The sequence below is a fragment of the Streptomyces sp. NPDC107654 genome (genome assembly GCF_055639035.1).
In genome coordinates, this window is the sequence record NZ_JBVKBI010000001.1 from 186411 (window position 1) to 298385 (window position 111975).

The 111975-nt window shown below is 72.5% G+C and carries 106 protein-coding genes and 2 riboswitches (1 of these 108 cut by a window edge); of the genes, 50 read left to right on the forward strand and 56 right to left on the reverse strand.

Annotated elements, in window-relative coordinates; translation table 11 throughout:
• Positions 1-138 precede the first annotated feature (138 nt).
• From ACZ7N4_RS00830 to ACZ7N4_RS00840, 3 genes are read right to left on the reverse strand one after another with little or no spacing between them, the layout of a single operon-like run.
• Complete coding sequence (locus ACZ7N4_RS00830) at positions 139-504, reverse strand: Rv2175c family DNA-binding protein (RefSeq protein WP_471352282.1); 366 nt, start codon at positions 502-504, stop codon at positions 139-141.
• Positions 505-541: 37 nt separating this feature from the next.
• Positions 542-1801, reverse strand: a complete 1260-nt coding sequence (locus ACZ7N4_RS00835) for an NAD(P)/FAD-dependent oxidoreductase (RefSeq protein WP_471352285.1) — start codon at positions 1799-1801, stop codon at positions 542-544.
• 32 nt (positions 1802-1833) lie between these two features.
• Positions 1834-2184: an avidin-fold protein gene (locus ACZ7N4_RS00840; RefSeq protein WP_471352288.1), complete on the reverse strand. Its 351-nt coding sequence runs from the start codon at positions 2182-2184 to the stop codon at positions 1834-1836.
• Positions 2185-2236: 52 nt separating this feature from the next.
• A riboswitch (TPP riboswitch) is annotated at positions 2237-2348 on the forward strand.
• Between ACZ7N4_RS00840 and thiO the strand changes: the two genes are divergently transcribed.
• From thiO to ACZ7N4_RS00870, 6 genes are all read left to right on the forward strand, one after another.
• Positions 2346-3515: a glycine oxidase ThiO gene (thiO, locus tag ACZ7N4_RS00845; protein WP_471352291.1), complete on the forward strand. Its 1170-nt coding sequence runs from the start codon at positions 2346-2348 to the stop codon at positions 3513-3515. Its footprint overlaps the riboswitch before it by 3 nt.
• Positions 3512-3724: a sulfur carrier protein ThiS gene (thiS, locus tag ACZ7N4_RS00850; protein ID WP_471352294.1), complete on the forward strand. Its 213-nt coding sequence runs from the start codon at positions 3512-3514 to the stop codon at positions 3722-3724. The genes thiO and thiS overlap by 4 nt, the downstream gene beginning before the upstream one ends.
• 3 nt (positions 3725-3727) lie before the next feature.
• Positions 3728-4522: a thiazole synthase gene (locus ACZ7N4_RS00855; RefSeq protein WP_471352297.1), complete on the forward strand. Its 795-nt coding sequence runs from the start codon at positions 3728-3730 to the stop codon at positions 4520-4522.
• 775 nt (positions 4523-5297) lie between these two features.
• The gene (pknB, locus tag ACZ7N4_RS00860; RefSeq protein ID WP_471352300.1) at positions 5298-7235 is read left to right on the forward strand and encodes a Stk1 family PASTA domain-containing Ser/Thr kinase; all 1938 of its coding nucleotides are present in this window, start codon (positions 5298-5300) and stop codon (positions 7233-7235) included.
• 57 nt (positions 7236-7292) lie between these two features.
• Complete coding sequence (locus ACZ7N4_RS00865; protein ID WP_471352303.1) at positions 7293-8183, forward strand: deoxyribonuclease IV; 891 nt, start codon at positions 7293-7295, stop codon at positions 8181-8183.
• Positions 8184-8246: 63 nt separating this feature from the next.
• Positions 8247-8822 (forward strand): DUF4396 domain-containing protein, encoded by a 576-nt coding sequence (locus tag ACZ7N4_RS00870; RefSeq protein WP_471352306.1) that lies wholly within the window; start codon positions 8247-8249, stop codon positions 8820-8822.
• A 12-nt stretch (positions 8823-8834) separates the two neighbouring features.
• On the opposite strand, the gene ACZ7N4_RS00875 is transcribed toward ACZ7N4_RS00870, so the two are convergent.
• Positions 8835-9467: a sulfite oxidase-like oxidoreductase gene (locus tag ACZ7N4_RS00875; RefSeq protein ID WP_471352309.1), complete on the reverse strand. Its 633-nt coding sequence runs from the start codon at positions 9465-9467 to the stop codon at positions 8835-8837.
• Positions 9468-9641: 174 nt separating this feature from the next.
• Between ACZ7N4_RS00875 and bfr the strand changes: the two genes are divergently transcribed.
• On the forward strand, positions 9642-10121 hold the full coding sequence (bfr, locus tag ACZ7N4_RS00880; RefSeq protein ID WP_385843992.1) for a bacterioferritin: 480 nt from the start codon (positions 9642-9644) through the stop codon (positions 10119-10121).
• Here the strand turns inward: bfr and ACZ7N4_RS00885 are convergent.
• Together ACZ7N4_RS00885 and ACZ7N4_RS00890 are read right to left on the reverse strand one after the other, a co-directional pair.
• Complete coding sequence (locus ACZ7N4_RS00885; protein ID WP_471352313.1) at positions 10118-10342, reverse strand: (2Fe-2S)-binding protein; 225 nt, start codon at positions 10340-10342, stop codon at positions 10118-10120. The two genes, bfr and ACZ7N4_RS00885, sit on opposite strands and share 4 nt — an antisense overlap.
• A gap of 167 nt (positions 10343-10509) precedes the next feature.
• Positions 10510-11862 (reverse strand): class II 3-deoxy-7-phosphoheptulonate synthase, encoded by a 1353-nt coding sequence (locus ACZ7N4_RS00890; RefSeq protein WP_471352316.1) that lies wholly within the window; start codon positions 11860-11862, stop codon positions 10510-10512.
• 107 nt (positions 11863-11969) lie between these two features.
• Here ACZ7N4_RS00890 and ACZ7N4_RS00895 point away from each other — a divergent pair, with 107 nt between their 5' ends.
• The gene (locus ACZ7N4_RS00895) at positions 11970-12026 is read left to right on the forward strand and encodes a trp operon leader peptide (protein WP_107440922.1); all 57 of its coding nucleotides are present in this window, start codon (positions 11970-11972) and stop codon (positions 12024-12026) included.
• 115 nt (positions 12027-12141) lie between these two features.
• Entirely contained in the window at positions 12142-14013 is a 1872-nt protein-coding gene (locus ACZ7N4_RS00900; RefSeq protein ID WP_471352319.1) for an anthranilate synthase family protein, read from the forward strand.
• 16 nt (positions 14014-14029) lie between these two features.
• Here the strand turns inward: ACZ7N4_RS00900 and ACZ7N4_RS00905 are convergent, their stop codons facing one another.
• The 4 genes from ACZ7N4_RS00905 to ACZ7N4_RS00920 form a co-directional block, all read right to left on the reverse strand.
• Positions 14030-15058, reverse strand: coding sequence for a 6-phosphofructokinase (locus ACZ7N4_RS00905; protein ID WP_467924414.1), 1029 nt, complete (start codon positions 15056-15058; stop codon positions 14030-14032).
• 111 nt (positions 15059-15169) lie between these two features.
• Complete coding sequence (locus tag ACZ7N4_RS00910; protein ID WP_471352321.1) at positions 15170-15847, reverse strand: response regulator; 678 nt, start codon at positions 15845-15847, stop codon at positions 15170-15172.
• Entirely contained in the window at positions 15844-17100 is a 1257-nt protein-coding gene (macS, locus tag ACZ7N4_RS00915; protein WP_471352324.1) for a MacS family sensor histidine kinase, read from the reverse strand. Before macS ends, ACZ7N4_RS00910 begins: the two co-directional genes overlap by 4 nt.
• A gap of 37 nt (positions 17101-17137) precedes the next feature.
• Positions 17138-17908, reverse strand: coding sequence for a lysophospholipid acyltransferase family protein (locus ACZ7N4_RS00920; protein WP_471353123.1), 771 nt, complete (start codon positions 17906-17908; stop codon positions 17138-17140).
• A 105-nt stretch (positions 17909-18013) separates the two neighbouring features.
• On the opposite strand from ACZ7N4_RS00920, the gene ACZ7N4_RS00925 reads away from it, so the two are divergent.
• Together ACZ7N4_RS00925 and ACZ7N4_RS00930 are read left to right on the forward strand one after the other, a co-directional pair.
• Positions 18014-18793 carry an alpha/beta hydrolase gene (locus tag ACZ7N4_RS00925; protein ID WP_471352327.1) on the forward strand — a complete coding sequence of 260 codons (780 nt, stop codon included), beginning with the start codon at positions 18014-18016 and terminating at the stop codon, positions 18791-18793.
• Entirely contained in the window at positions 18786-19517 is a 732-nt protein-coding gene (locus ACZ7N4_RS00930) for a hypothetical protein (protein ID WP_471352330.1), read from the forward strand. The genes ACZ7N4_RS00925 and ACZ7N4_RS00930 overlap by 8 nt, the downstream gene beginning before the upstream one ends.
• 18 nt (positions 19518-19535) lie before the next feature.
• On the opposite strand, the gene ACZ7N4_RS00935 is transcribed toward ACZ7N4_RS00930, so the two are convergent.
• From ACZ7N4_RS00935 to ACZ7N4_RS00960, 6 genes are all read right to left on the reverse strand, one after another.
• The gene (locus ACZ7N4_RS00935; RefSeq protein WP_471352332.1) at positions 19536-20279 is read right to left on the reverse strand and encodes an endonuclease/exonuclease/phosphatase family protein; all 744 of its coding nucleotides are present in this window, start codon (positions 20277-20279) and stop codon (positions 19536-19538) included.
• Between the two features lie 77 nt (positions 20280-20356).
• Entirely contained in the window at positions 20357-21310 is a 954-nt protein-coding gene (locus ACZ7N4_RS00940) for an ROK family glucokinase (protein WP_467393352.1), read from the reverse strand.
• 67 nt (positions 21311-21377) lie between these two features.
• Positions 21378-21878 (reverse strand): DUF5304 domain-containing protein, encoded by a 501-nt coding sequence (locus ACZ7N4_RS00945; protein WP_471352335.1) that lies wholly within the window; start codon positions 21876-21878, stop codon positions 21378-21380.
• A 56-nt stretch (positions 21879-21934) separates the two neighbouring features.
• Entirely contained in the window at positions 21935-23155 is a 1221-nt protein-coding gene (locus tag ACZ7N4_RS00950) for an ArsA family ATPase (protein ID WP_471352338.1), read from the reverse strand.
• A gap of 43 nt (positions 23156-23198) precedes the next feature.
• A complete protein-coding gene (locus ACZ7N4_RS00955; RefSeq protein WP_471352341.1) occupies positions 23199-23720 on the reverse strand; it encodes an SRPBCC family protein in 522 nt (173 codons plus the stop codon).
• Between the two features lie 122 nt (positions 23721-23842).
• Positions 23843-24598 (reverse strand): metallophosphoesterase family protein, encoded by a 756-nt coding sequence (locus tag ACZ7N4_RS00960; RefSeq protein WP_471353125.1) that lies wholly within the window; start codon positions 24596-24598, stop codon positions 23843-23845.
• A 361-nt stretch (positions 24599-24959) separates the two neighbouring features.
• Here ACZ7N4_RS00960 and ACZ7N4_RS00965 point away from each other — a divergent pair, with 361 nt between their 5' ends.
• Positions 24960-26756: an AMP-dependent synthetase/ligase gene (locus ACZ7N4_RS00965; protein ID WP_471352343.1), complete on the forward strand. Its 1797-nt coding sequence runs from the start codon at positions 24960-24962 to the stop codon at positions 26754-26756.
• Between the two features lie 13 nt (positions 26757-26769).
• Here the strand turns inward: ACZ7N4_RS00965 and ACZ7N4_RS00970 are convergent, their stop codons facing one another.
• Entirely contained in the window at positions 26770-28392 is a 1623-nt protein-coding gene (locus ACZ7N4_RS00970; RefSeq protein WP_471352347.1) for a GMC oxidoreductase, read from the reverse strand.
• Positions 28393-28442: 50 nt separating this feature from the next.
• Entirely contained in the window at positions 28443-29585 is a 1143-nt protein-coding gene (locus ACZ7N4_RS00975) for a glycosyltransferase family 4 protein (RefSeq protein WP_471352350.1), read from the reverse strand.
• Positions 29586-29776: 191 nt separating this feature from the next.
• Here ACZ7N4_RS00975 and ACZ7N4_RS00980 point away from each other — a divergent pair, with 191 nt between their 5' ends.
• Positions 29777-31012: a glycosyltransferase 87 family protein gene (locus ACZ7N4_RS00980; RefSeq protein WP_471352353.1), complete on the forward strand. Its 1236-nt coding sequence runs from the start codon at positions 29777-29779 to the stop codon at positions 31010-31012.
• On the opposite strand, the gene ACZ7N4_RS00985 is transcribed toward ACZ7N4_RS00980, so the two are convergent.
• A complete protein-coding gene (locus tag ACZ7N4_RS00985) occupies positions 30973-32295 on the reverse strand; it encodes an MATE family efflux transporter (RefSeq protein WP_471352356.1) in 1323 nt (440 codons plus the stop codon). The genes ACZ7N4_RS00980 and ACZ7N4_RS00985 overlap by 40 nt on opposite strands.
• 114 nt (positions 32296-32409) lie before the next feature.
• On the opposite strand from ACZ7N4_RS00985, the gene ACZ7N4_RS00990 reads away from it, so the two are divergent.
• Positions 32410-32943, forward strand: coding sequence for a PadR family transcriptional regulator (locus ACZ7N4_RS00990; RefSeq protein WP_471352359.1), 534 nt, complete (start codon positions 32410-32412; stop codon positions 32941-32943).
• On the opposite strand, the gene ACZ7N4_RS00995 is transcribed toward ACZ7N4_RS00990, so the two are convergent.
• The 5 genes from ACZ7N4_RS00995 to ACZ7N4_RS01015 form a co-directional block, all read right to left on the reverse strand.
• The gene (locus ACZ7N4_RS00995) at positions 32924-34111 is read right to left on the reverse strand and encodes a hypothetical protein (RefSeq protein ID WP_471352363.1); all 1188 of its coding nucleotides are present in this window, start codon (positions 34109-34111) and stop codon (positions 32924-32926) included. The two genes, ACZ7N4_RS00990 and ACZ7N4_RS00995, sit on opposite strands and share 20 nt — an antisense overlap.
• A gap of 27 nt (positions 34112-34138) precedes the next feature.
• Entirely contained in the window at positions 34139-35146 is a 1008-nt protein-coding gene (locus ACZ7N4_RS01000) for a C40 family peptidase (protein ID WP_471352366.1), read from the reverse strand.
• Positions 35147-35421: 275 nt separating this feature from the next.
• Positions 35422-36462, reverse strand: a complete 1041-nt coding sequence (locus ACZ7N4_RS01005) for a C40 family peptidase (RefSeq protein WP_471352368.1) — start codon at positions 36460-36462, stop codon at positions 35422-35424.
• Positions 36463-36673: 211 nt separating this feature from the next.
• Positions 36674-38017, reverse strand: coding sequence for an NYN domain-containing protein (locus ACZ7N4_RS01010; RefSeq protein ID WP_471352370.1), 1344 nt, complete (start codon positions 38015-38017; stop codon positions 36674-36676).
• A 47-nt stretch (positions 38018-38064) separates the two neighbouring features.
• Positions 38065-38304: a hypothetical protein gene (locus ACZ7N4_RS01015; RefSeq protein ID WP_404069448.1), complete on the reverse strand. Its 240-nt coding sequence runs from the start codon at positions 38302-38304 to the stop codon at positions 38065-38067.
• Between the two features lie 153 nt (positions 38305-38457).
• Here ACZ7N4_RS01015 and ACZ7N4_RS01020 point away from each other — a divergent pair, with 153 nt between their 5' ends.
• Complete coding sequence (locus tag ACZ7N4_RS01020) at positions 38458-39201, forward strand: rhomboid family intramembrane serine protease (RefSeq protein ID WP_471352372.1); 744 nt, start codon at positions 38458-38460, stop codon at positions 39199-39201.
• Positions 39198-39479: an Lrp/AsnC family transcriptional regulator gene (locus ACZ7N4_RS01025; protein WP_471352374.1), complete on the forward strand. Its 282-nt coding sequence runs from the start codon at positions 39198-39200 to the stop codon at positions 39477-39479. Before ACZ7N4_RS01020 ends, ACZ7N4_RS01025 begins: the two co-directional genes overlap by 4 nt.
• Here the strand turns inward: ACZ7N4_RS01025 and ACZ7N4_RS01030 are convergent.
• The 7 genes from ACZ7N4_RS01030 to ctaE all read right to left on the reverse strand — a co-directional run bounded on the left by ACZ7N4_RS01030 (position 39476) and on the right by ctaE (position 47117).
• The gene (locus ACZ7N4_RS01030) at positions 39476-40027 is read right to left on the reverse strand and encodes an outer membrane protein assembly factor BamB family protein (RefSeq protein ID WP_471352376.1); all 552 of its coding nucleotides are present in this window, start codon (positions 40025-40027) and stop codon (positions 39476-39478) included. The genes ACZ7N4_RS01025 and ACZ7N4_RS01030 overlap by 4 nt on opposite strands.
• A gap of 7 nt (positions 40028-40034) precedes the next feature.
• Positions 40035-41396, reverse strand: coding sequence for an aminotransferase class V-fold PLP-dependent enzyme (locus tag ACZ7N4_RS01035; RefSeq protein ID WP_471352378.1), 1362 nt, complete (start codon positions 41394-41396; stop codon positions 40035-40037).
• 135 nt (positions 41397-41531) lie between these two features.
• Positions 41532-41648, reverse strand: a riboswitch (SAM riboswitch).
• A gap of 74 nt (positions 41649-41722) precedes the next feature.
• Positions 41723-42787: an anthranilate phosphoribosyltransferase gene (gene trpD, locus ACZ7N4_RS01040; RefSeq protein ID WP_471352380.1), complete on the reverse strand. Its 1065-nt coding sequence runs from the start codon at positions 42785-42787 to the stop codon at positions 41723-41725.
• Between the two features lie 121 nt (positions 42788-42908).
• A complete protein-coding gene (gene qcrB, locus ACZ7N4_RS01045; RefSeq protein ID WP_471352382.1) occupies positions 42909-44570 on the reverse strand; it encodes a cytochrome bc1 complex cytochrome b subunit in 1662 nt (553 codons plus the stop codon).
• Positions 44567-45625 (reverse strand): cytochrome bc1 complex Rieske iron-sulfur subunit, encoded by a 1059-nt coding sequence (gene qcrA / locus ACZ7N4_RS01050; protein WP_471352384.1) that lies wholly within the window; start codon positions 45623-45625, stop codon positions 44567-44569. The genes qcrB and qcrA overlap by 4 nt, the downstream gene beginning before the upstream one ends.
• A complete protein-coding gene (gene qcrC / locus ACZ7N4_RS01055; RefSeq protein ID WP_471352386.1) occupies positions 45622-46434 on the reverse strand; it encodes a cytochrome bc1 complex diheme cytochrome c subunit in 813 nt (270 codons plus the stop codon). Before qcrC ends, qcrA begins: the two co-directional genes overlap by 4 nt.
• Before the next feature lie 62 nt (positions 46435-46496).
• Positions 46497-47117 carry an aa3-type cytochrome oxidase subunit III gene (gene ctaE, locus ACZ7N4_RS01060; protein ID WP_030348419.1) on the reverse strand — a complete coding sequence of 207 codons (621 nt, stop codon included), beginning with the start codon at positions 47115-47117 and terminating at the stop codon, positions 46497-46499.
• Between the two features lie 178 nt (positions 47118-47295).
• Here ctaE and ACZ7N4_RS01065 point away from each other — a divergent pair, with 178 nt between their 5' ends.
• Positions 47296-47697: a response regulator gene (locus ACZ7N4_RS01065; protein ID WP_471352389.1), complete on the forward strand. Its 402-nt coding sequence runs from the start codon at positions 47296-47298 to the stop codon at positions 47695-47697.
• Between the two features lie 74 nt (positions 47698-47771).
• Here ACZ7N4_RS01065 and ACZ7N4_RS01070 read toward each other — a convergent pair whose 3' ends face one another.
• The 4 genes from ACZ7N4_RS01070 to ctaC form a co-directional block, all read right to left on the reverse strand.
• Complete coding sequence (locus ACZ7N4_RS01070) at positions 47772-49034, reverse strand: L,D-transpeptidase (RefSeq protein WP_471352391.1); 1263 nt, start codon at positions 49032-49034, stop codon at positions 47772-47774.
• 161 nt (positions 49035-49195) lie between these two features.
• Entirely contained in the window at positions 49196-49594 is a 399-nt protein-coding gene (locus ACZ7N4_RS01075) for a cytochrome c oxidase subunit 4 (RefSeq protein WP_023551358.1), read from the reverse strand.
• Positions 49591-51324, reverse strand: coding sequence for an aa3-type cytochrome oxidase subunit I (gene ctaD, locus ACZ7N4_RS01080; RefSeq protein WP_467924478.1), 1734 nt, complete (start codon positions 51322-51324; stop codon positions 49591-49593). Before ctaD ends, ACZ7N4_RS01075 begins: the two co-directional genes overlap by 4 nt.
• Positions 51321-52280 (reverse strand): aa3-type cytochrome oxidase subunit II, encoded by a 960-nt coding sequence (ctaC, locus tag ACZ7N4_RS01085; RefSeq protein WP_471352394.1) that lies wholly within the window; start codon positions 52278-52280, stop codon positions 51321-51323. Before ctaC ends, ctaD begins: the two co-directional genes overlap by 4 nt.
• 281 nt (positions 52281-52561) lie before the next feature.
• Here ctaC and ACZ7N4_RS01090 point away from each other — a divergent pair, with 281 nt between their 5' ends.
• A complete protein-coding gene (locus ACZ7N4_RS01090) occupies positions 52562-53938 on the forward strand; it encodes an aminotransferase class V-fold PLP-dependent enzyme (protein ID WP_471352395.1) in 1377 nt (458 codons plus the stop codon).
• A gap of 17 nt (positions 53939-53955) precedes the next feature.
• On the opposite strand, the gene ACZ7N4_RS01095 is transcribed toward ACZ7N4_RS01090, so the two are convergent.
• The gene (locus ACZ7N4_RS01095; protein WP_471352397.1) at positions 53956-54930 is read right to left on the reverse strand and encodes a carbohydrate kinase family protein; all 975 of its coding nucleotides are present in this window, start codon (positions 54928-54930) and stop codon (positions 53956-53958) included.
• 129 nt (positions 54931-55059) lie between these two features.
• Between ACZ7N4_RS01095 and ACZ7N4_RS01100 the strand changes: the two genes are divergently transcribed.
• Both ACZ7N4_RS01100 and ACZ7N4_RS01105 read left to right on the forward strand, forming a co-directional pair.
• Positions 55060-55269, forward strand: coding sequence for a hypothetical protein (locus tag ACZ7N4_RS01100; RefSeq protein WP_471352398.1), 210 nt, complete (start codon positions 55060-55062; stop codon positions 55267-55269).
• Positions 55270-55366: 97 nt separating this feature from the next.
• Positions 55367-56920, forward strand: a complete 1554-nt coding sequence (locus ACZ7N4_RS01105; RefSeq protein ID WP_471352400.1) for a hypothetical protein — start codon at positions 55367-55369, stop codon at positions 56918-56920.
• 68 nt (positions 56921-56988) lie between these two features.
• Here ACZ7N4_RS01105 and ACZ7N4_RS01110 read toward each other — a convergent pair whose 3' ends face one another.
• The gene (locus ACZ7N4_RS01110) at positions 56989-57345 is read right to left on the reverse strand and encodes an iron-sulfur cluster assembly accessory protein (protein ID WP_030340884.1); all 357 of its coding nucleotides are present in this window, start codon (positions 57343-57345) and stop codon (positions 56989-56991) included.
• A gap of 263 nt (positions 57346-57608) precedes the next feature.
• On the opposite strand from ACZ7N4_RS01110, the gene nadA reads away from it, so the two are divergent.
• Positions 57609-58793 carry a quinolinate synthase NadA gene (nadA, locus tag ACZ7N4_RS01115; RefSeq protein ID WP_471352402.1) on the forward strand — a complete coding sequence of 395 codons (1185 nt, stop codon included), beginning with the start codon at positions 57609-57611 and terminating at the stop codon, positions 58791-58793.
• Between the two features lie 102 nt (positions 58794-58895).
• On the opposite strand, the gene ACZ7N4_RS01120 is transcribed toward nadA, so the two are convergent.
• The 5 genes from ACZ7N4_RS01120 to ACZ7N4_RS01140 all read right to left on the reverse strand — a co-directional run bounded on the left by ACZ7N4_RS01120 (position 58896) and on the right by ACZ7N4_RS01140 (position 65230).
• Positions 58896-62006, reverse strand: coding sequence for an efflux RND transporter permease subunit (locus ACZ7N4_RS01120; RefSeq protein ID WP_471352404.1), 3111 nt, complete (start codon positions 62004-62006; stop codon positions 58896-58898).
• A 158-nt stretch (positions 62007-62164) separates the two neighbouring features.
• On the reverse strand, positions 62165-62845 hold the full coding sequence (locus ACZ7N4_RS01125) for a response regulator (protein WP_471352407.1): 681 nt from the start codon (positions 62843-62845) through the stop codon (positions 62165-62167).
• Positions 62842-64059 (reverse strand): sensor histidine kinase, encoded by a 1218-nt coding sequence (locus ACZ7N4_RS01130; protein WP_471352409.1) that lies wholly within the window; start codon positions 64057-64059, stop codon positions 62842-62844. Before ACZ7N4_RS01130 ends, ACZ7N4_RS01125 begins: the two co-directional genes overlap by 4 nt.
• Before the next feature lie 70 nt (positions 64060-64129).
• The gene (gene pspAA / locus ACZ7N4_RS01135; protein ID WP_467924499.1) at positions 64130-64408 is read right to left on the reverse strand and encodes a PspA-associated protein PspAA; all 279 of its coding nucleotides are present in this window, start codon (positions 64406-64408) and stop codon (positions 64130-64132) included.
• 33 nt (positions 64409-64441) lie between these two features.
• Entirely contained in the window at positions 64442-65230 is a 789-nt protein-coding gene (locus ACZ7N4_RS01140; RefSeq protein WP_471352411.1) for a PspA/IM30 family protein, read from the reverse strand.
• 227 nt (positions 65231-65457) lie between these two features.
• Between ACZ7N4_RS01140 and ACZ7N4_RS01145 the strand changes: the two genes are divergently transcribed.
• The 3 genes from ACZ7N4_RS01145 (at position 65458) to ACZ7N4_RS01155 (ending at position 68005) form a co-directional block, all read left to right on the forward strand.
• The gene (locus tag ACZ7N4_RS01145) at positions 65458-66084 is read left to right on the forward strand and encodes a DUF3043 domain-containing protein (RefSeq protein WP_471352413.1); all 627 of its coding nucleotides are present in this window, start codon (positions 65458-65460) and stop codon (positions 66082-66084) included.
• 80 nt (positions 66085-66164) lie between these two features.
• Positions 66165-66869 carry a class I SAM-dependent methyltransferase gene (locus ACZ7N4_RS01150; protein ID WP_471353127.1) on the forward strand — a complete coding sequence of 235 codons (705 nt, stop codon included), beginning with the start codon at positions 66165-66167 and terminating at the stop codon, positions 66867-66869.
• A 56-nt stretch (positions 66870-66925) separates the two neighbouring features.
• Positions 66926-68005 carry a S1C family serine protease gene (locus ACZ7N4_RS01155; RefSeq protein WP_471352415.1) on the forward strand — a complete coding sequence of 360 codons (1080 nt, stop codon included), beginning with the start codon at positions 66926-66928 and terminating at the stop codon, positions 68003-68005.
• A gap of 47 nt (positions 68006-68052) precedes the next feature.
• Here the strand turns inward: ACZ7N4_RS01155 and ACZ7N4_RS01160 are convergent, their stop codons facing one another.
• Positions 68053-68262 (reverse strand): hypothetical protein, encoded by a 210-nt coding sequence (locus ACZ7N4_RS01160; protein ID WP_467924507.1) that lies wholly within the window; start codon positions 68260-68262, stop codon positions 68053-68055.
• 80 nt (positions 68263-68342) lie between these two features.
• Here ACZ7N4_RS01160 and ACZ7N4_RS01165 point away from each other — a divergent pair, with 80 nt between their 5' ends.
• On the forward strand, positions 68343-69545 hold the full coding sequence (locus ACZ7N4_RS01165) for a bifunctional adenosylcobinamide kinase/adenosylcobinamide-phosphate guanylyltransferase (RefSeq protein WP_471352417.1): 1203 nt from the start codon (positions 68343-68345) through the stop codon (positions 69543-69545).
• Between the two features lie 27 nt (positions 69546-69572).
• Here ACZ7N4_RS01165 and ACZ7N4_RS01170 read toward each other — a convergent pair whose 3' ends face one another.
• On the reverse strand, positions 69573-70553 hold the full coding sequence (locus ACZ7N4_RS01170; protein ID WP_471352419.1) for a class I SAM-dependent methyltransferase: 981 nt from the start codon (positions 70551-70553) through the stop codon (positions 69573-69575).
• Between the two features lie 133 nt (positions 70554-70686).
• Here ACZ7N4_RS01170 and cobT point away from each other — a divergent pair, with 133 nt between their 5' ends.
• From cobT to ACZ7N4_RS01185, 3 genes are all read left to right on the forward strand, one after another.
• Positions 70687-71829 carry a nicotinate-nucleotide--dimethylbenzimidazole phosphoribosyltransferase gene (gene cobT / locus ACZ7N4_RS01175; RefSeq protein ID WP_471352421.1) on the forward strand — a complete coding sequence of 381 codons (1143 nt, stop codon included), beginning with the start codon at positions 70687-70689 and terminating at the stop codon, positions 71827-71829.
• Between the two features lie 823 nt (positions 71830-72652).
• Positions 72653-74458: a phosphatidylglycerol lysyltransferase domain-containing protein gene (locus ACZ7N4_RS01180; protein ID WP_471352424.1), complete on the forward strand. Its 1806-nt coding sequence runs from the start codon at positions 72653-72655 to the stop codon at positions 74456-74458.
• A gap of 69 nt (positions 74459-74527) precedes the next feature.
• Entirely contained in the window at positions 74528-75286 is a 759-nt protein-coding gene (locus ACZ7N4_RS01185; protein WP_471352426.1) for a hypothetical protein, read from the forward strand.
• Here ACZ7N4_RS01185 and ACZ7N4_RS01190 read toward each other — a convergent pair.
• Positions 75226-75990 (reverse strand): hypothetical protein, encoded by a 765-nt coding sequence (locus ACZ7N4_RS01190; RefSeq protein ID WP_471352428.1) that lies wholly within the window; start codon positions 75988-75990, stop codon positions 75226-75228. The genes ACZ7N4_RS01185 and ACZ7N4_RS01190 overlap by 61 nt on opposite strands.
• 60 nt (positions 75991-76050) lie before the next feature.
• Here ACZ7N4_RS01190 and ACZ7N4_RS01195 point away from each other — a divergent pair, with 60 nt between their 5' ends.
• The 9 genes from ACZ7N4_RS01195 to ACZ7N4_RS01235 all read left to right on the forward strand — a co-directional run bounded on the left by ACZ7N4_RS01195 (position 76051) and on the right by ACZ7N4_RS01235 (position 89498).
• Entirely contained in the window at positions 76051-76812 is a 762-nt protein-coding gene (locus ACZ7N4_RS01195) for an adenosylcobinamide-GDP ribazoletransferase (RefSeq protein ID WP_471352430.1), read from the forward strand.
• 323 nt (positions 76813-77135) lie between these two features.
• The gene (locus ACZ7N4_RS01200) at positions 77136-78689 is read left to right on the forward strand and encodes a leucyl aminopeptidase (protein WP_471352433.1); all 1554 of its coding nucleotides are present in this window, start codon (positions 77136-77138) and stop codon (positions 78687-78689) included.
• A gap of 297 nt (positions 78690-78986) precedes the next feature.
• Positions 78987-80375, forward strand: coding sequence for a dihydrolipoyl dehydrogenase (lpdA, locus tag ACZ7N4_RS01205; protein WP_471352435.1), 1389 nt, complete (start codon positions 78987-78989; stop codon positions 80373-80375).
• Positions 80376-80436: 61 nt separating this feature from the next.
• The gene (gene sucB / locus ACZ7N4_RS01210; protein WP_471352437.1) at positions 80437-82269 is read left to right on the forward strand and encodes a 2-oxoglutarate dehydrogenase, E2 component, dihydrolipoamide succinyltransferase; all 1833 of its coding nucleotides are present in this window, start codon (positions 80437-80439) and stop codon (positions 82267-82269) included.
• 212 nt (positions 82270-82481) lie between these two features.
• Entirely contained in the window at positions 82482-83105 is a 624-nt protein-coding gene (locus ACZ7N4_RS01215; protein ID WP_471352439.1) for a GntR family transcriptional regulator, read from the forward strand.
• A 278-nt stretch (positions 83106-83383) separates the two neighbouring features.
• The gene (aceE, locus tag ACZ7N4_RS01220; RefSeq protein WP_471352441.1) at positions 83384-86086 is read left to right on the forward strand and encodes a pyruvate dehydrogenase (acetyl-transferring), homodimeric type; all 2703 of its coding nucleotides are present in this window, start codon (positions 83384-83386) and stop codon (positions 86084-86086) included.
• A 58-nt stretch (positions 86087-86144) separates the two neighbouring features.
• Positions 86145-87131: a helix-turn-helix transcriptional regulator gene (locus ACZ7N4_RS01225; protein WP_471352443.1), complete on the forward strand. Its 987-nt coding sequence runs from the start codon at positions 86145-86147 to the stop codon at positions 87129-87131.
• A 55-nt stretch (positions 87132-87186) separates the two neighbouring features.
• On the forward strand, positions 87187-87705 hold the full coding sequence (locus ACZ7N4_RS01230; RefSeq protein ID WP_471353129.1) for a DUF4240 domain-containing protein: 519 nt from the start codon (positions 87187-87189) through the stop codon (positions 87703-87705).
• A gap of 608 nt (positions 87706-88313) precedes the next feature.
• Positions 88314-89498 carry a MarP family serine protease gene (locus ACZ7N4_RS01235; RefSeq protein ID WP_471352445.1) on the forward strand — a complete coding sequence of 395 codons (1185 nt, stop codon included), beginning with the start codon at positions 88314-88316 and terminating at the stop codon, positions 89496-89498.
• A 33-nt stretch (positions 89499-89531) separates the two neighbouring features.
• Here the strand turns inward: ACZ7N4_RS01235 and ACZ7N4_RS01240 are convergent, their stop codons facing one another.
• Entirely contained in the window at positions 89532-90020 is a 489-nt protein-coding gene (locus ACZ7N4_RS01240; protein WP_471352447.1) for a GNAT family N-acetyltransferase, read from the reverse strand.
• A 74-nt stretch (positions 90021-90094) separates the two neighbouring features.
• Between ACZ7N4_RS01240 and ACZ7N4_RS01245 the strand changes: the two genes are divergently transcribed.
• Together ACZ7N4_RS01245 and ACZ7N4_RS01250 are read left to right on the forward strand one after the other, a co-directional pair.
• Complete coding sequence (locus ACZ7N4_RS01245) at positions 90095-90991, forward strand: TIGR01777 family oxidoreductase (RefSeq protein WP_471352449.1); 897 nt, start codon at positions 90095-90097, stop codon at positions 90989-90991.
• Between the two features lie 168 nt (positions 90992-91159).
• On the forward strand, positions 91160-92542 hold the full coding sequence (locus ACZ7N4_RS01250; RefSeq protein ID WP_471352451.1) for an NAD(P)/FAD-dependent oxidoreductase: 1383 nt from the start codon (positions 91160-91162) through the stop codon (positions 92540-92542).
• A 55-nt stretch (positions 92543-92597) separates the two neighbouring features.
• Here the strand turns inward: ACZ7N4_RS01250 and ACZ7N4_RS01255 are convergent, their stop codons facing one another.
• Positions 92598-94055 (reverse strand): regulator, encoded by a 1458-nt coding sequence (locus ACZ7N4_RS01255; protein WP_471352454.1) that lies wholly within the window; start codon positions 94053-94055, stop codon positions 92598-92600.
• A 240-nt stretch (positions 94056-94295) separates the two neighbouring features.
• On the opposite strand from ACZ7N4_RS01255, the gene lipB reads away from it, so the two are divergent.
• From lipB to ACZ7N4_RS01285, 6 genes are all read left to right on the forward strand, one after another.
• On the forward strand, positions 94296-95093 hold the full coding sequence (gene lipB, locus ACZ7N4_RS01260; RefSeq protein WP_471352456.1) for a lipoyl(octanoyl) transferase LipB: 798 nt from the start codon (positions 94296-94298) through the stop codon (positions 95091-95093).
• Positions 95094-95207: 114 nt separating this feature from the next.
• On the forward strand, positions 95208-96197 hold the full coding sequence (gene lipA, locus ACZ7N4_RS01265) for a lipoyl synthase (RefSeq protein ID WP_471352458.1): 990 nt from the start codon (positions 95208-95210) through the stop codon (positions 96195-96197).
• A gap of 229 nt (positions 96198-96426) precedes the next feature.
• Complete coding sequence (locus ACZ7N4_RS01270; RefSeq protein WP_471352460.1) at positions 96427-96624, forward strand: SCO2195 family GlnR-regulated protein; 198 nt, start codon at positions 96427-96429, stop codon at positions 96622-96624.
• Positions 96625-96705: 81 nt separating this feature from the next.
• Complete coding sequence (locus ACZ7N4_RS01275) at positions 96706-97407, forward strand: DUF4191 domain-containing protein (protein ID WP_471352463.1); 702 nt, start codon at positions 96706-96708, stop codon at positions 97405-97407.
• A gap of 65 nt (positions 97408-97472) precedes the next feature.
• Entirely contained in the window at positions 97473-98573 is a 1101-nt protein-coding gene (locus ACZ7N4_RS01280) for a right-handed parallel beta-helix repeat-containing protein (RefSeq protein ID WP_471352465.1), read from the forward strand.
• 43 nt (positions 98574-98616) lie between these two features.
• On the forward strand, positions 98617-99681 hold the full coding sequence (locus tag ACZ7N4_RS01285; RefSeq protein WP_471352467.1) for a methyltransferase: 1065 nt from the start codon (positions 98617-98619) through the stop codon (positions 99679-99681).
• A 125-nt stretch (positions 99682-99806) separates the two neighbouring features.
• Here ACZ7N4_RS01285 and ACZ7N4_RS01290 read toward each other — a convergent pair whose 3' ends face one another.
• Genes ACZ7N4_RS01290 through ACZ7N4_RS01320 form a run of 7 tightly spaced genes read right to left on the reverse strand, consistent with a single transcriptional unit; the run spans position 99807 to position 104988 of the window.
• Positions 99807-100130 (reverse strand): TcmI family type II polyketide cyclase, encoded by a 324-nt coding sequence (locus ACZ7N4_RS01290; protein ID WP_471352468.1) that lies wholly within the window; start codon positions 100128-100130, stop codon positions 99807-99809.
• 21 nt (positions 100131-100151) lie between these two features.
• Positions 100152-100631, reverse strand: a complete 480-nt coding sequence (locus ACZ7N4_RS01295; RefSeq protein WP_467924554.1) for an SRPBCC family protein — start codon at positions 100629-100631, stop codon at positions 100152-100154.
• 1 nt (position 100632) lies between these two features.
• Positions 100633-100887: an acyl carrier protein gene (locus tag ACZ7N4_RS01300; RefSeq protein WP_467924556.1), complete on the reverse strand. Its 255-nt coding sequence runs from the start codon at positions 100885-100887 to the stop codon at positions 100633-100635.
• 40 nt (positions 100888-100927) lie between these two features.
• On the reverse strand, positions 100928-102172 hold the full coding sequence (locus ACZ7N4_RS01305; protein WP_471352470.1) for a beta-ketoacyl synthase N-terminal-like domain-containing protein: 1245 nt from the start codon (positions 102170-102172) through the stop codon (positions 100928-100930).
• Between the two features lie 7 nt (positions 102173-102179).
• Entirely contained in the window at positions 102180-103439 is a 1260-nt protein-coding gene (locus ACZ7N4_RS01310; protein ID WP_471352472.1) for a beta-ketoacyl-[acyl-carrier-protein] synthase family protein, read from the reverse strand.
• Entirely contained in the window at positions 103436-103831 is a 396-nt protein-coding gene (locus tag ACZ7N4_RS01315) for a cupin domain-containing protein (protein WP_471353131.1), read from the reverse strand. Before ACZ7N4_RS01315 ends, ACZ7N4_RS01310 begins: the two co-directional genes overlap by 4 nt.
• Positions 103832-103890: 59 nt before the next feature.
• Positions 103891-104988 carry a SchA/CurD-like domain-containing protein gene (locus tag ACZ7N4_RS01320; RefSeq protein ID WP_471352474.1) on the reverse strand — a complete coding sequence of 366 codons (1098 nt, stop codon included), beginning with the start codon at positions 104986-104988 and terminating at the stop codon, positions 103891-103893.
• Between the two features lie 190 nt (positions 104989-105178).
• On the opposite strand from ACZ7N4_RS01320, the gene ACZ7N4_RS01325 reads away from it, so the two are divergent.
• Positions 105179-106837, forward strand: coding sequence for an FAD-dependent oxidoreductase (locus ACZ7N4_RS01325; protein WP_471352476.1), 1659 nt, complete (start codon positions 105179-105181; stop codon positions 106835-106837).
• Between the two features lie 68 nt (positions 106838-106905).
• Here the strand turns inward: ACZ7N4_RS01325 and ACZ7N4_RS01330 are convergent, their stop codons facing one another.
• Positions 106906-107373, reverse strand: coding sequence for an RDD family protein (locus ACZ7N4_RS01330; protein WP_471352478.1), 468 nt, complete (start codon positions 107371-107373; stop codon positions 106906-106908).
• Positions 107374-107584: 211 nt separating this feature from the next.
• On the opposite strand from ACZ7N4_RS01330, the gene glnA reads away from it, so the two are divergent.
• Positions 107585-108994, forward strand: a complete 1410-nt coding sequence (gene glnA, locus ACZ7N4_RS01335; RefSeq protein ID WP_471352480.1) for a type I glutamate--ammonia ligase — start codon at positions 107585-107587, stop codon at positions 108992-108994.
• Positions 108995-109093: 99 nt separating this feature from the next.
• Here the strand turns inward: glnA and ACZ7N4_RS01340 are convergent, their stop codons facing one another.
• Complete coding sequence (locus tag ACZ7N4_RS01340; RefSeq protein ID WP_471352482.1) at positions 109094-109684, reverse strand: isochorismatase family protein; 591 nt, start codon at positions 109682-109684, stop codon at positions 109094-109096.
• A gap of 155 nt (positions 109685-109839) precedes the next feature.
• On the opposite strand from ACZ7N4_RS01340, the gene ACZ7N4_RS01345 reads away from it, so the two are divergent.
• The 3 genes from ACZ7N4_RS01345 to htpX all read left to right on the forward strand — a co-directional run.
• Entirely contained in the window at positions 109840-110799 is a 960-nt protein-coding gene (locus ACZ7N4_RS01345; RefSeq protein WP_471353133.1) for a GlxA family transcriptional regulator, read from the forward strand.
• 108 nt (positions 110800-110907) lie between these two features.
• Positions 110908-111162 (forward strand): SCO2583/SCO2584 N-terminal domain-containing protein, encoded by a 255-nt coding sequence (locus ACZ7N4_RS01350; protein ID WP_471352484.1) that lies wholly within the window; start codon positions 110908-110910, stop codon positions 111160-111162.
• 171 nt (positions 111163-111333) lie between these two features.
• Positions 111334-111975: the 5' portion of a zinc metalloprotease HtpX gene (htpX, locus tag ACZ7N4_RS01355; protein WP_471352486.1), read on the forward strand. It continues 309 nt past the right edge of the window; the window shows 642 of its 951 coding nt (coding positions 1-642); the start codon lies at positions 111334-111336; its stop codon lies off the right edge, out of view.

The following is a 111975-nucleotide window of genomic DNA, read 5'->3' on the forward strand; positions in this document are numbered from 1 at the left end:
TCAAAACGCGGCAGGGGGGGTCCCGAACGGCCGGGACCCCCCTGGGTTGGTTGTCGCGTGTCCTTGTCGTGCCTCCTGGGTGTCAGATGATGGTTCCGGCCTCCCCGCCCCCCCCGCCACCGTCGCGGCGGAGTCGGCTCAGACGGCGAGCGCCTGGGCGCGGCGCTTCACCTCCGTGCCGCGATTCTCACTCAGGGCCTGCGCGGGGGTGCCGGGCAGGGTCGGGTCGGGGGTGAAGAGCCACTCGATCATCTCTTCGACCGTGAAGCCGTCGTCCCGCAGGAGCGTCAGGGTCCCGGCCAGGCCCTTGACGACCTTGTCCCCGTCGATGAAGGCGGCGGGGACGTGCAGTGCCTTGTTCTCACCACGGCGTACGGCGATCAGCTGGCCGTCCTTGACCAGCTGCCGGACGCGCGTCACCTCGACGCCGAACTGTTCGGCGATGTCAGGGAGGGTGAGCCAGGCGGGGACGAGAGCATCAATCTTTGCGTCAATCTCGGTCACGGACACAAGCCTGCCATCCCCCACCGACAGTCGGAAGTCAGGCAGGTCCAGGTGGGAGGGTGCGCTCGTCCGCCGTGGCGTTCTTCAGGGGGCGGGCCGGGTCCGCCAGGGCCCCGGGATCCATCGTCCGGCCCGCCTCGATCAGGCGGCGGCCCTGGGCCAGGTCGCGGGGGCGGCCCACCGCCATGAGGGCCACCAGGCGGTTCTCGCGCAGCCAGCACACCGACCAGGAGGGGCCCGCCGGGTCGCCGCGCCAGACCAGGCGGTCGGCCGTGGCGTGGTGGCCGGCGTACTGCACGAACCGGCCGAACTGCTCCGACCAGAAGTACGGCACCGGGTCGTAGGCCGCCGGGGTCTCGCCGAGGATGTTCGCGGCGACCGTGCGCGGACCCTGCAGGGCGTTGTCCCAGTGGTGGACCAGCAGCCGCTCGCCGTAGCGGGCCGAGGGGAAGGACGCGCAGTCGCCGACGGCGTACACGTCCGGCACGGAGGTGCGCAGGTGGTCGTCGGTGCGGACCTCGCCGTGCGCGCCCAGCTCGATGCCGGAGCCGGCCAGCCAGGCGGTGGCGGGACGGGCGCCGATGCCGACGACGACGGCGCCCGCGGGCAGCCGGGTGCCGTCGGCGAGCACGACCTCACCGGGCTCGACGCGCTCCACGCGCGCGTGGGTGCGCAGCTCCGCGCCCGCGTCGGCGTACCAGGCGGCCATGGGCGCGGCGACCTCGGCGGGCAGGGCACCGGCGAGCGGATGCTCGGCGGCCTCCACCACGGTCACCGCGCAGCCCGCCTCACGGGCGGCGGTGGCGAACTCGGCGCCGATCCAGCCGGCGCCCACCACCACGACGTCGTGCTGCCGGGCGAGCACCGGCCGCAGCCGCTCCGCGTCGTCCAGGGTGCGCAGCAGGTGCACCCCGGGCACGCCCTCGGTGCCGGGCAGCCGCACCGGTTCCGCACCGGTGGCCAGGACCAGGACGTCGTACGGCACCGGACCCGTCTCGGTGTCCAGCTCGCGGTCGGCGGGGCGCACCCCGCGCACCTCGCAGCCGAGGCGCAGCTCCACGCCGAGGGACTCGAAGTCCACCTCGAAGGCCGAGTCCTCGGCCTTGCCGAGCAGGACCGCCTTCGACAGCGGCGGCCGGTCGTACGGCTGGTGCGGTTCGGCACCGATGACGGTCACCCCGCCCCGGAAGCCCTGCTCGCGCAGGGCGACCGCGGTCTGCACCCCGGCCATGCCCGCGCCCACGACGACCACGCGCCGCCCCGGTGACGTGCCCTTTTCCGCTGTCTGCTCGCTCACCCGGCCACCATAGACAATTGATGATCCGTCAGTCACCGGGCGTGCTCGGTGACCTGTTCCACAACGCTCGTGCCGGAGCCCGGCCGGGACTCCCACTCCCAGGTCTCCTCCAGCCGCACCCGGCCGTCCGGCAGCTCCACGACCGTGGACACACAGTGCCCGGAGGCGGTCGTCCCGTCGGTCCTGAGCTGCACGTACCGGAAGTCCAGCCGGTCCCCCTCGCGGGTGCCCACCAGGTGACCGCGTACGACGTCACCGCCCGCGTACTCGGCCCAGATCCCGCCGTCCCGCTCGTGGTACGCGAACCGGGTGCGGGAACCCACCTGCCCCGGGGCCTGGTCCGCCACGGGGGCGAGGATGAGTCCGTCCAGCGAGCGTGCCATGAAGCGGGCTCCCTTACGAGTGCGGAGGTCGGCGGGCTAGGGTGGCCACCGTACAAGCACTCGCGGGAGCCCGGACGCACCGGGCTGAGAGGGAGGCTGGCGGCCTCCGACCGTACGAACCTGATCCGGGTCATGCCGGCGAAGGGAGGGGCTGGACGCCCATGTCGTCACGTACGTCCGACGTCCTCGTCATCGGGGGCGGAGTCATCGGCCTGGTCACGGCCTGGCGCGCCGCGCAGCGCGGGCTCGCCACGGCCGTGGTGGACCCCGAGCCCGGCGGCGGGGCCGCGCAGGTCGCGGCCGGAATGCTGGCCGCGGTCACCGAACTGCACTACGGCGAGGAGACCCTGCTCGCCCTCAACCTGGAATCGGCTCGCCGCTACCCCGACTTCGCGGCCGAGCTGACCGAACTGACCGGCCACGGCCTCGGTTACCGCCGCTGCGGCACCCTCGCCGTCGCGCTGGACGCCGACGACCGGGCCCACCTGCGGGAACTGCACGCACTCCAGCAGCGCTCCGGGCTCTCCTCGGAATGGCTGTCCGGGCGGGAGTGCCGGCGCCTGGAGCCGATGCTGGCACCGGGGGTGCGCGGCGGGCTGCGGGTCGACGGCGACCACCAGATCGACCCGCGCCGGCTGGCGGCGGCCCTGGTGTCCGCGTGCGAGCGGTCCGGGGTGGTGTTCCACCGCGCCTGGGCGGATCGGCTGGACGTGGCGGGCGACCGGGCCACCGGGGTCACCACCGCGGACGGCACCGCGCTGCGCGCCGGCCAGGTGGTGCTCGCGGCCGGCAGCCTGAGCGGGCGGCTCGCGGGCGTGCCCGGTGAACTGCTGCCTCCGGTACGGCCGGTCAAGGGGCAGGTGCTGCGGCTGGCCGTACCGCCCCGGTACGCGCCGTTCCTGAGCCGGACCGTGCGGGCCGTGGTGCGCGGCAGCCATGTGTACCTGGTGCCCCGGGAGAACGGCGAACTGGTCGTCGGCGCCACCAGCGAGGAGCTCGGCTGGGACACGACGGTCACCGCCGGGGGCGTGTACGAGCTGCTGCGCGACGCCCATGAGCTGGTGCCCGGCATCACCGAGCTGCCGCTCACCGAGACCCGGGCCGGGCTGCGCCCCTGCTCCCCCGACAACGCGCCGCTGCTCGGCCCGTCCGGGCTGGCCGGGCTGCTGCTGGCCACCGGGCACCACCGCAACGGGGTGCTGCTCACACCGGTCACCGGGGACGTGCTGGCGCACACCCTGGCCACCGGCGAACTGCCGGAGGAAGCCCGTCCGTTCACACCGCGGCGCTTCGGCGCCGCGCTCGGGGAGAAGCTGGAGCAGCCCGCATGAGCAGCCCTGTCGTGATTTCCGTCAACGGTGAGCGCCGGGAGATCCCCGCGGGCACCGCCCTCGACGCCCTCGTCCACACCCTCACCGCGGCCCCGCGCGGGGTGGCGGCCGCCGTCAACGAGACCGTCGTCCCGCGCGCGGAGTGGGCGGCGACCGCCCTCGCCGCCGGCGACCGGGTCGAGGTCCTCACCGCCGTACAGGGAGGCTGAGCCATGACCGACGATCCCCTGGTCCTCGGTGACCTGGCCCTCTCCTCCCGGCTGATCATGGGCACGGGCGGGGCGCCGAGCCTGGAGGTGCTGGAGCGGGCGCTGATCGCCTCCGGCACGGAACTGACCACGGTCGCGATGCGCCGGGTGGACCCCTCCGTGCACGGCTCCGTGCTGTCGGTGCTGGAGAGGCTCGGCATCCGGGTGCTGCCGAACACGGCCGGCTGCTTCACCGCCGGCGAGGCCGTGCTGACCGCCCGGCTGGCCCGCGAGGCGCTGGGTACGGACCTGGTGAAGCTGGAGGTCATCGCCGACGAGCGGACGCTGCTGCCGGATCCGGTGGAGCTGCTGGAGGCGGCGGAGACGCTGGTCGACGACGGGTTCACGGTGCTGCCGTACACCAACGACGACCCGGTGCTCGCGCGGAAGCTGGAGGACGTCGGGTGTGCCGCCGTCATGCCGCTCGGGTCGCCGATCGGGTCCGGGCTGGGCATTCGCAACCCCCACAACTTCCAGCTGATCGTGGAGCACGCGCGGGTGCCGGTGATCCTGGACGCGGGGGCCGGTACGGCGTCGGACGTGGCGCTGGCGATGGAGCTGGGGTGCGCGGGGGTGATGCTCGCCTCCGCGGTGACGCGGGCGCAGGAACCCGAGCGGATGGCTTCCGCGATGAGGCTCGCCGTGGAGGGGGGCCGGCTGGCCCGGACGGCGGGTCGGATCCCGCGGCGGTACCTCGCCGAGGCGTCGTCTCCTGCGGAGGGCTTGGCCGTGCTGGACCCGGAGCGTCCCGCGTTCTGACCCGGCGCCGCGGCCGGCCTTCCTCCGTCTCCCACCCGCGCACCGCCCGTCACCGCCCACTGGAGGGCTGACTTCCCAGTGGGGCACCCCCGTGGGGCGCCCCCGCCGCCGGCGGCCGCGGGTCGGGGGTTGCCGGGGGTTGGGGGTCGTGGGAGGGGCCGGGGTGCCATGCGTGCTGCGGGTGGGACCGGGGGCCGTGCGTGCGGCACCGTGGTCGCGTGCGACCGCGCGGTCCGGCCTGCGGCACCAACGTCCCGTGCGGCACGGCGGTCGGTCGGGCGTGCGGCGCTGCGGCCGGATGTGCGGCACCACGGTGGGGCACCGGGCACGGCGGTCGGCTGTGCGACACCACGGTCGCGCTTGCGGCACGCCGGTCGGACATGCGGCACCACGGTCGGACCTGCGGCATGGCGGTAGGGTCTGCGGCTCTGCGGCCGGGTTCGCGGCATCCGGTGAGGCATGCCGCAGCGCCACGGTCCGGGCCTGCGGCACCGCCGTCGTGAACGGCCCCGTGGTCGGGCCGCGGGCTCCACCGTCGCAAACGGCCCCGGGGGCGGGCCGCGGCGAACGGCCCCGTGGGCCGGGCCCGCGGCACCGCCGTCGTGTGCGGCAGCGCGGGCGGCCGCCGGCGTCGGGAGGGCATGCCGCGGTACCGCGGTCGGATGGGTGGCAGTGTGGTGGTTTGCGTGTGTCGCGTCACAGGTCGGCTTCAGTAGTGGTGCTGTCAGGGACGAACGGGCGGGGGTGTCGGTCGGTCCTCGTAGACTCCCCTCTCGTGGATACGACCCTTCAGGACCCCCTCGTCGGGCAGGTGATCGACGGCCGGTACCGCGTGGACGCGCGGATCGCGGCCGGCGGGATGGCCACGGTCTACCGGGCCCTGGACACCCGGCTGGACCGCGTTCTCGCGCTGAAGGTGATGCACCCGACGCTCGCGGTCGACGGGACGTTCGTCGAGCGGTTCATCCGGGAGGCGAAGTCCGTCGCCCGGCTGGACCACCCGAACGTGGTGCAGGTCTTCGACCAGGGGACCGACGGGTCGTACGTCTACCTGGCGATGGAGTACATCGCCGGCTGCACCCTGCGGGACGTGCTGCGCGAGCGGGGCGCGGTGCAGCCGCGGGCCGCGCTGGACATCCTGGAGCCGGTGCTCGCCGCGCTGGGCGCCGCCCACCGGGCCGGCTTCGTGCACCGGGACATGAAGCCGGAGAACGTGCTGATAGGCGACGACGGCCGGGTCAAGGTCGCCGACTTCGGACTGGTGCGCTCCGTGGACACGGTGACCAGCACGACGGGCGCCGTGCTCGGTACCGTCTCCTACCTCGCCCCCGAGCAGATCGAGCAGGGCACCGCCGACCCGCGCGTCGACGTGTACGCGTGCGGTGTGGTGCTGTACGAGATGCTGACCGGCGGCAAGCCGCACTCCGGGGACTCCCCGGCCCAGGTGCTCTACAAGCACCTCCACGAGGACGTGCCGCCGCCCTCGTCGCTGGTGCCCGGGCTGCCGTACGAGCTGGACGAGCTGGTCGCGTCGGCCACCGCCCGCACCCCCGGCATCCGGCCGTACGACGCCGTGGCGCTGCTCGCCCAGGTACGGGAGGCCCGTCTCGCGCTGACCGACGAGCAGCTGGACACGCTGCCCCCGCAGGCGCTGACCGCGCAGCACGACAACGCCGAGGACCGCACGAGCGTGATCCCGCGCTCGCTCACCCTCCCCCGCCCGCTGCCCGTCGGCGAGGACGTCCCGGCCGAGGGGCCCGGTGACGGCATCGACCGGACCGCCCGCTTCCAGAGCCCGCCGGTGCCGCCCCGCCGGCGCCCGGCGCGGCCCCCGCGCACGGTGCTGCTGGTGATCGCGGCCGTCCTGCTGGTGTTCGGCGTGGGCGCCGGGGTCTGGTACATCAACTCGGGCCAGTTCACCAAGGTGCCCCCGCTGCTGGCGCAGACGGAGGCGCGGGCGAAGGAGCGGCTGGAGACGGCCGGGCTGGAGGTCGGCCAGGTCAAGCGCGCGTACAGCGACACCGTCGACCGCGGCACGGTGATCGGCTCCGACCCGTCGCCCGGCGCCCGGATCCGCGACCACGACTCGGTGACGCTGACCGTGTCGCTGGGTCCGGAGACGGTGAACGTGCCGAACGTGGCGGGGCAGCCGCTGGCGAAGGCGCGGGCGCGGCTGAAGGCGGACGGCCTGGAGCCGGGCATGGTGACCCGCGAGGTCAGCGAGGACGTGCCGAGGGGCTCGGTGATCGGTACGACCCCGGAGGCGGGCACCAAGCGGCACGCCGGCTCGGCGATCGCGCTGGTCGTCAGCAAGGGCCGCCCGGTCGACGTGCCGGACGTCACCGGCGACGACCTGGACAGCGCCAGGCAGGAGCTGACGGACGCCGGACTGAAGGTGAAGGTCGCCGCCAAGCGGATCAACTCCGAGTACGACGCGGGCGAGGTGGCCGCGCAGAGCCCGGGCGAGGGAGGCCGGGCCGCCGAGGGCGACACGGTGACACTGACCCTGTCCAAGGGCCCGGAGATGATCGAGGTCCCGGACGTGGTCGGCGACAGCGTGGACGATGCCCACAAGGCACTGGAGGGCGCCGGCTTCGAGGTGGACGAGGACCGGGGGCTGCTCGGACTGTTCGGCGACACCGTGAAGAAGCAGTCGGTCGAGGGCGGCGACCGGGCGCCCAAGGGGTCCACGATAACGATCACCATCCGGTGACCGGTCTCACCGGCGACCGCGGTCCGGGCGCGGGGGCGGACATGACACCCTGAACGGGTGAGTCCCGTTCAGTCGTCCCCCGCCCGGCGGATCCCCCGCAACCCCGTCGGCGGCCATGTGCCCGTGGCCGGCGGCCTGCACTCCGTCGGGCTGTCGTACGCCCGTGATCTGAAGGCGGAGACGGTGCAGGTGTTCGTCGCCAACCCGCGCGGCTGGGCCACGCCCGCCGGGAACCCGCGGCAGGACGAGGCGTTCCGCCAGGCCTGCGCCGAGGAGTCGATCCCGGCGTACGTCCACGCGCCGTACCTGATCAACTTCGGCTCGCACACCGAGGCGACCGTGGAGCGGTCGGTGGAGTCGTTGCGGCACTCGCTGCGCCGCGGGCGGGAGATCGGCGCGCTGGGTGTGGTGGTGCACACCGGGAGCGCGACCGGCGGGCGGGCGCGAGAGGTGGCGCTCAAGCAGGTCCGTGCGTACATGCTGCCGCTGCTGGACGAGCTGACCCACGACGACGACCCGTTCCTGCTGCTGGAGTCCACCGCCGGGCAGGGCGCCTCGCTGTGCTCGCGGACCTGGGACTTCGGGCCGTACTTCGAGGCGCTCGACGCCCATCCCAGGCTGGGTGTGTGCCTGGACACCTGCCACATCTTCGCCGCCGGGCACGACCTGACCGGGCCGAGCGGGATGCACCAGACCCTGGACCTGCTGGTGGAGACCGTCGGCGAGGGACGGCTGAAGCTGATCCACGCCAACGACTCCAAGGACGTGGTGGGCGCGCACAAGGACCGGCACGAGAACATCGGCTCCGGCCACATCGGCGAGGACCCGTTCCGGGCACTGATGACCCACCCCGCGACCGAGGGCGTACCGCTGGTCATCGAGACGCCCGGCGGCAAGGAGGGGCACGCGGCGGACGTGGAGCGGCTGAAGAAACTGCGGGATTCCTGACCCGTTGGGGAATACCCCTGGGGGGTACTCGGTTCCTGCCGGTTGCAGGAACCGTCACCCGGCATGGGGGTATCCGTGGACCACTCCGCTCACACCGGTCGGCAGCACCGCCGGCCCGAAGGCCACGCGCACGAGCACCACGTGCACGAGCACCGCGAGGACCGGCACGGGCACGGGCAGCACCCGCGGGGCCCCGCGTCCGCCGCCACCTGGTCCATGGCCATGCAGGCCACCCTGCACTGCCTCACCGGCTGCGCCATCGGCGAGGTGCTCGGCATGGTCGTCGGTACGGCGCTGGGCTGGGGCAACCTGCCGACCACCCTGCTCGCGATCGTGCTGGCCTTCTTCTTCGGCTACTCGCTCACCCTGCGCGGCATCCTGCGGGCCGGCGTCGGCTTCCGTACGGCCTTCCGGGTGGCGCTGGCCGCGGACACCCTGTCCATCGCCGTGATGGAGCTGATCGACAACGGGGTGATCCTGGTCTGGCCGTCCGCGCGGGACGCCATGACGGGCGACGCGCTGTTCTGGATCTCGCTCGCGGTCTCGCTCGTGCTCGCCTTCGCGGTGACCACACCGGTCAACAGGTGGATGATCGGCCGGGGCAGGGGACACGCGGTGGTGCACCGGTACCACCACTGACCGGACCGGGGGTCACAGCTCGGGGCCGTCCCCGGGCTGTTCCTGGTAGGAGTAGCGCTGCTCCTTCCAGGGGTCGCCGATGTTGTGGTAGCCGCGCTCCTCCCAGAAGCCGCGGCGGTCGGCGGTCATGTACTCCACGCCCCGGACCCACTTCGGACCCTTCCAGGCGTACAGGTGGGGCACGATCAGGCGGACCGGGAAGCCGTGCTCGGCGGTGAGCAGCTCGCCGTCCTTGTGGGTGGCGAAGATCGTGCGGTCGGAGGCGAAGTCCGCGAGGCGCAGGTTGGAGCTGAAGCCGTACTCCGCCCAGACCATCACATGGGTGACGTCCGGGGCAGGCGGGGCCAGGTCCAGGATCGCGCGGGCCGGGACGCCGCCCCACTCCGCGCCGATCATGCTGAACTTCGTCACGCAGTGCAGATCGGCCACCACCGTGGTGTACGGCAGGGCCGTGAACTCCTCGTGGTTCCAGGTGCGCTTGTCGCCGTCGGCGGTGGCGCCGAAGACCCGGAACTCCCAGCGCTCGGGCCGGAACTTCGGGACCGGCCCGTAGTGCGTGACCGGCCAGCCCCGCTGGAGCCGCTGACCCGGCGGAAGCTCGGACCCTGCCGCCGCCCCAGACGCTCGCTCCACCGGATGACCCATGTATCCATCCTGACAGACCTCGGGCGGTGCCCTTGACCACCCCCTCCCGAACCGGACAATTGCCAGCAACTCGGGGCGTAACCACTAAGTACACACTTACTGGACGATCTTCCCCTCCGGTGCAATCATGCGGCGCACACCTCCCCCGTCCCCCGTGTGGAAGGAGCCGCTGCGATGCAGGGCGATCCCGAGGTCATCGAGTTCCTCAACGAGCAGCTCACCGGCGAGCTGACCGCGATCAACCAGTACTTCCTGCACGCGAAGATGCAGGAGAACTTCGGCTGGACGAAGCTGGCGAAGTACACGCGGCACGAGTCGTTCGACGAGATGAAGCACGCCGAGGTGCTGACCGACCGGATCCTGTTCCTGGAGGGGCTGCCCAACTACCAGCGACTGTTCCATGTCCGCGTGGGGCAGACCGTCCGGGAGATGTTCGAGGCGGACCGGCAGATCGAGGTGGAGGCGATCGACCGGCTCAGGCGGGGCATCAAGGTGATGCGGGAGAAGGGCGACATCACGTCCGCGAACATCTTCGAGGACATCCTCGCCGACGAGGAGCACCACATCGACTACCTGGACACCCAGCTGGAGCTGGTGGACAAGCTCGGCGAGGCGCTCTACATCGCCCAGCTGATCGAGCAGCCGGAGAGCTAGGCGGCCTCGTCCAGCCCGGTGAGGACGGGCCGGCCCTGGTCGGCCGACTCACGGCGCGGACAGGCGCCACGGCCCAGGAGGGCCTGGATCCGGCGCACGCACGACCCGCAGTCCGTACCGGCCTTGCAGGCGGAGGCTATCTGGCGGGGGGTGCAGGCGCCGTCCTCCGCGTGCTGCTTGACCTGCGCCTCGGTGATGCCGAAGCAGCTGCAGACGTACACGCGGTAGACCTCCCGACGGGATCGCTGTCTCTCTGCCATCCCCTTGATCGGTGAGGCAAACCTAACCTTACCTGTCGGGGCGGAGCCCGCAAAAGAGCAGTGGGGCGCGGATCGGATGTGATCCGCGCCCCAACCGCGAGACGATCCGCGCCCCGACCGCCGGACGGCTACTGGTCGCGGTACATCTCGGCGACGAGGAACGCCAGGTCCAGCGACTGGCTGCGGTTCAGCCGCGGGTCGCAGGCCGTCTCGTAGCGCTGGTGCAGGTCGTCCACGAAGATCTCGTCGCCGCCGCCCACGCACTCGGTGACGTCGTCGCCGGTCAGCTCCACGTGGATGCCGCCCGGGTGGGTGCCGAGCGCCTTGTGCACCTCGAAGAAGCCCTTGACCTCGTCGAGCACGTCGTCGAAACGGCGCGTCTTGTGCCCGGAGGCCGCCTCGAAGGTGTTGCCGTGCATCGGGTCGGTCACCCAGGCCACCGTCGCACCGGACGCCGTCACCTTCTCGACCAGCTCGGGCAGCTTGTCCCGGATCTTGCCGGCGCCCATGCGGACGATGAAGGTCAGCCGGCCCGGCTCCCGCTCGGGGTCGAGACGGTCGATGTAACGCAGCGCCTCCTCGGCCGTCGTGGTCGGGCCGAGCTTGATGCCGATCGGGTTGCGGATCCTCGAGGCGAACTCGATGTGCGCACCGTCCATCTGCCGGGTGCGCTCGCCGATCCACACCATGTGCGCGGAGACGTCGTACAGCTTGCCGGTACGCGAGTCGACCCGGGTCAGGGCCGACTCGTAGTCCAGCAGCAGCGCCTCGTGCGAGGAGAAGAACTCGACGGTCTTGAACTCCTCCGGGTCGGTGCCGCAGGCCCGCATGAAGTTCAGCGCGTTGTCGATCTCCCGCGCCAGCTGCTCGTAACGCTGGCCCGACGGCGAGGTCCGCACGAAGTCCTGGTTCCAGGCGTGCACCTGACGCAGGTCGGCGTAACCACCGGTGGTGAAGGCGCGCACCAGGTTCAGCGTCGAGGCGGAGGCGTGGTACATGCGCTTGAGCCGCTCGGGGTCCGGGATGCGGCTGGCCTCGGTGAAGTCGAAGCCGTTGACGGAGTCGCCCCGGTACACCGGGAGCGTCACGCCGTCACGGGTCTCGGTCGGCTTGGAACGGGGCTTGGAGTACTGGCCCGCGATCCGGCCGACCTTCACCACCGGCACCGAGGCCGCGTAGGTCAGGACGGCGCCCATCTGGAGCAGCGTCTTGAGCTTGTTGCGGATGTGGTCGGCGGACACCGCGTCGAAGGCCTCGGCGCAGTCGCCGCCCTGGAGGAGGAACGCCTCTCCCTTGGCGACGGCCGCCATCCGGGCGCGCAGCTGGTCGCACTCGCCCGCGAAGACGAGCGGCGGATACGACTCGAGGTCCGCGATCACTGCGCGCAGAGCCTCGGGGTCGGGGTACTCGGGCTGCTGCGCCGCGGGCAGGTCTCGCCAGGTGTTGCCAGCACTCGGGCTGGTCTTAGCGTTCACGGTCACCTCGTAAACATTACGGGGTCGGGTCCGGGGTTCTTTCCTCCGGCTCGAAGAGTGAGACGGAGCGATCACCTCGCGGACGATCCGGTGGGTGCGGTAGGGTTTCCCGCATGTTCGCGCTGTCGATCCAGAACTGGTGGTGGACCGCTTCTCCGGCGGCCCGCTGATCGCGCGTACGACAGACTTCGCGAAGGCCGCCCGAGGGGCGGCCTTCGGTGTGTCCGGGGTCGTTCCTCACCGCTGTCGGCCACATCGGTCGACCACATCGACGGAAGAGGAACCATGGATCTGGCCCGGCTGCTGCACGACCCCCGCCCCTTCGCCCTGCTGCGCCGTCGCGCCCCGGGCCGCGACGAGGACCTGCTGGAGGTGCTGATCGGCCCGGTGACCAGCCGGGACCGGCTCGCCGACCTGCCCGACGAGGGGCTCGCGCTCGTCCCGTTCCGGCAGATCCGCGAGCGCGGCTTCGACGTCCGCGACGACGGCACCCCGCTGCTGGTGCTCACCCCGCAGGAGTCGTACGAGATCCCGCTCGACGAGGCGCTGGCGCAGCTCCCCGCGCACGAGGTGCGGGTGGAGGGCGGGGGCTTCGACGTCGGCGACGAGGAGTACGGCGAGATCGTCGGGCGGGTGCTGCGCGAGGAGATCGGCCGGGGCGAGGGCGCGAACTTCGTGATCCGGCGGACGTACGAGGGCGGGATCCCCGGCTTCGGCCGCGCGGACGCGCTGGCGCTGTTCCGGCGGCTGCTGGCGGGCGAGCGGGGCGCGTACTGGACGTTCGTGGTGCACACCGGCGACCGGACGCTGGTGGGGGCGAGCCCGGAGGTGCACGTCCGGATGTCCGGCGGCACGGTCGTCATGAACCCGATCAGCGGGACGTACCGCTATCCCGCCGGGGGACCGACGCCCGAGCACCTGCTCGGCTTCCTCGCCGACGGCAAGGAGATCGAGGAGCTGTCGATGGTCGTGGACGAGGAGCTGAAGATGATGTGCACCGTCGGCGACATGGGCGGGGTCGTCGTCGGGCCGCGGCTGAAGGAGATGGCGCACCTCGCGCACACCGAGTACGAGCTGCGCGGGCGGTCCTCCCTGGACGCGCGGGAGGTGCTGCGGGAGACGATGTTCGCGGCGACGGTGACCGGCTCGCCCGTGCAGAACGCGTGCCGGGTGATCGAGCGGTACGAGCCCCTGGGGCGGGACGGAGTGGGGCGCGGGTACTACGCCGGTGCGCTCGCGCTGCTGGGGCGGGACTCCGGGGGTGCGCAGACCCTCGACTCCCCCATTCTGATCCGCACCGCCGACATCTCCGCCGACGGGCGGTTGCGCGTGCCCGTCGGGGCGACGCTGGTGCGCGGCTCGGACCCGGCGGGCGAGGTCGCGGAGACCCATGCCAAGGCGGCGGGGGTCCTGGCGGCTCTCGGGGTGCGTCCGGGCAGGCCGGCCGGGGAGTCGGTGCGGCCCCGGCTGGCCGACGACCCCCGGGTGCGGGCGGCGCTGGACGGGCGCCGCTCCTCGCTGGCGCCGTTCTGGCTGCGGATGCAGGAGGGGTCGCGGGAGCTGACCGGACACGCGCTGATCGTGGACGGCGAGGACACCTTCACCGCCATGCTGGCGCACGTGCTGCGGTCGGGCGGGCTGGAGGTGACCGTCCGCCGGTACGACGAGCCGGGGCTGCGGGAGACGGTGCTCGCGCACGAGGGGACGGTGGTGCTCGGACCCGGTCCCGGCGACCCCCGCGACCTGGGCGATCCCAAGATGCGGTTCCTGCGGGGCCTGGCCGCCGAGGTGATCGGCGGGCACCGGAACGGGGTGCTCGGCGTCTGCCTCGGGCACGAACTGATCGCGGCGGAGCTGGGGCTGGAGATCGTACGCAAGGAGGTGCCGTACCAGGGGGCGCAGACGGAGATCGACCTGTTCGGACGGCCGGAGACGGTCGGCTTCTACAACAGCTTCGTCGCGCGCTGCGACGGGGAGGCGGCCCGTGGGCTGGCGGCGCGCGGGGTGGAGGTCAGCCGGGCGGAGAACGGCGAGGTGCACGCCCTGCGGGGCCCGGGGTTCGCGGGGGTGCAGTTCCATCCGGAGTCGGTCCTCACCCTGAACGGGGCGGCGGTCGTGCGGGACCTGGTCGGCCAGGTGCGCCGCACGACCGTGTAGCCCTCCGGGGCCGCCGTCAGCCGAAGAACACGCCCACCTCTTCGTAGAGCTTCGGGTCGACCGTCTTCAGCTTGGCGGTGGCCTCGCCGAGGGGGACGCGGACGACGTCGGTGCCGCGCAGGGCGACCATCTTCCCGAAGTCGCCCTCGCGCACGCAGTCGATGGCGTGGAGGCCGAAGCGCGTGGCGAGCCAGCGGTCGAAGGCGCTCGGGGTGCCGCCGCGCTGGACGTGTCCGAGGACCGTGGTGCGGGCCTCCTTGCCGGTGCGCTTCTCGACCTCCTTGGCGAGCCACTCGCCGACTCCCGAGAGCCGGACGTGCCCGAAGGAGTCCAGCGACTGGTCCTTGAGCACCATGTCGCCGTCCTTGGGCATGGCGCCCTCGGCGACGACCACGATCGGGGCGTACGACGCCCGGAAGCGGGAGGTCACCCAGTCGCAGACCTGGTCGACGTCGAAGCGCTGCTCGGGGATGAGGATGACGTTGGCGCCGCCGGCCAGGCCCGAGTGCAGGGCGATCCAGCCGGCGTGCCGGCCCATCACCTCCACCACCAGGACCCGCATGTGGGACTCGGCGGTGGTGTGCAGCCGGTCGATGGCCTCGGTGGCGATGTTGACGGCGGTGTCGAAGCCGAAGGTGTAGTCGGTGGCGGACAGGTCGTTGTCGATGGTCTTCGGTACGCCCACGCAGGGCACGCCGTACTCGCCGGACAGGCGGGCCGCGACGCCGAGGGTGTCCTCGCCGCCGATCGCGATCAGGGCCTGGATCTCCTGCTTGGCCAGGTTGTCCTTGATCCGGCGGATGCCGTCCTGCACCTTCAGGGGGTTGGTGCGCGAGGAGCCGAGGATGGTGCCGCCGCGGGGCAGGATGCCGCGCACCGCGGGGATGTCGAGGCGGATGGCGTCGCCTTCGAGGGGGCCGCGCCAGCCGTCCTTGAAGCCGACGAAGTCATAGCCGTACTCCTGCACGCCCTTGCGGACGATGCCCCGGATGACGGCGTTGAGCCCGGGGCAGTCGCCGCCTCCGGTCAGTACTCCGACCCGCATGGAAATGTCCCTTCACCGCGCTTGCCTGACGACCGGTCACGCTAATGGTGATTCAGGTCACATCGGGATAGGGCGGAAGGGTGATTCCGGTGCGTGGCGTCGGAAACCGGCCTACTCGTCGTCGAGTCCGCGTTCTATCGCGTACCGGACCAGCTCCACCCTGTTGTGCAGCTGGAGCTTGCCGAGGGTGTTCTGGACGTGGTTCTGCACCGTGCGATGGGAGATGACGAGGCGTTCGGCGATCTGCTTGTAGCTCAGGCCCTTCGCCACCAGCCGCAGCACCTCCGTCTCCCGGTCCGTCAGCCGGGGTGCGCCGGGCTCCTCGGCGTCCGGGGCGGGCACGGGCTCGGCGGCCAGCCGGCGGTACTCGCCGAGGACCAGCCCGGCGAGGCCCGGTGTGAACACCGGGTCGCCGACGGCGGTACGGCGCACCGCGTCCAGCAGTTCCTCGGTGGAGGCCGACTTCAGCAGATAGCCGGTCGCGCCGGACTTCACGGCCTCCAGCACGTCCGCGTGCTCGCCGCTCGCCGACAGGACGAGGACCCGCAACGCCGGGTTGTGGGCGACGAGTTCCTTGCACACCTGGACGCCGGGCTTGGCCGGCAGGTTGAGGTCCAGCACGAGGACGTCGGGGGCGGCGGCCCTGGCGCGGCGGACCGCCTGCTCGCCGTCGCCGGCGGTGGCGACCACCGCGAAGCCGGACTCGGCCAGGTCGCGGGCGACCGCGTCCCGCCACATGGGGTGGTCGTCCACCACCATGACCTTGATCGGGTCCTGCTGCTGCGTCATCGCTGTTCCGCCTTCTTCCCCCGCGCCCGTACGGCGTCCTTCGGTACCTTCAGTTCCACTTCCGTGCCCTGTCCGGGGACGGAGACGATCTCGGCGCTGCCGCCGAGGTCGCGCAGCCGGCCCCGGATCGACAGGGCCACCCCGAGCCTGCCCTCCCCCTCGGCCTGCGCGAGCCGGCCCTCGGGGATGCCGGGGCCGTCGTCCCGGACGGTGACGACGACCTCGTCCGGTTCGTCCTCGACCAGGATCCAGGCCCGCGCGTCCTCCCCGACGTGCCGGCGCACGTTGTCCAGGGCGGCGCCGACCGCGGCGGCCACCTCGCGCGCCGCGGCGTGCGGCAGCAGCACCGGGGCGCCGGGCTCGGCGAGGCTGACCCGGGCTCGGGCGTAGCGGGCGAGCAGGGAGCGCAGGTCGACCGGGCCGGCCGGTGCGTCCTCGGCCGGCTGCCCGACGGCGCGTACGACGGCTGCGGCGGAGTCCTCCTCCGCGGCCCGGGACACCGGGACCAGGCCACCCGACACCAGTGTGCGCAGGGCCACCTCCTGCTCCCCGGCCAGCCGGCCCAGCTCGGCCGCCTCGCCGCCGAGGGCCGCGCCCCGGCGCTTCACCATCGCCAGCACCTGCAGCACGCTGTCGTGGATGTCCCGGGCCAGCCGCTCCCGCTCCCGGGTCGCGGCCTCGATCTCCAGCGCGCGGGCGAGGGTGCGCTCGGAGGCCCGGGCCACCTCCACGACGTAGCCGATGGCGATGGAGGCGACCCAGACGAGGATGACGTTGTGCACGGTGTCCCGGGCGGGACGGCCGCGCTCGACCAGGTTGACGGCGGCGACGGCGGTGGAGGCGACGGCCGCCCAGCGCCAGCCGCCCTTGATGGCGAAGGCCAGCACCGCGCCGGCGGTCCATATCGACGGCAGCGTGGGACCGCCGCCCGCGATCCGCTCGTGGCTGTCGGCGACGGGGGTGAGCAGGATGCCGACGAGGGCGACGGTCAGGTCGGCGGCCAGGAACCGCCGGGTGCAGGCCGCCGCGCTCGCCACCTTGGGCAGGGTCGCGAGGGTCCACACGGCCAGGACGGCGTAGTAGGCGACGGCGATCCAGGGCCGCACGAAGTGGTCGTACGCGGTGGCGCACAGGCCGATCGCGTACAGCATGGTCAGGACGCGGTACCCGGCGAGCGCGCGCCACAGCGGCAGCTCGACCGACATTCTCATGACGCCGCGCTTCTCGGTTCGTCCGCGCTCGCGCTCGGGCATCTCCCCCGCTCCCCCCCGGCTTCCCCGTCTCCCCGGTCTACGACTCGTCCTGCTTCTTCCCGCCCTGCTCGGCCTTCCCGCTCTTCTCGGCCTTCTCGGCCTTCTCGGCTTCCTTGGCCGCCTTGGCCGCGTCCGCTATCCGGCGCTTGGCGGCGGTGGCGTACATGTCGACGTACTCCTGGCCGGAGAGCTTCATGATCTCGTACATGACCTCGTCGGTCAGGGCGCGCAGCACGAACCGGTCGTGCTCCATGCCCTGGTAGCGGCTGAAGTCCATGGGCTTGCCGATGCGGATGCCGGGCCGCATCAGCTTCGGCACGACCTTGCCGGGCGGCTGGATCTTCTCCGTGTCGATCATGGCGACCGGGATGACCGGCGCGCCGGTGGCGAGCGCCACGCGCGCGAGGCCGCCGGGCTTGCCCCGGTAGAGCCGTCCGTCCGGCGAGCGGGTGCCCTCCGGGTAGATGCCGAACAACTCGCCGCGCTCCAGCACCTCGATGCCGCTCCGGATCGCCGCCTCACCGGCGCCGCGCGCCCCGGAGCGGTCCACCGGGAGCTGGCCGACACCCTTGAAGAAGGCCGCGGTGAGGCGGCCCTTCACGCCCGGGGTGGTGAAGTACTCGGCCTTGGCGATGAAGGTGACCTTGCGGTCCAGCACGGCCGGCAGGAAGAACGAGTCCGAGAAGGACAGGTGATTGCTGGCCAGGATGGCCGGGCCCGTGGCCGGGATGTTCTCCAGGCCCTCCACCCAAGGCCTGAAGGCGACCTTCAGCGGCCCTCCGATGGCGACCTTCATCGTGCCGTACAACACCCGTGTGCCTCCTGGTTCCGTCGGAGAGACCTTAACCCGGAGCGCCGACAATGGGCCCGACGACCCTGGTCGGTGTCGGTGCGGTCGCGTACGGTGAAGCACATGCCAGTTCTCCCCGGAGCCGAGCCGTACCGCCACGAGGGCGGGGAGGTGGGGGTTCTCCTCTGCCACGGCTTCACCGGCTCGCCCCAGTCGCTGCGCCCCTGGGCGGAGCACCACGCGGCCCGCGGCCTGACCGTGTCCCTGCCGCTGCTGCCCGGCCACGGCACCCGCTGGGAGGACATGCAGCTCACCACCTGGCAGGACTGGTACGCGGAGGTGGACCGCGAGCTGCGCCTCCTCGCCGAGCGCTGTTCCCGGGTCTTCGTCGCGGGCCTGTCGATGGGCGGGGCGCTGGCGCTCCGGCTCGCCGCCCGGCACGGCGAGCGGGTCGCGGGCGCGGTGGTCGTCAACCCGGCGAACCGGGTGCACGGCCTGTCGGCGTACGCCCTTCCGGTGGCCCGGCACCTCGTGCGGACGACGAAGGGCATCGCCAGCGACATCGCCCAGCCGGGCGCGGCGGAGCTGGGGTACGACCGGGTGCCGCTGCACGCGGCGCACTCGCTGCGGAGGTTCCTGCGCCGGCTGGACGGCGAGCTTCCCCAGGTCACCCAGCCGTTGCTGCTGCTGCGCAGCGCCCGGGACCATGTCGTGCCGGCGGCCGACTCGGCGCGGGTGCTGAGCCGGGTGTCGTCCACGGACGTCACGGAGATCGTGCTGGAACACAGCTACCACGTGGCGACGTTGGACAAGGATGCGGACCGGGTCTTCGAGGAGAGCCTCGCCTTCATCGGCCGGCTCGCACCCGTCGTCGGCAAGGAAGGGACGGCCGCAGTTGGCTGAGCACGACTCCGACCGTGAGGACCGTGAGGACCGCGAGGGCCGTGAGGGCCGTGAGGGCCACGAGGACCAGGGCGGCCAGGAAGCTCGCGAGCCGGACATGCAGGAGGTGCCGTTCGACGAGGACGCCGCCTGGCGGGCCATCGTCGCCGGCTACGGCGCGGAGCCCCCGGATCCGCCGGGAGCCCGGCCGTTCAAGCCGGTGGAGGACCTCGCCCTGCTGGAGAAGAACACGGCGAAGAACCCCGCGGTGAATCCGGTGGTGAACCCGGCGGCGACTCCGGCGGTGAACCCGTCGCAGGACCCGGTGAGGGACGCGGTGAAGGACGCGGGGAGCGAGCCCGGGGGCGACGCGGGGAACTCCGCCGCCCGGCCGCTGGGCGGCTCGGTCTCCTTCGCGCCCGGGGTCGGCCCGGCCGGCCCCCGCGACCACAGCGTGGCCGAGCCGTCCGACGACGACTTCGACGAGGACGACGAGGGCCACTTCGTCCCGCCGGAGCCGCCGCCGCTGCCGACCGCGGACACGACCGCCCGGTTCGCCTGGCTCGGCGTGGTCGGCGGTCCCGTCCTGCTCCTGCTGGCGGTGCTGCTCGGCTGGGACATGACCTGGTGGCTGGCGACCCTGGGCATCGGCGGCTTCCTCGGCGGCTTCGTGACGCTGGTGGCGCGGATGCGGACGGACGACGAGGACGACGACGGCGACCCCGGACGCGGAGCGGTGGTCTGACGGGCCGGTGCGGTCGGCTCAGGCCGGGATTCTGAGGGCGGCGAGGACCGGGAGGTGGTCCGTGGCCGCCCTCAGGTCTGCCGGGCGCACCCCGGGCTGGTCCAGCGGGACGCCGCAGCCGAGCACCTCGATGCCCTGGGTGGCGAAGATCGCGTCGATGCGCCGGCGGGGGTCGGCGGGGGTGGAGGTGAACTCGCCGCCCCAGGGTGCGGCGGTTCGGCAGTCCTGGAGGGTTTCGGCGAGCCGCCGGAAGGTGCTGCCGTCGGGCCGTTCGTTGAGGTCGCCGCCCGCGACGGCGTGCTCCACGCCGAGTCCGGCGAGCCGGTCGAGCAGCATCCCGCCCTGGTCGTGACGTTCCTCCCGCTGGAGGGAGAGGTGGCAGCTGAGCACGCCGAGGCGGACGCCGCCGAAGCGGACCACCGCCGTGGCGAAGCCGCGCCGGTGGAGGCCCGGGGTGAGGGGCAGCAGGACGTCCTCGGTGCGTTCGACGGTGGCGCGCAGACCGCACAGGACCGCCGGGCCCGCCGCCGTGGCGCCCCCGGTGAGGACGACCTGGCCGGAGGCCGCCGCGAGCCGGGCGAGCTTCTTGCGCCAGCGGAAGAAGCGGGGGGCCTCCTGGAGGAGGACCAGGTCCGGGGCGCAGGCGGTGATCACTCTGGCCAGGGCGGCGGTGTCGTCGCGCATCGAGCGGATGTTGTAGCTCAGGACGCGGATGACGGCGGAACCGTCGGGTTCCGTACGGGAGTTGGGGAGCGGCTCCATGTGGATCAATGTAGCCCGACGGAGCGGGGCGCGAGGCGTGATGCGGCCCCGCGCCCCTGGGTGGGGCACCGTCGCGGTCACATGACGGGGTCGGGCTCCCGGGCCAGGTCGGCCGCGCCGACGAGTCCGGCCTTGTTGCCCAGCTGCGCCGCGATCACGTCGGCCACCGGGCGCCAGTTGCCGCCGACCAGCCAGCGCTTGTAGGACTTGCGGATCGGGTCGAGGACCAGGTCGCCCTCGTCGGAGAGGCCGCCGCCCACGATGAAGGCGGACGGGTCGAAGAGGGAGGCGAGGTCGGCGAGGCCGGCGCCGGCCCAGCGGGCCAGCTCGCGGTAGGAGTCCACGGCGACCGGGTCGCCCTGGCGGGCGGCCATGGAGATGTGCTTGCCCTCGATGCCGTCGGGGGTGCCGTCACCGAGTGCCAGCAGGACCTCGGCGCGCTCGGGGGTGGCGTTGGCGCGCTGCTTGGCGTACCGGACCAGGGCGCGGCCGGAGGCGTACTGCTCCCAGCAGCCCTGCGAGCCGCAGCCGCAGAGCAGGCCGTCCGGGACCATCCGGATGTGGCCGAACTCGGCGGCCACGCCGAAGTGGCCGCGGCGCAGCTTGTTGCCGATGATGATGCCGCCGCCGAGGCCGGTGCCGAGCGTGATGCAGATGACGTTGCGGTGGCCCTTGCCCGCGCCGAACCTGTACTCGCCCCAGGCGGCGGCGTTGGCGTCGTTCTCGACCACGACCGGGAGGCCCGTGCGGGCCTCGACCTTCTCCTTGAGCGGCTCGTTGCGCCAGTCGATGTTCGGCGCGAAGTACACCGTGGACCGCTGCCGGTTGACGTAACCGGCCGCGCCGATGCCCACGCCGACGATCTCGTGCCCGGCGCGCGCGCCCTCCACCGCCGAGGCGATGGCGTCCACGATGGCCTCGGGCGTGGTGGGGGTCGGCACCTTGAAGGTCGAGAGGATGTTGCCTTCCTCGTCGACCACGCCGGCCGCGATCTTCGTGCCGCCGATGTCGACGCCGATGGTGAGTCCCATGAATCCCTCAGTTTCGGTCGAGCCCCGCTACGGCCAACCGTACCCGAGGCCCTGCCGTGCGAGGGCTTCAGTCCAGGTCGATGCGTTCCCCCGGGCCGGTGCCCTCGCCCCCGTCGCCCCGGTCCCGCCGGTCGTCCGCGGGGCCGGCCGCCGGGTCGGCGGTGCGGGAGGTCCAGCGCTGCTCCTGGGCCTGGACGGCGGAGCGGTAGGCGGCGAGCAGCTCGCCACCGGCCGCTGCCAGGTGGTCGAAGACGTCCGGGTTGCGCTCTATGACGGGCTCGACGGCGGCCTTCGCCTGCTGGACGACCTGCCGCACCATCTGCTGGGCGGCGGGCCCGGCGAGGCCGCCGAGGAGCGGTGACGGGAGGCCGGACAGCCGGTCGGCCACCGTGTCCACGAGCTTCCTCAGTTCCTCGGCCGCGGAACCGGGGGGCGGGCCGTGCTCGGTGCGGCGACGGGTCCGCTCGGCGTCGAGGTCCTCGGCGCAGGCCGTGGACCAGGCGTCGGCGTCGGTCGCCCTCGCCGGCTCCTCCTCGCGGGGGTCGGGTGCGGGGCGCTCTTCGCTCATGGCGGCTCCTGACTACGGTTCGCCCTTACGACGTTACCCGAACGGGCGTGTCCGGTTCATCGTCCCGGGGCGGGCCACAGGTCGGGGTCCGGGGCGAAGCGGACGCGCAGCTCGCCGTCCTGGAGTCCGGCTCCGGCGACGGTGCAGCGGCGCAGGGCGGAGGGCAGCGGAACGATCCGGCGGAAGGGGCCCGCGGTGATCAGAAGTTCGTCGCCGCGCCGGACGAGGTCGAGTTCGTCCCGTATCGCGCCGGGCAGCGGGAGGTGCCAGACGAGCACGCCGTCCTCGGCGATCCGGTCGGTGACGGGCCACTCGACCGGGGCGGTCGCCGGGTTGACGGCGGGTACGGCGAGGGCGGTGAGGTCGTCGGGGCCGTGCGGGTCGCGGCCGAGGTGCGGGACGGGGTGGACGTCGTACGGCTCCTGCCAGTCGGCGAGTGCCTTGCGCTGCTGGGCGAGGAGCGACAGAAGGGGTGCGAGGCCCGGTGCGGGGTGGTCACCGGGCGACGGGTGCGGGAGCCAGGCGTCGGGGGCGGTCTCGGGCAGGGTGCGGTTGGCGATCAGGGCCTCGGTGGGCAGGCCGCGCAGGGCCAGGCCGAGGGTGGCGGTGCGGACGGCGTCGGCGCCGGCCGGGCCGGGTTCGGCGACCAGGCGTACGGCGGTGTCCCGGTCGGCGAGGACGGCGTCGACGGCGGCCAGCTCGACGTCCCAGCGGGCCGCCGTCTCGTACAGCCAGTCGGCGGGCATGGGGACGCCGGCCAGCCGGCCGAGGACGGGGCGCAGGGCACGGGCGGCCTGCCGCTCGGGCGGCAGCAGGCGGCGCAGGTAGCGGCGCAGTTCCCCGGGGAGGGCGAGCAGGGCGAGGGCCTGCGGCAGGGGCGGGAGGTCGACGACGAGGAGGTCGTAGCGCTCGGAGAGGGCCGCGTCCCGCAGGGCCTGTAGGAACGACAGTTCCTCGGCGCCGGGCAGCGGGGTGACCTCCTCGGCGTCCAGGCGGGCGGCACCGAGCAGGTCGAGGACGTTCGCGGCGCGGGTCTGGAAGGCGGTGAGGTCCTGCCGGAAGCGTTCGGCGGCATCGGGCCGCCAGGCGGTGAGGCGCCCGGTGACCTCGGTGGGGGCCGGTCCTGTCGCGGTGCCCAGGGCCGCGCCGAGAGTGTCGGTGCGGTCGGCGCCGAGCAGGAGGGTGCGGGTGCCGTCGGCCGCGGCGCGCAGTGCGGTGGCGGCGGCGACGGTCGTACGCCCGCTACCGCCCGGGCCCGTGATCAGGATGGTGCGCATGAGGGTGAACGCTACCGCCGTGCACGGGGAACGGCCGGGGCCGCTACTCCTGGCCCGGCTCCTTCACCGGCTCCTGTCCGGACTCCTTCACCGGTTCCTGCACCGACTCCTGCACCGGCTCCTGCTCCGGTCCCGACTCCACCCGCTTCTTCAGGCCCGCCAGCGCCCGGTCGATGATGACCTTCTCCGCCTTGCGCTTGATCATGCCGAGCATGGGGATCTTGACGTCGACGGTGAGCTGATAGGTGACCTCGGTGGCGCCCGCGCCCGCCGGCCTCAGCGCGTAGGAGCCGTCGAGGGAGCGGAGCATCTGGGACTTCACCAGGGTCCAGGAGACCTTGTCGGCACCGGTCCAGGTGTAGGCGAGGGTCTGGTCGTCCTTGATGGCACCGGCGTCCATGACGAGGCGCACCTGCTCGGCACGGCCCTGCGCGTCGGTGGCGAGGACCTCCGCCTCCTTCACCTCGCCGGTCCAGTCCGGGTAGCGGTCGAAGTCGGCGATCACCGCCATGACGTCGGCCGGAGCCGCCTCGATCGTGATGCTCGAACTGGTGTGTTCCGCCATCGCCGTGGCTCCTCCAGATGCGGGCCGGTGGGAGAGATCCGCGTGCGCCGGTCTGCGCACGTGTGTGCAGCGTGAAGGCTACCGCGCCGTCGGCCCGCCGCCTTCACCGCGCCCGCCGGGCCTCACCACTCCAGTGCCCAGGGCGTGCCGGTCCCGGCGAAGTGCCCCACGTTCACGCACTCGGTGGCGCCGATCCGCATCCGGCGCGCCAGCGGCTGGTGGACGTGTCCGAACAGCGCGTACCGCGGCCGGGTGCGGCGGATGGCGTCCAGCAGGGCCCGGCTGCCCCGCTCGAAGCGGCGGGCCACGGTGTCGTAGACCAGCTCGGGTACCTCCGGCGGGATGTGAGTGCACAGCACGTCGACCTCGCCGACGGCCTCGATCTTCGCCGCGTACTCCTCGTCGCCGATCTCGAAGGGCGTGCGCATCGGGGTGCGCAGGCCGCCGCCGACGAAGCCGAAGACACGGCCGCCGATCTCCACCCGCTGGCCGTCGAGGACGGTGGTGCCGGGCCGGACGTACTCGGGCCACAGCCGCGGCATGTCGACGTTGCCGTAGGTGGCGTACGTGGGCGTGGGGAACGCGGCGAACAGCTCGGCGTACTGCTTGCGCACGGCCGCCTCGATGGCGGTGGCCCGGTCGCCGCCGATGCCGGCCCACAGCCGGGCTCCGAACGCGCGGGCCTCCTCGAAGCGGCGGGCGGTGCGCAGCTCCACGATGCGGTCGGCGTTCTCCGTGCCGAACAGGTCCGGGAAGATGCCGCGCGAGTGGTCCGCGTAGTCGAGGAAGAGGACGAGGTCGCCGAGGCAGATCAGGGCGTCCGCGCCGTCGCCGGCCCGGGCCAGATCGCGGGCGTTGCCGTGCACGTCGCTGACCACGTGGACGCGGGTGCGTCGGTCGCCGGTGCGTGTGGAAGCCATGGCGATCAAGCGTAGGCGGAGGGGCGCACCTGTGAACAGTGCCGGTCCAACCTGCGGTTACTCGCCGGTCGGTTCGGCCGTGGACTACTGTGCGCGAAGGAACGCCCACGTGTGTGACGCAGCGAACATCTCGCCGGGACCCCCTGTCGTAGACGCCATACCGGCGGGTAACGTCCGGGCAGTCCAGTCGTGCTCTGGTTTTCAACATGTGAATTCTCAGCCGAACGCCATGCTGATCCGGAGCACTCGCCCGAGCCTTGGACCGCACCGTCGCATCGCACAACGTCGTGGCGCCGGCGCCCTAAGAGGAGCAGCAGTCTTGCGCGAGTTCAGCCTTCCGGCTTTGTACGAGGTCCCTGCGGACGGCAATCTGACCGATATCGTCCGCAGAAACGCCGCGCAGCATCCCGACGTCGCCGTCATCGCCCGCAAGGTGGCCGGTGCCTGGCAGGACGTGTCGGCGCGGGAGTTCCTGGCCGAGGTGCGTGCCGCGGCCAAGGGTCTCATCGCCTCCGGCGTGCAGCCGGGCGACCGGGTGGGTCTGATGTCCCGCACGCGGTACGAGTGGACGCTGCTCGACTTCGCCATCTGGAGCGCGGGCGCGATCACCGTGCCGGTGTACGAGACCAGCTCGCCTGAGCAGGTGCAGTGGATCCTCAGCGACTCGGGCGCGACGGCCTGCGTCACCGAGCTGGCGGGCCACACGGCCGCCGTCGAGTCGGTCCGCGACCGGCTGCCCGCGCTCAAGCACGTCTGGCAGATCGAGGCCGGCGGCGTGGAGGAGCTGGGGCGCCTCGGGCAGGACATCAGTGACGCGGCGGTGGAGGAACGCAGCTCGCTCGCCCGGGCCGACGACCCGGCGACCATCGTCTACACGAGCGGCACCACCGGGCGCCCCAAGGGCTGTGTGCTCACCCACCGCAGCTTCTTCGCCGAGTGCGGGAACGTCGTGGAACGGCTGCGTCCGCTGTTCCGCACCGGCGAGTGCTCGGTGTTGCTCTTCCTTCCGCTCGCGCACGTCTTCGGGCGGCTGGTGCAGGTGGCGCCGATGATGGCGCCGATCAAGCTGGGCTGCGTCCCGGACATCAAGAACCTCACCGACGAACTGGCCGCGTTCCGGCCGACGCTGATCCTCGGTGTGCCGCGGGTCTTCGAGAAGGTCTACAACTCGGCGCGGGCCAAGGCGCAGGCCGACGGCAAGGGCGCGGTCTTCGACAAGGCGGCGGACACCGCGATCGCCTACAGCAAGGCGCTGGACAGCCCGTCGGGCCCGTCCTTCGGTCTGAAGCTCAAGCACAAGGTGTTCGACAAGCTGGTCTACAGCAAGCTGCGCGCGGTGCTGGGCGGGCGGGGCGAGTACGCCATCTCCGGCGGTGCCCCGCTGGGCGAGCGGCTCGGCCACTTCTTCCGGGGCATCGGCTTCTCGGTGCTGGAGGGCTACGGCCTGACCGAGTCCTGTGCGGCGACCGCGTTCAACCCCTGGGACCGGCAGAAGATCGGTACGGTCGGCCAGCCGCTGCCCGGCTCGGTGGTCCGCATCGCCGACGACGGCGAGGTGCTGCTGCACGGCGAGCACCTGTTCAAGGAGTACTGGAACAACCCGGGCGCGACCGCGGAGGCGCTGGCCGACGGCTGGTTCCACACCGGTGACATCGGCACCCTGGACGAGGACGGCTACCTGCGGATCACCGGCCGGAAGAAGGAGATCATCGTCACGGCGGGCGGCAAGAACGTCGCCCCGGCCGTGATCGAGGACCGGATCCGGGCGCACGCGCTGGTCGCGGAGTGCATGGTGGTGGGCGACGGGCGGCCGTTCGTGGGCGCGCTGGTCACCGTCGACGAGGAGTTCCTGGGCCGTTGGGCCGCCGAGCACGGCAAGCCGGCGGGCTCCACCGCGGCGTCGCTGAAGGACGACCCGGATCTGAACGCCGCGATCCAGTCGGCCGTGGACGACGGCAACGCCGCGGTGTCGAAGGCGGAATCGGTGCGGAAGTTCCGCATTCTGTCCTCCCAGTTCACGGAGGAGTCGGGCCACCTCACCCCGTCGCTGAAGCTGAAGCGGAACGTGGTGGCGAAGGACTACGCGGACGAGATCGAGGCGATCTACGCCAAGTGATCCGGGCGGTGCCTCATGGCGCGGTGTCCTCGGCGAGGACCCGCGCCATCGTGCGTTCGGCGAGCGCGGTGATGGTGACGAAGGGGTTGACGCCGATCGAGCCGGGCACGAGCGAGCCGTCGGTGACGTAGAGCCTCGGGTACCCCTTCACCCGGCCGTAGCCGTCGGTCGCCCTGCCCAGCACGCAGCCGCCGAGCGGGTGGTAGGTGAAGTCGTCGGCGAAGACCTTGCCGGCCGGACCGAAGAGGTCGTACCGGTAGATGGTCGCGTTGGCCGCGTTGACGCGGTCGAACAGCTTCTTGGCCATGGCGGCCGACACGGCGCTCTGGTCGGCGGTCCAGCCCAGTCGCACCGCGCCGGACGAGCTGTCGTACGAGAACGACGCCCGTTCGGGGTTCTTGGTGATCGCGAGGTACAGGCTGATCCAGTGTTCGAAGCCCATGGGCAGCGGGGCGATCTCCGCGAAGACCGGGTTGTCGGGGTTGGCCCAGTCGTCGATGCCCATGACGGGCATGGTGGCCTGGTCGGCGCCGACGGTGTCCCACACGTGGTTGGCGCGGCCGAGCATGGTGTTGCCGTTGGTGCCCCAGCCCGCCCCGACGGCCGGGGCGAGGTCGGGCAGGGTGCCGGTGTCCCGGGCGCGGACGAGGAGTTCGGTGGTGCCGAGGCTGCCGCCGGCCAGGAACAGGTGGGTGCAGCCGTACTGCTTGCGCTCGACGACCGCGCCGGTGGAGTCGATGCGGTCGGCGGTCAGGACGTACGATCCGTCGCCCGCCCGGCTGACCGAGGTGACCTTCTCCAGGGTGTGGATGGTGACGTTGCCGGTGCCGAGGGCGGCGGCAAGGTAGGTCTTGTCGAGGCTGCGCTTGCCGTGGTTGTTGCCGTAGATGACCTCGCCCGCGAGCGCGGACCTGGTGGCGGTGCCGGCGGCCTCGCGCCGCATGTAGCCGAAGTCGTAGACGTTCGGCACGAAGGTGGTGCGCAGGCCGGCGTTGGCGGCGGCCTTCCGGGAGGTCCGGGTGAACCGGTACCAGTCGGTGGACTCGAACCAGGCCGGGTCGACGGAGTTGACGCCGAGCATGGCGCGGGCGCGCGGGAAGTACGTGCCGTACATGTCGTCGGCGTCGACGCCCGGGAACTGCTCGGTGAAGTAGGCGCGGGGCGGGGTGACGGCCATGCCGCCGTTGACCAGGGAGCCGCCGCCGACACCGCGGCCGACGTAGACGGACACGTGGTCGTGGTGCACCCGGTCCAGGACGCCGGGATAGGGGTTGACGGCCCGGTTGACCACGTCCAGCCAGAGGAACGTGGCGAGCGGGGCCTCGGTGCGGCTGCGGAACCACATGGCGCGCTGGTCGGGGGCGGTGGTGGAGCAGAAGACCCTGCCGTCGGCGCCGGCGGTGTTCCACAGGCCGCCCATCTCCAGGACGAGGGTGCGGATGCCGGCCTGACCGAGGCGGAGGGCGGCGACCGCGCCGCCGTAGCCGGAGCCGACGACGATCGCCGGGGCGTTGTCCGTGGGGGCGGGTTCCGCCGCGCGGGCGGACGGGAGACCGATGCGGGTGAAACCGAGGGCGGCGGCGGTCTGCAGCGCCGCCACGCCCAGGATCTGACGTCTCGTCAGTTTTGGTGTCATGTGCGCAGCATGGGCGGACTTTCGGGTTCCGCCTAGAGCCCCGGCAGGGTTCAGAGCAACGCCTTGAGCCTCTCCGCCAGGAGGTCCCAGCGCCACTTCTCCTCGACCCACCGCCGGCCCCGCTCGCCCATCCTGCGGCGCAGCTCGGGATCCTGGAGCAGGGCCACGACCCGCTCGGCCGTCTGCTCGGCCGAGCCGCCCCGGACCACCCAGCCGGTCTCGCCCTCCAGGACCGCGTCCGGGGCGCCGCCGGAGTCGCCCGCGACGACCGGCAGGCCCGTCGCGGAGGCCTCCAGGTAGACGATGCCGAGGCCCTCCACGTCCAGGCCGCCGCGGCGGGTGCGGCAGGGCATGGCGAAGACGTCGCCGGCACCGTAGTGGGCGGGCAGCTCGGACCAGGGCACGGCGCCGGTGAAGCGGACCGAGCCGGCGACACCGGTCTCGTCCGCCATCCTGCGCAGGTCCTTCTCGTACGGGCCGCCGCCGACGATCAGCAGGACGGTGTCCGGTTCGGCGGCGAGGATGCGGGGCATGGCCCGGATCAGCGTGTCCTGGCCCTTGCGCGGCACCAGCCGGGAGACGCACACGACCACCGGACGGTCGGTCAGGCCGAGCCGCGCGCGGACCTCGTCGCCGCCGGAGCCGGGGTGGAAGGTCTTCTCGTCGACCCCCGGCGGCAGCTGCACCATCCGCGAGGCCGCCTGCGGGGTGAGCGCGGTCGCAATCCGGGAGCGGGTGTACTCGCCGAGGTAGGTGATCGTGTCCGTGGACTCGCCGATCCGGCGCAGCAGGTGCCGGGCGGCGGGCAGCTGGGCCCAGCCGGCCTCGTGGCCGTGGGTGGTGGCCACCAGCCGCTCGGCGCCGGCCCTGCGCAGCGCGGGTGCCATCAGGCCGAGCGGGGCCGCCGCACCGAACCACACGGACGTGCACCCGTGCGCGCGCAGCAGCCCGGCAGCGCGCCGGGTGGCCTGCGGGGTGGGCAGCAGCATGGTCGTCCGGTCCCGTACGACGGTGAAGGGCTGCTCGGCGTCGAAGGCGGCGGTGGCCTCGGCGCCCTCCCGGCCGCGCTTCCAGGTGGAGGCGTAGACGACCAGCCGGCCGGGGTCCAGGCGGAGGGCCATGTTGTGCAGGAAGGCCTGGATGCCGCCCGGCCGGGGCGGGAAGTCGTTGGTGACGATCAGGGTCTTGTGCATCGCCGCCGACCCTACCGAATGGGCCGTCCGCGGCCGGGCCCGGCCGAGTCTGTGGCCGGCGCACAGCCGCGCGGGACATCATGGTCGCTCGAAGCGGATTCGAACGGCACGGCGATCGACGGCACGGTGATCGACGGCACGGTGATCGACGGCACGGCAAGCGACGCGGGAATCGGACGGCAGGGGATCACGTGGAGACGAAGGGTGCCGGGCGGTCCCTGGCCTGGCTGCTCGGGACCTGGGGCGTCACTCGTGCGGTGCTGCTGCTCTTCGTCTTCCGGGTGTACGCCTTCCCTGGCCCCGACGTCACCTCGGACGTGTCGGTGATCTACCGCGGCTGGTACGAGGTCCTGCGGCAAGGAACGTTTCCGCTGGACGACGTGACCTGGCAGTACCCGCCGGCCGCGGCGCTGCCCGTCCTCTCCCCCGCCGTGCTGCCCTTCCTGTCCTACCCGCACGCCTTCTTCGTCCTGGCCTGCCTCGCCGACGCCGTCGTGGCGGCGCTGCTGGTGCTCGCGGGCCGGCGGGCCGGGCGGTCGCCGCGGGGGGCCTGGGTGTGGGTGGCGGGCGTGCCGCTGCTGGGGCCCACGGTGTACGCCCGCTACGACGTGATGGTGACCGCGGTGGCCGTGGCGGCGCTGCTCGCCGGGGCGCGGCGCCCGCGGGTGATGGGCGCGCTGGCGGCGGTGGGGGCACTGCTGAAGGTGTGGCCGGCGCTGCTGCTGGTCGGTGCCGTGCGCCGGCGGGCCTGGGCGTCGGCGGTGGTGACCGCGGCGGGCCTGGCGCTGCTGTTCGCCGTGTCCATGCCGGGGGCGTTCGCGTTCCTGACCTTCCAGCGGGAGCGGGGCACCGAGGTGGAGTCACTGGGCGCGCTGGTCTTCCATGTGGCCCGGCACTACGGCTGGCGGGGCGAGGTGCTGCTGAACTACGGGTCGATCGAGTTCCTGGGCCCGTACGTGGACCAGGTCAGCACGGCCGCGCTGGCGCTGACCGGGGCCGCCTTCGGCTGGCTGCTGCTGTGGCGGCTGCGCGCGGCCCGCTTCGAGCCGCACACCCTCGCCGACGCGGCGCTGACGGCGGTGCTGCTGTTCACGGTGACCAGCCGGGTGATCAGCCCGCAGTACCTGGTGTGGCTGGTCGGTCTGGCCGCCGTGTGCCTGACGCACCGGGCGAGCCGGATGGGGACGCCCGCGCTGCTGGTCCTCCTCGCGTCCTTCGTGACGGTCCTGGAGTTCCCGCTCGGCTTCTCACACGTGGTGCTGAGCGACTGGTACGGCGTGACGCTGCTGGCGGTGCGCAACGGCCTGCTGGTCGCGGCCACGGTCACGGCGGCCCGCCGGCTGTGGCGGACGACCGTACCGCCGGCCGCGCCCTCCCCCTTCCCGCCTCAGGCCACCCGCGCGAAGGAGACCCCCGTCTCCTCCTGACGCCGGGCCCGCCGCAGCAGCGCCGCCACGGCCGCGCACTGCACGGCCATCGCGAGCGCCAGCGCCAGGCAGACGCCGGGCAGGCCGAGGCCGGACAGCGCGTGGGCCAGGGGCAGCTGGACGGCGGTGCCGAGCAGGGTGATCCGCAGCAGCGCGGGCGCTCCCCCGCTGCCCTCGAAGACCCCGCCGAGCGCGATGAAGCAGGCCATCAGCAGCAGGTAGGGGCCGATGCAGCGGAGGAAGAGCACGCCCTGGTGGGCGACCTCCGGGCCGGCGCCGAAGGCGGCCATGGCCCAGGGGGCGGTGGCGGCGAACAGCGCGGCGGCCGTGAGGCCGGCGGTCCCGGCGACGAGCACCGCCTGCCGGCCGATGTCCCGGCGGGCGTCCCGGCCCGTGCCCCGGGTGTGCGCGGTGTGGATGGCGGCGGCCTGCCGCACCGCGTAGAAGGCCATGGTGGCGAGGTACATGACCTTGTAGGCGATGGAGTAGGCGGCCACCGCGGTGACGCCGAGCCGGGCCACGATCGCGACCAGCACCAGGGCGCCGCCCTGCCGCACGGTGAAGTCGGCGGACATGGGCAGCCCGGTGCCGAGGGTGCGGCGCAGGGCGGCCGGGAGGGAGGCGGCGGCCGGGGTCCGGGCGGCCGCGCGCAGCAGGGCGGTGCGGCGCAGGGCGCGCAGGCCGAGGACGAGGGCGGCGGCTCGGCACAGCACGGTGGAGGCGGCGGCGCCGGGGACGCCGTAGAGGTGGATGAGGACGGGGTCGCAGACCAGGATCAGCCCGTTGGCCAGCAGGGCGAGGCGCATCGGGGTGCGGGTGTCGCCGGCGCCCTTGAGGATGCCGTCGACGAGTTGCTGGACGAAGAAGACGGCCGTGCCGGGCAGGGAGAGGGCGAAGTACGCGGTGGCCAGGCGCACCGCGGCCGGGTCGCCGGCGCCGAGCACCAGGCGGGCCAGCGGCTCGCGCAGCAGGAAGCCGCCCACCGCGACCACCGGGGTGACCAGCGCGCACAGGGCCCAGCCCCCGCGCACGGCGGCCCGTACGGCGGCCGGGTCGCGGGCCCCCCGGGCGTGCGCCACCAGCACGGTCGTACCGGAGGCGAAGACGAGGGCGACGCCGAGCAGCACGTTCTCGGTGTTGGTCGCCACGGCCACGGCGGCGACGGCGGCACCGCCGAGCCCGGAGACCCAGACGGTGTTGATGATCCCGGAGGCGACGGAGGCGAGCAGGGAGAGGTAGACGGGGTGGGCGAGGGCGACGAGCTGCTTGCGGTGGGCGTTCACGGTCCGGCTCCTCGGTGGCGGTGAGGCCTTCTGGCGCACTTCCGGATACCTCGAAACGAGGTAACTCGATAAGAGGTAGCATGGGGGTCCGGAGAGCCGCAAGGAGGTACGCGCGTGCTGGAGTTGTCGATCCTGGGCTTCCTCGCCGAGGAGCCGCTGCACGGCTATGAACTCAAGGACCGCATCCGCGCGCTGAGCGGACACGTCCGCCCGGTCAGCGACGGCGCGCTGTACCCGGCCATCAACCGCCTCGTCGCCGCCGGCCTGCTGGACCAGCGCACCGAGGACGGGGTGAGCGCCGCCCCGCGCCGGATGCTGTCCCTGACCGCGGCGGGACGCGCGGAGCTGCGGGAGCGGCTGCGCAACCCCGGGCAGGCGGAGATCACCGACCATGTCCGTTTCAACACGGTCCTGGCCTTCCTGCGGCAGCTGGACGACCCCGCCGAGCAGGCCGCCGTGCTCCGCCGCCGCCTGGACTTCCTCGAAACCCCGGCGAGCTTCTTCTACCGCAAGGGCGAGCCGATGCGGGCGGAGGAGGCCGGGGACCTGTTCCGGGAGGGCATGCTGCGGGTCGCCCGGGCCACCGGGCAGGCCGAGCGGGAATGGCTCCGCGAGGCCATCGGGGTGCTCAGCCGAGCTGGTTCGTGACGTACTCGCGCCAGCGGGCGGTGAACTCCCCCGGTGCCAGCCCGAGCACCTTCTCCAGGGCCTCCTCGACCGCGCCCGCCCGCCCGGGGTGGGCGCCGACGGACCGGTAGAAGGCGCCGAGCCGGGCGGCGCCCCACCGGTCGGCGATCATCCGGCAGGCCAGCCAGCCGCTCTCGTAGGCCCGTGCGAGCTTCGCCGGCTCGCGGGTGAAGCCGAAGTCCTCGTCGGCGGGAAGCGCCTGGGGCACCTCGCCGTCCCGGACGGCACGGGCGAGTTCCGGGGCGGCCTCGACCGGGGTGCGGCCGGTGCCGAGGTAGCCGATCCAGTCGGCGTAGCCCTCCGAGAGCCACAACGGGGTGGCGGCGGTGGTGCGTGCCCGGGTGGCGACATGGGTCGTCTCGTGGGTGAGGACGACCTGCTTGCCGGCGTCGCCGAGCAGGGCGTACGCCTCCGGGTTGACCACCACCCGGTCCGCCGGCGCCCGGCCCGTCCCTCCCGCCTCGCCCGTGGTGACGGCGGCGATGCCCCGGTAGTCGGCGGCGGGCGAGCCCAGCAGGGACGCCATGCCCGCCAGGGACCGCGGCACCAGCACGACGACCCGGCGGCTCCAGTCGGTGCCCCAGGCCCCGGAGACGGCCGGGACCGCCCGCTCGGCCAGCCGGGCGTACGTCCTCAGGTCTGCGGCGGAGATCCCGGTGCCGAGCACCAGGCTGTGCGCGCCCTTGACGGCACTCACCGTGCCCTGGTCCCACAGCTGCTGCCCGGTCTTCCCGGCGGGCCTGTCGGCGGTGACGTACCAGCGGCCGTCGGCGGTGCGGTCCAGGGTGAGGGTGCGGCGGGTGTCGACGGGGGCCCGGTCGTAGCCGGCGACCCGGTAGCGCAGCTCGGCGTCGGCGGTGGCACCGGAGGCGGTGCGGCGCAGAGCACCGACCCGGTAGCTCCAGGAGGCCAGCGGGAGCGCGCGCAGCCGGGTGTACTCGGCGCGGGCGCCGGTCGTGCCGTACGCCGTCTCGTCGTGGCCGAGGAGGGCCGCCGCGCGCCGGTCGAGGACCTGCTGCACCTCGGCACGGGCGGAGTCGGTCCCGGCCGGCCGCTCGCACCCGGTCGAGGGCAGCAGCAGACCGAGCCCCACGGCTCCGATGCTCCACGCCCGTCTGCGACCAGCCACGCGCCGATCGTACGGCGCCGGGCGCGGTCAGGGCCGGGTGACCGAGGAGACCGGCATCATCCCGACCGGGTCGTAGCGCACCGGGGCGCCGGGGTAGGGGGCGTGGATGACCTGGCCGTTGCCCGCGTACATCGCCACATGGCTGGCGTCGGAGCGGTAGACGACCAGGTCGCCGGGGCGGGCCTGGGAGAGCGGGACCTGCCGGCCGGCGAACCGCTGTTCCTGCGAGGTGCGCGGAAGATGGATGCCGGCGTGCGCGTACGCCCACTGCATCAGGCCCGAACAGTCGAAACCGGAGGGGCCGTTGGCGCCCCACACGTACGGGCGGCCGAGGGCCGAGCGGGCGGCGGCCAGGGCGGCGGCGGCGCGGCCCTCGGGGGCGGCGGCGCCGGCCGGCTCGGGCAGGTCCGCGCGGCCGCCGCGGGAGGCCCGGTCGTAGGCGGCGCGTTCGCCGGAGGGCAGGGCGTTGATCAGCTGCCGGGCCCGGGCGAGCTTGCGCTCCACGGTCCGCTTGTGCGCGGCCACGGCCTTGCGGCTGCGCTCCAGCTCGGCGAGGGCCCCGGACGCCTCCGCGCGCTCCTGGGCGAGTGCGCGCAGCACGGACTGCAACTCCCTGAGCCGGCCCGCCTGCCGGGCACCGATGCGGTCGAGCGTGGACGCCTTGTCCAGGTAGTCGTCCGGGTCCGCGGAGAAGAGCAGGGCGACCGCCGGGTCGATGCCGCCGGAGCGGTACTGGGCGCCCGCGAGGGAACCGAGCTGCTCGCGCAGCTCGTTGACGCGCTGCTGCTGCCGGGCGATGTGGTCCTGGGTGTCCCGGACCTCGCGGCGCAGCCGGCCGGCGCGCTCGTCGGCCTTGTCGTAGGCCTGGGTCGCCTTCTCGGCCTCCTCGTACAGGCGGTCCACCTCGGCCCGGGTGCCGGCGCCGGGCGCGGCCTGGGCCGGTACGGCACCGAGCGCGGCAGCGGCCGACAACACGCACAGGGCGAGGGCACCACGGTCGAATCCGGACGGTGCAAGGCGGCGATGGGACCCCACGGCAGTCCTTCTGCTGGCGGACGTAAGACCGCTTCCCCGGCGCGTGGGGACGGGGAGGCCCCGGCGCCGGGGAAACGCGGCAGACAGTAGCCGTGCACAGGGGCCCGGACCAAAGACCTCGGAGTCAACACAAGCTGACGCCCCGCCGCTGACGCAGGTCACCGGCGGGGCGTGGAGTCAGTTCCCGTCTCGGGGATTCGCCCGTTCGGGCGCCCCCGTGTCCGTGTGTCGGTCCGTGTACGGGTCCGTGTGCCGTGTCCGTGGGGTGCCGGGGGTCAGACCCGGACGCCGAACATGAAGGGACCGCCGATGGTCGTCATCGACTCGTAGCGGACGACCGTGCCGGTGCGCGGGGCGTGCAGGATCTGGCCGTTGCCCGCGTAGAGGCCGACGTGGTGGATGTCGTTGAAGAAGAAGACCAGGTCGCCGACCTTGAGGTCGCTCTGGTTGTAGATCTTCGTACCGATCTGGGCCTGCGCCTCGGAGGTGCGCGGGATGGAGACGCCGGCCTGGGCGTAGGCCCAGGAGGTCAGGCCCGAGCAGTCGAAGGAGGAGGGGCCGGTGGCGCCGTAGACGTAGGGCGAGCCGAGCCGGGTCTGGGCGGCGGCGAAGGCCGCCTGGGCGCGCCCGGAGGCGGGCGGGGCGTCACCGAGGTCCACGCGCTCGGTGGAGGAGCGGTTGGCGCGCTGCTCCTTCTCGGCGAGCTGCGCCTTCTCCTTGGCGGTCAGGGTGTTCAGGAGCTTCTGCGCCTCGGCGAGCTTGCCCTGGACTTCCTTCTTCTTGTTGCCCAGTTCGGTGCGGGTGGCGGCGAGGTCCTTCAGCTTCTCGGTGGCCTCGGCCCGCTCCTGGGCGAGTTCGCGCTGTTTGTCCTGGATCTTCTTCAGCGCGTCGACCTGCTGGCTGCTCAACTGGTCGAGCGTGGACGCCTTGTCGAGGTAGTCGTCCGGGTCGGAGGAGAGGAAGAGCTGGACCGAGGCGTCGATGCCGCCGGAGCGGTACTGGGCGGTGGCCAGCGAACCCAGGCCGTCGCGCAGCTTGTTGAGCTCCTCCTGGCCGCGGGCGACGTTGTCCTGGATGGTGGCGATTTCCTTCTGCAGCTTCTGCTGCTTCTCCTTGGCGCCGTTGTACTTCTCGGTCGCCTGCTCGGCCTGCTCGTAGAGCTTGTCGACCTTCGCCTTGACCTCGTCCTTGCCGAGCTTCTCGCTCGGCGCGGCGTTGGCGGCGTTGGCGCTGAGCGCGACGGCAGCTGCGGCAGCGGTGGTGAGCACGGTCACACGGGTGCGGCTCGGCTGCTTGGGTCGACGGTGGGACGCCACGGAGGACGAACTCCTTCTTGTGAGTGATCACCCGTTCGGAGGTTCGAAGCCAGACCCTAGTGACCCAGTTGTGATCAGTTCAAATCCCACAGCGAAAAATCTCGTCACGCAGTGCATTCTTTGCACACAATTCACGTGCAGTGAGGCCCGTTTGACACTACGTTGCGTGAGGATACGGCCAATTCGGGCATTGAGTCTGTCCGTTGGACCTTCAGGACAGTCGCTTGAGAAGTACCGCAGAGGCCACCGGTCGGGCACCCGCCCGCGCGACCCCGTCGGCGACCTCCCGGTCGGTGGAGGCGACGATGACCGGACGTCCCGGCGGCTCGGCGCGCACCAGTTGACGGATCAGCTCGTCGGCCGTGACACCCGGCTTGGAGAACAGCACCCGCACCCCGCGCGGCGGCGCGAGCAGCACCGGCGCGGCGAGTTCGGCGCCGTCGAAGACGCACGTCACCTCGGCCCCGGTCTGCGCGGCGAGCGCCGACAACTGGCCCAGCAGCCGCAACCGCTGCTTCTCCAGCGGCATCTGCGGATAGCCGGTCTTGGTCACGTTGTAGCCGTCGACGACCAGATGCGCCTGCGGCAGCGCCAGCAGCTGGTCGAGGATGGCCGGGTCGTTCTCGGACAGTGCGCGGGCGGCGATGTCCTTCGGGGTCATACGGCCCGGTTCGACCGCGTCCACCGTCTCGGCGGGGCGCACCGACACCGGGGGCAGGGCGAGTTCGCGCCGGAGCCCCTGGGTCGCGTCCAGCAGGGTGTCGAGCAGCAGCCGCACCCGCATGTCCTCCACGCTGCGGCCCTCGCGCGCGGCCCTGCGGGTGGCCTCCAGCGCGGCCTCGGCCTCGCCCAGGCGGGCCTTGAGCCGGCGCGCCTCGCTCTCCGCGGCCGACACCTGCGTCTGCGCCTCGGTGCGCACGGCGTCCATCTCGCCCTGCACCCTGCGCAGTGCGGCCTCGCCCCGCTTGACGTCGCTGAGCGCGGCGCGCAGCTTGCGGTGAAGCGATTCCGCCTCCTTGCGGGCCGACTCCAGCTCCGCGCGCAGCCGCTCGGTCTCGGCACGGGTGTGCTCCCGGGCCTGCGCCAGCTCCGTGCGCAGCCGCTCCAGTTCGGCCCGGCTCTCCTCGTCGGCGCGCTCGGCGTCCGCGCGCTGGGCCTCCTCGCCGGCCGCGGTGACCAGCTTGACCCAGTCCGCGGGGCGCAGCACATAGGCGGCGGCCGCGACGTCGAGCGGGTCCGCGGCCGGGGGCGGGGAGCCGGAGTCGAGGGCGCCGGAGAGTTCCGGCTGGGCCTCTCTGAACTTCTCCCCGATCCGCTGCCGGAACAGCGGATCGGTCTCCAGCGCCGCCGCCATCGCGTTCCCGGCGAACTTCGCCCGGCGGTTGGGGGCGAAGCGGGCGTACTGCCTCAGCTGGGCGGGCAGTTCCGCCACGGTCAGCCCGCCGAAGCCGTCCGAGACGATCTGGACGACACGCCGGCGCACGCCGTCGGGCAGCGGACGGTCAAGCACCTCAGCGGTGCCGTCGCCCGGCCCCCCGCCTGCGGTCTCCACCATCCGTCACACCCCAATACCGGAAAAAGCCTCTCCGGGGCCCGCTCCGCTCAGGAGCCGGCGCCCGGCCTGTCCACGAGTTCCACCTGGTCCACCGCGTTGCACCAGCGGCAGCGCACCGATTCGATGGTCTCACTGACCACCTCGCGCTCCTCCACGGTCGACTCGCCGGCCAGGTCGAGGTGGACGTACTCGACGACCTTCGACGAGCGGGTGACGTCGAACCGGGTGAGGTTGCCGCAGAGGGTGCAGCGCCATCGTGTCGTGGCCGTCGGCAGGGGAACCGTCATGGTGACTGTTTACTTCCTTCTCGTGTCGGTCCGCGCCGTCCCCCGACGCGTGTGGCTCGTAACCCTACGGCCTGCCGGGGACTCGCCGCCCGTCCGTTCACGGCGGCGAGGCGGTCTGTCAGCTTGCGTCCCGTTACGTCATGCTCTGTAGTCATGATCAGCACCTGGAGCAGGGCGGCCGGCAGGACACTCGGAGCGGTCCGGGGCACCTCGGCCCCGATGACGTACGGCCTCATCGCCCTGTGCGCCCTGATCTTCGCGCTCGGCCCCGCCTCCGGGCTGGTCCCCGGGTACGGCTCCGGGGACGCGCTGCTCGCCGCGCAGCGGGCGTACTTCCGGCACTGGGGCGTGGTGCCGGCCGAGCTGTTCGAGGAACCCGCCGGGGCGGCGCTCACCCCGGCCACCGCGCTCTTCGTGCACGGCAGCTGGGTGCACCTGCTCGGCAACATGCTCTTCCTCTTCGTCTTCGGGGCGATGACCGAGGAGCGGATGGGCCGGGTGGAGTTCACCCTCTTCTACGTCGGCTGCGGCTACCTCGCGCTGCTGGGGTACGCGGCGGCCAACGCCACGTCCGGACAGTCGCTGGTCGGCGCCTCCGGGGCGGTCTCGGCGGTCCTCGGGGCGTTCCTCTACCTGTTCCCCCGCGCACGTGTGACCAGTCTCCTCCCGTTCCTGTTCTTCGTGCCGCTGCGCTTCCCCGCGTGGGTGGTGCTGCCGCTGTGGGCGGCCCTCCAGTGGCTGGCGGCGGGGCGGGCCTCGGACGGCCCCGGGGTGGCCTACCTGGCGCACCTCGTGGGGTTCGGGCTGGGCTTCGGCTACGCCTGGGTGCGGTACGGCCGTGGGACTAGAGTGAAAGCCGCCCCAGCTCCGGTCCCCGAGGGAGAGAAACAGCCGTGATCACCGCGATCGTCCTGATCAAGACCAGCGTGGACCGGATCCCCGAGATCGCGGAGGGGATCGCCGCGCTCGACAGCGTCAGCGAGGTCTTCTCGGTCACCGGCACCTACGACCTGATCGCCATGGTCCGGGTCCGCCGTCACGACGACCTCGCCGAGGTCATCCCGGGCCGGATCAGCAAGATCCCCGGCGTGGAGGCCACGGACACCCACGTCGCCTTCCGCACCTACTCCCAGCACGACATGGAAGCCGCCTTCGCGATCGGCCTCGACAACTAGCCGGTCGTCTCCACCGCGGCGATGCCCGTCCCCGAAGGGACGTAGAGGCGGCCGGCGTGGGCGACCGGGGTGTGCTGGTCGTCGCCCGCGTCACGGCCGAGGGCCGCGCTCCAGCGCTGCTTCCCGTCCAGGTCCAGTGCCCGGACCCGGTCGCCCGCGCGGACGTACACGGTCTCGCCGGCCACGACCGCCCGCGGCTGGGCCGCGCTCCTCTCGAGGTCGTGCGCCCAGGCGCGCGAGCCGTCGGCCGCCCGGACGGCGTACACGAGGCCCTGTTCCGTGCCGACGGCCAGGGCGCGGCCGCCCGCGCCGAGCGGCCCGGTGTCGGTCTCCCTGCGCCACAGCCGGCGGCCGTCCGAGACACGGAAGCCCTGAAGCTCGGCGGCGGTGTCCGCGAACAGGGTGGTGCCCGCGACGGCGACGGCCGTGACGTCCGTGCCCGCGGACACCCGCCACCTGCGGGAGCCGTCCCGCGCGTCCAGCGCCAGCAGGGCGTCGCCGTGTGTCCCGCGCGGCTCCCCGCGCCCCGCGGCGGCGCCGCCGTGCACGCCGGTCTCAGACCGCCGGGACGCAGCGGCCGTCCTCCGTGCGGTACTGCCACTTGGCGCCGTCCCGCACCAGTTCCCGCACCGCGTCGACGAAGCGCTCGACGTGTTCGTCGGGGGTGCCGGCGCCGAAGCTGACGCGGATGGCGTTGAGGGACTTCTCGCCGGGGGCCGCCTCGGGGGCACCGCACTCGCCCTGGCTCTGGGGGTCGCTGCCGAGGAGGGTGCGGACCAGGGGGTGGGCGCAGAAGAGGCCGTCGCGGACGCCGATGCCGTACTCGGCGGAGAGGGCGGCGGCGAAGTGGGAGCTGTTCCAGCCCTCGACGACGAAGGAGAGGACGCCGACCCGCGGGGCGTCGTCGCCGAAGAGGGAGAGGATCCGCACCTCGGGGACGTCGGCGAGGCCCTCGCGGACCGCGCGGACGAGGTGCTGCTCGCGGGCGACCAGGGTGTCCCAGCCGGCCTCGGTCAGGGCCTTGCAGGCCGAGGCGATGGCGTAGGCGCCGATGACGTTCGGGGAGCCGGCCTCGTGGCGGGCCGCGGTGTCGTGCCACTCGACGGCCACTCCCCCGTCCTCGCGCCGGGTGACCTTGCGGCTGGCGCCGCCGCCCGCGAGGTACGGCTCGGCCGCCTGGAGCCAGTCGGCGCGGCCGGCCAGGACGCCGGAGCCGAAGGGGGCGTACAGCTTGTGGCCGGAGAAGGCGATCCAGTCGACGTCGAGGTCGCTGACGGACACCGGGTGGTGCGGGGCGAGCTGCGCGGCGTCCAGGACGATGCGGGCGCCGTGGGCGTGCGCGGCGGCGGCCAGCTCGCGCACCGGCCACAGCTCGCCGGTGACGTTGGAGGCGCCGGTGACGCAGACCAGGGCGGGGCCGTGGGGCTCTCGGTCGGCGAGGGCCCGCTCCAGGGTCCGGACGGCCTGCTGCGGGGTGCGCGGGGCGTCGAGGTAGGTGACCCGCGCGTCCTGCCAGGGCAGCAGGGAGGCGTGGTGCTCGGTCTCGAAGACGAAGACCTGGCAGTCGGCCGGGATCGCCCGCGCGAGGAGGTTGAGGGAGTCCGTCGTGGAGCGGGTGAAGACGACCTGGTCGGCGGGCCGGCAGCCGAGGAAGTCGGCGACCGTGCTCCGCGCGTTCTCGAACAGGTCCGTGGAGAGCTGGGAGAGGTAGCCCGCACCGCGGTGGACGCTGCCGTAGTACGGGGCGTACGCGGCGACGTCGTCCCAGACGCGCTGGAGGGCGGGCGCGCTGGCCGCGTAGTCCAGGGCGGCGTAGGCGACTTCGCCGCCGGTGACGAGCGGGACGGTGACATCTCGCCCCAGAACGGGCAGAGGGGCGCAAACGGTCTGGTCGGAGGCAGCGCTGGAGACGGACATGGCGGAACTCCCGTGAGACGAGGGGGGAAGACGAAGAAGAGAGAAAGGGTGTGCGGAGGCGGGGCTCTGCGGCCCTAACGCATTCGCTTGCTCACGGAAGACTCCTCGACGACCAGGATCCCTGGGTTCGTGAGGGATCCGCGCTTGCCGTACACCTTGCTGTGCACGGCCTGGTCTTCACCCGGGGCACCCCGCCACGGACGGAGGGTTGCCGGACAGTCGGCCGGGGCCTCATGACTGTCACTCATGACCTGGTACAGGAACGTACGCGAGGTGATCGTCGTCCCGCAACCCGTGTCCGGATCGCGGGACGACGTCCGGGGTGCCTAGGCGTTGCTGACGGCCACCCAGCGGTCCAGGGTGCGCTTCGCGGCGCCCGAGTCGATCGACTCCGCGGCCTTCGCCATGCCGGCCCGGAGCTGCTCGGCGAGCGGCGCGTCCGTCGGCCGGAGCGCCACCAGCGCGGCTGCCGAGTTCAGCAGGACGGCGTCCCGTACGGCGCCCGTCTCGCCGTCCAGCAGCCGCCGGGCGACCTCCGCGTTGTAGGAGGCGTCGGCGCCGCGCAGGGCGTCCACCGGGACGAGGTCGATGCCGACGTCCCGCGGGTCGAAGGTCTCCTCCGTCACCTTGCCGTCGCGGACCACCCAGACCCGGGAGGGGGCCGTGACGGTCAGCTCGTCCAGGCCGTCGTCGCCCCGGAACACCAGCGCGGAGTTCCCCCGCTCGGCGAGGACGCCGGCGACGATCGGCGCCATCCGGGGGTCGGCCACCCCGACGGCCTGCGCCCGCACCTGGGCCGGGTTGGTGAGCGGGCCCAGCACGTTGAAGGTGGTCCGGATGCCCAACTGGGCGCGGGCCGGGGCGACGTGGCGCAGGGAGGGGTGGAACCGGACGGCGAAGCAGATGGTGATCCCGGCTTCCTCGGCGACCTCGGCGACCCGCCGCGGGGTCAGGTTCAGGTTGATGCCGAGCTTCTCCAGGACGTCGGAGGAGCCGGAGGCGGAGGACGCGGCGCGGTTGCCGTGCTTGACGACCTTCGTGCCCGTGCCGGCGACGACGATCGAGGACATGGTGGAGATGTTCACCGTCTTGGCGCCGTCACCGCCGGTGCCGACGATGTCCACGGCCGGCCCGGGCACCTCGATGACGTTCGCGTGCGCGTACATGGCCCGGACGAGTCCGGTGATCTCCTGGACCGTCTCGCCCTTGGCCCGCAGCGCCACCATGAAGGCGGCGATCTGCGCGTCGGTCGCCTCCCCGCGCATGATCACGTCCATCGCCCAGGCCGTGTCGTCGGCGGACAGGTCCCGGCCGTCCAGCAGACCGTTCAGCAGGGCGGGCCAGGAGCGGCCCGCCGCGGTGTCGCCTCCAGCGGGGGTCACAGCGCTCATCAGCCGCTCCTCGTACAGATTCCTGCTCCGTCGTGGACCACCCTATCCAGCCCCGGGCACGGGGAAGGGCCCCGTCCGGGTTACGGACGGGGCCCTTCGGCGTGGCGTGGCGACGCGGGGATCAGTGGTGGCCGTGGCCGCTCGTGATCTCCTTGTACTCCTCGACGGTCGGCTTCGGGATCTGGTTGTCCTCGCCGTAGTAGGCGTTGGAGAGCTTGACGCGCAGCTTCTCCGAGGCACCCACCTTGCGCTCGACACCGTTCTCGTCGACCGTCGGACCGATCTCGGCCGGCTGGTACTGCTCGTGCGCGGTGAGCGTGTGCAGCTGCTCCTGGCTGAGCGGCTCGTGCACCTCGATGAACTCACCGTGCGGCAGCCGCTTGATGATGCCGGTCTCGCGACCGTGCAGCACCTTGTCGCGGTCGCGGCGCTGCAGGCCGAGGCAGATCCGCTTGGTGACGAGGAACGCGATGACCGGTCCGGCGAAGAAGGCGATCCGAACGAACCAGGTGACGGCGTTGATCGACAGGTGGAAGTGGGTGGCGAAGAGGTCGTTGCCACCGCCGACCAGGCCCACCATGTAGACCGTCACCCAGGCGACACCGAACGCGGTACGGGTCGGGGCGTTGCGCGGGCGGTCCAGGATGTGGTGCTCGCGCTTGTCGCCGGTGACCCAGGACTCGATGAACGGGTAGACCGCGATCGCCGCCAGGACGAGACCGAAGAGCACCAGCGGGATGAACACGCCCAGGACGAGCGTGTGGCCCCAGAAGTTGATCTCCCAGCCCGGCATGTAGCGGACCAGACCCTCGGCGAAGCCCATGTACCAGTCGGGCTGGGCGCCGGTGGACACCTGGTCCGGACGGTAGGGGCCCATGGCCCAGATCGGGTTGATCTGGGCGACCGCCGCGATGGCCGCGATGACACCGAAGACCAGGAAGAAGAAGCCTCCGGCCTTGGCCATGTACACCGGCAGCAGCGGCATGCCGACGACGTTCTTCTCGGACTTCCCGGGACCCGCGAACTGCGTGTGCTTGTGGTAGAAGACCAGGATCAGGTGCGCCACCATCAGGCCGAGCATGATGCCCGGCAGCAGCAGGATGTGGATCGAGTAGAACCGGGCGACGAAGTCGTGGCCGGGGAACTCGCCGCCGAAGAGGAACATCGAGATGTACGTGCCGACGATCGGCATGGACAGGATCGCGCCCTCGGTGAAGCGGACACCGGTGCCGGAGAGCAGGTCGTCGGGGAGCGAGTAACCGGTGAAGCCGGTGAACATGCCGAGGACGAACAGCAGGAAGCCGAACAGCCAGTTGATCTCACGCGGCTTGCGGAACGCGCCGGTGAAGAACACGCGCATCATGTGCACGAACATGCCGGCGAGGAAGATCAGGGCGGCCCAGTGGTGGATCTGCCGGATGAGCAGACCACCGCGCACGTCGAAGGAGATGTGCAGGGTCGAGCTGAACGCCTCGGACATCAGCTGTCCCTGGAGCGGGACGTAGCTGCCGTGGTACTCCACCTCGTTCATCGACGGGTGGAAGAACAGCGTCAGATAGACACCCGTCAGGATGATGATGATGAAGCTGTACATGCACACTTCGCCCAACATGAACGACCAGTGGTCGGGGAAGATCTTGCGCATGTTGGCCTTGGCGAGGGAGTAGATCCCGAGCCGGCCGTCGGCCCAGTCGGCGATGCGCTCGCCGGCCGGTGCCTTCCCGCGAGAGCGGCCCGCCGCGGCAGCGGCAGATGAAGGCGTTTCGTTCGGTGTAGTGCTCATCCGCGCTCCCAGAATGCAGGACCGACGGGCTCCTCGAAGTCGCCGAGCGCCTGGAGGTAACCCTCACTGTCCACGCCGATGCGCAGCTGCGGCAGGGCGTGGCCGGCGGGGCCGAAGATCACTCGGGCACCGTCGGAGAGGTCGAAGGTGGACTGGTGGCACGGGCACAGCACGTGGTGCGTCTGCTGCTCGTACAGCGAGATCGGGCAACCGACGTGGGTGCAGATCTTCGAGTACGCGACGATGCCCTCGTGCGACCACGCCAGCTCGCGCTTGTCCTTGATGTTGCCCGGCTGGATCCGGACGATCATCAGAGCCGCCTTGGCGATCTCGTTCTGGAAGTCCTCGTCGCGCTCCTCCAGGCCGTCCGGCTTGGCGAAGGTGAGCGAGCCCACGGCGACGTCCTCGGGACGCAGCGGCTGGTTCGTGTTCATGTTGACCAGGCGCTTGCCCTTGGCCCACATGGTGTGGCGGAGCTTGGTCCCCGGCGCCGGGCCGAGACCGCCGAGCAGCATGACGCCGGACAGCGGCACGAAGGCCAGCGCGCCGAACATGGTGTTGCGGATCAGCTTGCGGCGGCCGAGCGCCGACTCCTTGGCGCCCTCGCGGAAGTCCGCGTGGACCTTCGCCCGGACCTCGGCGGGAGCCTCGATGGGGTGCCGGTCGTCGGCGACCTCCACGTCGGACATCAGGGTGCGGGCCCAGTGGACCGCGCCCGCGCCGATGCAGAACAGCGCCACGCCCAGGGTCAGGCCCAGCGCGAAGTTCATCGCGCTGATGTGCCCGATCGGGAAGACGAAGATCGACTTGTCGGTCGGGACGGCCAGGTACGCGACGATGAAGCCGATGGTGGCCAGCATCGACACCGTGAACAGCAGGGCGACCATGCGCTCGGACCGCTTGGCGGCCCGCTCGTCGATGTCCTGGATCCGGTGCTCGTGCGGGGGCAGCCCCGGGTCGGCGAACGGGTTCTCCTCGTCCGCGATCCCTACCGCGCCGTGTGCGTGGTCCTGCTCAGCGGGCAGGTTCTCTTCTGGAATGTCTTGGCTACTCATGACTTCTTGGCCTTTGCGGTCCGAGCGGCGACCCAGACGGCGACCGCGATCAGCGCGCCGAGGCCGAAGATCCAGGCGAACAGACCCTCGCTGACCGGCCCGAGGCCACCCAGCTCCATACCGCCGGGGTTCTCGGTCTCATCGCCGTTGACCGCGTTCAGGTACGCGATGATGTCCTTCTTGTTCTTCTCCGACATCGTGGTGTCGGGGAAGGACGGCATGTTCTGCGGGCCCGTCTGCATGGCCTCGTAGATGTGCTTCGGAGCGACACCCTCCAGGCTCGGCGCGTACTTGCCCTTGGTCAGGGCACCGCCCTTGCCGGTGAAGTTGTGGCACTGCGCGCAGTTGGTGCGGAACAGTTCGCCACCCTTGGCGATGTCCGCGTTGCCGGGGCCGTACTGCTGCTCGGTGGGCACGCTCGGGCCGGCACCCAGCGAGGCGACGTACGCGGCGAGCTGGTCGATCTGGGCCTGCGTGTAGACAGGCTTCTTGCGCGGGACCTGGGCGCCCTGCGAGGTGGCGGCGGGCATACGGCCGGTGCCGACCTGGAAGTCGACAGCGGCGGCACCCACGCCGACGAGGCTCGGGCCGTCGGAGGAGCCCTGGCCACCGGTGCCGTGGCAGCTGGCGCAGCCGACCTCGTAGAGCTTCTTGCCCTCCTTGATGGTCAGGGACTGGGAGGATTCATCGGCCTGCGCCTTGCCCGCGGGCGCGAACGCGGCGTACAGCCCCCCAGTGGCCGCCAGCGCGAGGAGTAGGACGACGACCGCCGCCAGCGGATGGCGTCGTCGTGCGGAGAGCTTTTTCACGGATTACCCCGGTGTCAGGATCTTCTGCGTCGGTGCTTCTGGATGTGCGGGAGCGGTCCCGGCTACTTGATCAGGTAGATCGTGGCGAAGAGGCCGATCCAGACGACATCGACGAAGTGCCAGTAGTAGGACACGACGATGGCGGCGGTCGCCTGCTCGTGAGTGAACCTCTTGGCCATGTAGGTGCGGCCGAGGACCAGCAGGAAGGCGATGAGACCGCCCGTCACGTGCAGGCCGTGGAAGCCGGTGGTCAGGTAGAACACCGAGCCGTACGGGTCGGAGGACAGCGAGATGCCGTCCTTCTTCACCAGCTCCGTGTACTCGTAGATCTGACCGCCGATGAAGATCGCACCCATGATGAAGGTGAGGATGAACCAGCCACGGAGCTTCTTCACGTCGCCGCGTTCGGCAGCGAACACGCCGAGCTGGCAGGTGAGGGAGGAGAGCACCAGGATCGTGGTGTTCGTGGCGGAGAAGGGCACGTTGAGTGCCTCCGCCTGTTCCTTCCAGTGGACCGGTCCGGTCACCGACCGGAGGGTGAAGTACATCGCGAAGAGGGCCGCGAAGAACATCAGCTCGGAACTCAGCCAGATGATGGTTCCGACGCTGGTGAGGTTCGGCCGGTTGACCGACGGGTGCGCGTGCCCGGTTTCTACTGTCGTTGCTGTCGCCACGACCGACATTATGTCGGTCGCTTATCTCGCGCTCACTCCGGGGGGTGCCGTTCGGAGTGTTGCCACCCGCCACACCGCTGTTGACGTGGTGTTCGACGTGGTGTTCACGGGCCCGGCGACGGGAGTAACATCCGCCGGAACGGGCCTGCCCGTCCTGTCCGTACGACGCTGACGTCTCGGAGGAACAATGCAGCCGACCGCCACGGTGCTGGTCTACAGCGACGACTCCACCACCCGCGAGCAAGTACGGCTGGCCGCCGGGCGTCGGCCGGCCCCGGACGTCCCCCTGGTGGAGTTCGTGGAGTGCGCGACGCCGGACGCGGTGCTGCGGGAGCTGGACAGGGGCGGCATCGACGTGTGCGTGCTCGACGGCGAGGCCGTGCCGATGGGCGGCATGGGGGTGTGCCGGCAGATCAAGGACGAGGTGTTCGGCTGTCCGCCGGTGCTGCTGCTGATGGGGCGGCCCCAGGACGCCTGGCTGGCCACGTGGAGCCGGGCGGACGCGGCGGTGACCCTGCCGGTGGACCCGGTGGAGTTCGCCTCGGCCCTGGCCTCCCTGCTGCGGCGGAAGCGGCTGGTGGGCGCCTAGCGGGGCGGGGCGCCGGGTTCGCGCGCGGGTCCGGGCCGGTGGGCCCTCGTCGCGCGGTCCCCCGCGCCCCTTCATCACACCGCTGCCGGCTGGATGCGCAGCGCGTCCGACGGGGCCGGGCCGTCCGGTCTGCCGTTGAAGAGGGCGCTGCCCTGGCGCCACTTCTGCCAGTCGACGTTCCAGTCGCCGAAGCCGTTGCCGAAGGGCTCCATGTCGTCGCCGTTCGAGTTGACGACCTTGACGATGTCTCCCTCGCGCACGGTGTCGAAGAACCACTCGGCGTTGGAGGTGCTCATACCGGTGCAGCCGTGGCTGACGTTGGCGTAGCCCTGTGATCCCACGGACCAGGGCGCCGCGTGGACGTACTCGCCGGACCAGGTGACCCGGGTGGCGTAGTAGACCGGCAGGTCGTAGGAGTCGGCGCTGCCCTCGGCGATGCCGACGGTGGTGCCGCGCATGCGTACGAAGTACTGCTTGGCCAGGACCACCTTGACTCCGTTGCGGGTCTCGAAGCCGGGCTTGCCGGTCGTGACGGGGATCTGGTTGATCTCCTGGCCGTTCTTGAAGACCGTCATCTGGTGCGAGGCGGCGTCGGTGACGGCCTCGATCCGGTCGCCCGTGGTGATCGTCAGGGGCTTGGAGGGGCCGCCCCACAGCCGGTCGCCGATCTTGACGCCGTCCAGGTTGCTGTGCACCTGGATCGTGGCGTGGACGGGCCAGTACTCCTTGGGGCGGTAGTGGAGTTCCTTGTTGTCCACCCAGTGCCAGGCGCCCGGCACGGCCGGCGTGGAGTCCACCCGCAGGGCGCGCTCCACGATGGCGCGTTGCGCCTTGTCCTTGATCTCGTGGTCGAGTTGGGCCGTGATCGGCTGTCCGACGCCGTAGGTGCCCTTCTCCGGTCCGAACGTGACGTTCAGGCGCTTCTTGCTGGTGGGTTTGCTGGTGTCGAAGGTGAGGACCTTGCGGCCGGGTGCGCCGTCCTCGTCCTCGGTGCTCACCGTGACCGTGTAGTGGGCGTTGGCGGCCAGCGGCGAGGTGCTGTGCCACCGGCTGCCGTCGGCGGCGAGTTCGCCCGCCACATAGCGTCCTGTGGAGTCCTGGGCGGTCACGTCGGTGATCCGCCCCTCACCGCTGCTGGCGGTGACCTCCAGGGGCTTGTCCGGGTCGGCCCGCTTCCCCGCTTCGGTGGGGCCGTTGAAGGAGATCAGGCCCGCTGCGTCGTACGGCCTGGCCGACAGGGGGTTGCCGTCCGAACCGCAAGCGGTGACGCCCGCGCCGAGGGCGGTCACCAGCAGCGTGCAGCCGACGACGGTGCGGGTCCGCGGAGTGTGGTTCATATGATCACGTTATGAGCTGGAGACCGTACCGGCGCGGCAGGTAACTCGTACGAGGGAACGACACTGCGGCAAAGGAAGGACCCGCCGGAGCCGACGCGAAAGCCGGGAGCCCGGACCCTCCCCAGGGGGAGGGTCCGGGCTCCCGGCGCGTTCCGCGTGTCCTACTGGGTGCGGTTCTCACCGTGGTAGTACTCGAACACCCAGCCGAACAGGCCGACCACGATGAACGGGGCGGAGAAGTAGATCAGCCACCAGCCGACCGCGATGCTGAGGAAGGCGATCGCACCGCCGAAGCCCAGCATGAGCGGCTGCCAGCTGTGCGGGCTGAAGAAGCCCAGCTCGCCCGCGTCGTCCGCGACGTCGGCCTCCTTGTCGTCCTGGGCGCCCGCGTCGACCCGCCGGGCGGTGAAGCCCAGGTAGAAGCCGATCATGACGCTCAGGCCGAAGGCCAGGAAGAGCGCGGTGGTTCCGGCCGGCTCCTTCGACCACACGCCATACACGATGGCCATGATCAGGATGAAGACGCTCAGCCAGATGAACATCCGACCCTGGATCTTCACTTGCCGGCCTCCTTGCTGCCCGCGACGGCGGTGCCGTGACCGGCGTGCTCGAGCTGTTCGAGCGCGGCGATCTCAGGGTGGTGCAGGTCGAACGCCGGGGATTCACTGCGGATCCGCGGCAGGGTGAGGAAGTTGTGCCGCGGCGGCGGGCAGGAGGTCGCCCACTCCAGCGAGCGGCCGTAGCCCCACGGGTCGTCGACCTCGACCTTCTTGCCGTACTTGGCGGTCTTCCAGACGTTGTAGAGGAACGGCAGGATCGACAGGCCGAGCAGGAAGGAGCTGATGGTCGACACCGTGTTCAGCGCGGTGAAGCCGTCGGCCGCCAGGTAGTCGGCGTACCGGCGCGGCATGCCCTCGGCGCCCAGCCAGTGCTGGACCAGGAAGGTGCCGTGGAAGCCGATGAACAGCGTCCAGAAGGTGATCTTGCCGAGGCGCTCGTCCAGCATCTTGCCGGTCCACTTCGGCCACCAGAAGTGGAAGCCGGAGAACATCGCGAAGACGACCGTGCCGAAGACCACGTAGTGGAAGTGGGCCACCACGAAGTACGAGTCGGAGACGTGGAAGTCCATGGGCGGCGAGGCCAGGATGACACCGGTCAGACCACCGAACGTGAAGGTGATCAGGAAGCCGGTCGCCCAGAGCATCGGTGTCTCGAAGGACAGCGAGCCCTTCCACATGGTGCCGATCCAGTTGAAGAACTTCACACCGGTCGGGACCGCGATGAGGAAGGTCATGAAGGAGAAGAACGGCAGGAGCACGCCGCCGGTGACGTACATGTGGTGGGCCCACACGGTCACGGACAGACCGGCGATCGCGACGGTCGCGGCGATCAGGCCCATGTAGCCGAACATCGGCTTGCGGGAGAACACCGGGATGACTTCGCTGATGATGCCGAAGAACGGCAGGGCGATGATGTACACCTCTGGATGGCCGAAGAACCAGAAGAGGTGTTGCCACAGCAGTGCGCCGCCGTTGGCCGGGTCGAAGACGTGGGCGCCGAACTTGCGGTCCGCCTCCAGGGCGAACAGCGCGGCGGCCAGCACCGGGAAGGCCAGCAGGACGAGCACACCGGTCAGCAGCACGTTCCACACGAAGATCGGCATGCGGAACATCGTCATGCCCGGGGCGCGCATGCAGATGATCGTGGTGATGAAGTTGACCGAGCCGAGGATGGTGCCGAAGCCGGAGAAGGCCAGACCCATGATCCACATGTCGGCGCCGATGCCCGGCGAGCGGACCGCGTCCGACAGCGGGGAGTAGGCGAACCAGCCGAAGTCGGCCGCACCCTCGGGGGTGAGGAAGCCGCCCACCGCGATGAGCGAGCCGAACAGGTACAGCCAGTAGGCGAACATGTTCAGCCGCGGGAACGCCACATCGGGCGCACCGATCTGCAGCGGCATGATCCAGTTCGCGAAACCGGCGAACAGCGGGGTCGCGAACATCAGCAGCATCACGGTGCCGTGCATCGTGAACGCCTGGTTGAACTGCTCGTTCGACATGAACTGCAGGCCCGGCCGGGCCAGCTCGGCGCGCATCAGCAGCGCCATCACGCCACCGATCAGGAAGAACGCGAACGACGTCGCCAGATACATCGTGCCGATCGTCTTGTGGTCGGTGGTCGTCAGCCACTTCACCACGACATTGCCGGGCTGCTTGCGCCTGACCGGCAGCTCGTCAGCGTATGTGCCTTCAGCTGCCGCGGCACCCTGGGGTTCGTTGAGGATGCTCACAGGTTGTTCGTCCTCTGGTTCTTCTCGTGGCTCGTCTGCGCGATGCCGGCCGGAATGTAACCGGTCTGCCCCTTCTTCGCGAGCTCCTTGAGGTGCTGCGCGTAGCGCTCCGGAGAGACGACCTTCACGTTGAACAGCATCCGGGAGTGGTCGACGCCGCAGAGCTCGGCGCACTTGCCGAGGAAGGTGCCCTCCTTGTTGGGGGTCACCTGGAAGGCGTTGGTGTGACCGGGGATGACGTCCTGCTTCATCAGGAACGGCACCACCCAGAAGGAGTGGATGACGTCACGCGAGGTCAGGACGAAGCGGACCGTCTTGCCCTTGGGCAGCCAGAGCGTCGGGCCCGGGTTGTTCGTCTGCGGGTTCCGCGTGCCGGGCGTGCCGACGTCGTAGACACCGCCGGCGTGGGCCGGGAACTGGTTCCGCAGCTGGTCCGGAATGGCGTTCAGGTTCTTGTCGGTCCTGGCGTCGCCGGAGGACCCGGGGACGTCCTCGACGTAGTTGAAGCCCCAGCTCCACTGGAAGCCGACCACGTTGACCGTGACGTCGGGCTTCTTCGAGGTGTCCAGGAGCTTCGACTCGTCCCGGGCCGTGAAGTAGAAGAGCACCGAGATGATGATGATCGGGACCACCGTGTACAGGGCCTCGATCGGCATGTTGTACCGGGTCTGCGGAGGAACCTCGACCTTGGTGCGGCTGCGCCGGTGGAAGAAAGCACTCCACAGGATCAGGCCCCACACCAGCACGCCGACGGCGAGCGCGGCAGCCCAGGAGCCCTGCCACAGGGAGAGGATCCGCGGAGCCTCTTCCGTGGTCGGGGTGGGCATGCCAAGGCGGGGGAAGTCCTTGTATGTGCAACCGGTTGCGGTCGCCAGGACCAGGCCCGCGGTCAGTGCCTGCAGCAGCTTCCGCCGCATCGGGCGCCGCGGCGAGCGGTCGGAGCCGTTGGGACTCACGTAGCGCCTTCCCGAGAGTCTCGCCCGCGCGGTTGGCTGCGGCCTTCTCGCTGGTCGGTCGCCGCCCTGCGTCGGGCAGGGGTTTGGATGTTTATGCGGACCAAACCCTAGCCCACCCTCTCCGAGGGTTCGCGGGGAGGGGTGCCTACTGGCTCGGGTGGTTCGCTTGATTGGCGGCTGCGGGGGTGTTGTGGCTGGTCGCACCCCCCGGCGGAGCCCCTGGTGCCACCGCCCCGCGCCCCTTGGGAGCACTGCCCTGACCGGCGGTCTAGCGTTGCCGTATGGCCTACTTCGACGCTGCCTCAGCCGTCCCCCTCCATCCCGTCGCCCGTCAGGCGCTGTTGGCCTCTTTGGATGACGGGTGGGCCGATCCCGCCCGGCTCCACCGGGAGGGACGCAAGGCGCGGATGCTGCTGGACGCCTCGCGTGAGGCGGTCGCGGAGGCCGTCGGCTGCCGGACCGACGAGGTGGTGTTCACGTCGTCCGGCACCCGGGCCGTGCACAGCGGCGTCGCGGGGGCGTTGGCCGGGCGCCGGCGGGTGGGACGCCACCTGATCGTGTCCGCCGTCGAACACTCCTGCGTACTCCATTCGGCGGAGGTGTTCGAGGCGGAGGGCGGAGACGTCACCCGGGTGGCCGTCGGCCGGGCGGGAGCCGTCGACCCGGCGGGGTACGCGGCCGCGCTCCGGGCGGACACCGCGCTGGCGTGCCTGCAGTCGGCCAATCACGAGGTGGGGACCGTGCAGCCGGTGGCCGAGGTGGCCGAGGCGTGCCGGGCGGCCGGGGTGCCGCTGCTGGTGGACGCGGCGCAGTCGCTGGGCTGGGGGCCGGTCGGGGGCGACTGGTCGCTGCTGGCGGCCAGCGCGCACAAGTGGGGCGGGCCGTCGGGGGTCGGGCTGCTCGTCGTCCGCAAGGGGGTGCGGTTCGCCGCCCAAGGGCCGGTGGACGAGCGGGAGTCCGGCCGGGCTCCCGGGTTCGAGAACCTCCCGGCGATCGTGGCGGCCGTGGCCTCGCTGCGCGCGGTGCGGGCCGAGGCGGCCCAGGAGGCGGTACGGCTGCGGGAGCTGACGGCGCGGATCCGGACGCGGGTGCCGGAGCTGGTGCCGGACGTGGAGGTGGTCGGCGACGCCGAGCGCCGGCTGCCCGGGATCGTCACCTTCTCCTGCCTCTACGTCGACGGCGAGGCCCTGCTGCACGAGCTGGACCGGGCCGGCTTCTCGGTCTCCTCCGGCTCCTCCTGCACGAGCAGCACGCTGACGCCCAGCCATGTGCTGAAGGCCATGGGCGTGCTCAGCGAGGGCAACGTACGGGTGTCGCTGCCGCCGGGCACGGCCGAGGCGGACGTGGAGCGGTTCCTCCGGGCGCTGCCGGGGGCGGTGGCGGGCGTCCGGGAGAAGCTGGGGGCGCCGGCCCCGGCGACGGCCGTCCGGGCGGAGGAACTGGTCGTCGACTCCCTGGGCAAGCGCTGCCCGATCCCGGTCATCGAACTGGCGAAGGTGTTCGGGGACGTCCCGGTGGGCGGGACCGTCCGGGTCCTCTCCGACGACGAGGCGGCCCGGCTGGACATCCCGGCGTGGTGCGAGATGCGGGGGCAGGAGTACGTCGGAGAGGAGCCGGCGGAGAAGGGGACGGCCTACCTGGTGCGCAGGGTGGCCTGAGGAACCCCGGGCGGGTCTCAGCCCAGGTGGGCCCGCACTTCCTGCCCCGCGTCCTCGCCGTAGGCCTTCACGAACCGCTCCATGAAGTGACCCCGCCGCAGCTGGTACTCCTGCGTGCCGACCGTCTCGATGACCAGCGTGGCGAGCATGCACCCGACCTGGGCGGCGCGCTCCAGGGAGACGCCCCAGGCCAGCCCGGACAGGAAGCCCGCGCGGAAGGCGTCGCCGACGCCCGTGGGGTCGGCCTTGCGCTCCTCCTCCGGGCAGCCGACCTCGATCGGGTCCTCGCCGGTCCGCTCGATGCGCACGCCGCGCGAGCCGAGCGTGGTGACCCGGTGGCCGACCTTGGAGAGGATCTCGGCGTCGGTCCAGCCGGTCTTGGACTCGATGAGCCCCTTCTCGTACTCGTTGGAGAACAGGTACGTCGAGCCGTCCAGCAGTATCCGGATCTCCTCGCCCTCCATCCGGGCGATCTGCTGGGAGAAGTCGGCGGCGAACGGGATGTTCCGGGAGCGGCACTCCTCGGTGTGGCGGAGCATCGCCTCGGGGTCGTCGGCGCCGATGAGAACGAGGTCGAGGCCGCCCACGCGGTCCGCCACGGTCTTCAGCTCGATCAGCCGGGCCTCGCTCATCGCGCCCGTGTAGAAGGAGCCGATCTGGTTGTGGTCGGAGTCGGTGGTGCACACGAAGCGGGCGGTGTGCAGGGTCTCGGAGATGCGGACCGAGGCGGTGTCCACGCCGTGCCGGTCGAGCCAGGCCCGGTACTCGTCGAAGTCGAAGCCGGCGGCGCCGACCAGGATCGGCGCGGTGCCGAGCTGGCCCATGCCGAAGGCGATGTTGGCTCCGACGCCGCCGCGGCGCACGTCGAGGTTGTCGACCAGGAAGGAGAGCGAAACCGTGTGCAGCTGGTCCGCGACGAACTGGTCGGCGAAGCGGCCGGGGAAGGTCATGAGGTGGTCGGTGGCGATGGAGCCGGTGACTGCGATGCGCACGACGGGGTTCTCCTGCGGGAGGCTGGATTGACAGTTCACGCTACCCGGTCGGAAGCCGCCACTGAAGCGGGCAAAACTACCCGATAGTAGCTCTTTCTTCGCCCCCTGGGCCGTGCCTACGGTGCGGTCATGACGAACCTCGAGTTCACCTCCCACGCCCCGGCCGACCCCGACGGCGATCTCGCCGCGCTGCGCGGGGACTGCGCCCGGATGGCCCCGCACTGGACGGTCCCGGAGCACGCCGCGCCCCGGCCGGTGCCGCCGTCCCACATCCACGGGGTGAGCGTGCCCGTGCGGTCCGCCCGGCTGCTGGACGCGATGTCCGACTACGGCGACTGACCCGGGAGCGCGCCCGGGAACCGTACGCTCCCCTCCCGCGTCCCATCGGCGTCCCCCGAGCAGGGGACGCGGGACACGAGCAGCGAGGAGTGATGCGGTGGACACCGAGCGGCCTGAGCGCCCCGAGGGGGCGGACCCGCAGTCGACGGCACACCCGGGGCGGACGAGCGGCCGACGCCCCACCGCCGTCATCGTCGCCGTCGCCACCGCGGCCGTCCTCCTGGTCGGCGGCGGTGGCGCCTACCTCGCCGCGAGCGGCGGCTCGGACGGCCGCGCCGGCACCCCGGCCGCACCCGGCGCGGACGGCCGCACTCCCCCGCCGCTCGCCCTGGACGGCTGGACGAGCAGCGGCACCGGCGGCATCGCGCCCGGCGAGCCGGACCCGAACGGCACCCGGTACGTCGCACGGGGCGAGCTTCCGGACGGGCCCGGTTCCGCAGCGGTGTACGAGCCGCGGGCCGAGGTCGGGCGGGAGCAGGTGACGCGGCTGGCGAAGGCGCTCGGGATCGACGTGGCGCCGGTGTCCGAGGGGCGGACGTGGCGGGCCGGCGGCCAGGACGGGTCCGGTCCCGTCCTGCGGGTGAACCGGGACGCGCCGGGCGGCTGGAGCTTCGAGCGGTACCCGCCCGGCACGGACGACTGCCGCAAGGTGACCGTCTGCGCACAGGGCCCGGGCGCTCCGGCCGGCGACCCGGTGAGCGTCGCGGACGCCGAGAAGGCGGCGGCGCCGGTGCTGGAGGCGGCGGGCCTGGACGACGCGAAGACCGACGCGAGCCGGGTGATGGGCGCCCGGCGGGAGGTGAGCGCGGATCCGGTGGTGGGCGGGCTGCCCACCTACGGCTGGACGACCGGCCTGACCGTCGACCGGACCGGCGAACTGGTCGGCGGCCACGGGCTGCTCGCCACGCCGGTGAAGGGCGACACCTACCCGGTGCTGGGCGCCGGGCGGACCCTGGAGCTGCTGAACGGGTCCGCGAAGGACGGCCACCGGATGGGGATCGGCGGGTGCGCCACTCCGGTGCCGCTGAAGGACCGGCTGGAGCAGCCGTGCGGCGCGTCCACGGGGGCGCCGGAGAAGCCGTCGGCGGGCCGGGACGCGCACACGGTGACGGTCGAGAAGGCGGTGTTCGGGCTGGCCGCGCACTCCGTCGGCGGACGGCAGACGCTGGTGCCGTCCTGGCTGTTCCGGGTGCGGGGATCCACGGCGGACGACGCGTTCACGGTGACGTATCCGGCCGTCGCCCCGGAGTACCTGCCGTCGCGGACGGACCCGGCGCCCTCCGCGACCTCCTCACCCTCGACGCCCTCCGCACCCTCCGCGCCGCCGTCCACCGGCGCGCCCGCCGGGAGCCGGAACGTGAAGGTGAACGCCTACACGGCCGACGGGCGGACGCTGAACCTGAGCTTCTACGGCGGGGTGTGCGCCGACTACCGGACCTCGGCCCGGGAGAGCGGCGGGCGGGTGACGGTGACGGTCACCGAGAAGCCCTGGCCGGGCCGGGTGTGCGTGCTGATCGCGAAGGAGTACGTGAAGACGGTGACGCTGCACGCGCCGCTGGACGGGCGGACGGTGGTCGGCACGGACGGCGGGGAGGTCCCGAAGGCGAAGCCGGGCTCCCTGCGGCCGGACGCGTCGGCACAGCCGCGCTAGCGGGCGCGCGGACGCCGAGGCGGCGGCCCCGTGAGGGGGCCGCCGCCTCGTTCGCGTCCGGAGTCGGCTCAGCTGAAGGAGTCGCCGCAGGCGCAGGAGCCGGTCGCGTTGGGGTTGTCGATCGTGAAGCCCTGCTTCTCGATGGTGTCCACGAAGTCGACGGTGGCGCCGCCGAGGTACGGGGCGCTCATCCGGTCCGTGACGACCTTGACCCCGCCGAAGTCCTTCACGACGTCGCCGTCGAGCGAGCGCTCGTCGAAGAAGAGCTGGTAACGCAGGCCGGAGCAGCCGCCGGGCTGGACGGCGACACGCAGCGCGAGGTCGTCGCGGCCTTCCTGGTCGAGCAGGGCCTTGACCTTGGCCGCGGCGGCGTCGGTCAGGATGATGCCGTCGGTGACGGTGGTGGTCTCGTCCGATACGGACATCTACATCTCTCCCGGGTTGTACGGAGACTGCTTGCCGACGAGTGCAACCGGCGATTCCGCGGATTCATTCCGGGCCGGGCATTCGCGTTGTCGCTTTTTTCTCGCTTCCTCATGCTCGCACATGCCCGCCAACGCGGACAGGCACGCGGAGAGGGACCCCGGCGGGATTCACGTCACATCGACGCTATGGCCATCGTCAAAGTGACGTGAAGCGGTTATGATAGATAGCGTCAGTTAGACGAAAAGTAGAAAGGGTGCGTGTCGTGACCACCGCCCAGACCCCGGAGCTCGACGTGCAGCCGACTCCGCTCGCCCTGCTGCTGCTCGGCCGCGAGGCCGACCCGAAGAGCGAGCGGGGCGTCGAGTGCCCCGGTGACCTGCCGTCGCCGTCCGACCCCGACCTGGTCGAGCGCGCCCGCGCGGCCAAGGAGAAGCTCGGCGACAAGGTCTTCGTGCTCGGCCACCACTACCAGCGCGACGAGGTCATCCAGTTCGCCGATGTCACGGGTGACTCCTTCAAGCTGGCCCGGGACGCGGCGGCGCGCCCGGAGGCCGAGTACATCGTCTTCTGCGGTGTGCACTTCATGGCGGAGTCGGCGGACATCCTGACCTCCGACGACCAGAAGGTGGTCCTGCCCGACCTCGCCGCCGGCTGCTCCATGGCCGACATGGCGACGGCCGAGCAGGTCGCCGAGTGCTGGGACGTGCTGACCGAGGCCGGGATCGCCGAGCAGGTGGTCCCCGTCTCGTACATGAACTCCTCGGCCGACATCAAGGCGTTCACCGGCAGGCACGGCGGCACCATCTGCACCTCCTCCAACGCGAAGCGCGCCCTCGACTGGGCGTTCGAGCAGGGCGAGAAGGTGCTCTTCCTGCCGGACCAGCACCTGGGCCGCAACACCGCCGTCCGGGACATGGGCATGTCCCTGGACGACTGCGTGGTCTACAACCCGCACAAGCCGAACGGCGGGCTGACCGCGGACGAGCTGCGCGCCGCGAAGATGATCCTTTGGCGCGGTCACTGCTCGGTGCACGGCCGGTTCAGCCTGGACTCGGTCAACGACGTGCGCGCGCGCATCCCCGGTGTGAACGTCCTGGTCCACCCCGAGTGCAAGCACGAGGTCGTGGCCGCGGCGGACTACGTCGGCTCGACCGAGTACATCATCAAGGCCCTCGAAGCCGCCCCGGCCGGCTCCAAGTGGGCCATCGGCACGGAGCTGAACCTGGTCCGCCGGCTGGCGAACCGTTTCGCTCCCGAGGGCAAGGAGATCGTCTTCCTCGACAAGACGGTCTGCTTCTGCTCGACCATGAACCGCATCGACCTGCCCCACCTGGTCTGGACCCTGGAGTCCCTGGCCGAGGGCACCCTGGTCAACCGCATCGAGGTCGACAAGGAGACGGAGGCGTTCGCCAAGCTCGCGCTGGAGCGGATGCTGGCGCTGCCGTAGCCTCTCGGCGTTCCGGCACGGGAAGGGGGCCGCACCCGACGGTGCGGCCCCCTTCCTGCGTGGCCGGGCCTCTTCCGCGCCCCGGCCCGAGCTCTTCCGCGGCTAGACCTGAGCCGGCTCCGGCTCGCTGGAGGGTTCCGTCTCCTCCGGCCGCCTCTTCGCGGCCCGCTTCCTCGCCCTGCGCTCCTTGCGCAGCTCCAGCATCGCGTAGAGCGTCGGGACGAGGAGCAGGGTGAGCAGGGTCGAGGTGATCAGGCCGCCGATGACGACCACCGCGAGGGGCTGGGCGATGAAGCCGCCCTCGCCGGTGACCCCCAGGGCCATCGGGAGCAGGGCGAAGATCGTCGCCAGCGCCGTCATCAGGATCGGGCGGAGCCGGTGCCGGCCGCCCTCGACCACGGCTTCCACCACGCCGTAGCCCTGGGCGCGGTACTGGTTGATCAGGTCGATCAGCACGATCGCGTTGGTCACCACGATGCCGATCAGCATCAGCATGCCGATCATCGCGGGCACGCCCAGCGGGGTGCCGGTGGCGGCCAGCAGGCCGATCGCGCCCGTCGCCGCGAACGGGATCGAGACCAGCAGGATCAGCGGCTGGGCGAGCGAGCGGAAGGTCGCCACCAGCAGCATGAAGACGATCGCGATGGCCGCCAGCATGGCCAGGCCCAGGTTCTTGAAGGCGTCGTCCTGGTCGGAGGAGACACCGCCGATCTCGGCCGTGGCGCCCGCCGGGAGCTTCAGGGCCTTGATCCTCGACTGGAGCTTGGTGCTGATCGCGCCGGTGTTGTCACCGGTCGGCCTGGCCGTGACGGTGGCCGCGCGCTGCCCGTCGATGCGGGTCAGGGACACCGGGCCGTCCACCAGCTTCACCGTGGCGATGTCGGCCAGCTTCACCGGGCCGAGGCGCAGCTTCCGCAGCTGGGCCAGGGTGGTCGCGGGTTTCGCCGACCGCACGACGACGTCCCGCTCGGTGTCGTCGAGGACCGCCTTGGCCGCCGTCGTGCCGCGTACGGCCTGGGCCACCGCGGCGCCCAGCTTCTGGTCGTCGAACCCGGCGGCCGCGGCCTTGGCGTTCGCCCTGACGGAGATCCGCGGCACGCTCTGCGCGAGGTTGCTGCCGACGTCCGTGACGTGGTCGAGGCCGGCGACGGTGGAGCGGACCTGCTCCGCCGCCGTGCGCAGCGCCTTCGGGTCGGACGCCTTCACCACGACGCTCAGGTCCTGGTTGCCGAAGCCGTCTCCGGCCGACACGGTGGTCGTGCCGGTGCCCTTGAGCTTCCTCAGGCCGTCCTCCAGGTCCTTCTGCACGTCGGCGAAGGAGGCGGAGTCCTCCAGCATGACCTGGTAGGACGCCTGGTTGGTGTCGGTACCGCCGCCGAAGGCCGCCATGAAGCCGGAGGAGCCGACGGTGACCTGGTAGTCCTTCACCCCCTTCGTGGAGGCCAGCAGTTTCTCGACCCGTCGGGCCTGGGCGTCGGTCGCGGCCAGGCTGGTGCCGGGCTTCAGCTTCTGCTTGACGGTGAGGACCTCCTGCTCGCCCTGGTCGAAGAAGTTCGTCTTCAGCAGGCCGGACATGCCGAAGGTGACGACCAGGACGGCGATCGCCAGAGCCACGCTGGTGAGGCGGCGGCGGGTCGCGAAGCGCAGGACGGGGACGTAGGCGCGCTGGAGGCGGCTGTTCGCCTCCTTCTCCTCGGCCGCGCGGCGGGCCTGTGCCGCGTCCGCCGGAGTGCCCTTCGGGGCCCGCAGGAACCAGTACGACAGGACCGGCACGACCGTCAGCGACACCAGCAGGGAGGCCAGCAGGGCCGCCGTCACGGTGATGCTGAACGAGCCGAACAGGGCGCCCACCATGCCGCCGACCAGGCCGATCGGCAGGAACACGGCGACCGTGGTGAGGGTGGAGGAGGTGACCGCGCCGGCCACCTCGCGCACCGCGGTGAGGATGGCCTCCCTGCGCTCCTCGCCGTAGCCGAGGTGCCGCTTGATGTTCTCCAGGACCACGATCGAGTCGTCCACGACCCGGCCGACGGCGATGGTCAGCGCCCCCAGGGTGAGCATGTTCAGCGACAGGCCGCGCGTCCACAGCACCAGCAGGGCCAGCACCACCGACAGCGGGATGGACACCGCCGTCACCAGCGTGGAGCGGACCGAGGCCAGGAACACCAGGATCACCAGGACCGCGAAGAGCAGGCCGAGCGCGCCCTCCGTGGTCAGGCCCTTGACGGACTTGGAGACGGCCGGGCCCTGGTCGCTGACCACCGTGAGCTTCGCGCCCGGGCCGAGGTCCTCGCGCAGGCCGGGCAGCTTGTCCTTGACCGCGTCGGATATGGAGACCGCGCTGCCGTCGTGGTCCATCGTCACGTTGACGGCGAGGCTGGGCCTGCCGTCGGTGCGGGTGATCGAGTCGGCCGGGGCGGGCCGCTCCTCGACGGTCGCCACGTCGCCGAGCCGCACGGGGTGCCTCACTCCCTCGCCGGCGACCCTGAGGTCCCTGATCTGCCGCAGGGAGGTGAAGCCGCCGCCGACCTGGACGGTGCGGCCCACGCCGTCCTCGTCGAAGGAGCCGGCCGGGACGGTGGCACCGCCCGCCTGGAGGGCCTGGCCCAGCGCGGCGGGGGTGAGCCCGGCCCGGGCGAGCTTCGCGTCGTCCGGGGTGACGGTGACCTGCAGGTCACGGACGCCCATGACCTGCACGCGGCCGACGCCGTCGATGTCCTTCAGCGCCGGCACGACGGTCGTGTCGAGCTGGTCGGCGAGGGCCTGCTGGTCCTTGCCGGAGGTGACGGCGAGGACGACGGTCGGCATGTCGTCCGTGGAACCGGAGACCACCTGCGGGTCGACGTCGTCCGGGAGCCGGTTGCGGGCCCGGTTCACGGCCTGCTGGACGTCGGAGACGATCCGCTTGGTGTCGTTGCCGTAGTCGAAGGACGCCATGATCACGGCGTTGCCCTCGCTCGCGGTGGAGGTGACACCGGTGACGCCGTCGACGCCCTGGAGGTTGTCCTCGATGGGCTCGACGACCTGTTTCTCGACCACGTCGGGCGAGGCGCCCTGGTACGGCGCGATCACCGACACCATGGGCAGTTCGATGGTGGGCAGCAGCTGCTGCTTGATCTGGGGTATCGCGATCAGCCCGAAGGCGAGCGCGACGAGGGACACGAGCCCGACGAGGGCCCGCTGCGCGAGGCTGAATCTGGACAGCCAGGACATGGATCAGGGTCTCTCTTCTGTGAGCGGCAGAAGCGGCGAAGGGGACGCGGACGGCGCCCACCCCACCACCCTGATCCATCCCGGGGTGCCGTTCCGTAGGCCCCAGGTCCCGTTCCCTCACCGGCCCCTACTCCCCGCGCAGTACGCGCGGGTGGAGATCACTCCATCCTCGGGCGTACCAGTCCCGACTCGTACGCGAGGACGACGAGCTGCGCCCGGTCCCGCGCGCCCAGCTTGGCCATGGCCCGGTTGACGTGCGTCTTCACCGTCAGCGGGCTGGCCTCCAGGCGCTCGGCGATCTCGTCGTTGGAGTGGCCGCCGGCGACCTGGACGAGGACCTCCCGCTCCCGGACGGTGAGCGTGCCGAGCCGCTCGAAGCGGGCCGGGTCGGGTCCGTCGCCGTCGTCGCCCCGGGCGAGGAAGCGGGCGATCAGCCCCTTGGTGGCGGCCGGGGACAGCAGCGCCTCGCCGCCCGCCGCGACCCGGATGGCGTTCAGCAGCTCCACCGGCTCGCTGCCCTTGCCGAGGAAGCCGGAAGCGCCGGCGCGCAGCGCCCGGACGACGTAGTCGTCGACCTCGAACGTGGTCAGGATGACCACGCGGACCTGGGCGAGGGAGGGGTCGGCGCTGATCAGCCGGGTCGCGGCCAGGCCGTCGGTGCCGGGCATCCGGATGTCCATGAGGACGACGTCCGGGACGTGCTCCTCGGCCAGCCGGACCGCCTCCGCGCCGTCGGAGGCCTCCCCCACCACCTCCATGTCGGGCTCGGAGTCGACCAGCACCCGGAACGCGCTGCGCAGCAGTGCCTGGTCGTCCGCGAGCAGGACACGGATGGTCATACGGGCTCCCCCTGGGCCGTCGTCGTCTTGACCGGCAGGATCGCATGCACGCGGAAGCCGCCGCCGTAGCGGGGTCCGGTGGTCAGGGTGCCGCCGAGGGCGGTGACCCGCTCGCGCATGCCGAGCAGCCCGTGCCCGCCGCCGGCCGCGGGCGCGCCGGGCGTCCCCGAGCCGTCGTCCAGGACGGTGACCTCCACGTGCGGTCCGACCCGTACGACGCTGACCTCGGCCTCGGCGTCGGGGCCGGCGTGCTTCTGCACGTTGGTCAGGGCCTCCTGGACGATCCGGTAGGCGGCCAGGTCGACGGCGGCGGGGAGTTCGGTGCCCTGGTCGGCGCGGGCCACGGCCACCGGCAGGCCCGCGCTGCGGAAGGTGTCGGCCAGCTCCTCCAGCCGGCTCAGGCCAGGGGCGGGCTCGGTGGGGGCCTCCGGGTCGCCGGACTGGCGGAGCAGGCCGACGGTGGCGCGGAGTTCGTTCAGCGCGCTGCGGCTGGCCTCGCGGACGTGCCCGAGGGCCTCCTTGGCCTGGTCGGGCCGCTTGTCCATGACGTGGGCGGCGACGCCGGCCTGCACGTTGACCAGGGCGATGTGATGGGCGACGACGTCGTGCAGGTCGCGGGCGATCCGCAGCCGCTCCTCGGCGACCCGGCGGCGGGCCTCCTCCTCGCGGGTGCGTTCGGCGCGTTCCGCGCGGTCCCGGATGGCCTGGACGACGGCCCGCCGGCTGCGGACCGCGTCGCCGGCGGTGGCGCCGATACCGGTCCAGGCGAGGACGCCCAGGTTCTCCTGGGCGTACCAGGGCAGCGGGCCGGCGAGCATCGCGGCGGCCGTCAGCACGGTCATGGTGAGCAGGCCGAGTCGCCAGGTGGTGGGGCGGTCGGTGGTCGCGGCGACGGTGTAGAGGGCGACGACGGCGGACATCGCGACCGGGGCGCGCGGATCACCGGTGACGCACTCCACGACGGAGACCGTGCCGGTGACGGCCAGGACCGTCCTCGGCGCGCGGCGGCGGAACGCGAGCGCCGCGGCGCCGGCCAGCATGAGGAGGAGGCTGAGGACGCCCGGGGCGTGCAGGTCCCAGGTGACGCCGTGGTCCCGCCGGGGCACGGCGAAGGAACCGGCGACCATGCAGGTCAGGACCCCCATGGCGAGAACCGCGTCCGCCGCCAGCGGGTGGGCCTTGAGCCTGCACCGGGCGCTGTCGAGAGTGCTCACCTGAGGAACAGTACGGTTCCTGCCCCGGAACGGGCCCCGAAGGGGCGCGGGCGGTATCGCCGCGCGCCCCTCAGCCCGGGATCAGTCCCTCGTCGCCGAGGAGTGCCCGGACCTCCTCCAGCGTCGCGTCCGGCGAGGGCAGGATCAGTTCGGAGGGCTCCAGGGAGTCGTCGGGCAGCGGCGTGCCGAGGCGGTGGACGGCGTCCAGGAGGGCGGTGAGCGTACGGCGGAAGCCCTCGCCGTCACCGCTCTCCATCTCGGCCAGCAGTTCGTCGTCCAGCTGGTTGAGCTCGGCGAGGTGGCTGTCGTCCAGCCTCACCTGGCCCTCCCCCATGATCCGTACGATCACGTCGGCCTCCTCGGCTCGGGCCCCGGCGCCGGGCTACTGCTTGTCGAAGCGCGGGGTGTCCTGCGGCTGCTGCTGGGACTGCTGGGACTGCCCCTGACCGGTGCCGCCCTCGATGGCCTGCTGCGGGGAGCCCCCGGCCAGCTCGGCCTTCATGCGCTGCAGTTCCAGCTCTACATCCGTACCACCGGAGAGCCGGTCCAGCTCGGCCTGGATGTCGTCCTTGTGCATACCGGACTGGTCGTCGAGGGCGCCGGAGGCGAGCAGCTCGTCGATGGCGCCGGCCCGGGCCTGCATCTGGGCGGTCTTGTCCTCGGCGCGCTGGATGGCGAGGCCGACGTCGCCCATCTCCTCGGAGATGCCGGAGAAGGCCTCGCCGATGCGGGTCTGGGCCTGGGCGGCGGTGTAGGTGGCCTTGATGGTCTCCTTCTTCGTACGGAAGGCGTCCACCTTGGCCTGGAGGCGCTGGGCCGCCAGGGTGAGCTTCTCCTCCTCGCCCTGGAGGGTCGCGTGCTGGGTCTCCAGGTCCGTCACCTGCTGCTGGAGGGCGGCCTTGCGGGACAGCGCCTCGCGGGCCAGGTCCTCACGGCCGAGGGCGAGCGCCTTGCGGCCCTGGTCCTCCAGCTTGACGGACTGCTGCTGGAGCTGGTTCAGCTGGAGTTCCAGGCGCTTGCGGCTGGTGGCCACGTCGGCCACGCCGCGCCGCACCTTCTGCAACAGCTCCAGCTGCTTCTGGTAGGAGTAATCGAGGGTTTCGCGCGGGTCCTCGGCCCGGTCAAGGGCCTTGTTCGCCTTCGCGCGGAAGATCATCCCCATACGCTTCATGACACCGCTCATGGGCTTCGCGCGCCCCCTTCTGACGGACTCCAGCTCACAGATCCTGCGACAGGACCCACAGTACGGGCCCTGCTTCCATTACCGCACCGTTCGCGGGGTGATGCGCTCATCCCCGAGGACGACTGCGGGCCGCTCCGCTCCGGCGTGAGGAGTAGGTGATCCACCCTGTACAGACGTCCGGCGTTGCCGGATCGTTCCCCACCGGGCTGGGGTCCATGCCGGTGCAGCCCTTACCCTTGGGTTTTGTGTTCCGTAGCCGTGCCAAGGACGAGAAGGCCCCCGCCGACAAGGCTCAGGTGACCCTCTCCAAGCAGCCCCGTGACCCGCAGGCCCCGAAGGGAAGGCCCACGCCCAAGCGCAGTGAGGCCCAGTCCCAGCGGCGCAGCGTGGCCCACACGCCCACCAACCGCAAGGAGGCCGCGAAGCGTCAGCGCGAGGATCGGCGCCAGGCCCTGGAACGGCAGCGCCAGGCGCTGGCGTCCGGTGACGAGCGCTACCTGCCCGCCCGGGACAAGGGCCCGGTCCGCAAGTTCGCCCGGAACTGGGTGGACTCGCGGTTCAACGTGGCGGAGTTCTTCCTGCCGCTCGCCGTGGTCATCCTGGTGCTGAGTGTGGTGCGGGTGCCCTCGATCCAGAGCCTGGCGCTGCTGCTGTGGCTGATCGTGATCGTGCTGATCGTGCTGGACGCGGCGGTCAGCGGTTTCCGGCTGAAGAAGCGGCTCAAGGAGCGCTTCCCGGACGAGAACACGCGCGGCGCGGTCGCCTACGCGCTGATGCGGTCCCTGCAGATGCGCCGGCTCCGGCTGCCGAAGCCGCAGGTGAAGCGCGGAGAGCGGCCCTGAGCGCTGACGCCTTCGCCGGGGACGCGGCCGGCGCCCGGCCGAACCGGCTGGACGGGCTGCGCGACGTCGTCAGCCAGGAGCTGGTCGCGCGGCAGCTCGACGAGCAGATAGCCGGGCGGTTCCCCGTCGGGCGGCGGCTGCGGGTGCTCGACGTGGGGATGGGCCATGGCGCGCAGGCGCTGCGGCTGGCCCGGCTCGGCCACCAGGTGACGGGGGTGGAGCGCGATCCGACGATGATCGCCGCCGCCCGGGAGACCGTGGCCCGGGAGCCGGAGGGCATCCGGGAGCGGGTCCGGCTGGTGGAGGGCGACGGGCGGGACACGGGGGTGCACTTCCTGCCGGGCAGCTTCGACGTGGTGCTGTGCCACGCCGTCCTGATGTACGTCGAGGAGCCCGACCCGCTGGTGGCGGGCCTGGCCCGGATGCTGGCCCCCGGCGGTCTGCTCTCCCTGCTGGTGCGCAACGGCGACGCGCTGGCCATGCGTCCCGGCCTCGGCGGTGACTGGGCGGGCGCCCTGGCCGCCTTCGACACCACCGCCTACCGCAACCGCCTGGGCGTGTCCGTCCGCGCCGACCGCCTGGCCTCCCTCACCGCCACGCTCGACGGCATCGCCGCCCCGCTGCACGCCTGGTACGGCGTCCGCGTCTTCACGGACACGGCGGCGGACGACGCGGCGGTCCCCCAGGACCTCGACACGCTGCTCGCGGTGGAGGAGCGGGCCGGGCGCACGGACCCGTACCGCGGGGTGGCGGCGCTGCTGCATCTGTGCGGGGTACGCGGCTGAGCCCGTTCGGGGCAACAGCGGGGGCCGGGTGATCACCCTGCGGTGAGACTCGGGGCATGGACGCTTTCCGTACCCGTGCGCGAGCCCTCCGGGCGGCCGTCCGCAGGACCGTGCCGGTGGCCTGCGCGCTCCTCGCCGCCGGCTGCACCACTCCCCTCGCCCCCACCGCGCAGGACGCCACGGCGGACGTCCGGGCGGCCGCGCCGAGGGCCGGGACCGACCTGCAGGACCAGTACCAGCGGGTCATCAAGGAGGTCCTGCCGTCGGTCGTGCAGATCCAGGCGAGCCGGGACCTGGGCTCCGGGGTGGTGTACGACGACAAGGGACACATCGTCACCAACGCGCACGTGGTCGGCTCGGAGAAGACCTTCCGGGTCACCACGGCCAACAACGAGGAGCCGCTGACCGCGAGCCTGGTCTTCTCCTACCCCGAGCAGGACCTCGCCGTCATCCGGCTGGACCGGGTGCGGGACGGGCTGAAGCCGGCGGTGATCGGGGACTCGGAGAAGGTGCAGGTCGGGCAGATCGTGCTGGCCATGGGTTCGCCGCTGGGGCTGTCGTCGAGCGTGACCCAGGGCATCGTCTCGGCGACCGGACGGACCGTCAGCGAGGGGGACACGGGCGGCGGTACGGGCGCGACCATCGCGAACATGGTGCAGACGTCGGCCGCGATCAACCCCGGCAACAGCGGGGGCGCCCTGGTCAACCTGGACGGACAGGTGATCGGCATCCCGACGCTCGCGGCGGCCGACCCCAGCCTCGGGGGCAGTACGGCGCCCGGCATCGGGTTCGCGATCCCGGCGTCGATGGTGAGGACAATCGCCGACCAGATCATCAAGGAGGGCAAGGTCGTCGACTCCGGGCGGGCGGCCCTCGACATCACCGGGCGGACCTTCCTGAACGACCAGTACCAGCCGATCGGGGTGGCGGTGGTCAGCGTGCGTCCCGGCGGCGCGGCCGACAAGGCGGGCCTGCGCCCCGGGGACATCGTCACCAAGGTGGGTGACCAGGCCGTCGTCGACATCACCTCGCTCGCCGAGGCACTCGCGGTGGACAGGCCGGGTGGGCGGACCCGGGTGACGTACCAGCGCAACGGCACCGAGCACACGGTCGAGGTGACGCTGGGCGAGCAGTGAGGAGGGCGGCCCCTCCTCACCCCCGGTCGCTGCCCGCCGGACGCGGGTCAGGCGTCGGCGTGCAGGCTCATCGGCCCGTAGATCTCGGCGGTCTCCTCGAACAGCCGCGCCTGGTCGGCCCCGCCCTCCAGCAGCGCCTTCCAGTGCTCGCCGATCCAGGACTCGGCGTCGCCCTGCGTGGTGAACTCCTCGGGCTGCACCGCCGGCTGGACCTCCGTCCCGTCGGCCTTCTCGAACCGCCACGTCCATGCCGTCATGTGGGCCTCCTTTGATCCGACACCTGCCCGGCAGCCTAGCCGGAAGCGCAAGACCTGCGGGGACAGGCGAAAATCGGTCCGTGGACATCACTCTGCTCGGTACCGGTGCCCCGGCGGGGCTGCCTCGACCCGACTGTTCCTGTGCCGCCTGTGCGACCGCGCTCGGACCGGACGCGCGGGCCGCGACCGCGGTGCTGGTCGACGGCGCGCTGCTGCTCGACCTGACACCGGGCGCGGCCTTCGCGGCGGCGCGCGCCGGGCATTCGCTGGGCGGGGTACGGCAGGTACTGCTGTCGCATCCGCACGACGGCCCGGCGGTGGAGGTGCCGGCCGGGCTGCCGCAGCCCGGGCGGGTGCCGGACGGGCGGGAGCTCGCGCTGCTGACGGGGCATCGGGTGCGGGCCGTGGCGATGGACGCGGGCGGCACCGGGTACGCGGTGACCGGGCCGGACGGGCAGCGGCTGCTGTACCTGCCCCCGGGCGGGGCGCCGGCCGGCCTGGCGGAGGCGACGGCGGAGTCGTACGACATGCTCCTCGCGGACGTCGTGGGCCGCCCGGACGGGCTCGCCCGGCTGCGCGCGGTCGGCTCGGCCGGCCCCACGACGGACGTCATCGCCGTCCACCTCGACCACGACGTGCCGCCGGGCGCGGAGTTGCGGCGCCGGCTGGCGGCGGCCGGGGCGCGGGCGGTGCCGGACGGTACGACGCTGGTGGTGGGGGCGTACGAGGAGGTGCCGGACGTGCCGCGCCGGACGCTGGTGCTGGGCGGGGCGCGCTCGGGCAAGTCGGTGGAGGCGGAGCGGAGGCTGGAGACCTTCCCGGACGTGCTGTACGCGGCGACGGGCGGCACGCGGGGCGGGGACGGCGAGTGGGCGTCACGGGTGGCCGCGCACCGGGAGCGGCGGCCGGGGTCGTGGCGTACGGCGGAGACGACGGACCTGGTGCCGCTGCTGGCCGAGGACGGGCCGCCGCTGCTGATCGACTGCCTGTCGCTGTGGCTGACGGACGTGATGGACTCCGTCGGGGCGTGGGACGACGCGGAGTGGGCGGGCGGCGGCGAGAAGGCCCTGCGGGAGCGGGTGCGGGAGCTGACGTCCGCGGTCCGGGCCACGCGCCGGACCGTGGTCGCGGTGTCCAACGAGGTCGGCTCCGGCATCGTCCCCGCGACCCCCTCCGGCCGGCGGTACCGGGACGAACTCGGGCGGCTGAACGCGGCGTTCGGGGCGGAGTGCGAGCAGGTGCTGCTGGTGGTGGCAGGACAGGCGCTGGTGCTCCGGGGGTGACGCGCGGCCGGGGCCGGAAGAGAGGCCCTAGCGCTCCTTGCGCGCCACGACCCGGTACGCGTTCGAGAAGCGGGTGCGGCGGAAGAGGGGGGCCAGGGTGTGGTCCAGGGCCGCGGCCACGTCCAGGACGGGTGAGGCCGCCAGCTGGAGCACGGGGTGGACGTGGACCGCGCAGAGGGCGACGGCCGCCGCGAGGTCGCAGGGGACGTGGGGGGTGCGGCGGTCGGTGACGAGGATCGTGCAGCCCAGGGACTCCAGTTCCGCGCGGAGGTTGGCCAGGGGCACCAGGTGCAGGTGGCGCGGCTGGCCGTGGGGCAGCCACCGTTTGCCGAGCAGCGCGGCGAACAGGCAGCGCGGGTCGGGGACTTCGACGACCAGGTGGCCGCCGGGCCGCAGCACGGTCAGCGCGGCGCGGAGTTCGGCGCGCGGGTCGGGCGCCTGCTCCAGGTGGCGGAACATCGTGACGACGTCGTAGCGGGCGCGCAGCCGGGCCGCCAGCCCCGGCGTCGCGAGGTAGCCGCGGTGCGCCTCCTCCACCCGCCCCTCCAGCAGCGCCTGCTCCACCCGGGCCGTCGGATCCAGCCCGTCGAAACTGGTGTACGGGAAGAACTCCTTCGCCGCCTCCGGGAAGCGGCCGTGGCCGGTGCCGACGTCCAGCCAGCTCTCCGGTTCGCCCAGGCCCGACAGCCGCCAGGCGGTGGCACGGTGCCGGCGCCGGACCGCCCTCTCGGAGCGGAGGCGGGAGGCGAACTCCTCCAGCTGTCTCTCGTAGACGTCCCGGTGGAAGAAGGCCAGTCCCTCCGCGGTGAGCCGGGGGTTCTGGAAGCCGTGGCCGCAGTCCCGGCAGACGTCGAGGGCGAAGGTGCCCGGGCGGTGCCGCAGCGGGTCGGGCGCGCGCACCCGGGTGCGCAGGTGGTGTGAGCCGCACCAGGGGCAGTCCTCGCGGCGCGGCTCCTGGAAGGGGTCGTGGGCGGTGGTGAACTGCGGGGTGAGGGGCGAGGTCGGCATGGGCGGCTCCCTGTGCGACATTCCGCGGCAAACCGGAACGTATGGGATCAGGTTCCGAGGTGCAATGACGTCGTGGGGGTGTGGTGGCGACGTGGCGCGGAAGGCGTCGTTCGCTGGCGGTACTGTTCGGCGAATGAGCAGCCTTAATCTGGACGACTTCACCGATCAGATCGAGCGCCCGGACGGGGGCGTGCGCCGTGACGCCGAGACCCGGCGGGAGCGCCGGATCGTGCCGCCGGGAGCGCTGGGCCGCCTGGACGAGCTGGGCGAGTGGCTGGCCGCGGCGCGGGGCACCGTGCCGGTGCGGCCGGTCGAGCGGCCGCGGGTGGTGCTCTTCGCCGGCGACCACGGCATCGCCGAACTGGGCGTCTCGGCCCGGTCCGCGGGCGGGGCGGAGCAGCTGGTGCGGGCGGTGCTGGAGGGGGCGAGCCCGGTGTCCGTGCTCGCGCGCCGGCTGGAGGTGCCGGTACGGGTCGTGGACATGGGCCTGGACTGCGAGCCGGACGCCCTGCCGAAGGACGTGACGCGGCACCGGGTACGGCGGGGCAGCGGCCGGATCGACGTCGAGGACGCGCTCACCCTGGAGGAGGCGGAGGCCGCGCTGCTCGCGGGGGTCGCGGTCGCCGACGAGGAGGCCGACTCGGGCACCGATCTCGTGGTGCTGGGCGACCTGAGCGTGGGCGGGACCACCCCGGCGGCGGTGCTGATCGCCGCGCTGTGCGGGACCGACGCCTCCGTGGTGACCGGGCGGGGCGGGGTCGCGATCGACGACCTGGCCTGGATGCGCAAGTGCGCGGCGATCCGGGACGCGCTGCGGCGGGCCCGGCCGGTGCTCGGGGACCAGCTGCGGCTGCTGGCGGCGGTGGGCGGGGCGGACCTCGCGGCGATGACCGGGTTCCTGTTGCAGTGCGCGGTGCGGAAGCTGCCGGTGATCCTCGACGGGGTGGTGGCCGCCGCGTGCGCGCTGGTCGCCCAGCGGGTCGCCTTCCGGGCGCCGGACTGGTGGCTGGCCGGGCACGACAGCGGGGAACCGGGGCAGGCCAAGGCCCTGGACCGGATGGCCCTGGAGCCGCTGCTGGAGCAGGGCGTGAAGGTCGGCGAGGGCGTGGGCGCGCTGCTGGCACTACCGCTGGTCACGGCCGCGGCAGCCCTGGCCGCGGAGCTCCCCGAGAAGCCGGGGGGCGAGACGGAGCCGGGGGACGAGCCGGAACCCGGGGGCGAGACGAAGCCGGAGGGGCAGACCGAGCCGGAAGGGGAGGCCGAGGCGGCGCAGTAGGCGGTTGCGACCGCTTCGGCACGCCGGCTCCCACCGAGCGGGATTCAGCGGAGCCGGGTTCGGCGGAGTCGGATTCAGCCGGGTCGGCGGAGCGCCGTCGCGGCTGAAGGCCGCCTTCGCTGCGCGCCCGGCCCGGCTGAGTCGCGTTGCGGCCGGGCGCCTTCGCGCGGCGGAACGCCGGCCCGGCTGAACCGCCGGCCGGACTGAACGCCGTCACGACCGAACGCCGCCATCGCCGAGCGTCGACTCGCCTGCGTGCCGACCCGGCTGAGTGTCGTCGCTGCCGGGCGCCCTCGCGCGGCGGAAGGCCGACCGGACTGAACGCCGTCACGACCGAACGCCGTCATCGCCGAGCGTCGACTCGCCTGCGTGCCGACCCGGCTGAGTGTCGTCGCTGCCGGGCGCCTTCGCGCGGCGGAACGCCGACCGGACTGAGCGCCGTCATCGCCGAGCGCCGGCCCGGCTGCGTGCCGACCCCGCTGAGTCTCTTCACTGCCGGGCACCGTCGCACGACGGAGCGCCGGACCGGCGAAGCGCCGGACCGACTGAAACGCCGGCCGAGCTGAGCGCCGTCCCCGGCCCAGCGCCGTCCCCGCTGAGCACCGTCCCCGGCCCGGCGCCGTCCCCGCTGAGCGCCGTCCCCGGCCCGGCGCCGTCCCCGCTGGACGACGGGCCCGGCCCAGCGCCGGTCTGCCCGGACGCCGCCGCCCTCGCCATCGCAGTCCTCGCCGCCGGTAAGAAGATCGGGCTTCGTCACGCGGACAAGGGATCCCGAGCCGGAATAGCGCGGTTCACCTGACCCGCGCCCATATGATCCTGCTCCATGGGAGATGCCCGAATTGCCGGGGAGCAGCGAGACGAGGCGGCGCGGACGGGTGAGTGGGTGCGGCGGTCCACCGGGGTGTCCCGGAGGGCCGCCGCGGGCGCCGTCTGGTACCTGCGGACCGTCGCCTTCATCAACTTCCTCAGCGCGGTGTGGGTCTCGCTCGGCCAGGACGTGCGCCGGCACAACCAGGACGACTTCTTCACCCCCTACCTGCTGACGGCCGGCTTCGCCTCGGGGGTGTTCACCGCCTTCCTGGCCATCACCATGCGGCGCCGGAAGCGTGCCGCGTGGATCCTCAACCTGGTGGTGAGCGGGCTCTTCCTGGTGCTGTTCGCCTTCGCCATGGCGTTCCCGGAGATCCGGCGGTACCCGCAGAACTGGGTCTCCCTCGCGCTGACCGCCGCCTTCGTGGGCGCGCTGCTCGCCGGACGGCGCGAGTTCTACGCCAAGGGCGACCGGTCCAACCCCCGGCTCGCGGCCCTCGTGGCCGTCGGCGGCGGGCTGGCGGCGAGCCTGCTGGCCGGACTGCTGGTGACGGTCACCAACCAGGCACCGGACGCGGCCCGTTCGACCTTCCCGGAGCGCTGGCACTACGGCACCCTGCGGCTGGTGTCGGTGGCGGCCGAGGAGTCCCGCTTCCCGGGGATCGACCCGCCGAACTGGGCCAACGTGGTGATCAACGTGCTCAGTACGGCCCTCGTCCTCGCCGTCCTCTACGCCGCCTTCCGTTCCCGGCGGGCCGTGGACCCGCTCACCGAGGACGACGAGAAGCGGCTGCGCGAGCTGCTGGAGCGGCACGGCGACCGGGACTCGCTCGGCTACTTCGCGCTGCGCCGGGAGAAGAGCGTCGTGTGGTCGCCGACCGGGAAGGCGGCCGTCGCCTACCGGGTGGTGGGCGGGGTGAGCCTGGCGTCCGGGGACCCGATCGGGGACCCGGAGGCGTGGCCGGGGGCGATCGAGCCGTGGCTCGAACAGGCGCGGGCGCACGGCTGGATCCCGGCGGTGATGGGGGCGGGCGAGGAGGCCGGGACGGTGTACGCCCGGCACGGTCTGGACGCGCTGGAACTCGGGGACGAGGCGATCGTGGAGGTCGCCGAGTTCACTCTGGAGGGCCGGGCCATGCGTACCGTCCGGCAGGCCTACAACCGGGTGCGGCGGGCCGGGTACCGGGTGCGCATCCGGCGGCACGCGGACATCCCGGCGGACGAGATGGCCTTCCTGGTCGAGCGCGCCGACGACTGGCGGGACGGCGCCACCGAGCGCGGCTTCAGCATGGCACTGGGCCGGCTCGGGGACCCCGGGGACGGCCGGTGCGTGATGCTGGAGTGCACGGACGCCGAGGGGCGGCTGCGCGCGCTGCTCTCCTTCGTGCCGTGGGGGCCCACCGGGCTGTCCCTGGACCTGATGCGGCGCGACCGGGACCTCGACGGTTCCGCCAACGGGCTGATGGAGTTCATGGTCATCGAGCTGCTGCGGCGGGCCGACGAGACCGGGATCACGCAGGTCTCACTGAACTTCGCGATGTTCCGGTCGGTCTTCGAACGTGGCGCGCGCCTCGGCGCCGGGCCGGTGCTGAGGCTGTGGCGCTCGCTGCTCAGCTTCTTCTCGCGCTGGTGGCAGATCGAGTCGCTGTACCGCGCCAACGCCAAGTACCGGCCCATCTGGGAACCGCGGTTCCTGCTCTTCGAGAAGAGCGCGGACCTGCCGCGCATCGGCCTCGCCTCGGCCCGGGCGGAGGGGTTCCTGGAGGCGCCGGGACTGCCGAAGTGGCTGCACCGCAGGCACCTGGACACGCACCGATGAGACACGTTCGACGGGGGACGCTCGATGGCAGGAACGCTCGACGGGGGCACGTTCGATGAGGGGAGCGCGATGAGGGCGCTCGCCCGCTGGGCGAGGGCCGAGTGGGGGCCGCTGTGCGCCGCCGTGCGCGAGCCGCTGCGCGGGCGGGGGCCGGCGGCCGTACCCATGAGCCTGGCGGCGGTGGGCCTGACCGCGTTACTCCAGTTCGTGCAGAACCAGCCGTGGGGGTACCAGCTCGTGCAGGACGCGGGTGCCGTACGGGCCGACGACCCGCTGTGGCAGGCCCTGCTGCGCACTCCCCTGTCGTTGTTCGTGCCCGCGCTGGACCTGCCGGTGTGGGGGGCGCTGGCCCAGATCCTGCTGGTGTTCGGGATCGCCGAGCTGTGCCTGGGCCGGTGGCGGACGCTGACCATCGCGTACGTCGCCACGCTCGCCGGCACCCTGTACGCGCGCCTGGGCACCACCCTCGGCGCGCACGCACCGTTCGGGCTGCCGTGGACCGACGGGCAGGTGGTGGACACCGGCCCGTCGGCGGCCGTGGTGGGGCTGGCGGTGTTCGTGAGCTGGCGGTACGGCGCCTATGCGACGGCGGGCGCGGTGACGCTGGCCATGGTCGTGGAGGTGCTGCTGAAGGAGAACCTGGCCGGCAAGGAGCACCTGGCCGCACTGATGGCGGTGGGGCTGCTGTGCCTGCTGGCGGCGCTGCGGCAGCGCGTCCGGAGCCGGCCGGGCCGCGCCCGCCGTCCGTGGGGGCCGGGCGGGAGCGGTCAGCGGTGGCCGGGCAGGCGTTCCGGACGGGGGTCGGGTCTGCCGCCGATCCAGTCCTGAAGGGCACGGCGCGGCCGGGCCCAGCGGCGGTCGTGCCGGTAGACACGCAGGGCGGCCCGGGCACGGGCGCGGGGGCGGCGGCCGTAGAAGCGGCGGGCCCACGGGGAGCCGGGGCGGGCGAGCCGGACCGCGCCGACGAGTGCCACCAGCGGCACGATCACCCCGAAGAGCGCGATGCGGGCCTTGCCCTTGCCCAGGGCGACGAGCGACAGGAGGAAGTTCCCGGCGACGGTGGCGATGGCGCCGCCGCGGTCGTGCAGCTCCTCCTGGGAGAGGTCGTTGACGCCGAACGGGGAGAAACCGGCGAGCAGCAGACCGACGAGGGCGGCGGTGAGCACGACCACTTCGACGCTCTTGCGGCCCTCCTCGGTCCAGTAGACGTCGTCCAGGTGCAGGATCAGCGCGAACTCGTCCAGGACCAGGCCCGCGCCCGTGCCGAACAGGACGGCGGAGACGGCCGCCCCCGCGCCGTGCCGGTCGCTGGCGACCGCGCCGAAGCCGCCGACGACGGTGAGGACGACCCCGGGGACGACGTGGTGGATGTGCAGCCCGCCCGCGCTGACGTTGCCGAACGGGCCCTTGCCGGCCCGGATCAGCCGGGTGACGACGCGGGTGACGACGAAGGTCAGCACGAAGGCGGCGAGGGCGAGCAGCAGCGGGAGTTTGCCCGGCTCGACGATGTTCCGCACCCACCAGTGCCCCATGTGCGCACTGTAGCCCCGGCTCCCGCCGGCGGCTCTCCGGCCGCCCGGTACCCTGCGCCGGTGCTCAAGTCTGCTCCCCTCGACGGCCTCCGCTTCGCCTTCGGCACGCTCACCGTGCTGCCCGTACGGGTGCACCGCTGGGACCGGGATGCGGCCCGCGGGGGCATGCTGTGCGCCCCGCTGGCCGGGCTGGTCGTCGGCGGCGGCGCGGCGGGGCTCGGCCTGCTGCTGCTCTTCCTCGGCGCGGGCCCGTTGCTCGCCGCCGTCGCCTCGGTCGCCGTCCCGGCCGCGCTGACCCGGGGGCTGCACCTCGACGGGCTCGCCGACACCGCCGACGGGCTGGGCAGCGCCAAGCCCGCCGAGGACGCCCTGCGGATCATGAAGCAGTCGGACATCGGGCCGTTCGGCGTGCTGACCCTCGTCCTGGTCCTGCTGGCCCAGGTGGCCGTGCTGGCCCAGCTCTACGGCGGATCCTGGACCCGGGGTGCCGTGGCGGCCGTGGTCTCGGCGGTCACGGCCCGGCTGGCGCTCACCCTGGCCGCCCGCGCGGGGGTGCCGGCCGCCCGGCCGGAGGGGCTGGGGGCGGCGGTGGCCGGGGCGGTGCCGACGGCTGCCGCCCTGGGGGCCGGGGTCGCGGTGGTGGCGGTCGCCGGGGCGGCGGGTGCGCACGCCGCCGTCGCGGTGGGCGCGGGGGCCGGCGGGGCCGAGGTGCTGCTGCGGGTGTGCCTCCGCCGGTTCGGCGGGGTCACCGGGGACGTGTTCGGGGCGGTCGCGGAGACGGCCGCGACCGTGTCGCTGGTGGTGCTGGCCCTCGGCCGGTAGCGCACCGCTTCTCCCGGGCTCCCCCCGCTTCCCCCTTGCGGTTGCTTCCCCCGGCTTCCCCCTGCGGTGTTCCGCGGGGAATCAGCGGACATCATGCGAGCACAGGGGGTGGATGTGGCCCCCACGCCACACGCGGGTGAACACCCGAAGGAATGAGCGAACGCACCCACGCGCGTAGTCTCGTCCCGGGTGTTCGCCGACAGGGTGAAGGCCCCGGTTGCCACCAGTCCCCAGGCCTGGACCTAGGGTCGGCTCTCGGGCCCGGTCGACCCACCCCTTCATCGGCCACAGCAACTTCACATCGGAAGCGAGAATTCACCACCGTGACTGCTCTGACTCTCAGCACCGCCGCGGCGCCCGGCCTGCGGGCCGACGCGATCGTGATCGGTGTCGCCAAGGGCGCCCAGGGGCCCGTCGTCGCGCCCGGCGCCGAGGCCGTGGACAAGGCGTACGACGGCAAGCTGGCCGGCGTCCTGGAGACCCTCGGCGCCTCGGGTGCCGAGGGCGAGCTGACGAAGCTGCCCGCCCCGGCCGGCTTCAAGGCCCCGCTCGTGGTGGCGGTGGGCCTAGGCGAGGAGCCCGGCGGCAAGAACGCCGAGGACGGCGCGGACGGCTACGACGCCGAGGCGCTGCGCAAGGCCGCCGGCGTGGCCGCCCGGGCACTCACCGGGTCGAGGAAGGCCGCGTTCGCGCTGCCCGTCGACGGCCCCGGTGCCGTCGGCGCGATCAGCGAGGGCATCCTGCTCGGCGCCTACTCCTTCGACACCTACAAGGGCAGCGCCCAGGACGCCGGCAACGGCAAGTCCAAGAACGGCAGGGCGCCGCTGGCCGAGGCCGCGCTGCTCGGCGGCAAGCCCCGCGACGCCGCGCACAAGGGCGCCCTGGCCCGCGCGGTCGCGGTCTGCCAGGAGCTGAACCGCGCCCGCGACCTGATCAACATGCCGCCGAACGACCTCGACCCCGCGGCCTTCGCCGGGATCGCGCAGGCCGCTGCCAAGGAGCACGGCCTGAAGGTGCAGGTGCTCGACGAGAAGGCGCTGGCCAAGGGCGGCTACGGCGGCATCCTCGGCGTCGGCGGCGGCTCGGCGGCCACCCCGCGCCTGGTGAAGCTGTCGTACCGGCACCCGAAGGCGGAGAAGCACCTGGCCTTCGTCGGCAAGGGCATCACCTACGACTCGGGCGGCATCTCGCTGAAGCCGGCCGGGCACAACGAGACGATGAAGTGCGACATGAGCGGTGCCGCCGCCGTGTTCGCCGCGGTCGTCGCCGCCGCGCGTCTCGGCCTGGAGGTCAACGTCACCGGTTGGCTGGCGCTGGCCGAGAACATGCCGTCCGGCTCCGCCGTGCGCCCGGGTGACGTGCTGCGCATGTACAGCGGCAAGACGGTCGAGGTGCTCAACACCGACGCCGAGGGCCGGCTGGTGCTCGCCGACGCGCTGTGGGCGGCCTCGCAGGAGAACCCGGACGCGATCGTGGACGTGGCCACGCTGACCGGCGCGATGGTGCTCGCGCTGGGCAGCCGGACCTTCGGCGTCATGGCCAACGACGACGCGTTCCGCTCCGCGGTGCACGAGGCGGCCGAGGAGGTCGGCGAGCCGGCCTGGCCGATGCCGCTGCCGGAGCACCTGCGCAAGGGCATGGACTCGCCGGTGGCCGACATCGCGAACATGGGCGAGCGGTGGGGCGGCGGGCTGGTCGCCGGCCTGTTCCTGCGCGAGTTCGTGGGCGAGGGCATCACCTGGGCCCACCTCGACATCGCCGGCCCGGCGTTCAACGAGGGCGGCCCCTTCGGATACACGCCGAAGGGCGGCACGGGGTCCGCGGTGCGGACGCTGATCCGTCTCGCGGAGCTGACGGCCGAGGGCGACCTGGGCTGACGACCGCCCACCGGCTCGGTTCCGACCGCAGTACGGTGACTGCCGCCGCGCGGGGCCGGTCGCGCCCGCGCGGCGGCCCCGGCCCCGCGCCCCTTCCGGGCGCCCGAACGTGGGACGTCTCACACACCGGCCCGGCGTCTCGATCTCGTCCGACAAGTGCGAAGATGGAGCCCGGCAGGACAGGGCCCCCACCGAAGGGCCGAAGCATCAAGCGGCCGGACACCAGCCGACCGGCCGGTCACCTCCCGAAGGGGCAAGGGTGCCCGGCATACGGCGCACATGCATGGAGGACGTGACGTGGCGAACGACGCCAGCACCGTTTTCGACCTAGTGATCCTCGGCGGTGGTAGCGGTGGTTACGCCGCGGCCCTGCGCGGGGCGCAGCTGGGCCTGGACGTCGCCCTGATCGAAAAGGACAAGGTCGGCGGCACCTGCCTGCACCGGGGTTGCATCCCCACCAAGGCCCTGCTGCACGCGGGCGAGATCGCCGACCAGGCCCGCGAGAGCGAGCAGTTCGGTGTGAAGGCCACCTTCGAGGGCATCGACGTGCCGGCCGTCCACAAGTACAAGGACGACGTGATCTCGGGCCTGTACAAGGGTCTGCAGGGCCTCATCGCGTCCCGGAAGGTGACGTACATCGAGGGTGAGGGCCGGCTGTCCTCCCCCACCTCCGTGGACGTGAACGGTCAGCGCGTCCAGGGCCGCCACGTCCTGCTGGCGACCGGCTCCGTGCCGAAGTCGCTGCCGGGCCTGGAGATCGACGGCAACCGGATCATCTCCTCCGACCACGCCCTCGTCCTGGACCGCGTGCCCAAGTCCGCGATCATCCTGGGCGGCGGTGTCATCGGCGTCGAGTTCGCCTCCGCGTGGAAGTCCTTCGGCACCGACGTCACGATCGTCGAGGGCCTGAAGCACCTCGTCCCCGTCGAGGACGAGAACTCCTCGAAGCTCCTCGAGCGCGCGTTCCGCAAGCGCGGCATCAAGTTCAACCTCGGCACCTTCTTCCAGAAGGCCGAGTACACGCAGGACGGCGTCAAGGTCACCCTCGCCGACGGCAAGGAGTTCGAGGCCGAGGTCCTGCTCGTCGCCATCGGCCGCGGCCCGGTCTCGCAGGGCCTGGGCTACGAGGAGGCCGGGGTCGCCATGGACCGCGGCTACGTCCTCGTCGACGAGTACATGCGCACCAACGTCCCGACCATCTCCGCCGTCGGCGACCTCGTCCCGACGCTCCAGCTCGCGCACGTCGGCTTCGCCGAGGGCATCCTGGTGGCGGAGCGTCTGGCCGGTCTGAAGGTCGTTCCGATCGACTACGACGGTGTCCCGCGGGTGACGTACTGCCACCCGGAGGTCGCCTCCGTCGGCATCACCGAGGCCAAGGCCAAGGAGATCTACGGCGCGGACAAGGTCGTCGCTCTGAAGTACAACCTGGCGGGCAACGGCAGGAGCAAGATCCTCAAGACCGCGGGCGAGATCAAGCTCGTCCAGGTCAAGGACGGTGCCGTGGTCGGCGTCCACATGGTCGGCGACCGCATGGGCGAGCAGGTCGGCGAGGCCCAGCTGATCTACAACTGGGAGGCGCTGCCGGCCGAGGTCGCCCAGCTCATCCACGCCCACCCGACGCAGAACGAGGCGCTCGGCGAGGCCCACCTGGCCCTGGCCGGCAAGCCGCTGCACTCCCACGACTGAGCCTTCGGTCAACGGGCGCGACGACACAGACTTCCGCAATTCGTTAGGAGCAACCGAAACCATGGCGGTTTCCGTAACCCTTCCGGCGCTCGGTGAGAGCGTCACCGAGGGCACTGTCACCCGCTGGCTGAAGGCCGAGGGCGAGCACGTCGAGGCCGACGAGCCGCTGCTCGAGGTCTCGACCGACAAGGTCGACACCGAGATCCCGGCCCCGGCCTCCGGCGTGCTGGCCTCCATCAAGGTCGCCGAGGACGAGACGGTCGAGGTCGGCGCCGAGCTGGCCCTGATCGACGACGGCACGGGCGCGCCCGCCGCCGCCGAGGCCGCCCCGGCCGCCGAGGCCGCCCCGGCCGCCGAGCCCGCTCCGGCCGCCGAGCCCGAGCCCGCCCCGCAGGCCGCCCCGTCCACCGAGCAGGCCGCCCCCGCCCCCGCCCCGACCGCCGAGGCGGCTTCCGGCGGCGGCTCCGCCGAGGGCACGGACGTGGTCCTGCCCGCGCTCGGCGAGTCCGTCACCGAGGGCACCGTCACCCGCTGGCTGAAGTCGGTCGGCGACAGCGTCGAGGCCGACGAGCCGCTGCTCGAGGTCTCCACGGACAAGGTCGACACCGAGATCCCGGCGCCCACCTCGGGTGTGCTGCTGGAGATCACGGTCGGCGAGGACGAGACCGCCGAGGTCGGCGCCAAGCTCGCCGTCATCGGCGCCCCGGGTGCCGCCCCGGCCGCCGCTCCGGAGCCCGCCCCGGCCCCGGCCGCCGCCGCCCCGGCTCCGGCTCCGGCCGCCGCCCCGGCCCCCGCCCCGGCCCCCGCCCCGGCCCCCGCCGCCCCGGCCCCGGCCCCGGCGCCCGCTCCGGCTCCGGCGCCCGCCGCCGCGGCCCCGGCCGCTCCGGCCCAGGCGCCCGCCCCGGCCCCGGTCACCCCGGCCACCGCGCCGACCTCCCCGACCGCCACCCAGGCGACGGACGAGGGCGCGTACGTGACCCCGCTGGTGCGCAAGCTCGCCGCCGAGAACGGCGTCGACCTGGCCGGTGTCAAGGGCACCGGCGTCGGCGGCCGCATCCGCAAGCAGGACGTCATCGCCGCCGCCGAGGCCGCGAAGGCCGCCGCCGCCCCGGCTCCGGCCGCTGCCGCCGCTCCGGCCGCCGCGAAGAAGGCCCCGGCGCTGGAGGTCTCCCCTCTCCGCGGCCAGACCGTCAAGATGCCGCGCATCCGCAAGGTCATCGGCGACAACATGGTCAAGGCGCTGCACGAGCAGGCCCAGCTGTCGTCGGTCGTCGAGGTCGACGTCACCCGTCTGATGAAGCTGCGCGGCAGGGCGAAGGACTCCTTCGCGGCCCGCGAGGGCGTCAAGCTCTCCCCGATGCCATTCTTCGTCAAGGCGGCCGCGCAGGCGCTGAAGGCCCACCCGGTCATCAACGCCAAGATCAACGAGGCCGAGGGGACCATCACCTACTTCGACACCGAGCACATCGGTATCGCGGTGGACTCCGAGAAGGGCCTGATGACCCCGGTCATCAAGAACGCCGGCGACCTCAACCTCGCGGGCATCGCCAAGGCCACGGCGGAGCTGGCGGGCAAGGTCCGGGCCGGCAAGATCACCCCGGACGAGCTGTCCGGCGCGACCTTCACCATCTCCAACACCGGTTCGCGCGGTGCCCTGTTCGACACGATCATCGTGCCGCCGGGCCAGGTCGCGATCCTCGGCATCGGTGCCACGGTCAAGCGTCCGGCCGTCATCGAGACCGAGGAGGGCACGGTCATCGGCGTCCGCGACATGACCTACCTGACCCTCTCCTACGACCACCGCCTGGTCGACGGCGCCGACGCGGCCCGTTACCTGACGGCGGTCAAGGCGATCCTCGAGGCCGGCGAGTTCGAGGTCGAGCTGGGCCTCTGACGGGATCGAGGATCCCGGTGAAGTCGAGCCGGGCCTCCGCGTCCGTCCCTGCGGCACCCCGTCCGGAGCTTTCTCCGGGCGGGGTGTTCGTGTTTGTCGGCATACGCAGCGTGTAAGCCTCGTCTCACCTGCGCCAAAGCACCCCCACGCGCCCTACCGGCGGAGCGAACCGGCCGTATTGTCTAAGCGTCAGCCCTCCCGAAGGAGCCCTCATGACCGCGCCCGTCGTCCACTCGCTGCGCGAGCAGATCCGCGAGCACATCGTGGAGGGGATCGTCAGCGGGCGCTGGCAGCCGGGCGAGCGCATCGTGGAGCGCCGGATCGCCACCGAGCTGGAGGTCAGCCAGACCCCGGTCCGCGAGGCCCTGCGCGAGCTGGAGTCGCTCCGCCTGATCGAGTCGGCCCCCAACAAGGGCGTACGCGTCCGCAATCTCACCGCCGCCGACCTGGAGGAGAGCTACCCGGTCCGGGCCGGTCTGGAGGCCATCGCGGCCGAGCTCGCGGCGGAGCGCCTCGCGGAGGACTGCTCGGCACTGGAGCCGCACGTCCTGGCCCTGTACGAGGCCGACCGGGAGGCGGACGGCACCGCCCAGGTGCGGCACACGGTCGGCTTCCACCGGGAGCTGGTCCGCGCCGCGCGCAACTCGGTGCTGCTGCACACGTGGGAAGGGCTCGGCATCGAGGTCTTCACGGCGCTGTCGATCCGCTGGCTGGGCACGGTCCAGCAGTCGTACGCGGAGGAGCACGAGGAGCTGGTGCAGGCGTTCAAGCGCCGGGACCCGCGGATCCCGGAGCTGGTGAAGGCGCACGTGCTGGGCTGCGCGCCGCGCGCCTGAGCCCCCGGTTCAGCCGAGCGCGCCCGCGCTCATACGCCGCCTCACCTGCGAAAACAAGGCTCCAACGCGTCACCCGGTGCCATCACCGAAGGCACCGCGTGCCTACTTTCTCCAAATCAAGAGGTTTTGGCCCTCAACCCTTTGATCGATCATCGATCAGGGAGTTACAGTCGCCGACGGACTTCCACCGAAGTCCCTGCCCTGTCCTGCCAAAGACCAAGGGCAACCCCGAACCCTTACCGATGAGGGAACCCCCTTCGACTGAGGAAGGCGGCGACATGACCGACCCCAACGCCATCCAGCCGAGCGCGCTCGACCAGCTCCCGGACCGCGACCCGGAGGAGACCGCCGAGTGGCAGGCCTCCCTGGACGCCGTCGCCAGGGAGGCCGGGCCGCACCGCGCCGCGTACCTGATGCGCCGCACGCTGGAGCGCGCCGAGCGGGGCGGCGTCGCGCTGCCGAAGCTCCTCGAGACGGACTACGTCAACACCATCCCCACCTCCGCCGAGCCGGGCGTGCCCGGCGACCCGGAGATGGAGGCCCGGATCACCGCGTGGAACCGCTGGAACGCGGCCGCGATGGTGACCCGGGGCGCGAAGCACGGCGTCGGCGGCCACATCGCCACCTTCGCCTCCGCCGCCTGGCTGTACGAGACGGGCTTCAACCACTTCTTCAAGGGCAAGGAGGGCGACGGCTCCGGCGACCAGCTGTACATCCAGGGCCACGCCTCCCCCGGCATCTACGCCCGCGCCTTCCTCGACGGCCGCCTGAACGAGGCGCACCTGGACAACTTCCGCCAGGAGGCCGGCGGCAACGGCCTGCCGTCGTACCCGCACCCGCGCCGCCTCCCCTGGCTGTGGGAGTTCCCGACGGTGTCGATGGGCCTCGGCCCGCTCTCCGCGATCTACCAGGCGCGCTTCAACCGCTACCTGACCAACCGCGGCATCAAGGACGTCTCCGCGTCCCACGTCTGGGCCTTCCTCGGCGACGGCGAGATGGACGAGCCGGAGTCGACGGCGGCCCTCGCGCTGGCCGCGCGTGAGGAGCTGGACAACCTCACCTTCGTCATCAACTGCAACCTGCAGCGCCTCGACGGCCCGGTCCGCGCCAACTTCAAGATCGTGCAGGAGCTGGAGGCCCAGTTCCGCGGCGCCGGCTGGAACGTGATCAAGACGCTGTGGGGCACGGCCTGGGACGAGCTGTTCCAGCTCGACACCACCGGCGCGCTGGTACGCCGGCTGCGCGAGGTACCGGACGCGCAGATCCAGACGTACCAGACCCGCGACGCCGCCTACATCCGCCAGGACTTCTTCGGCAAGGACCCGGCGCTCGCCGAGATGGCGAAGCTGCTGAGCGACGACAAGATCCTGGAGTGCTTCCACCTCTCCCGCGGTGGTCACGAGTCCCGCAAGGTCTACGCCGCGTACCGGGCCGCCGTCGAGCACAAGGGCGCGCCGACCGTGATCCTGGCCCAGACGGTCAAGGGGCACACCCTCGGCGAGGGCTTCGCGTCGAAGAACGCCAACCACCAGATGAAGAAGCTCTCGGTGGACGAGTTCAAGACGATGCGGGACCTGCTGGACCTGCCGATCAAGGACAGCGACTTCGTCGACGGCGTGGTGCCCTACGGCCACCCGGGCGCCGACTCCCCCGAGGTCCGCTACCTCCAGGAGCGCCGCGCGGCCCTGGGCGGCCCCGCCCCGGCCCGCCGTACGCACGCGCTGGCCCCGCTGCCGGCCCCGGCGGAGAAGGCCTTCACCTCCTTCGACAAGGGCTCCGGTTCGCAGAACGTCGCCACCACCATGGCCTTCGTCCGTCTCGTCAAGGACCTGGTCCGCGACAAGGAGACCGGCAGGCGCTGGGTGCCGATCGTCCCCGACGAGGCGCGCACCTTCGGTATGGAGTCGCTGTTCCCGTCGCTCGGGATCTACTCGCCCAAGGGCCAGACGTACGAGCCGGTCGACCGCGACCAGCTGATGTACTACAAGGAGGCCGAGAACGGCCAGATCCTCAACGAGGGGATCACCGAGGCCGGTTCGATGGCCGACTTCATCGCCGCGTCCACCGCGTACGCGACGCACGGCGAGGCGATGATCCCGTTCTACATCTTCTACTCGATGTTCGGCTGGCAGCGCACCGCCGACCAGATGTGGCAGCTCGGCGACCAGCTCGGCCGCGGCTTCCTCGTCGGCGCCACCGCGGGCCGTACGACCCTGACGGGCGAGGGCCTGCAGCACGCCGACGGCCACTCCCCGGTCATCGCCGCCACCAACCCGGCCGCGCTGACGTACGACCCCGCGTTCGCCTACGAGGTCGCGGTGATCGTCCGTGAGGGTCTGCGCCGGATGTACGGCGAGGCCAAGCCGGGCGAGGACCAGAACGTCTTCTACTACCTGACGGTCTACAACGAGCCGCTGCCGCAGCCGACGAAGCCGCAGGGCCTCGGCATCGACGAGGGCATCGTCAAGGGCCTGTACCGCTTCAACACGGCGGAGTCCGCGGGCGTGACCGTGGCCGCCAACGCCCCGCGCATCCAGCTGCTGGGCTCGGGTACGGCGATCCACTGGACCCTCGAAGCGCAGCGGCTGCTCGCCGAGGAGTGGGGCGTGGCCGCCGACGTGTGGTCCGCGACCTCCTGGTCCGAGCTGCGCCGGGACGCCATGGAGGCCGACGCGGCCCTGCTGCGCGGCGAGGAGCGGGTGCCGTACGTCCGCCAGGCGCTCCAGGGCGCCGAGGGCCCGGTCCTCGCGGTGTCCGACTACATGCGCCAGGTCCCGGACCAGATCGCGCAGTGGGTCGAGCAGGACTGGTCCTCGCTGGGCGCCGACGGCTTCGGTCTGTCGGACACCCGTGAGGCCGCCCGCCGCCACTTCGGCGTCGACGCCCCGTCGATCGTCGTGGCGGCCCTCGCCCAGCTGGCCCGCCGCGGCGAGGTCAAGGCGACGGCGGTCAAGGAGGCCCGGGAGAAGTACGGGCTGTAGAGCACCGCACGCGTGAGCAGGCCCCCGCTTCGGCGGGGGCCTCTTGCATGATGGGCGCATGCGCGCCGCTCGTCTCATCAAGATGGTTCTGCTCCTCCAGTCCCGGCCCGCCATGACGGCGGCCGAGCTGGCACGGGAGCTGGAGGTGTCGGAGCGGACCGTGACACGGGACGCGCAGGCGCTGTCGGAGGCGGGCGTGCCGGTCTACGCGGAGCGGGGGCGGGTCGGCGGGTACCGGCTGGTCGGGGGGTACCGGACGCGGCTGACCGGGCTGGCCCGGAGCGAGGCCGAGGCGCTGTTCCTGAGCGGGGTGCCGGGGGCGCTGAGGGAGATGGGGCTCGAGGACGCGGCCTCGGCGGCGCGGCTGAAGGTCTCCGCCGCGCTGCAGCCCTCGCTGCGGGACGCGCCGGACACGGCCGCGCAGCGGTTCCACCTGGACGCGCCCGCCTGGTTCCGGGAGCCGGAGACGCCCGCACTGCTGCCGGTGCTCGCCGAGGCGGTGTGGGACGACCTGCGGGTCGGCGCGGTCTACCGGCGCGGGGAGACGGTTGTGGAGCGGCTGCTGGAGCCGTACGGGCTCGTGCTGAAGGCGGGGGTCTGGTACCTGTGCGCGCGGGCGGCGGACAGCGGCTCCTTCCGGACGTACCGGATCGACCGGTTCGACGGTGTCGACGCTCTCGGCGAACGCTTCGACCGCGAGCCAGACTTCGACCTGCCCGGTTTCTGGGCGGAGCAGGCCGAGCGGTTCGCCCGGTCGATCCTGCGGGCGGAGGTGGTCGTACGGCTGTCCCCGGAGGGCGTGCGCCGGCTGCCGCACGCCGTGGATCCCGTCGGTGCGCGGGAGGCGCTGGCGAGCCCGGGCGAGCCGGATGCCGGGGGCTGGGTGACGGTGACGCTGCCCGTGGAGTCGGAGGAGGTCGCGCACGGCCAGCTGACGGCGCTGGGCGCGGAGGCGGAGGTGCTGGCTCCGGAGAGTCTGCGGGAGCGGTTCGCGGCGGACGCGGCCCGGATCGCCGCGCTGTACCGCCGTACGGAGGACCGGTGAGGATCCCGGGACTCCGCGTGCGGCCCACCGGCCGAGGCCCGATGCTGGTTCCGTGATGGACGAGACGGAGTTCTGGGAGCTGATCGACTCCACCCGGGAGGCCGCCGAGGGTGACCCGGAGGAGCAGGCCGACGCGCTCCTGGACCGGCTGCTCCGGCTGGACCCCGAGCTGGTACTGGACTTCGCCCGTCACTTCGAGGCCCGCTACAACCGCGCCTACCGCTGGGACCTGTGGGGAGCGGCCTGGCTGCTGCTGGACGGGTGCAGCGACGACGCGTTCGACTTCTTCCGGTGCTGGCTGATCGGCCAGGGCCGGGAGGTGTTCGAGGGGGCCCTGCACGAGCCGGACGCGCTGGCCGAGCTGCTGGACGAGTTCGACGAGGAGATCGACGGCGACGGCGAGGAGCTGGGATACGCGGCGGACGAGGCGTACGAGCAGCTGACCGGCACCGTCGCCCCCGATCTGGGCATCGCCCCGGCACCCGCCGAGCCGGCGGGCACGCCCCTGGACCTGGAGGACGACCGGGCCCTCGCGCAGCGCTACCCCCGCCTGTGGGAGCGGTTCAGGGGGTGAGGCCGGGGTGGCGCGTCGGAGCCGCGTCGGCCTGGTCGAGGGCGGACGCGGGGACCGCGACCGGGCCGGGGAGCACGGTCAGGACCGCGCACAGCACCGCCCAGGGACCACCGCGGTCCCGGGCCCGCCCACCGCGCCGTGACGCGACTCCGTCACGCCTCTCCGTACCGCTCGTCCGTCCCCGCCTCAGGGTCCGCCCGCGCCGTCCTGCCCGACCGGAGGAGCGGGACTGGGCACGGACCGTGTGCCGTCCGCGGCGGGGCCGCGGGGGCGGTGGGGGCCGGCCGGGCGGTCGGGCGGGGGCCGGCCCGGGCGGTCGGTGGGGATCCGGCCGAGCGTGCGGGCGGGGATGCCGACGGGACGGTCGGCGGGGGCGGGGCCGAGCGCCCGCCAAGGGGCCGGCTGAGCGGTCGGCGGGCGCTGGAGGGACCGCGTCCCGCCCGTGATGTGCACTGTGCCACTTGATGGAACCATCGTCCTGGTCCGGGTCGTTTCCCGGGGTACACACGTACATGACCGGTTCTGCCGCCCGGGGGCCGCGCCAGGGCGTGTGCTGATCAGCGGACCGATCCCGCCCGTACCGAGGGGTCCGAGAGAAAGGCGGCTCCGTGGACCTGCTGGACCTGCTGCTCCTGCTGCTGATCGTCGTCTACGCGGTGTCCGGTTACCGGCGCGGGCTGGTGGCCGGCTGTGTCTCGCTGGCCGGGTTCGTGGGCGGCGCGGCGGTCGGCGTGTGGCTGCTGCCGTGGGTGACGGGCCAGGTGGCGCGGGGTACGGCGGCGGCGACGGTGCTCGCGGTGGTGACGGTGCTGCTGCCGGGGGTGGTGGGGCACGCGCTGGCGGGCCGGCTGGCGCTGCGGCTGCGCGGGGAGCTGGACCGGGGCCCGCTCCGGGTGGCGGACGGGGTGGGGGGCGCGGCGGCGAACTCGGTCGCGGTGCTGGTCGTGGCCTGGGTGGCGGCGAGCGTGCTGGGCGCGGCCCCGGCGCAGCCCCTGACGGCGGCGATACGGAACTCCACACTGCTCGGCGCGGTGCAGCAGGCGATGCCGCAGACCACGCCCGCCTGGTTCTCCCGGGCCACCTCCGCGCTGGCCGAGGCGGGCTTCCCGCAGGTGTTCAACCCGTTCGAGAACGAGTCGACGGCCCGGGTGGCCCGGCCGACCGGGGACAGCGTCACCCCGGCGGCGGCGCGCGCGGCGAGGCTCAGCTCGGTGAAGGTCGAGGGCACCGCGGGCGCGGAGGGCCGGGAGGGCAGCGGGTTCGTGTACGCGCCGCAGCGGGTGATGACCAACGCGCACGTGGTGGCCGGCATCGACGACCCGGGCGTGCGGGTGGGCGGGGTGGGGCCGTCGTACCCGGCGCGGGTGGTGCTCTTCGACCCCGACCGGGATGTGGCGGTGCTGTACGTGCCGGAGCTGCGGGCGCCGGTGCTGCGGTTCGACCCGGGCGCCGCGCGCGGGGACGCGGCCGTGGTGGCGGGCTACCCGCAGAACGGGTCGCTGGACCTGCAGGCGGCGACGGTGGGCGGCCGGGTACGGGCGACCGGCCGGAACATCTACAACGACCGCACGGTCACCCGGGAGATCTACTCGGTCCGCTCCACGGTCCGGCCGGGCAACTCCGGCGGGCCGCTGCTGACGACGGACGGCCGGGTGTTCGGGATGGTCTTCGCCCGGTCCACCTCGGACGCCGAGACGGGGTACGCGCTGACGGCGGCCGAGGTGGGGGGCGACGCCCGGCGCGCGGCCACGGCGACGGCCCGGGTGGACACCGGCGCGCTGGTCGACTCCTAGCCGGTTGCCGTCCGGCTCACGGGGTTGCCGGACCTACAGGCCGAGGCCCATGCACACGTCGTCGACGTACCGGCCGTCGATGAGGAACTCCCCCGGCAGCACGCCTTCGACGGCGAACCCCTCGGACGCGTACAGGGCGCGGGCCGGGGTGTTGTGCCCGAGCACACGCAGGGTGAGGCGGCGCGCCCCGCGCCGGCGCGCCTCGGCGACGGCGGCCCGGACCAGCGCGCGCCCGACGCCCCGCCCGCGGGCCTCGTCGGCGACGGCGAACCCCTGGACCGACAGGACGTGCGCGTTGGAGGGGAGCGGGGTGGGGCGGGTGAGGCGGATGTAGCCGAGGAGACGTCCGCCGGACTCGGCGACGAGGAAGTCCTCCGGCCGGTGCCGCGCGTCGAAGAAGGGCTGGTAGGGCGGCTGCGGCTCGGGGGCCACGGCGTGCAGGGTGGACCACGTGTCCCGGTCGAGGGCGGCGAGTTCGTCCTCGTCGTCGGCGTGGGCGAGGCGTATGGAGGGCTCCGGCATGACGGTCACCCTACGGCGCGCGGTTCGCACCGCCCCAACGGGTTGACGACCGGCCGTACGGTCATGCTGGTGCCATGGAACGTTCACGCATCGCGGTGGCCGGCGCGTCCGGCCTGATCGGCAGCGCCCTGGTGCGGTCCCTGACCGCGGACGGGCACGAGGTGGTACGGCTGGTGCGCCGGGCGCCCCGGGGCGCGGACGAGGTCCGCTGGGACCCGGAGCGGGGTGACGTCGACGCGGCCGGGCTGACCGGGTGCGACGCGGTGGTGAACCTGGCGGGGGCCGGGGTGGGCGACCGGCGCTGGACCCCCGGGTACAAGCGGGTCATGCGGGACAGCAGGGTGCTGGGCACGGCCGCGCTGGCCGAGGCGGTGGCCGCGCTGCCGCGTCCGCCGCGGGTGTTCGTGAACGGCAGCGCGATCGGCTTCTACGGCGACACGGGCGACCGGGTGGTGGACGAGGAGGCGCCGCCGGGCGACGGCTTCCTGGCCGGGCTGTGCGTGGAGTGGGAGGAGGCGGCGGCACCCGCCGAGGAGGCGGGGGTGCGGACGGTGTTCGCCCGCACCGGCCTGGTGGTGGCGCGGGGCGGCGGGGCCTGGGCGCGACTGTTCCCGCTGTTCCGGGCGGGGCTCGGGGGCAGGCTGGGCGACGGGCGGCAGTACTGGTCGTACATCGCGCTGCACGACGAGGTGGCCGCGCTGCGGCATCTCATCGACCACGACGGCCTCGTCGGCCCCGTCAACCTGACGGCTCCGCAGCCGCTGACCAACGGTGAGATCACCGCGGCGATGGGCCGGGTGCTGCACCGGCCGGCGGTGTGCGCGGTGCCCGCCCCGGTGCTGCGGGCGGCGCTCGGGGAGATGGCCGGGGACGTACTGGGCAGCCAGCGGGTGGTGCCGAGGCGGCTGCTGGAGTCGGGGTTCCGGTTCGCCTTCCCGGGCATCGACGAGGCGATCCGCGCGGCCGGGTGACACCGGCGAACGGAAGTGACCGTATGCGACCTCTATGCGACCGTGCCCTGTTGATGCGCGACTGCTACTGACCGATCACGGCCCTAACCTCGACCCGAACTCGGGTATTCGTGGCGCCAGTTGGGGGCATGACGTCTCCACCGGCCGCGCAACCACAGGAGGGGCCTCGTGCTTGAGCCCGCGTACCAGGTGGACGTCGTCATCGTGGGAGCCGGAATCGCCGGTCTCTCGGCGGCCCATCGGCTGACCAGTGCAGGAATCACCACCGCGGTCCTGGAGGCCGCCCCGTACGTCGGGGGCCGCATGTCGACCGAGAAGGTCGACGGCTTCCGGCTCGACCGGATCGGGCAGCTGCTGTCCACCTCCTATCCCGAACTCCGCCTGTCCCCGGGGCTGGACGCCCTGGCCCTGCGCCGCTTCGCGCCGGGCGTCCTGCTGCACCGCGACGGCCGCACCCAGCGCGCGGGCGCGCCGGCGGCCGGCGGGAGCGCACGGAGCGCACGGGGCGCACGGGGCGCACGGGGCGCACTTCATGTGGTGCGCGCCCTCGCCAACGCCCCCCGCAGTGCGGCGGCCACGCCCGCCGCGCCGGTGGGCGGCGCGGTGGACCAGGCCCGGCTGGGCGCCGCGCTCGGCCGGATCGCGGCGACCCCCGTCGAACGCCTCCTGGCCCGCCCCGAGATGCCGGCCGCCCAGGCGCTCGCCCAGCTCGGGGTGCCGCCCCGCACCGTCGACGGCTTCCTGCGCCCGCTGCTGGCCACGCTGCTGTGCGACCCGGGGCTGACCACGTCCAGCAGGTGCGCCGACCTGGCGCTGCACGCCTTCGCGAGCGGCCGGCTGTGCGTGCCGGAGGGCGGCGCGGAGACGCTGCCGGTGCTGCTGGCCCGGGCGTTGCCGCCGGGCACCGTGCACACCGGGGTGCGGGTCACCTCGGTCTCCACGACCTCGGTGGCCACCGCCGAGCACGGGGAGATCCGCTGCCGGGCGGTGCTGCTGGCGACGGACGCGCGGGCCGCGGCCGAGCTGCTGCCGGGGCTGAGGATTCCGGACTTCCACCCGGTGACGGTCGTCCACCACACCACCGACGACCCGGCGGCGGTCCTCGCCACGGGCAGCTCACTGCTCCTGGACGCCGACCGGGGCGGACCGGTCGCCCACACGGCCGTACTCAGCACCGTGGACCCGAGCCGGGCGCCGGCCGGCCGCGCCCTGATCTCCTCCACGGTGCTGGGCACCCCGCCGGAAGGGGTGGACACGGCGGTCCGCATCCACCTCTCCCGCCTCTACGGCACCTCCACCCGCCGCTGGGAGACCCTGGCCGTCCACCACACCCCCGAGGCGGTCCCGGCCATGCGCCCCCCGCACGACCTGCGCCGTCCGGTACGCCTCCTGGCCGGCCTCTACGTCTGCGGCGACCACCGCGACACCAGCACGGTCCAGGGCGCCCTCCACTCGGCCCACCGGGCGGCGTCGGCCGTCCTGGCGGACCTCGGCGCGGCGGGCTCGATGCACAGCGCGGACCCGGCCCCGACGATGCCTAGGGCGGCGTAGGCGCCCCTGGGCGCGGGCCCGCACCCGGCGCACCACGGTCGGCGGCACGCGCCCCTCACCCCAGCGCCGCCACCCTCTCCCGGTACACCCGCACCGGCGCCGCGTCCCGGTAGGGCTCCAGCCGGCGCTCGAAGTCCCTCACGTACTCCACGGCGCGAGCCGACCGCATCTCCGCGGCCTGCCCCGCCGCCTCCGCCGCCAGCGCGCACGCCTGGTCGAGTTCGCCGAGGCCGAGCCGGGCCGTGGCGAGGACGATCCGGCAGAACAGCCGGCTGCGGGCGTGGACCGGCGCCCGCAGCTGGAGCGAACGCTCGGCGTGCTGCGCGGCGGCCCGGAACTGCTGGAGGTCGCGGTGACAGTGGCCGAACTCGTCGGCGAGCTGTGCCTCGTCGAAGAACCCGGCCCAGTACGGCACCTCGTCCCCGGGCCGGGCCGTCTCCAGGGCGCGCTCGGCCCGCACCAGCGCCGCGGTGCACGCCCGCACCTCGCCGAGGACGGCGTGTGCCCGCGCCTCGGACGCGTGCAGCAGCGCCTGCACGACCGGGACGGCGCCGCTGCCGACGCCCTGCTGGGCGACCCGCGCCAGCTGGACGGCCTCCCTGCCGTGGCCGAGGTAGACGGCCTGGCGGCTCATGGTCACCAGGACGTACGAGCCGTAGGCCCGGTCACCGGCCGCCTGGGCGAGCCGCAGGGCCTGGACGAAGTAGCGCTGGGCGAGCCCGTGCGCGGCGATGTCGTACGAGGTCCAGCCCGCGAGCCGGGTCAGGTCGGCGGCGGCGCCGAACAGCCGGCGGCCGGTCTGCTCGTCGTAGGAGCCGCGGAGCATCGGCTCGCACTCGTGCTCCAGGTAGCGCACCAGCGCCTGCCGGGCGTGGCCGCCGCCGAAGCGGTCGTCGAGGGTGCGGAACAGCTCGCCCACCGAGTGCAGCGCGGCGATGTCACCGCCGGTGACCCTGTGCCCGGTGGCACGCTCGGCCTGCCCGCGCACCCGGGGCGGCAGCAGCGGCTGGGGCTTGGCCGCGCCGGGCCGCCCCTGCGGCGGTACCCGGGGCGCCGGTTCGCGGGCCACCCGGTCGTCGGCCTTGCCGATCAGCCAGTCCCGGCTGGGCACCACGAGCCCGGCCGGGGTGAAGGCGATCTTGCGCAGCTCGGCGTGGCTGCCGGAGTCCTTGCGCCACAGCCCGCTGACGATGTCGACGGCCTCCTCCGGGGTGGCCGCGAACTCCAGCCCGGCGTACACCGGCGCGCAGGCGTCCAGGCCGAGGTCCTGCGCGGTGAGCCGGCGTCCGAGCCGGCGGGTGAACACCTCGGCGATGAGGGCCGGGGTCGTCCCGCGCGGCTGCTGTCCGCGCAGCCAGCGGGTGACCGATGTCTTGTCGTATCTGAGATCCAGCCCGTGCTCCAGGCCGAGCTGGTCGACGCGACGGGCCAGACCCGCGTTGGAGAACCCCGCTTCTGCGATGAGCGCGGCGAGTTGGCGGTTGGGGGTGCGCTGCGCGGGTCGGTCCGTCATCTGCGGTGCGGTCTCCTGCCTTCCGGGCCTGTCGACGTGCCCGGATTGCCTTTGAGCAGCCCTTATGGCCTCACGAACGGCGCGAATGTAGCGGAGAGTGAGCAGACGGTCGCATACTTCCCCGGGCATTCATCCGATCGTGTGAGGAACGCCCGTAGGGCTGACGTACTCCGGTCGGACGTACAGTGGCGTGGGCGCGAAACATGCCTGACACACCCATCGCCGAGGGAGGCGCTTGCCGTGAGTGAGTTGCGGTTCGTCCGCATGGGCTTCGGAGCGGATGCCGTCGAGTACCAGCGGGCCTGGGACGAGCAGCGCCGGGTGCACGCGGCCCGGTTCGCCGACGAGGTCCCGGACACCGTGATCCTGCTGGAGCACCCCCCGGTCTACACCGCCGGCCGGCGCACCGAGGACAGCGAGCGCCCGCTCGACGGCACTCCGGTCATCGACGTGGACCGCGGCGGCAAGATCACCTGGCACGGCCCGGGCCAGCTCGTGGGCTACCCGATCCAGAAGCTCCCCCGCCCGGTGGACGTGGTCGCGCACGTACGGCGGCTGGAGGAGGCGATCATCCGCACCTGCGCCGAGTTCGGCCTGGAGACCACCCGGGTCGAGGGGCGCAGCGGGGTGTGGGTGCTCGGCGACCCGGTCGAGCAGCGGCCGAAGCTCGGCGGGCTCTCCCTGGACTTCGACCCGCGGCTGCAGGACGAGGAGTTCGACCCCCGGCTGAACGGCCCGGAGTACGCCCCCTCCAACGCGGGCCAGCGCCGCGAGGACCGCAAGATCGCCCAGATCGGCATCCGGGTGGCCAAGGGCGTCACCATGCACGGCTTCTCGTTCAACGTGAACCCCGACATGAAGTGGTTCGACCGGATCATCCCGTGCGGCATCCGGGACGCGGGCGTCGCCTCCCTCACCGGCGAGCTGGGCCGGGACGTCACCATCGAGGAGGTCCTCCCGGTGATCGAGAAGCACCTGCGGGACGTCCTGGAGAACGCCGAGCTGAAGCCGAGGGTGATCGAGGCGGCCTCCGCCTGATCGTCCGTGGGGGGAATGCGCCCTGCGACTGCGGGGTTGGCCTCTGCGGCAGGGCGCGAACAGTACGGGCGTACCCTGGTGTGCGCCGAAGAATCGAAGTCACAGGGAGCCGACGTGTCCGCAGTCTCACCCGACGGACGCAAGATGCTGCGCCTGGAGGTCCGCAACAGCCAGACCCCCATCGAGCGCAAGCCCGAGTGGATCAAGACCCGGGCGAAAATGGGCCCCGAGTACTCGAAGATGCAGAACCTCGTGAAGAGCGAGGGGCTGCACACGGTGTGCCAGGAAGCCGGCTGCCCGAACATCTACGAGTGCTGGGAGGACCGCGAGGCGACCTTCCTCATCGGCGGCGACCAGTGCACCCGGCGCTGTGACTTCTGCCAGATCGACACCGGCAAGCCCGAGGCGCTCGACCGCGACGAGCCGCGCCGCGTCGGCGAGTCCGTGGTCACGATGGACCTGAACTACGCCACCATCACCGGCGTCGCCCGTGACGACCTGGAGGACGGCGGCGCCTGGCTGTACGCCGAGACCGTGCGCCAGATCCACCAGCAGACCGCCGGCCGCGAGGGCGGCCGCACCAAGGTCGAGCTGCTGGCCCCCGACTTCAACGCGGTCCCGGAGCAGCTGGCGGAGGTCTTCGCCTCGCGTCCGGAGGTCTTCGCGCACAACGTCGAGACCGTCCCGCGCATCTTCAAGCGGATCCGCCCCGGCTTCCGCTACGAGCGCTCGCTGAAGGTGATCACCGAGGCCCGCGACTACGGCCTGGTCACCAAGTCGAACCTGATCCTCGGCATGGGCGAGACCCGCGAGGAGGTCAGCGAGGCGCTGCGGCAGCTGCACGACGCGGGCTGCGAGCTGGTCACCATCACCCAGTACCTGCGCCCGTCCGTCCGGCACCACCCGGTGGAGCGCTGGGTGAAGCCGCAGGAGTTCGTGGAGCTGAAGGAGGAGGCCGAGCAGATCGGCTTCTCCGGTGTGATGTCCGGCCCGCTGGTGCGGTCCTCCTACCGCGCCGGACGGCTGTACCGGATGGCCGTCGAGCAGCGCCGGTCGGCCGCTCCGCAGCAGGGTGGCTCGTACGTCGCCGCCCAGGCGGTGTGAGCCGAGCGTGTGAATTCACGCACAAGCACTTACCGGCCAGTAATGGCCGAGTCGACGCGGTCCCGGCCGTCCTCGCTGATGAGGGCGGCGCCGGGGCCGCGTCGCCGTTCCGGCGCGCCCCATACACGCTTCACGGGCGTTTGACCGGCGGGTCACGCCCTGGTAACACCAATCAGTGACCCTGGTATCACGCCCCGTATCACCACTGCTCCGAGGGGGGACCTCGCTCATGCAGGCCGCACCCGTACGCGCCACCGCCATCCCGTCCTTCACCGACGCCCTCCGGGCCGTCGAGTCCCTGCTCATGAGCGGCGGACAGCGCACCGCCCGCCACAACGCCTGGACCTCCGTCCTGGAGGACCGCCGCCGTGCCAAGGACCGGGTCGAGGCCGAAAGGTTCCTGCAGCAGGCCTCCGGCCGCTCCTGACGCCTCCGCGCCCGCCGCCCCGGCTGCCCCGCCGGGCACTGCCGTCGTCCTCCGCTCCCGGGGACACGTAGACTTCGTGGCATGGCGAGGAAGGAAACCGCGGCGGACGCCGCGAACGCAGGGCGACTGAAGCAGATCGCCCTCACGTACAAGATGACCCGCAAGGCCGACACGAAGATCGGTCTTGTACTCGCGGCCGTCGGCATCGGCACCCTCGGTGTCTTCCTCGCGATCGGCTTCCTGATCGGTCACCCGGTCTACCTGGGCATCTTCGGCCTGCTGATCGCCCTGCTGGCGACGGCGATCGTGTTCGGCCGCCGGGCCGAGCGGGCCGCCTTCGGCCAGATGGAGGGCCAGCCGGGCGCCGCCGCGGCCGTGCTGGACAACATCGGCCGGGGCTGGACGACGACGCCGGCGGTGGCGATGAACCGCAGCCAGGACGTGGTGCACCGGGCCGTCGGCAAGGCGGGCATCGTGCTGGTCGCCGAGGGCAACCCGAACCGGGTGAAGAGCCTGCTGGCCGCCGAGAAGAAGAAGATGAACCGCATCGTCGCGGACGTCCCGGTGCACGACCTGATCGTCGGCACCGGCGAGGGCCAGGTCGAGCTGAAGAAGCTCCGCACCACCATGCTGAAGCTGCCGCGCGTGCTGACCGGCCCCCAGGTGACCACCACCAACGACCGGCTGCGGGCCCTGGGCGACCTGATGAGCAACATGCCGCTGCCGAAGGGTCCCATGCCCAAGGGGATGAAGCTTCCCAAGGGCGGTCCGCGGGGCCGCTGAGCCTGACACGCCGCCCAACGGAGTATCCGCCCGGTAATCGGGTCATGCGCTCCTAGCCTCGGCATGTGACAAAACGACACATCGCGTACCTGGCGTGCACCACGGCTCTCGTCGGCGCGTTCACCGGGACCACCCCGGCGTCGGCCGCCCACCGGACCCTCGTGGTGCACCCGGGTGAGTCGATCCAGAAGGCGGTCAACGCCGCCAAGGCCGGCGACACGGTCTTCGTGCTCGCCGGCACCTACCGTGAGAGCGTCACGGTGAAGACGCCGGGCCTGACCCTGCGCGGCGCGGGCCCCGGCACCGTCATCCAGCCCTCCAAGAAGAAGACCAAGCCCGCCCCGCACGGCACGAAGGCCGGCAAGAAGGCCGCCGTCACCTGCCTTTCGGACGGCAACGGCATCTGTGTCGTCGGGGGCAAGAACAAGCCCCTCCAGGGCGTCACCGTCTCCGATCTGAAGGTGGCCGGGTTCGCCCGCAACGGCCTTTTCTCCATGGGCACCGACCGGCTGACCGTGAAGCGTGTCATCGCCGAGCGCAACGGCCAGTGGGGCATCGCCCAGGAGCACTCCACCCGCGGGCTGTTCCGGAACAACACCGCCCTGGGCAACGGGGACGCGGGGCTGTTCCTCGCCAACAACGTCAAGGCCGAGCAGGGCGCCGCGGACAGCAAGGGCGCGGTGGTCGACCACAACCGGCTGCAGGACAACCGGATCGGCATCACCGTCCGCCGCCTGCGCAACCTCTCCGTCACGCGCAACTACGTCACCGGCAACTGCGCGGGCGTGTTCGTCGTCGGCGACGAGAACAAGCCGCGGGCCGGCGCCCTCACCGTCAGCGACAACCTGGTCGTGCAGAACAACAAGTACTGCCCGAAGACCGCCCGGCTGCCCTATCTGAAGGGCTCCGGCATCGTGCTGACCGGCACCGAGAACGCCCTGGTGACGCGGAACCGGGTCACCGGCCACCAGGGCAAGTCCCCGCTGTCGGGCGGCATCGTCCTGTTCAAGAGCTTCGTCGGCGCCCCCAGCGAGAAGAACCGGATCACCGGCAACCACCTGGCGGACAACTCCCCGGCGGACCTCGTCAACCAGGAGACGGCCAAGAGCGGCAACGCCTTCACCGGCAACTCCTGCCGGGCCTCCAAGCCCGCGGGCCTGTGCTGACCGGACGGCCGTACCCGATCCACGCAAGGAAGGAAGGCGGCACATGACCGCACCATCCCGCGCGCCCTCGGCTCCTCCCGAGCCGGGAGCACCCCCCTCCCCTCCCCCGTCGATGCGGCTGCGCGAGCTGGCGTTCGGGGCGGCCTGCGCCGCCGCGGTCCGCGCCGCCGCCCGGCTGGGCGTCGCCGACGCGCTCGGGGACGCTCCCATGACCGTGGAGACCCTGGCGACGGCGGTGCACACCCAGCCGGGTCCGCTGCGCCGGCTGCTGCGCGCGCTGTCCTGCTACGGCGTCTTCGCCGAGCGGCCCGACGGAACGTTCGCCCACACGGAGATGTCCCGGCTGCTGCGCGAGGACGACCCGAACAGCCTGCGGGCCATCGCCATGTGGTGCACCGAGCCGTGGACCTGGGACGCCTGGCCGCTGCTCGACCAGGCGGTGCGCACCGGCCGGAACGTCGTGGAGGACCTCTACGGCAAAGAGTTCTTCGCCTACCTCAACGAGGACGCCCCCGAGTCCGCGGACGTCTTCAACCGCGCGATGACCCGCTCCAGCGAGCAGTCGGCGCGGGAGGTGGCGGCCCTGCTGGACCTGTCCGGCAGCCGCTCGGTCGCCGACATCGGCGGCGGCCAGGGGCATGTGGTGGCGAGCCTGCTGGACAAGTACCCGGCCATGCAGGGCAGCCTGCTCGACCTGCCCCGGGTGGTGGAGAACGCCCTGCCCCGGCTGCGCGAGGGCGGCGACCTCGCCGACCGGGTGCGGATCGTGCCCGGTGACGTCCGGGAGGCGGTTCCGGTCGAGGCCGACGCCTACGTCATCAAGAACATCCTGGAGTGGGACGACGAGAGCACGGCCCGGCTGCTGCGCAACGTCGTCGAGGCGGGCGGCCCCGGCACCCGGGTGATCGTCATCGAGAACCTGGTGGACGACACCCCCTCGATGCGGTTCAGCACCGCGATGGACCTGCTGCTGCTCCTGAACGTCGGCGGGGCCAAGCACACGACCGACAGCATGGTCGGGCGGCTGGAGGCGGCGGGGCTGGCCGTCGGTGAGATCCAGCCGGTCAACCCGTTCCTGCACGCGTTCGACTGCATCGTCCCCGCATAAGCGGCTCCCCCGCGCCCCAAGGGGCGCGGGGCTCGCTCACCGTGCGGCTCCGCCGCGCGGGCGTGACCAGCCACGACCGGGCGCGGACGACCGACAGCCCCGTCGCGGCTTCCCCGGCGGAGCGCTCAGTCGCGCTCCCACAGGTAGAAGCGCTCGGCCATGGCGTCCTTCGGGGACCGCCAGGTCTCCGGGTCGTACGCGCTCACGTACGCCGAAAGCCGCTCGCTGACCTCCCTGAACTCGGGGTGGGAGGTGATCTTGGCGATGGCCGGGCCGGGCTCCCGGTCGGACTCGATGAGGTGCATGTACACATCGCCGAACTGGAAGAGGCTGCGCCGGGCGACACCGACGAGGTGCGGCAGCTCTCCCCGGTCGGACTCCGCGAACACCTTGGCGATGTCGGGGGCGGAGCCCGGGGCCATGCGGGCGACGATCAGGGCCTGGTGCACGGTCGTCTCCTGTCGTCCGGCTCAGTCGGCGATGGCCGTGGCGGGCCGGTGACCGGATGCCGCCTTCTCGATCTTCTCCCGGATCAGCTCCAGCTGGACCTTGGAGTTGCTGTTGATGTTGTCGGTCATCCAGTCGTCGTCGACGGGCGCGTCCGGCTTCATCGCGAAGTCCTGGGTCCAGACCATCCGGGTGCCGGCGGGGACCTCCTCGTACCGCCAGTGGATGTTCATGTGGGCGAAGGGCCCGGTCTCCACCCGGCGTGCCTTGACGGTCCGGGTGGCGCGGTCCGGCTCCCGCTCGGAGACCCAGCTCCAGACGGTGCCGTTCTCGTCCGGGTGCATGGTGAGCCGGAAGGTCGTCTTCTCGCCCTCCCGCTTGAGGATCTCCACCGACGCGTACTCGCTGAACAGCTGCGGCCAGCGTTCCAGGTCGTTGGTCATGTCCCAGACCAGGTCCAGGGGGGCGGCGATGGTGATCTCGTTCTGGGTGTGTCCTGCCATGTCAGGCTCCTGCCATCAGGGTGCTGTTGACGAGGTTGAGGAACTGCTGGGGTGTCTTGCAGCGTTCCGCGTCGACCGGCATCGGGGTGCCGTGCGTGTTCTCCAGCTCGCCGACGATGCCGAGCAGGCCGAGCGAGTCGACGCCGAGGACGTCGAACCCGGTGTCCGGCTTCTCCTTGAGCTGCTCCGGGCTGACGGTGACCCCGGCGGCCTTCTTCATCAGCGCGGAGAGTTCTTCGACGGTGATCTCGGGCATGGTGCTTCCTCCTTCTCTGTGCTCACTGCCTTTTCTGTACTCACTGCGCGGTGCCGCGTCGCAGCACCAGCGCCGAGTTCGACCCCATGAGTCCGCGGCTGAGGACCAGCGCCGTCCGCAGTTCGGCGGCGCGGGCCCGGCCGGTGACGAGGTCGAGGTCGTGGCAGACGTCGAAGACGTTCGGCGTCGGCGGGATCAGTCCGTGCTCCATCGCGAGCACGGCCGCCGCGGTGTCCAGTACGGGGGCCGCGCAGTACCCCCGGCCGGTCCCGGTCTTCGGCGCGGTGACCGGGACCCGGGTGCCGTGCTCGCCGAGGGCGTCGGCCAGGGCCAGCGCCTCGGCCCGGTCCGCCTCCGGGACGCCGAGGGCGTCGGCGAAGACGACGTCGATCTCCTCGGGAGCGCAGTCGGCCTCGCGCAGGGCCTGCCGGACGGCCTGGGCGAGACCGTCGCGGGACTCCGCCCAGCGGGAGGCGCCGGTGAAGGTCGCCCCGTGGCCCGCCACGTAGGCCCGGATCCGGGCGCCGCGGGCCCGGGCGGTGTCCGCGGCCTCCACCACGAGCATCCCGCCGCCCTCGGCGGGCACGAACCCGCAGGCCCCGTCCGTGAACGGGCGGTACGCCCGGGACGGGTCCGTCTCGCGGCTCAGTTCCTCGTAGCCGAGCTGGCAGACCATCGAGTACGGCGCGAGCGGCGCCTCGGTGGAGCCGGCCACGATCACGTCGGTGCCGCGCCGTACCGCCCGGGCCGCGTGGGCGAGGGCGTCCAGACCGCCGGCCTCGTCGGAGGCGACGACCGAGCAGGGTCCCTTGAAGCCGCGGCGGATGGACACCTGGCCGGTGCTCGCGGCGTAGAACCAGGCGATGGACTGGTACGGCCCGACGAACCGGCTGCCCTTGCCCCACAGCTGCTGCAGTTCGCGCTGGCCGAACTCACCGCCGCCGGATCCGGCCGCGGTGACCACACCGATGGAGTAGGGCGCGTCGGGCACGCTGGCCGGCCCGAGCCGGGCGTCGTCCAGCGCGAAGTCGGCCGCGGCCATGGCGTAGTGCGTGAACCGGTCGGTCTGGACGAGGAAGCGCTCCTCGATCGTCGCCGCCGGGTCGAAGGCGCGGACCTCACCGGCCACCTTGAGGGGAAGGTGCTCGCAGCCCTCGCGGGTGATCCGGTCGAGGACGCTGAGGCCCTCCTGGGTGGATTTCCAGAAGGTGCCGGTGGTGGTGCCGTTGGGCGCGACCACACCGATGCCGGTGATGGCCGCCTGCCGGTCCTGCGGTTCGCTCATCGTGTCCTCACTCCCTCGGCCGGGTCAGGATCACCGCGGACTGGAAGCCGCCGAACCCGCTGCCCACGGACAGCACGCTGCTCAGCTTCCGTTCGCGGGCGACGCGCGGGACGTAGTCCAGGTCGCACTCGGGGTCGGGGATCTCGTAGTTCGCGGTCGGCGGGACGACCTGCTTGGCGAGGGCCAGCACACAGGCGACCAGCTCGATGGCGCCGATCGCCCCGAGGGAGTGCCCCACCATGGACTTGATGGAGCTCATCGGGGTGTCGTAGGCGTGGTGGCCGAGCGCCCGCTTCACGGCCGCCGTCTCGTGGCGGTCGTTCTGCCGGGTGCCGGAGCCGTGCGCGTTGACGTAGTCGATCGCCGTGGGGTCGAGCCGCGCCTGGTGGAGGGCGGTGTCTATGGCCCGCGCCATCTCCAGGCCCTCCTTGGTCAGGCCGGTCATGTGGTAGGCGTTGCCGAAGGTGGCGTAGCCGCCGAACTCGCAGTACACGTGGGCACCGCGGGCCCGGGCGTGCTCCAGTTCCTCCAGGACGAGCACCGCGCCGCCCTCGCCCATGACGAAGCCGTCACGGTTGTTGTCGAAGGGCCGGGAGGCGTGCGCGGGGTCGTCGTTGTTCGGGGACGTGGCCTTGATCGCGTCGAAGCAGGCCATGGTGATCGGGGAGATCGGGGAGTCCGACGCCCCCGCGATGCATATGTCGGCCCGGCCCTCCTGGACGGTGTGGAAGGCGTAGCCGACGGCGTCCAGTCCGGAGGTGCAGCCGGTGGAGACGGTCTGCACCGGACCCTGGGCGCCGAAGCGTTCCGCCACCGCGGAGGCCACGGTGCTCGGCGAGAACGCCCGGTGCAGCTGCGGCTCCGCCTCGGCGTGGTCGACGTCCCAGCGCTGCCCCCGGTGACTGACCAGGACGTAGTCGTGCTCCAGCCGGGTGGTGCCGCCGACGGCGGTGCCCAGGGAGACACCGACCCGCCAGGGGTCCTCCCGGGCGAGGTCGAGACCGGAGTCCCGGACCGCCTCCTCGCCGGCGACCAGGGCGAACTGTATGTACCGGTCCGCCCGCTCGACCTGCTCGGCGTCCAGGCCGTGGGCGGCGGGGTCGAAATCGCACTCGGCGGCGATCCGGGACCTCAGCCCGGTCGGGTCGAAGAACGTGATGCCCCGCGTCGCGGTACGGCCTTCGGCGAGCAGCTCCCAGAACGCCGGTACGCCGATCCCGCCGGGGGCGACGACGCCTATGCCGGTGACCGCCACGCGCCGGTTCATGAGCGGACCTGTTCCCGCTCGGCGGTGACGGGGGTCTCCTCCGTGTCGACGTGGCCGAGGGCCGGCCGGGGGGCCAGCGGGCCCAGGTGGAAGACGATCCGCGCCTCCACGTTGCCGACGTTGCGGAACCGGTGCCGCATGTTGATGGGGATCATCAGCCCCTGCTCGGGCCGCAGCGGGTGCGGCTCGCCGTCCAGGTCGACCTCCAGCTGGCCGCAGAGGACGTACACGAACTCCTCGGAGTAGGGGTGGTAGTGCTCCCCGATGCGGTCGCCGGGCTGCACGATGGCCACCCCCATGAAACCGCTGGTGGAACCCACCGTCGCCGGGCTGAGCATGGCGCGCAGGTCGCCGCCGCGCCGGGTGTTGGGCTCGATCTCGCTGAGGTCGATGATCTTCGGAAGGGGTTTGATCACGGCGTTCCTCCGTTGGGTGTTCCGGGCCTGCCGGGTCAGGCGTCGGGCGAGTGGCGGTCGGTGACGAGGTCCATGCCGACGGGCTCGCCGTCCAGCAGGCAGCTCAGCGCGGCCTGCCGTGCGGGCTCCGGCAGCTCGGCCCGGGCGCCGGGGCCGGGGCGTACGTCGACCAGCCGTACGACGACGTCGTCGCGCTGGAAGATCGTGCTGCGCAGGACCGGGCTGTCCGGGTCCTCCGCCGCCGCCTCGTCCTGCTGGGCGAGCAGCTCGGCCAGCCGCATCCCGTCGCCCGGGCGGGCCGGGTAGTACAGCGCCCTGCGCTCGCCCTCGGTGAGTTCGTCCGCGGTGACGTGGTGCACGGCCGGCAGCGCCGCCCGGGTGAAGAACACCCGCGCCGACTCCTGGTCGTTGAGGTCCCGCTCCTGCTCCAGGTACGGGTTGATGGCCTCCTCGACGGCCCGCACCTCCGGCTGCCGGGCGACGTGCCGCAGCGCCGCGAGCAGGTCGCCGCGCACCTCGATGGCCCGCACGACGCGGTTGCCGTGCATGAACAGCGAGGTCCGGCACAGCCGGGTGGTCTCGTCGACCTTCGCCCGCGGCGAGGCGTAGTCGGCGAGGATCCGCTTGACCTCCGCCTCGCTGCCCGGCTTGACCGTGAAGGTGAGCGCGTGCCGGATCACTCCGTCGCCGATCCGAGGTGACGTCTGGAGCCGGCGCCGTGCCCCGGAGGCGGCGGCCTCCTCGCCGCCGGTCTCCCGGACGATGTGGAAGCGCAGCGAGCGGGTGTCCCGGACGCAGCTGTGCAGCGGCTCCACCATCCGGACGTGCTCCTCGCTGTTCACCCAGGTGAGGAACGGCGGGGCGCTCTCCCACTCGCTGGTGATGAGCCATTGGGAGGGATTCTCGATCGACTGGCACAGCTGGTCGCTGACATGGCCGGGCACCTGCGCCACCTGGTTGCACAGTTGCTCGTAGGCCTCCAGGAACTGCTGCTGGGCGCCGTCGTGGACGTCCACGAGCAGGACGACCCGGAGACGGGAGCCGTCGAACACGGACTGGGAGACCCGTTTCGACACCTGACGCGTCGACGGGGCCGAAATCATTTCCGACGTGGTGGTGGTCATGCTGCGCATCTCCTTCACGGGGGCAGAGGCGAACGCCGGCGGCCGATGACGCGACGTCAGCGCTTCTTGATCCTGTGCCGCTTCCCGCGGTGTGCGCGACTCGCGTGAACCACGTGGGTGATTGAGCACGCGAAACCCGTCCCACAGGGCACAGAAAGAGCAACGCGCCTCACATCCCACTCCTGCCTCTGGAGCCCCGATGCAGCAGAAAGCCGATCACCAGGTGCCCGTCCTCGTCGTGGGCGGCTCCCTGGTGGGCCTGTCCCTCTCCCTGTTCCTGGGCCGTCTCGGCGTACCGCACATGCTCGTCGAGCGGCACTCCGGGACCTCGATCCACCCGCGTGGCCGCGGCAACAACCTGCGGACGATGGAGCTGTACCGGGTGGCCGGCATCGAGCCGGACATCAAGGCGGCGGCCTCGCTGCTCGCGGACAACCACGGCATCCTCCAGACGCCGACCCTGGCCGGAGACGCCGGCGAATGGCTGTTCAGGGAGATCGACCCGGGCGGCGGACTGGCGAGGTTCAGCCCCACGACCTGGTGCCTGTGCAGCCAGAACGATCTCGAACCGGTGCTGCTGAAGGGGGCCCGCGCGCTCGGCGGGGACCTGCGCTACTTCCACGAGATGGAGGGCTTCGAGCAGGACCCCGAAGGGGTGACGGCGTTCGTCCGGGACCGGGACAGCGACACGATGTACACCGTCCGCGCGGACTACCTGGTCGCGTGCGACGGCCCGCGCAGCCCCGTACGGCGCCGGCTCGGCATCGGGCAGAGCGGGCCCGGGGACCTCTTCGCCAACGTGAGCGTCACCTTCCGGTCCAAGCTGCTCGCCGACGCGGTCGGCGACCGGCACTTCATCTGCTGCTACCTCACCAACCCGGAGGCCGACGGCGCCCTGCTGCCCGTCGACAACAAGGAGCACTGGGTCTTCCACGCCCCCTGGCACCCGGAGCACGGCGAGACGCTGGAGGAGTTCACCGAGGAGCGGCTCCAGCGGCACATCCGGCTGGCCGTCGGCGTCCCCGACCTCGACATCGAGGTCACCGGCAAGGCGTCCTGGCGTGCCGCGGAACGCGTCGCCGAGCGGTACTCGGCCGGCCGGGTCCTGCTCGCCGGCGACTCCGCGCACGAGATGTCCCCGACCGGCGCCTTCGGCTCCAACACCGGCATCCAGGACGCCCACAACCTGGCCTGGAAGCTGGCCGCCGTCCTCGACGGCTGGGCCGGACCGGGCCTGCTGGACACCTACGACACCGAGCGCCGGCCCGTCGCCCTCGCCACCAGCGCCCGCGCCTCGGCGCGCTCGGTGGAGCACGCCCACCCCGGTTTCGCCCCCACGCCCGGCGTCGGCGGCGGCCCGCGCAGCGGCATCCTGCCGGTGGTCCTCGCCTACCGCTATCCGGAGGGGGCGGTCCTCGGCGCCGACGCGGCCCATCCGGTCGTGCCCGACGGGGTACGGCTGACCGCGGACCCGGGCAGCCGGGCCCCGCACCTGTGGCTGCGCCGCGCGGGTGAGCGGCTCTCCACGGTCGACCTGTACGAGCGCTCCCTGGTGCTGCTCTGCGACGCGGGCTCGGCCGCGGGGCAGGCCTGGCACTCCGCCGCCCGGAGCATCGCCGGCTCGGACGGCGTACGCCTGGAGGCGTACCGGATCGGCACCGGGCCGGACGCCGACCTGACCTACGACGGCGAGGGCCCCGGAGGCGGCACCGACTGGGCGGCCGCGCACGGGACGACGGCGGACGGGGCGGTGCTGGTGCGGCCGGACGGGTTCGTGGCGTGGCGGGCGGCGGGAGCCGCGGGGGACGCGGAGGGGGAGCTGCGGCGGGTGGTGGCGGCGGTGCTGCGGAGAGGCTGAGCGCGTGGACGCGCGTGAGCCCGGTGACCGACGGTCACCGGGCTCACGCGCTCAGATCGGTCCCCGGCTCAGATCCGTACCTCGACCGTCTTCGCCAGCCGGTCGTGCAGGCCGCGGCCGTCGCGGTCCCAGACCAGGGCGGGGAGGGCGAGGCACAGCAGGACCGTGCGCAGCAGGGCGCGCCCCGGGCTGACCGTGCCGGTCTCCAGGGCCACGACGCGGATGCCGAAGAGGCGCTTTCCGGGGGTGAAGCCGACGGTGCCGACGGTCAGGGCGCTCAGGACGAAGAAGACACCCAGCGCCCAGTTGCTCGTGGCGGGGCCGTAGCCGTGGGTGATCAGGCCGTATGCGATCAGGACGCACAACGCCCAGTCCACGGCGAGCGCGCCGAGCCGCCGTCCGGGCCGTGCGACCGAGTTCGGGCCGTGCTCCGGGAGGCCGAGCTGCTCGCCCCGGTAGCCGAAGTCCGCGCCCGCCTCCTCCATGGCCGCGCGGGGGCCGGAGAGCCACGATCCGATTGCCTGCCTGTTGTCCACCCGTCCACGGTACTGCGCCCGGTTTCGGGCACTACGCGCAGGGGGGGCGTCGGGGCTACCGTGGACCTGTGGCTGGTTAACTTCTGCGAAACAAACGGGTCACGCCCGAGAAATCACCCGTCCCTAGGGTCGAGACCAGCGTGTGCCACCGCACTGGCCGCACGAACGATCTACCACCCCGGCGCGGACGGTCGGGAGTAGGAGGAGCTGGATGTTCCAGAACGCCGACGAGGCCAAGAAGTACATCGCGGACGAGGACGTCAAGTTCGTCGACGTCCGCTTCTGCGACCTGCCGGGTGTCATGCAGCACTTCACGTTGCCCGCGGAGGCGTTCGACCCCGACGACGAGCAGGCCTTCGACGGGTCGTCGATCCGTGGTTTCCAGGCCATCCACGAGTCGGACATGGCCCTGCGCCCCGACCTGTCCACCGCGCGCATCGACCCGTTCCGCCGGGACAAGACGCTCAACATCAACTTCTTCATCCACGACCCGATCACGGGCGAGCAGTACTCCCGTGACCCGCGCAACGTGGCGAAGAAGGCGGAGGCGTACCTGGCGTCGACGGGTATCGCCGACACCGCCTACTTCGGCCCCGAGGCCGAGTTCTACGTCTTCGACTCCGTCCGCTTCTCGACGGGCGCGAACGAGTCCTTCTACCACATCGACTCCGAGGCGGGCGCCTGGAACACCGGCGCCCTGGAGAACAACCGCGGGTACAAGGTCCGCTACAAGGGCGGCTACTTCCCGGTCCCGCCGGTCGACCACTTCGCCGACCTGCGCGCCGAGATCTCCCTGGAGCTGGACCGGCAGGGCCTGAAGGTCGAGCGCCAGCACCACGAGGTGGGCACCGCCGGCCAGGCGGAGATCAACTACAAGTTCAACACGCTGCTCGCCGCCGCCGACGACCTGCAGCTCTTCAAGTACATCGTGAAGAACGTGGCCTGGCGCAACGGCAAGACCGCGACCTTCATGCCGAAGCCGATCTTCGGTGACAACGGCTCCGGCATGCACGTGCACCAGTCCCTGTGGAGCAACGGCGACCCGCTGTTCTACGACGAGGCCGGCTACGCGGGCCTGTCGGACACCGCCCGCTACTACATCGGCGGCATCCTCAAGCACGCCCCGTCGCTGCTGGCGTTCACCAACCCGACGGTGAACTCGTACCACCGCCTGGTGCCGGGCTTCGAGGCCCCGATCAACCTGGTGTACTCGCAGCGCAACCGCTCCGCCGCGATGCGTATCCCGATCACGGGTTCCAACCCGAAGGCCAAGCGCGTCGAGTTCCGCGCGCCCGACTCCTCCGGCAACCCGTACCTCGCCTTCTCGGCCCTGCTGCTCGCGGGCCTGGACGGCATCAAGAACAAGATCGAGCCGGCCGAGCCGATCGACAAGGACCTGTACGAGCTGGCTCCCGAGGAGCACGCGAACGTCGCCCAGGTCCCGACCTCCCTCGGCGCCGTCCTCGACTCGCTCGAGGCCGACCACGAGTTCCTCCTCCAGGGCGACGTGTTCACGTCCGACCTGATCGAGACGTGGATCGACTTCAAGCGCACCAACGAGATCGCCCCGCTCCAGCTCCGCCCGCACCCGCACGAGTTCGAGCTGTACTTCGACGTGTGACGGACGCCCCTGGGCGCCGACCGGGCCCCGTCGCTCCCTCGTGGGCGGCGGGGCCCGCCGTTTCCGCGCCCGGCTCGGCTCGCCTCGGCTCAGCTCAGCTCAGCTCAGCGAGGAAGCCGAGGGGACGACCACGCCGTAGAGGTCCGTGACGGTGGCGAGGGCGCTGTGGTGGAGCTGGGCCGCGGGCACCTCGGTCAGCGGGGTCCGCAGGGGGCGGGTCGCGCAGGTGTCGGCTGCCACGGTGGGGCGGTTGCCGCGCAGGAAGGCGCCCTGGGCGGTGGACAGGACGCACATGTGGGTCATGAAGCCGGCGATCACGACGTCCTGGCGGCCGGCGGCGTCCACGTGTTCACCGAGGTCGGTGCCGTGGAACGCGTCGGGAGCGGTCTTGACGACGACGGGTTCGCCGTCGAGGGGGGCGACGCGGGGATGGATGCGGCCGATGTCCGTGCGGATGTCGTACGGGGTGCCCTCGCCGCCGTCGTGGATCACGTGGACGATCGGGGCGCCCGCGGCCCGCGCCCTGGCCAGCAGGTCGGCGGCGGCGTCGAGGGCGGCCTCCCAGCCCTCCAGCTCCATGACGCCCCTCGTGTAGGTGTTCTGGTAGTCGACCAGGATCAGCGCGGAGTCGGCGAGCGAGGCCGGGGTCTGGTCGAGGCCGTTCAGTGCGCGCAGGGTCGTCGTGGGCATGGCACGCCCTTTCGTCGTGGGTGGGTGTCGTGGGTACGACGATCACGCTAGGAGCCGGGCCCGTATGGCGGCAATGTCAGGTAACTTGCAGATCCGGACATCGGGCGGGCGACCAGGGGGCGATCGTGGGCGAGGTGCGGCGGCTCGTCGTCGTCATGCTGTTCGAGGGCGTGGACCTGCTGGACGTCACCGGGCCACCGGAGGTGTTCGCCCTGCTGCGGCGGGAGACCGGGGACGACGGCGGGTACCGGGTGGTGCTGGCCGGCGCGAGCATGGACCCGGTGACCACCGCCGCGGGCGTGCGGGTCCTGCCCGATCTCACCTTCGAGGAGGCGTCCGGGCGCGCCATCGACACCCTGCTGGTGCCGGGGTCGGTCGAGGTCGACGGGGAGGGCCGGGTGCACGCGCTCGCCGATGCCGGCGTCGTCGGCTGGGTGCGGGCCCTCGCCGCCCGGAGCCGGCGCATCGCCTCCGTCTGCGTGGGCGCCCACCTGCTGGCCGCCGCCGGGCTGCTGGACGGCAGGCGCGCCACCACCCACTGGTCGACCGCGCAGCAGCTCGCCGCCGACCATCCCTCGGTCGAGGTCGACGCCGACCCGATCTTCATCCGGGACGGCGGGGTGTGGACCGGCGCGGGCATCACCGCCTGTCTGGATCTGTCCCTCGCGCTCGTCGCCGAGGACTTCGGGGAGGCCGTCGCCCTGCGGGTCGCCCGCCAGTTGGTCATGTACCTGAAGCGGCCGGGCGGGCAGAGCCAGTTCAGCGTCCCCGTCGAGCCCGTCTCGACCACCCCGCGCATGGCCGGGCTGCGCCACTTCGTCGCCGAGCACCTCGCCGGGCCGCTGACCATCGCCGACCTCGCCCGGCACGCCCATGTCAGCGAACGCCAGCTGACCCGCGTCTTCAAGACCGAACTCGGCATGACCCCGGCCGCCTACATCGAGGCGGCCCGCGTCGAGGCGGCCCGGAACCGGCTGGAGACCACCGACGACACCCTGGACCGGGTCGCCTCCGCGTGCGGTTTCGGTACGACGGACACGCTGATCCGGGCGTTCCGCCGCAAGCTGGACACCACGCCCACCGCCTACCGGTCCCGTTTCCGCCGTTCCGGATGACGGGACGACCTGCCGGGCCGCCCTGTGCAACCTTTCTCGCTTCTCAAACTTCCTATTGTCGGGGGATCATGCCCCCGGACTCTGTCGGACGAGAGAGGTTGAACGGGGATGCCCGAACAGGACGAGTGGGAGCGCGAGTTCGATCACAGGTGGGCGAACTCGGCCGAGCACAAGGAGCCCTCCGCCCGGGCCCGGATGCTCGCCGCCCGCTGGAAGGAGAACCCGCCGGAGCCGGCGCCCTTCCGTGCCGACCCGGACCCGGTGCCACGCCGGTCCTCCTGGGTGTCGACGGCCGTGGTGCTCGGCTGTGTGGCCGTGGTCATCGTGCTGCTGGGCTACGCGCAGATGCGCTCGCCGTACTGACGAACGGCGACGGCGACGGCGACGGCGACGCCACCGGCACGGACGCGGACGCGGACAGAGCGGGCGGGGAGTGATCTTTGCCCGGCCCGGGGCCGTTCCGGACCGCTTCATGGGAATCGGCAGGTGCACACTGGACAGCGGGACGAGTGCCTGACTGCGGGGTGATGCACGATGCAGAGCCGCTTCCGGAGCGACCGGCGGCTGACCGTACGCATGGGTCTCACGCTGTTCCTGCTCGGGCTGTTGTACGTGGGTTTCGTCGCCGCGCTGATCGTGCTGCTGAAGTCCTGGGTGATGGTCGCCGTCCTGATCGGCGCGCTGTTCGTGGCGCAGTTCTGGTTCTCCGACCGGATCGCGATGTTCGCGATGCGCGGTCGGGTCGTGGAGCGGGCGGAGTACCCCGGGCTGCACGCCGTGGTCGACCGGCTGTGCGCCCTGGCCGACCTGCCCAAGCCGGTGGTGGCCGTGTCCGCGACGGACATGCCGAACGCGTTCGCGACCGGGCGCAGCGCCGATCACGCGGTGGTCTGTGTGACCACGGGGCTGCTGCGCCGGCTGGAGCCCGCCGAACTGGAGGGCGTGCTGGCGCACGAGCTGTCGCACGTGCGGCACAAGGACGTCGCCGTGATCACGATCGCGTCCTTCCTCGGGGTGGTCGCGGGTCTGGTCGTCCGGTTCGCGTTCTACTCCCAGGTCCTCGGCGGCGGCCGCCGGGACCAGAACACCGCCGCCGTGCTCGCCGCCGTGCTGGGGGTGTCGGCGGCCGTGTACGCGATCAGCTTCCTGCTGATCCGGGCGCTGTCCCGGTACCGG

Excerpts from the sequence above, each read along its gene's own strand:
- qcrB (WP_471352382.1), bottom strand. The coding sequence starts at position 44,570 with ATGAGCACTACACCGAACGAAACGCCTTCATCTGCCGCTGCCGCGGCG.
- macS (WP_471352324.1), bottom strand. The coding sequence starts at position 17,100 with ATGCCCGAGCGCGAGCGCGGACGAACCGAGAAGCGCGGCGTCATGAGA.
- ACZ7N4_RS01015 (WP_404069448.1), bottom strand. The coding sequence starts at position 38,304 with ATGACGGTTCCCCTGCCGACGGCCACGACACGATGGCGCTGCACCCTC.
- ACZ7N4_RS01305 (WP_471352470.1), bottom strand. The coding sequence starts at position 102,172 with ATGAGCGAACCGCAGGACCGGCAGGCGGCCATCACCGGCATCGGTGTG.
- trpD (WP_471352380.1), bottom strand. The coding sequence starts at position 42,787 with ATGAGCGCTGTGACCCCCGCTGGAGGCGACACCGCGGCGGGCCGCTCC.
- ACZ7N4_RS01225 (WP_471352443.1), top strand. The coding sequence starts at position 86,145 with ATGCGCGCCGCTCGTCTCATCAAGATGGTTCTGCTCCTCCAGTCCCGG.
- ACZ7N4_RS01180 (WP_471352424.1), top strand. The coding sequence starts at position 72,653 with ATGGGAGATGCCCGAATTGCCGGGGAGCAGCGAGACGAGGCGGCGCGG.
- ACZ7N4_RS00975 (WP_471352350.1), bottom strand. The coding sequence starts at position 29,585 with ATGCACAAGACCCTGATCGTCACCAACGACTTCCCGCCCCGGCCGGGC.
- sucB (WP_471352437.1), top strand. The coding sequence starts at position 80,437 with ATGGCGGTTTCCGTAACCCTTCCGGCGCTCGGTGAGAGCGTCACCGAG.
- ACZ7N4_RS01310 (WP_471352472.1), bottom strand. The coding sequence starts at position 103,439 with ATGAACCGGCGCGTGGCGGTCACCGGCATAGGCGTCGTCGCCCCCGGC.
- ACZ7N4_RS01190 (WP_471352428.1), bottom strand. The coding sequence starts at position 75,990 with ATGGGGCACTGGTGGGTGCGGAACATCGTCGAGCCGGGCAAACTCCCG.
- ACZ7N4_RS01300 (WP_467924556.1), bottom strand. The coding sequence starts at position 100,887 with ATGCCCGAGATCACCGTCGAAGAACTCTCCGCGCTGATGAAGAAGGCC.
- ACZ7N4_RS01215 (WP_471352439.1), top strand. The coding sequence starts at position 82,482 with ATGACCGCGCCCGTCGTCCACTCGCTGCGCGAGCAGATCCGCGAGCAC.
- qcrA (WP_471352384.1), bottom strand. The coding sequence starts at position 45,625 with ATGAGTAGCCAAGACATTCCAGAAGAGAACCTGCCCGCTGAGCAGGAC.
- ACZ7N4_RS01170 (WP_471352419.1), bottom strand. The coding sequence starts at position 70,553 with ATGCCGACCTCGCCCCTCACCCCGCAGTTCACCACCGCCCACGACCCC.
- thiS (WP_471352294.1), top strand. The coding sequence starts at position 3,512 with ATGAGCAGCCCTGTCGTGATTTCCGTCAACGGTGAGCGCCGGGAGATC.
- ACZ7N4_RS01020 (WP_471352372.1), top strand. The coding sequence starts at position 38,458 with ATGATCAGCACCTGGAGCAGGGCGGCCGGCAGGACACTCGGAGCGGTC.
- ACZ7N4_RS01270 (WP_471352460.1), top strand. The coding sequence starts at position 96,427 with ATGCAGGCCGCACCCGTACGCGCCACCGCCATCCCGTCCTTCACCGAC.
- ACZ7N4_RS01185 (WP_471352426.1), top strand. The coding sequence starts at position 74,528 with ATGAGGGCGCTCGCCCGCTGGGCGAGGGCCGAGTGGGGGCCGCTGTGC.
- aceE (WP_471352441.1), top strand. The coding sequence starts at position 83,384 with ATGACCGACCCCAACGCCATCCAGCCGAGCGCGCTCGACCAGCTCCCG.
- ACZ7N4_RS00840 (WP_471352288.1), bottom strand. The coding sequence starts at position 2,184 with ATGGCACGCTCGCTGGACGGACTCATCCTCGCCCCCGTGGCGGACCAG.
- ACZ7N4_RS01100 (WP_471352398.1), top strand. The coding sequence starts at position 55,060 with ATGACGAACCTCGAGTTCACCTCCCACGCCCCGGCCGACCCCGACGGC.
- ACZ7N4_RS01255 (WP_471352454.1), bottom strand. The coding sequence starts at position 94,055 with ATGACGGACCGACCCGCGCAGCGCACCCCCAACCGCCAACTCGCCGCG.
- ACZ7N4_RS01065 (WP_471352389.1), top strand. The coding sequence starts at position 47,296 with ATGCAGCCGACCGCCACGGTGCTGGTCTACAGCGACGACTCCACCACC.
- ACZ7N4_RS01070 (WP_471352391.1), bottom strand. The coding sequence starts at position 49,034 with ATGAACCACACTCCGCGGACCCGCACCGTCGTCGGCTGCACGCTGCTG.
- ACZ7N4_RS01340 (WP_471352482.1), bottom strand. The coding sequence starts at position 109,684 with ATGCCCACGACGACCCTGCGCGCACTGAACGGCCTCGACCAGACCCCG.
- ctaE (WP_030348419.1), bottom strand. The coding sequence starts at position 47,117 with ATGTCGGTCGTGGCGACAGCAACGACAGTAGAAACCGGGCACGCGCAC.
- ACZ7N4_RS00855 (WP_471352297.1), top strand. The coding sequence starts at position 3,728 with ATGACCGACGATCCCCTGGTCCTCGGTGACCTGGCCCTCTCCTCCCGG.
- ACZ7N4_RS01160 (WP_467924507.1), bottom strand. The coding sequence starts at position 68,262 with ATGACGGCATGGACGTGGCGGTTCGAGAAGGCCGACGGGACGGAGGTC.
- ACZ7N4_RS00875 (WP_471352309.1), bottom strand. The coding sequence starts at position 9,467 with ATGGGTCATCCGGTGGAGCGAGCGTCTGGGGCGGCGGCAGGGTCCGAG.
- bfr (WP_385843992.1), top strand. The coding sequence starts at position 9,642 with ATGCAGGGCGATCCCGAGGTCATCGAGTTCCTCAACGAGCAGCTCACC.
- ACZ7N4_RS01350 (WP_471352484.1), top strand. The coding sequence starts at position 110,908 with ATGCCCGAACAGGACGAGTGGGAGCGCGAGTTCGATCACAGGTGGGCG.
- ACZ7N4_RS01120 (WP_471352404.1), bottom strand. The coding sequence starts at position 62,006 with ATGTCCTGGCTGTCCAGATTCAGCCTCGCGCAGCGGGCCCTCGTCGGG.
- ACZ7N4_RS01325 (WP_471352476.1), top strand. The coding sequence starts at position 105,179 with ATGCAGCAGAAAGCCGATCACCAGGTGCCCGTCCTCGTCGTGGGCGGC.
- ACZ7N4_RS01110 (WP_030340884.1), bottom strand. The coding sequence starts at position 57,345 with ATGTCCGTATCGGACGAGACCACCACCGTCACCGACGGCATCATCCTG.
- ACZ7N4_RS01275 (WP_471352463.1), top strand. The coding sequence starts at position 96,706 with ATGGCGAGGAAGGAAACCGCGGCGGACGCCGCGAACGCAGGGCGACTG.
- ACZ7N4_RS00970 (WP_471352347.1), bottom strand. The coding sequence starts at position 28,392 with ATGACACCAAAACTGACGAGACGTCAGATCCTGGGCGTGGCGGCGCTG.
- ACZ7N4_RS01090 (WP_471352395.1), top strand. The coding sequence starts at position 52,562 with ATGGCCTACTTCGACGCTGCCTCAGCCGTCCCCCTCCATCCCGTCGCC.
- ACZ7N4_RS01155 (WP_471352415.1), top strand. The coding sequence starts at position 66,926 with ATGGACGCTTTCCGTACCCGTGCGCGAGCCCTCCGGGCGGCCGTCCGC.
- ACZ7N4_RS00940 (WP_467393352.1), bottom strand. The coding sequence starts at position 21,310 with ATGGGACTCACCATCGGCGTCGACATCGGCGGCACGAAGATCGCGGCC.
- ACZ7N4_RS01145 (WP_471352413.1), top strand. The coding sequence starts at position 65,458 with ATGCCGGTGCAGCCCTTACCCTTGGGTTTTGTGTTCCGTAGCCGTGCC.
- ACZ7N4_RS00955 (WP_471352341.1), bottom strand. The coding sequence starts at position 23,720 with ATGGCGGAACACACCAGTTCGAGCATCACGATCGAGGCGGCTCCGGCC.
- ACZ7N4_RS00950 (WP_471352338.1), bottom strand. The coding sequence starts at position 23,155 with ATGCGCACCATCCTGATCACGGGCCCGGGCGGTAGCGGGCGTACGACC.
- ACZ7N4_RS01285 (WP_471352467.1), top strand. The coding sequence starts at position 98,617 with ATGACCGCACCATCCCGCGCGCCCTCGGCTCCTCCCGAGCCGGGAGCA.
- cobT (WP_471352421.1), top strand. The coding sequence starts at position 70,687 with ATGAGCAGCCTTAATCTGGACGACTTCACCGATCAGATCGAGCGCCCG.
- ACZ7N4_RS00925 (WP_471352327.1), top strand. The coding sequence starts at position 18,014 with ATGCCAGTTCTCCCCGGAGCCGAGCCGTACCGCCACGAGGGCGGGGAG.
- ACZ7N4_RS01010 (WP_471352370.1), bottom strand. The coding sequence starts at position 38,017 with ATGGTGGAGACCGCAGGCGGGGGGCCGGGCGACGGCACCGCTGAGGTG.
- ACZ7N4_RS01035 (WP_471352378.1), bottom strand. The coding sequence starts at position 41,396 with ATGTCCGTCTCCAGCGCTGCCTCCGACCAGACCGTTTGCGCCCCTCTG.
- ACZ7N4_RS01125 (WP_471352407.1), bottom strand. The coding sequence starts at position 62,845 with ATGACCATCCGTGTCCTGCTCGCGGACGACCAGGCACTGCTGCGCAGC.
- ACZ7N4_RS00910 (WP_471352321.1), bottom strand. The coding sequence starts at position 15,847 with ATGACGCAGCAGCAGGACCCGATCAAGGTCATGGTGGTGGACGACCAC.
- ACZ7N4_RS01320 (WP_471352474.1), bottom strand. The coding sequence starts at position 104,988 with ATGCGCAGCATGACCACCACCACGTCGGAAATGATTTCGGCCCCGTCG.
- ACZ7N4_RS01240 (WP_471352447.1), bottom strand. The coding sequence starts at position 90,020 with ATGCCGGAGCCCTCCATACGCCTCGCCCACGCCGACGACGAGGACGAA.
- ACZ7N4_RS00945 (WP_471352335.1), bottom strand. The coding sequence starts at position 21,878 with ATGAGCGAAGAGCGCCCCGCACCCGACCCCCGCGAGGAGGAGCCGGCG.
- ACZ7N4_RS00900 (WP_471352319.1), top strand. The coding sequence starts at position 12,142 with ATGGATCTGGCCCGGCTGCTGCACGACCCCCGCCCCTTCGCCCTGCTG.
- thiO (WP_471352291.1), top strand. The coding sequence starts at position 2,346 with ATGTCGTCACGTACGTCCGACGTCCTCGTCATCGGGGGCGGAGTCATC.
- ACZ7N4_RS01295 (WP_467924554.1), bottom strand. The coding sequence starts at position 100,631 with ATGGCAGGACACACCCAGAACGAGATCACCATCGCCGCCCCCCTGGAC.
- ACZ7N4_RS01140 (WP_471352411.1), bottom strand. The coding sequence starts at position 65,230 with ATGAAGCGTATGGGGATGATCTTCCGCGCGAAGGCGAACAAGGCCCTT.
- glnA (WP_471352480.1), top strand. The coding sequence starts at position 107,585 with ATGTTCCAGAACGCCGACGAGGCCAAGAAGTACATCGCGGACGAGGAC.
- ACZ7N4_RS00870 (WP_471352306.1), top strand. The coding sequence starts at position 8,247 with ATGGGGGTATCCGTGGACCACTCCGCTCACACCGGTCGGCAGCACCGC.
- ACZ7N4_RS01245 (WP_471352449.1), top strand. The coding sequence starts at position 90,095 with ATGGAACGTTCACGCATCGCGGTGGCCGGCGCGTCCGGCCTGATCGGC.
- ACZ7N4_RS00905 (WP_467924414.1), bottom strand. The coding sequence starts at position 15,058 with ATGCGGGTCGGAGTACTGACCGGAGGCGGCGACTGCCCCGGGCTCAAC.
- ACZ7N4_RS00935 (WP_471352332.1), bottom strand. The coding sequence starts at position 20,279 with ATGGAGCCGCTCCCCAACTCCCGTACGGAACCCGACGGTTCCGCCGTC.
- ACZ7N4_RS01230 (WP_471353129.1), top strand. The coding sequence starts at position 87,187 with ATGGACGAGACGGAGTTCTGGGAGCTGATCGACTCCACCCGGGAGGCC.
- ACZ7N4_RS01345 (WP_471353133.1), top strand. The coding sequence starts at position 109,840 with ATGCTGTTCGAGGGCGTGGACCTGCTGGACGTCACCGGGCCACCGGAG.